We start from the raw sequence: 115,343 nt of genomic DNA, 5'->3' as shown, positions 1-115,343 counted from the left end.
TTATTTGGGGGAGCGGCGGCCAGTGTGACCCGGAGCAAACAACACAAATTATTACAGACCGCCCGTTTGTGGCTCGCGCGTCATAACGGAAGTTTTGATACTGTGGATTGCCGGTTCGATGTGTTAGCCTTCACCGGAAATGATGTTGAGTGGATTCAGAATGCGTTTAACGATCGCTCGTAATTGAAGATTTAAGGATTAGCGTGCTAGAAAGAATCAAAGTTTGCTTTACAGAAAGCATTCAAACTCAAATTGCTGCGGCAGAAGCACTCCCGGATGCTATCTCCCGCGCCGCCATGACGCTGGTTCACTCCCTGCTCAATGGCAACAAAATTCTCTGTTGTGGTAATGGTACTTCCGCTGCTAACGCACAGCATTTTGCTGCCAGCATGATCAACCGTTTTGAAACAGAACGGCCCAGTTTACCTGCCATTGCACTTAATACCGATAATGTGGTCTTAACGGCGATTGCTAACGATCGTCTGCATGATGAAATCTATGCCAAACAGGTCCGCGCGCTGGGACACGCGGGAGATGTCCTGTTGGCAATTTCAACGCGCGGCAATAGCCGCGATATTGTAAAAGCCGTAGAAGCCGCCGTCACACGTGACATGACCATTGTGGCGCTAACCGGTTATGACGGAGGCGAACTGGCCGGATTGTTGGGGCCACAGGATGTTGAGATTCGTATCCCTTCACACCATAGCGCGCGCATTCAGGAAATGCATATGCTGACGGTAAACTGCTTGTGCGATCTGATCGATAACACGCTTTTCCCTCACCAGGATGATTAAGGAGTACACATGAAGGCACTTTCGCCGCTCGCAGTCCTTATTTCTGCGTTGCTGTTGCAAGGTTGCGTCGCTGCTGCCGTTGTCGGTACTGCAGCCGTTGGAACAAAAGCCGTAACTGACCCGCGTAGCGTAGGGACCCAGGTCGACGACAGTACCCTGGAGTTACGCGTGAGCAGTGCGCTGTCTAAAGACGCACAAATCAAGAAAGAAGCACGCATCAACGTAACAGCGTATCAGGGTAAAGTTCTGCTCGTTGGCCAGACGCCAAATACTGAGTTGTCCTCAAGAGCAAAACAAATTGCCATGGGCGTGGAAGGAACGACTGAGGTGTTTAACGAGGTCCGTCAGGGCCAGCCAATCAGTTTGAGCGAGGCTTCAAACGACACCTGGATTACGACGAAAGTACGCTCCCAGTTGCTCACCAGCGACCAGGTAAAATCGTCAAACGTGAAAGTGACCACTGAAAATGGAGAAGTCTTCCTGATGGGTCTGGTGACTGACCGTGAAGCGAAAGCGGCGGCGGATATGGCCAGTCGCGTCAGCGGTGTGAAACGCGTCACGACCGCCTTTACTTTTATTAAGTAAGCGTCATCCACTGCCCGGTGACACGTCACCGGGTATGTTCACGACACCTTCACGCCGCTCTTTCGCGAAGCTGTGAAGAGTTCAAAATGGTCACACCTTCATGGTCCGGTGACAGAGCTTGTGCCAGCATCACGCTTGCCACATCACGCGCCTCAATCGATTTCCAGTTTCCTGGCAAGAGCCGAAATAACGGTGCAAAGATCGTTTCATTCATTCGTTGCTTCGATCTCTCGCCGAGCAGCATGGAAGGACGCACAATGGTCAATCTTGGCCAGTTTTGCGCCATCAGCGCCTCTTCCATCTCGCCTTTTACCCGATTGTAGAAAAAAGGCGAATGGGCATTTGCCCCTATCGCACTAACCACCAGCATATGCTGCGCCCCCAGACGTTTTCCTGTCAGAGCGGTGTCCACTACCAGCGTATAGTCCGCATGGATAAACGCTTCTTTACTTCCCGCCTCACGCCGGGTTGTTCCCAAACAGCAAAAGACAATATCAATCGGATCGGTGACCTGCGCCAGCGCATCGGTGAGTTGTGGATCGTGCGGGTTATAGATACCCACCGTATCCGGGAGAGGACGACGGGTAGGCGCGGCGATTGCATGAATCTTCGGTTCGTTCAGCAACATTCGCAGTAGATGGCCGCCCACCAGCCCTGTCGCTCCCGTGATTAACACCTGGCTCATCGCGTCTCCTGGTTTCTGGCATCAGTGTGCCCTCTAACTATAGAACACCGGTTTGCTCACGTAACCAGTGCATTTTTTTGCCAAATCCCAGCGTATTGTCTGTGAACTTGATTTCATCCAGACGGATTTCCCATACGGGCGCAGGCAGCACTCTGGCAACGGGAAAACGACGGTCATACAACCTGCGGGCGGCAACACTTTCTTCCCCCTCCAGGCGCCGGATTTCCCCTTTAAATTGTACACCGCGGATCAGAGCAACGGTTTTTGGCTGACCATTCACCGTCCCGGCAACGGGCGCTCGCGGTCCGGACATCCTTGCATGGCGGGTTTTCTCTTCCGTCAGCACATAAAATGCCATCTTCCCGGCATCAAACAGGTAAAAGGCATTGGCGCACCACAGTTCGCCTTCATGGTGTACACACCAGGTCACAACGTGCTGTTTCGTTAGCCAGCGAGTTATCGCAGCAAGTGTTTCCATCTCTGTTCTCTCTTATACTGAGCGCCTGAACGTTAACATATGATCATTCAATGACACCCTGGTATCTTTATCTCATCCGCACCGCAGACAACGCGCTCTACACAGGGATAACCACCGATGTGGATCGCCGTTACAGACAACATCAAAGTGGGAAAGGGGCAAAAGCGTTACGCGGGAAAGGGGAATTGACGCTGGTATTTTCAGCACAAGTCGGCGATCGCTCTCTCGCCCTGCGCATGGAATATCGGGTCAAGCAACTGACAAAACCCCAGAAAGAGCGTCTGGTGGCGAAGGGAGAAGGGTTTGAGGCGTTGTTAGCCAGCCTGCAAACCCTTTCGCTTAAAAACGATTGAAATGGTCGTGATATTCCACCAGACCCGTGACACCGTTTAGCGCGTCTTCTGCCAGTCGGTGAACCAGGAAGGCGCTTTCTGTTCCCGGCCAGCGGCAATGCAGATCGTAATGCGCAGCCAGTTCGAAACCAAAGCGACTGTATAATGCCGCATCACCTAACGTCACTACGGCGGCATAGCCGAACTCATTAAGCGAATCCAGTCCTTCGTAGACCAGTTGACGAGCCAGCCCCTGCCCACGGTAGTTTTCATCCACCGCCAACGGCGCCATCCCAACCCATTGCAGATCCTCGCCCTGCACATCAACAGGGCTGAACGCAACGTAACCAATCACCTGACCTTCATCGTCAGTGGCAACCAGACCCAGCGTCAGAAAACCGTCTTCACGCAGGTCATGGACCAGTTTCGCTTCCGCATCGCTTTCGAACGAACGGCGTAACAGGGCATCAATACCAGGGGCATCAATGGGAATTTCTACTCGAATCAGCATGGTTCACCTACCGATGTCTGTTTAGTTTCTGGCGAGTGTTTCATGCCCGCCTCAACAAAATCTGCCAGCTGCATCAGCATAACGCGTAACGCTTTTGGCATCTGCTCCAGTTCGATCGCATCCATCAGGTTTTTCACATACAGCCCTAACTCGGTATCACCTTCGATCACCAGGCGGCGCTGAAAGAAAAGCGTATCCGGATCCTGTTTACGTGCCGCGATCATCAGCAAATCACTGGCGTCGGCACTAAAACTCACGTCGGCTTCAGCATTCTGGCTGACGATAAGTTTGCCATTCTCAACAGAGGTATACCATCTGAGGCCAATATCACGAACATGAATACTTAACCAACGACCTTCGAGGAACTCCAGCTCCCCATCTGCCAGCGCCTGGCGAAATTGCCAGCTCAGGACCTGTTCCAGAACCTGGCGCTTTAACGCAAAGGGCGTCAGTTTAACCGGTACACTCATCAGAGAAGGACCAACATGTACTAAGCGTGAACGCAGTTTTTCCAACACGAGCTTTACTCCCTGTTTCATTAGTCCTGCTATTTTGCCATATCAGATAAACAACATGGCGGCGTAAATCAACAATTACGTGTGAAATTGCGACCCCGCTATTGGTGTTACCAATACGACTTTAACTGCCTTAAATCAAAAATTGTCGCAGCAAGGTTAACTAAAATCCCTGTTCGTTAACAATTATGCGTCCCAGGCGGCGCAATCTTCAGGATAAATTATGGAGCTGCTCTGCCCTGCCGGAAATCTCCCGGCGCTTAAGGCGGCCATTGAGAACGGCGCTGATGCCGTTTATATCGGGCTGAAAGACGATACCAACGCCCGCCACTTCGCCGGCCTTAACTTTACCGAGAAAAAATTGCAGGAAGCGGTGAGTTTTGTTCATCAACATCGCCGTAAGCTGCACATCGCGATTAACACATTTGCGCACCCGGACGGTTACGCCCGCTGGCAGCGCGCTGTGGATATGGCGGCACAACTCGGTGCAGATGCGCTGATTCTCGCCGACCTTGCGATGCTTGAGTATGCAGCAGTTCGTTACCCCCATATTGAGCGCCATGTCTCTGTTCAGGCATCTGCCACCAATGAGGAGGCGGTGAACTTTTATCATCGCAATTTCGACGTTGCGCGTGTTGTCCTCCCACGCGTACTGTCGATTCATCAGGTTAAACAGCTTGCGCGCGCAACGCCTGTACCACTGGAAGTATTTGCTTTCGGAAGCCTGTGCATCATGGCAGAAGGCCGTTGCTATCTCTCTTCTTATCTGACAGGCGAATCGCCCAATACCGTTGGCGCGTGTTCTCCAGCCCGATTTGTACGCTGGCAGCAAACGCCACAGGGTCTGGAATCCCGTCTGAATGAAGTGCTGATTGACCGCTATCAGGACGGTGAGAATGCAGGTTACCCAACCCTGTGTAAAGGCCGCTATCTGGTGGATGGTGAACGCTATCATGCGCTGGAGGAACCGACCAGCCTCAATACGTTAGAGCTATTGCCGGAACTGCTGGCCGCCAATATCGCCTCAGTGAAAATCGAAGGCCGCCAGCGTAGCCCGGCCTACGTTAGTCAGGTGGCGAAAGTGTGGCGTCAGGCGATCGATCGCTGTAAAGCTGACCCACAAAACTTTGTCCCGCAAAGCGCATGGATGGAAACACTCGGTTCGATGTCCGAAGGCACGCAAACAACGCTTGGTGCATATCACCGTAAATGGCAGTGAGAAAAGCAATGAAATATTCCTTAGGGCCGGTGTTGTATTACTGGCCGAAAGAGACGCTGGAAGCGTTTTATCAGCACGCTGCCACCAGCAAAGCCGACGTGATTTATCTCGGCGAGGCGGTTTGTAGTAAGCGTCGCGCAACCAAAGTCGGCGACTGGTTGGATATGGCAAAATCGCTCGCCGGAAGCGGCAAGCAGATTGTGCTTTCAACGCTGGCGCTGGTTCAGGCCTCGTCTGAACTGGGCGAACTGAAGCGTTATGTCGAAAATGGCGACTTCCTGCTGGAAGCCAGCGATCTCGGCGTCGTAAACATGTGCGCTGAACGCAAACTGCCGTTTGTCGCCGGACATGCGCTCAACTGCTACAACGCCGTGACGCTGCGTCTGCTGCTCAAACAGGGGATGGTGCGTTGGTGTATGCCGGTAGAGCTTTCACGCGACTGGCTGGTGAATCTGCTCAACCAATGCGATGAACTGGGCATTCGCCAGCAGTTTGAAGTGGAAGTGTTAAGCTACGGTCATTTGCCGCTGGCCTATTCAGCCCGCTGCTTTACCGCCCGTTCGGAAGACCGCCCGAAGGATGAGTGTGAAACTTGCTGTATCCACTATCCGAATGGCCGCAATGTGTTGTCTCAGGAGAATCAGCAGGTATTCGTGCTCAACGGGATTCAGACGATGAGTGGGTACGTCTACAACCTCGGAAATGAACTGAACTCCATGCAAGGGTTGGTCGATATCGTACGTTTGTCGCCGCTTGGCACAGAGACGTTCGCCATGCTCGACGCCTTCCGCGCCAACGAAAATGGCCTTTCGCCGCTGCCTCTGACGGCGCACAGCGACTGTAACGGTTACTGGAAGCGTCTCGCTGGTCTGGAGTTACAGGCGTAAAAAAGCTCACTTTGTTAACAACGGTAATCAAATTTTAATGCAGTATTAAATGATTCACCGTCGACAAAGTGAGCTGTTATGACAGACAAAACTATTCCCTTTTCGGTGCTGGACCTGGCGCCGATCCCCGAAGGTTCCTGTGCCAAAGAAGCGTTCTCGCACTCTCTGGATCTCGCCCGGCTGGCAGAAAAACGTGGCTATCGTCGCTTCTGGCTGGCAGAGCATCACAACATGACCGGTATTGCCAGTGCGGCAACCTCGGTACTGATTGGCTATCTGGCAGCGAACACGACCACCCTCCACCTGGGGTCCGGCGGCGTCATGTTGCCAAACCATTCCCCGCTGGTGATTGCGGAGCAGTTCGGTACGCTCAACACACTTTATCCGGGGCGTATCGACTTAGGATTAGGTCGCGCACCGGGCAGCGATCAACCGACAATGCGCGCGCTGCGTCGCCATATGAGCAGCGATATCGATAACTTCCCGCGCGACGTGGCCGAACTGGTGGACTGGTTCGACGCCCGCGATCCGAATCCGCTGGTACGCCCGATCCCCGGCTACGGCGAGAAAATCCCTGTATGGCTGCTCGGCTCCAGCCTGTATGGTGCTCAGTTGGCCGCGCAACTCGGTCTGCCGTTTGCTTTTGCCTCTCACTTCGCGCCAGATATGCTGTTCCAGGCGCTGCATTTGTACCGCACGCAGTTTAAGCCGTCTGAGCGTCTTGAGAAGCCCTATGCCATGGTGTGTATCAATATTATCGCCGCCGACAGCAACCGTGATGCCGAATTCTTGTTTACCTCGATGCAGCAGGCATTCGTCAAATTACGTCGTGGCGAGACAGGGCAACTGCCGCCGCCAGTAGAAAATATGCATCCGTTGTGGTCCGCCTCCGAACAGTATGGCGTCCAGCAGGCGCTGAGTATGTCGTTGGTGGGAGATAAAGCAAAAGTACGTCACGGTCTGGAATCCATCCTGCGTGAAACCCTGGCGGATGAGATCATGGTCAACGGACAAATTTTCGATCACCAGGCGCGGCTACACTCATTTGGGTTGGCGATGGATGTGAAAGAAGAGTTGGTGGGGTAGCGCGTTGTTTTGCCCGGTGGCGCTTCGCTTTCCAGGCCTACAGAATCAAGTAGGCCGGATAAGGCGCAGCCGCCATCCGGCACAACAACGTTACTGATACACTGGCAACAGATTAAAGCTCGACAAGATATGCACCAGCGCATTGCCAACACCAAATACCAGAATCAACGCAATCATCGGCTTGCCACCCCAAACGCGGAACTTCGGGCTGCCAAAGCGCTTACGTGACGCTCGCGCCAGCAGTGCCGGAACAATAGCCGCCCAGATGGTCGCCGCCAGTCCTGCATAGCCGATAGCGTACAGGAAACCGTTCGGCCACAGCAGGCCGCCAATGATAGGCGGAACGAAGGTCAGCAATGCCGTTTTAAAGCGGCCCAATGCGGAGTCGTCAAAACCAAATAGATCCGCCAGATAGTCAAACAGGCCCAGCGTAACACCGAGGAAAGAGCTCGCTACCGCAAAGTTAGAGAACACCACCAGCAGCAGATCCAGGCTTCGGCTGTTCAGTACGCCACTCAGCGCCTGTACCAACACATCAATATTACCCCCCTTCTGTGCGATGCCGATAAATTCCGGGCGTGGAATATTGCCCATCGTCCCCAGCAACCAGACGGTGTACAACACCAGCGCCAGTAGCGTTCCGTAGACCAGGCACTTCACGATAGTGCGCGGATCTTTGCCGTAATACTTCATCAAGCTCGGTACGTTGCCGTGATAACCAAACGAGGCCAGACAGAATGGCAGGGTCATCAACAGATAAGGCGTGTACGATGCGTCGCTTTCCGTCACGTTAAACAGCGTTGTTGGCGTCACGTGCCCCAATAAACTGCCGAAAGTCAGGAAGAACGTAATGACCTTCGCGCCCAGCACGATCGCCGTCATCCGGCTAACGGCTTTGGTGCTCAGCCACACCACAAACGCCACCAACAGCGCAAATGCTAAACCTGCCGCCCGCGCCGGAACGTTCAAGGACATTTCGGCAAAGGTGTGATGCAGAATCGAACCACTCGCAGAGATGTAGGCATAGGTCAGGATGTACAGGACAAAGGCGATGGATATGCCGTTGACCACGTTCCAGCTTTTACCCAGCAGGTCTTTGGTGATGGTGTCAAAGCTCGAACCAATCCGGTAGTTGAGGTTAGCTTCCAGGATCATCATCCCCGAATGCAGCATACAAAACCAGGTAAAGATCAGCGCCGCCATTGACCAAAAGAACCAGCTACCCGCCATCACCACCGGCAGGGAAAACATCCCTGCGCCGATAATGGTACCGCCAATAATCACTACGCCGCCAAGCAGCGAAGGGGACGTTTGGGTGGTGGTTAGTGTTGCCATTCAGCCATCTCTCCAGTGAATAATATTGCAACTGCATTTTATTGTGTCGCACAGTACCAGTACACGAGTACAAAAGAAATAAAAAAAGCCCCGATGATAAATATCGGGGCTGTCTATTTTACTTTACAGTACGGATGCGTTGATCAGCGTAAATTACGCGTCACCACCGAAACGACGACGACCGGTGGAATCATCGCGACGCGGCGCACGCCCTTCACGACGCTCACCGCTGAAACGACGACCGTCGCCACGGCCACCTTCACGGCGATCACCGGCAAAACCGCGACCTTCGCCACGACCGCCTTCACGACGCTCGCCACCAAAGCTACGACCACCACCACGACGCTCACCACCAGTGTGCGGTTGCGCATCGCCAACCAGCTGCATATTCATCGGCTTGTTCAGGATACGGGTGCGCGTAAAGTGCTGCAGCACGTCGCCCGGCATACCTTTCGGCAGTTCGATGGTGGAGTGGGAAGCAAACAGCTTGATGTTACCGATGTAACGGCTGCTGATATCACCTTCGTTAGCGATCGCACCAACGATATGACGTACTTCAACACCGTCATCACGACCCACTTCAATGCGGTACAGCTGCATATCGCCAACGTCACGACGTTCACGACGCGGACGGTCTTCACCACCACGTTCTGGACGATCGCCACGCGGACCACGATCGTTACGATCGCGCGGACCACGGTCATCACGGTCACGGAATTCACGCTTAGGACGCATTGGCGCATCTGGCGGAACGATCAGAGTACGTTCGCCCTGTGCCATTTTCAGCAGTGCCGCAGCCAGAGTTTCGAGATCCAGCTCTTCACCTTCTACCGTCGGCTGGATTTTTGCCAGCAGCGCGCGGTATTGATCCAGATCGCTGCTTTCCAGCTGCTGCTGAACTTTAGCGGCGAATTTCTCCAGACGGCGTTTGCCCAGCAGTTCTGCGTTCGGCAGTTCTACTTCCGGAATGGTCAATTTCATGGTGCGTTCGATGTTACGCAGCAGACGACGCTCACGGTTCTCAACGAACAGCAAAGCACGACCCGCACGACCCGCACGACCGGTACGACCGATACGGTGAACGTAAGACTCAGAGTCCATCGGGATGTCGTAGTTCACAACAAGGCTGATACGCTCAACGTCCAGACCACGTGCGGCAACGTCAGTTGCAATCAGGATATCCAGACGGCCGTCTTTCAGACGTTCCAGAGTCTGCTCACGCAGCGCCTGGTTCATGTCGCCGTTCAGCGCGGCGCTGTTATAACCGCTACGCTCCAGCGCTTCAGCCACTTCCAGGGTCGCATTTTTGGTACGAACGAAGATAATCGCCGCGTCAAAATCTTCCGCTTCCAGGAAACGCACCAGCGCTTCATTTTTACGCATACCCCAGACAGTCCAGTAGCTCTGGCTGATGTCCGGGCGAGTCGTCACGCTGGACTGAATACGCACTTCCTGCGGCTCTTTCATAAAGCGGCGGGTAATACGACGAATTGCTTCCGGCATGGTGGCAGAGAACAAGGCAGTCTGATGACCTTCCGGGATCTGCGCCATAATGGTTTCAACGTCTTCGATGAAGCCCATACGCAGCATTTCGTCAGCTTCATCCAGTACTAGACCGCTCAGCTTAGAGAGATCCAGCGTACCGCGCTTCAGGTGATCCAGCAGACGGCCCGGCGTACCGACAACGATCTGCGGCCCCTGACGCAGGGCACGTAATTGCACGTCATAACGCTGGCCGCCGTACAGAGCAACCACGTTCACGCCGCGCATGTGTTTAGAGAAATCCGTCATGGCTTCAGCAACCTGAACCGCCAGTTCGCGGGTCGGTGCCAGCACCAGGATTTGAGGTGCTTTCAGCTCAGGATCAAGATTGTTGAGCAGCGGTAAAGAGAACGCTGCCGTTTTGCCGCTACCCGTCTGGGCCATGCCCAGAACATCGCGGCCGCCCAGCAGATGCGGAATGCACTCTGCCTGGATTGGAGATGGTTTTTCGTAACCCAGATCGTTAAGGGCTTCAAGGATAGGAGCCTTCAGGCCCAGATCTGCAAAAGTGGTTTCGAATTCAGCCATGTAGTACGTGTGCCTCAAAATTAATGGCGGCCAGTCTACATAACTCATCATGAAATTGATCTGCAATTTTCATTGAAAAGTGTGAACCGGCTCAAAGTAGGTGTATTAACGAACAACAACGCCCTCACCCGTGAAGGTGATGGCAATCAAAAAGATTACGGGCTGATGTGTACGTCAGCTATTGCTGGTCCGATTCTGCCAGGTCATCTTGGTCCTGGCCCAGGAGCGATAATTCCAACAATGCGTATCGGTGCTCAACAAAGTTATGAACGTTGTTAGCCACCGCCAGTTTGAACAATGCCGTAGCGTTGTCCAAATCCCCCAGACTTAGGTAGTACTTACCTAAATAGAAGTTGGTTTCACTGAGATGCTCAGCGAGCGAGGTGTTATCCGTTGCGTCTGCCTTGAGCCTTTCCATCAACGTTGCTTCGCTAATGTTGCCCAGGTAGAACTCGACAATGTTCCATCCCCATTGCTCTTTATCCGATTTCTCGAAACGTTGCTTTAACGTTTCTTTAGCCTGCTTCTCATCGAGCTTCTGCTCAGCGAGATAAAGCCACAGACTGCGGAAAGGATCATTGGGATCGTCTTGATAAAACGCCAGCAGATCATCTTGCGCTAACTTATCGCGACCGCCGTAATACAATGCGATACCACGATTTAAGTGCGCGTAGTTGTAAGTTGGATCAAGCTCAAGTACAGAATCAAACGCTTCATAGGCAGCATCAAAATTGCCTGCCTGCGTTAAATAAATGCCTAAGTAATTGAATACTTCAGGCATATCTGGTCGGATTGCCAGCGCTTGTGAAAAATCATTTCGCGCTAATGCCCTCAGACCGAGACTATCATACAACACTCCGCGCTCATATAAAAGCTGTGCGCGTTCGTCATCGGTTAAAGCCCGACTGGCAAGAATTTGTTCCATGCGTGCCAGAATCACTTCCTGCTGCAAAGTCGGTTGCAATGGCACTGCGAGGACTTCACTCTTACGCCAGGAAGAGTTGCTGCATCCTGCCAGCGTGAGAGCTGTCGCAACGAAACACCAGCGCAAAAAAGGCTTCATTTCCCACTCCCGAAGACAACGATTGAATGAACGTCCTGTTCCCCGGTTGCTAACAAGGCATCCTGCCGGGTCAGAGGCCCTCCGCAATGGCGGAGGGCAAATGGCAACCTTACTCGCCTTGTTCTGCTACCGGTGCTTCCGGCGCAGCAGCTGGCTGAGACTGCTCAGTTGCTTCTTTAATGCTCAAACGTACACGGCCCTGGCGATCAACTTCCAGAACTTTCACCGGTACTTCCTGACCCATCTGCAGGTAATCAGTCACTTTCTCAACACGCTTGTCAGCGATCTGAGAGATGTGAACCAGACCTTCTTTACCGCCGCCGATGGCAACGAATGCGCCAAAGTCAACGATACGGGTTACTTTACCAGTGTAGATGCGACCCACTTCAATTTCTGCCGTAATTTCTTCGATGCGACGGATAGCATATTTTGCTTTCTCACCGTCGGTCGCCGCGATCTTAACAGTACCGTCATCTTCGATTTCGATAGTGGTGCCGGTTTCTTCGGTCAGCGCACGGATGACAGAACCGCCTTTACCGATAACGTCTTTGATCTTGTCCGGGCTGATCTTAATGGTATGAATACGCGGAGCGAACTGAGAAATATCGCCGCGTGGCGCGTTGATCGCCTGTTCCATCACACCCAGGATGTGCAGACGCGCACCTTTAGCCTGGTTCAGAGCAACCTGCATGATCTCTTTGGTGATACCTTCGATTTTGATATCCATCTGAAGTGCAGAGATCCCATCGCGGGAACCCGCCACTTTGAAGTCCATGTCGCCCAGGTGATCTTCGTCACCCAGAATGTCAGACAGAACAACATAGTTATCGCCTTCTTTCACCAGACCCATTGCGATACCCGCAACGGCGGCTTTGATCGGCACGCCTGCGTCCATCAGTGCCAGAGAAGCACCACACACGGAAGCCATGGATGAAGATCCATTGGATTCAGTGATTTCAGACACTACGCGAACGGTGTACGGGAATTTCTCAATATCCGGCATAACCGCCAGCACGCCGCGCTTCGCCAGACGACCGTGACCGATTTCACGACGCTTCGGAGAACCGACCATACCCGTTTCACCCACGCAGTACGGAGGGAAGTTGTAATGGAACAGGAAAGTGTCAGTACGCTCGCCCATCAGTTCATCAAGATTCTGAGCATCACGTGTTGTTCCCAGCGTTGCAGTAACCAGCGCCTGAGTTTCACCACGGGTAAACAGTGCAGAACCGTGGGTACGTGGCAGAACGCCAGTGCGCACATCCAGGCCACGGATCATGTCTTTTTCACGACCATCGATACGCGGTTCACCTGCCAGTACGCGGCTACGAACGACGTTTTTCTCGATTGCGTGCAGGATTTCACCCAGCTCGTTAGCGTCCAGGGTTTCATCTTCTGCAACCAGCGTCGCGATCACTTCAGATTTGATCACATCAACCTGAGCATAACGTTCCTGCTTGTCGGTGATGCGGTAAGCATCGCTCAGGCGGGATTCTGCCAGAGCTGCAACGCGCGCATTCAGTGCGTCGTTTGCCGCTTCCGGCTGCCAGTCCCAACGCGGTTTGCCAGCTTCTTTAACCAGTTCGTTGATGTTCTGGATAACAACCTGCTGTTGATCATGACCAAACACAACCGCACCCAGCATCTGGTCTTCGCTCAGCAATTCTGCTTCGGATTCAACCATCAGCACGGCCGCTTCGGTACCCGCAACCACCAGGTCCAGTTTGCTTTCTTTCAGTTCGTCCTGAGTCGGGTTCAGAACATACTGGTCATTGATGTAACCAACACGTGCAGCACCGATTGGGCCGTTGAACGGGATCCCAGACAGAGACAGCGCAGCAGAAGCACCAATCATCGCCACGATATCCGGGTTAACCTGCGGGTTAACGGAAACCACGGTCGCGATAACCTGAACTTCGTTGACGAAACCTTCCGGGAACAGCGGACGAACCGGGCGGTCAATCAGACGCGCAATCAGGGTTTCGCCTTCACTTGGACGGCCTTCACGACGGAAGAAGCTGCCTGGGATACGACCAGCAGCGTAGGTACGCTCCTGATAGTTAACGGTCAGCGGGAAAAAGTCCTGGCCTGGCTTCGCTTTCTTCTGACCTACAACGGTAACGAATACCGCAGTGTCATCCATGCTAACCATCACAGCGGCAGTTGCCTGACGCGCCATCATGCCGGTTTCCAGCGTTACGGTGTGTTGGCCGTACTGGAATTTACGAACGATCGGATTAAGCAAAATTCTATCCTTTCTCTAATTTTTGATAGCGCCACCGGCGCCATCGTTAATACCCGATCTTCAGTGCATCCTCGCGACTAATGACAATCCTAACCCGTCATCGGGTCAAGCCTCTCATTAGCCGCGCGAACCTCTGCAACAAAAGATCATACTTAGCAACAATACATTAGTTTCCAGTGAATTGCTGCCATCAGCTTGAAAAAAGGGGCCATGAAGGCCCCCTCTTTCTGAAACTCGCAAGAATTAGCGACGCAGACCCAGACGCTCGATCAGCGCGGTGTAGCGTGCAACATCTTTACGTTTCAGGTAGTCGAGCAGTTTACGACGCTGAGAAACCATACGCAGCAGACCACGACGGCTGTGGTGATCTTTTTTGTGCTCTGCAAAGTGACCCTGCAGGTGGTTGATCTGTGCAGTCAGCAGAGCAACCTGAACTTCGGTAGAACCGCTGTCGTTAGTACCACGACCAAACTCAGAAACGATTTTAGCTTTAGCTTCAACGCTTAGAGACATGATGAACTCCAAAAATAATAAAAAATGAAAGGGTGCCAATCTCTAATTCAGCAACCCCATGTAAACGCCGCATGAACTGTTAAAAAATTTACACGGCGTTAAGCGGCAGTATTCTACTCGCAGCGTCCTGTTATCGCAAGACTGAGCAGGGTTACGCCGGATACTCCACGACCAGACGACGAGGCGCTACGCGGCCTTCATCATCAATCTCGCCCATCCCAATAAACTTACCATCATCGCCTTCCGTCACGCGAACCAGCCCTTCCGGTGGCGCGCCTGTCGTACGAACCGGATTACCATTTTTAAAGTAAACCGACGAGGTTAAAGGAAGATTAACGATAGGGTAGTCCGAAGCCGGACTGTCCATTGGCATCAGTAGCGGATCAAGCAATTGGGCGGCAGGAATCCCCTGCTGTTCGGCCTGCTCGATAAGATCGCGTAAATGCTCCAGGGTGACCATCCGATCAACCGGATATTTACTGACAGCCAGACGGCGCAGGAAAGTCACGTGCGCACCGCATCCCAGCTTCTCACCCAGATCATCAATAATGGTCCGAATATAGGTGCCTTTAGAACAGTGAACTTCCAGCTCCAGTTCGTTACCTTCGTGACGAATAAAGAGCAGTTCATAGACAGTAATGGGTCGAGCTTCTCGCGGAACCTCAATACCCTGGCGCGCATATTCGTACAGCTTTTTACCCTGGTATTTCAGCGCCGAGTACATCGATGGTATCTGCTCGATATCACCTCTGAACGTTTCCAGCGCAGCCGCCAGTTGTTCCGGGGTAAACGTCACGGGACGTTCCTGCACGATTTGACCGTCGGCATCAGAGGTGTCGGTCCGCTGTCCCAGTCGGGCTATGACACGATAACGCTTATCCGAGTCAAGCAGATACTGGGAAAACTTCGTCGCTTCACCGAGACAAATCGGCAGCATACCCGTCGCCAACGGATCCAATGCTCCGGTATGGCCGGCGCGATTAGCGTTGTAAAGACGTTTTACTTTTTGCAGCACGTCATTGCTGGACATGCCCTGCGGCTTGTCCAGCAACAGGACACCGTGAATGTCGCGACCACGACGACGAGGACGACTCATTAGTCCTCCTTGCTGTCGTCCGGGTTCACACGACGTTCTTCGTCATGTTTCACCACGTTGGTCACCAGGTTTGACATACGCATCCCTTCTACCAATGAGTTATCGTAGAAGAAAGTCAGTTCCGGCACGATACGTAAACGCATCGCTTTCCCTAACAGGCTGCGAATAAAGCCAGAGGCTTCCTGCAACGCTTTGATGCCTGCTTTTATTGCGGCTTCATCTTTGTCGTTCAGGAAGGTGACAAACACTTTGGCATAGGCCAGATCACGTGACATTTCAACACCGGAAACCGTGGTCATCATGCCCAGACGAGGATCTTTAATTTCGCGCTGCAGGATGATAGCAATCTCTTTTTGCATCTCCTGAGCGACACGCTGCGGGCGACCAAATTCTTTCGCCATAACAAATTCTCCAGAATAAAGACAAAAAAGGGGCCAAAAGCCCCTTTTTAAAACGAGTTCCAGGTGGTTCGGGCTGTTCACCGTAGGCCTGATAAGCGTAGCGCCATCAGGCATCACATTGCCGGATGCGGCGTAAACGCCTTATCCGGCCTACAACCCAGAAAACCTTAAGCAATAGTACGTTGGATCTCGATGATCTCGAACACTTCGATCATATCGCCAACGCGAACGTCGTTGTAGTTCTTAACGCCGATACCACATTCCATGCCGTTACGGACTTCGTTAACGTCATCTTTGAAGCGGCGCAGGGATTCCAGTTCGCCTTCATAGATAACCACGTTGTCACGCAGTACGCGGATTGGGTTGTGACGTTTAATCGTACCTTCGGTAACCATACAGCCCGCGATCGCGCCAAATTTCGGTGATTTAAACACATCACGAACTTCAGCCAGACCAATGATCTGCTGTTTCAGTTCCGGAGACAGCATACCGCTCATCGCCGCTTTCACTTCGTCGATCAGGTTATAGATGACGGAGTAGTAACGCAGATCCAGGTTTTCGGATTCAATCACTTTACGCGCAGAGGCATCAGCACGGACGTTGAAGCCAACCAGAATCGCGTTGGATGCCGCAGCCAGGGTTGCGTCGGTTTCGGTGATACCACCTACGCCAGAACCGATGATCTTCACTTTAACTTCATCAGTAGACAGTTTCAGCAAGGAGTCGGAGATTGCTTCCACAGAACCCTGAACATCAGCCTTCAGAACGACGTTCACTTCGTGAACTTCGCCTTCAGTCATGTTAGCGAACATGTTCTCGAGTTTAGATTTCTGCTGGCGAGCCAGTTTAACTTCACGGAATTTGCCCTGACGATACAGCGCAACTTCACGGGCTTTCTTCTCGTCACGAACCACGGTAACTTCGTCACCCGCAGCCGGAACACCGGAAAGGCCCAGGATTTCGACTGGAATAGACGGACCCGCTTCCAGCACTTCCTGACCCAGTTCGTTACGCATTGCACGAACACGGCCATATTCGAAGCCACACAGCACGATATCACCCTTGTTCAGGGTACCTTCACGCACCAGGACAGTAGCCACTGGGCCACGACCTTTGTCCAGGAAGGATTCAATGACCGCACCGCTCGCCATACCTTTACGAATCGCTTTCAGCTCCAGAACTTCAGCCTGCAGCAGGATAGCGTTCAGCAGGTCATCAATACCGGTACCCGCTTTCGCAGAAACTGGGATGAACTGAGATTCGCCGCCCCACTCTTCCGGCATAACACCGTACTGGGACAGTTCGTTCTTAACGCGATCCATATCGGCTTCTGGCTTATCGATCTTGTTCACTGCAACAACCATCGGTACCTGCGCTGCTTTCGCATGCTGGATAGCTTCGATAGTCTGCGGCATCACGCCGTCATCTGCAGCAACAACCAGAACAACAATATCCGTTGCCTGAGCACCACGAGCACGCATAGAGGTAAACGCGGCGTGACCCGGGGTATCCAGGAAGGTGATCATACCGTTGTCGGTTTCAACGTGGTACGCACCGATGTGCTGGGTAATGCCACCCGCTTCGCCAGAGGCCACTTTCGTTGAGCGAATGTAGTCCAGCAGAGAGGTTTTACCATGGTCAACGTGACCCATGATGGTCACCACCGGTGCACGCGGTTCAGCCGCAGCACCCGTGTCACGGTCACTCATTACCGCTTCTTCCAGCTCGTTTTCACGACGCAGGATAACTTTGTGGCCCATCTCTTCGGCAACCAACTGTGCGGTTTCCTGGTCGATGACCTGGTTGATGGTGGCCATTGCGCCCAGTTTCATCATCGCTTTGATAACCTGAGAGCCTTTAACCGCCATCTTGTTAGCCAAATCGCCAACGGTAATGGTTTCGCCAATCACAACGTCACGGTTAACCGCCTGAGCCGGCTTCTGGAAGCCCTGCTGCAGAGAAGAACCTTTACGCTGCTTGCCACCTTTACCACCACGAACCGCTGCACGCGCTTCTTCACGGTCAGCTTTCGATTCAGCGTGTTTGTTGCCTTTTTTAGCCGGACGGGCCGCTTTCGTGGTACGAGTACGGCCGCGACCGCCTTCTACTTCACGATCGTTTTCGTCTTCAGCCTGACGTGCGTGCTGAGAAGTGGTGACATGATAATCGCTCTTATCATCTTCCACTTTCTCTTGTTCAGCCCAAGCACCGGCATTTTCTTCAGCCATACGGCGAGCTTCTTCAGCCACTCGGCGAGCTTCTTCTTCAAGCTTACGGCGTGCTTCTTCTTCCGCTTTGCGCTTCAGTTCAGCGGCTTCATTTTCACGGCGGGCTTTTTCTGCCTGGGCGGTTTTAGTCATATCGTCGGTCTGTTGATTGCTCACTTTGTCTTTTTCCGCAGCTTCACGTTTCGCTTTTTCAGCGGCTTCACGTTTAGCTTGTTCTGCGGCCTCACGTTCAGCTTTTTGTTGCGCCTCGCGTTTAGCTGTTTCTTCAGCTTCACGACGGGCTTGCTCTTCCGCTTCACGCTGCGCCTGCTCTTCCGCAGCAAGGCGTTCTGCCTCTTGCGGATCGCGTTTTACAAAGGTGCGTGTCTTGCGGACTTCGATTTGTACCGATTTACTTTTTCCACCGGTACCTGGAATATTGAGAGTACTGCGCGTTTTACGCTGCAATGTCAACTTATCTGGGGCAGAGCCGTTTTCACGGTTCAGATGCGCCAGTAAGGTCTGTTTCTCTTGTGCGGACACAGAGTCATCAGCCGACTTCGGGATACCTGCATCAGCAAATTGCTGTACCAGGCGATCCACGGAGGTCTGTATCTCTGCAGCCAGCGTTTTTACGGTTACATCTGTCATACTGTTCCTTCCTGCTACAGTTTATTACGCTTCGTCGCCGAACCAGCAAATATTACGGGCAGCCATAATCAGCTCACCGGCTTTTTCGTCGGTCAACCCTTCGATATCAGCCAGATCATCAATGCCCTGTTCAGCGAGATCTTCCAGCGTACAAACACCACGGGCAGCCAGTTTGAACGCCATTTCGCGATCTAATCCTTCCAGATTCAGCAGATCGTCAGCCGGTTTGTTATCACCGAGGCTTTCTTCCTGGGCCAGTGCCAGAGTGGTCAGTGCGTTTTTAGCACGCTCGCGCAGCGTTTCAACGGTCTGCTCATCAAGGCCGTCAATTGCCAGCAGTTCTTTCATTGGCACATAGGCCAGTTCTTCCAGCGTAGCAAAACCTTCTTCCACCAAAACGGTCGCGAAATCTTCATCGATATCGAGATATTTGGTGAAGGTATCAATGGCTGCATGCGCTTCAGCCTGATGCTTAGCCTGCAGGTCATCAACGGTCATCACGTTGAGTTCCCAACCGCTCAGTTGTGAGGCCAGGCGGACGTTCTGACCGTTACGTCCAATTGCCTGAGCCAGATTACCGGCTTCAACTGCGATATCCATCGTGTATTTATCTTCATCCACCACGATAGAAGCGACGTCTGCTGGCGCCATTGCGTTGATCACAAACTGTGCCGGATTATCATCCCACAGAACGATATCAATACGCTCGCCGCCCAGTTCGGTAGAAACCGCCTGAACACGCGCACCGCGCATACCCACACAAGCACCGACCGGATCGATACGCTTATCGTTGGTTTTCACTGCGATTTTCGCACGAGAACCCGGATCGCGGGCCGCCGCTTTAATTTCAATCACTTCTTCGCCAATTTCCGGCACTTCAATGCGGAACAGTTCAATCAGCATTTCCGGTTTGGAACGCGTCACAAACAGTTGCGCACCGCGAGCTTCCGGGCGAACGGAGTACAGAACGCCACGAATACGGTCACCCGGGCGGAAGTTTTCACGCGGCAGCATGTCTTCACGTTGGATCACAGCTTCAGCATTGCTGCCCAGATCCAGAGAAATGTTGTCGCGATTTACTTTCTTCACTACACCAGTGACGATCTCGCCTTCGTGTTCACGGAATTGATCAACAACCATTGCACGTTCGGCTTCACGTACTTTCTGTACGATAACCTGTTTTGCCGTCTGGGTTGTGATACGGTCAAAAGTGACAGATTCAATTTGATCTTCAACGTAACCGCCCACGTTCAGACTTTCGTCTTCAAAACGTGCCGCTTCCAACGTAATTTCTTTCGTCGGCTGAGTGACTTCTTCCACAATGAGCCAACGGCGGAAGGTATCGAAATCACCGCTTTTACGATCGATCTCTACACGAACGTCGATTTCTTGCTCATATTTTTTCTTTGTTGCTGTAGCCAGCGCACTTTCCAGCGCTTCAAAAATTTTCTCGCGTGGCAGCGCTTTTTCGTTGGAGACGGCTTCAACAACAGCCAAAATTTCTTTGTTCATCGCGGGCTTTTCACCTCAATCCAGACTGTTAAAAGTGGGGAACCAGGTTCGCCTTCTGGATATTACTCAGCGCGAACACTTCATCTTTACCTTCGACTGTGACAGTGATCATTTCACCGTCCACCGCTTTGATAACGCCCTGCCATTTACGGCGGTTTTGTACCGCCATACGAAGCACCAGTGCAACTTCTTCACCCAGGAAACGGACGTAGTGTTCGGCAGTGAACATAGGACGGTCGAGGCCCGGTGAGGATACTTCCAGGTTGTAAGCAACGGTTATCGGATCTTCAACGTCCAACACAGCACTCACCTGGTGGCTCACATCAGCACAATCATCAACATTGATGCCATCTTCACTATCAATATAGATGCGCAGTGTGGATGTGCGACCGCGAATAAATTCGATGCCGACCAGCTCGTAACCTAAGGCTTCAACTGGCGCTGTAATCATCTCTGTTAATTTTTGCTCTAATGTGGCCAAGCCCACCCCCAAGACATAAAAAAAGGGCCTAAAGCCCAGTTATTCTGTAGTCAGATAACAAAAAACCCCGATAAATCGGGGCTTTAGATAACTGAACCCTATAACCGCAGCTGCGGTCTGGAGAACCTTCCGAAAGAATTTTTTTCAAATCCAGCTACGAAGGCCAAAGTCTTCACAGACTATTTGAAAAAGAACTCTAAGGGAAAGTGGTTGCGGGGGCCGGATTTGAACCGACGACCTTCGGGTTATGAGCCCGACGAGCTACCAGGCTGCTCCACCCCGCGCCTGAAACGTGGCAAATTTTACTCGCTTTGGGTAAAAAATGCAAATACTGCTGGGATTTGGTACCGAGGACGGGACGTAAAATCTGCGCATATTATATTGATCCAGCGCGCATTATGTCAACCTGGTAAATAATATGCACATTAATGAATAGCAGCGCGCGCGCTGTAGCGTCGAAGCCTGATAAATGCAGAGATACAATCTGAGGCATTTATTGACGAAATTATCACGAAGCTCTTCCTGTCGCCCGCAAAAGATGATTAAATGAAAACTCATTTATTTTGCATAAAAATTCACTGAGAACAGAAAACCGATCTCTTCATCAGTCAATCAGGCAGGATTTTATTTTATGACGACGATTCTCAAGCATCTCCCGGCAGGTCAACGTATTGGTATCGCTTTTTCCGGTGGTCTGGACACCAGTGCTGCGCTGTTATGGATGCGACAAAAAGGGGCTGTCCCATATGCATATACTGCAAATCTGGGTCAGCCGGACGAGGATGACTACGACGCCATTCCTCGCCGTGCAATGGAATATGGCGCAGAGAACGCTCGCCTGGTTGATTGCCGCAAACAATTGGTTGCGGAAGGGATTGCGGCAATCCAGTGTGGTGCATTCCATAACACCACGGGCGGTCTGACCTACTTTAACACCACCCCGCTGGGTCGCGCCGTGACCGGTACCATGCTGGTTGCCGCCATGAAAGAAGATGGCGTCAACATTTGGGGCGACGGCAGCACCTATAAAGGCAACGACATTGAGCGTTTCTATCGTTATGGGTTGCTGACCAATGCCGAATTGCAGATCTACAAACCGTGGCTGGATACAGATTTCATTGATGAACTGGGCGGCCGCCACGAGATGTCTGAGTTTATGATTGCCTGCGGTTTCGACTACAAGATGTCCGTAGAGAAAGCCTACTCCACCGACTCCAATATGCTGGGCGCAACGCACGAAGCAAAAGACCTGGAATTCCTCAACTCCAGCGTCAAGATCGTTAACCCGATTATGGGCGTGAAGTTCTGGGACGAAAACGTGAAGATCCCTGCAGAAGAAGTCACCGTACGTTTTGAACAGGGCCATCCGGTTGCCCTGAACGGCAAAACCTTCAGCGACGACGTTGAGATGATGCTGGAAGCCAACCGTATCGGTGGTCGTCATGGACTGGGCATGAGCGATCAGATTGAAAACCGTATTATTGAAGCAAAAAGCCGCGGCATCTATGAAGCTCCGGGGATGGCGCTACTGCACATCGCTTACGAACGCCTGCTGACCGGTATTCACAATGAAGACACCATCGAACAATATCACGCTCATGGCCGCCAACTGGGTCGTCTGCTGTATCAGGGACGCTGGTTCGACTCCCAGGCTCTGATGCTGCGTGATAGCCTGCAACGTTGGGTGGCAAGTCAGATAACCGGCGAAGTGACTCTGGAGTTGCGTCGCGGTAATGACTACTCGATCCTGAATACCGTATCCGACAACCTGACCTATAAGCCAGAACGGCTGACAATGGAAAAAGGCGACTCCGTGTTCTCTCCGGACGATCGAATTGGTCAGCTGACCATGCGTAATCTGGACATCACGGATACCCGCGAGAAACTGTTCGGTTACGCCCAGTCTGGCTTACTTTCCGCCTCTTCCGCGACGGGTCTGCCGCAGGTTGAGAACCTGGAAAATAAAGCGAAGTAATCGCCTTCTCAAGAGAAGATTAAAGCCGCGAAAGCGGCTTTTTTTATCCCTGCATAAACTCCACCTCTCCTATGGAGGTGGTCAGCAACAGGTTTTGGCTTTGCCTTATTGTCTTTGGATTTAAATCTTTCAGAACTGGCAGAGACTTTTTGTTAGGGCTTTTAGTACGCCCCTATCGGGCGCTATCAATGCCACCCGCTATGCAGGTGTTTTTTACATCGCTGAGGACATAGGTCTGATACGCATAGTGCCATCAGGCATTGTGCTATCGACCAGATGTCGGATGGCAACGCGAGCACCTTATCTGACCTACAAGCCAAGACCCGGCATTTTCCACAGACGAAAAAAAAGACGCTTTTCAGCATCTTTTTTTCGGAATATTGGTACTGAGGATGGGACTCGAACCCACAAGCCCGTTAGGGCACTACCACCTCAAGGTAGCGTGTCTACCAATTCCACCACCTCAGCACAGAAATCTTAGTGTGGGATATCGCTGGTCGGCTTAGCCGGTGCAGCGGGTTGAGTTTGCTCAGTTTTAGCTGGAGCACTCAGATTTTCCCACTCACTTCCTTTATTGGTTTTGTTGCTGTTGATATTACCCAGCACCAGACTGATAACGAAAAACAAGGTTCCAAACAGCGCTGTCATTCGGGTCATGAAGTTACCAGAACCACTTGAACCAAACAGCGTACCGGAAGCGCCTGCTCCAAAGGAAGCACCCATATCAGCGCCTTTACCCTGCTGCAGCATGATCAAACCAACCAATACAATTGCTACGACAAGGAAAATACCTAAAAGAGCTTCGTACATAATCAACCTGTTCCTTGCGGAGTTGCCGCGTACCAATGCTTCAACCAATAAAGCGGGACTGTTTACTGTTTCCCACTGAAGCGGGTGTGAATACTAACCAAAGCGAATGACCTTCGCAAGGGCAATTTGTTAGCATTGTATCAACTGCGGAAAAAATCGCCATATCAATCAAAAACGCAGCAACTTCTCCCAGCATCTCTGCATAACGGCGCGTTGATCATCAAGATTTGCCCACACCACAACAGGAATTTCGCAAATCAGATCTGAATTTTGTGGCCAGCAGTGAATAATTTGCTGGTTCACCAACTCCTCCGCCACCATTGATTCTGGTAACCAGGCCATTCCCATATGGCGCAACACCATTTCTCGTATCGTCTCACTTAAACCGCTCTCAAACACTTTTTTCAGGCGTGGGCGGACGCGTTGTTCCGCCGGCTCAATAATACGCCTGACAAAGGTATAGTCGCTGTAGCATAACCACGGGATCGGCACATGCGGATCGTCAAGCGTATTCGCCAGTTGCGCAGAAATGACCGGAATAAATCGCTCATATCGCCATAGTGAACGTTTTAACCCCCCGGCGATCTCCAGCCCCGGCTGCGAAGAAGGTAAATCGTACGTCACCAACAGATCAATTTGCCGGTCAATCAGGGCATTAAAGTGGTTGTCTATCCCCTGAATACTGGCATTCACCGTAAAATTTAATTGCGGTTCGCTCTGTCGCAGATAGTTGATCATATCCGGAAGGATATTCACTGACAGCGTATGTAGGCTGACCATCACCAGCGTGTTATCCGTTGCCGGTGTCATAGCCGACAGCTCGTGGCGAGCCTCTGTCAACGTACTGAGAACGTGCCGGGCATAGGGTTCAAAACGCTCACCATAGCGCGTCAGCGTGACAGGTGTTGTGGTCCGGTCAAACAATGGCACGCCAAGTACCTCTTCCAGCGCCTTAATTCGCCGACTCAGTGCAGGTTGAGTGATATGCCGCTGCGCTGCGGCCTGAGAGTAGTTTCCATGCTGGCTCAATGCGAGGAAATCGTCCAGCCACTTACAATCCACGTTGAACTCTCCACCATGCCATAACCGCATCCTCCAATAACAAATCGGTAATAGTCATAGTTATAGTAATGGCTTTATGGTGGGCATCATAACAACAATATTCCGTTTCACCTGCCGACTCTCACTCTTGACGTTTGACAGGACCGATATGTTTACTTTACTGACCAATGCCCGTGTTTTTTCTCCCGAGGATTTAGGCCTCTGCTCCCTGCTCATTCATGCCGACCGCATTGTGGCGGTAGAAAAAGACATTTCACTCTTTGATGGCGTCAAAGAAATCATCGATTGTCGGGGTAAGTGGGTTATCCCTGGCATCATCGATCAACATGTCCATCTCACTGGTGGTGGCGGAGAAGCAGGATTTTCCAGCCGGACGCCAGCCGTCAAACTGCGCGATCTGATTCAGGCGGGTATTACCACGGTTGTCGGCGTATTGGGGACCGATGCCATTTCTCGTTCGCCCAAAGATCTCTACGCCAAAATGCAGTCTCTGAACCTGGAGGGACTGCGTGCATTTATGCATACGGGAGCCTACGCGGTACCCAGTCCAACCATTACGCAATCTATCCGTGATGATATGGCCTTTATTCCGGCGATTCTTGGCGTCAAAATCGCCCTCGCCGATCACCGTGGTTCTTACCCCTCTTTCCAGGAATTGCTGAGGATAGTGAGCGATATCCGCGTGGCTTCCCTGTTGGCAGGAAAAAAAGGTCTGCTGCATGTGCACCTGGGTAATCTGCAGGAAGGAATGTCGCAACTTATTGAGCTGTGTGATGCTGGCATTCCGATTCACCATATTTCACCGACGCATGTTGCGAGAACAGAGCCATTGTTCGAACAGGCGATTGCTTTCGCCCATCGCGGCGGCCATATCGACGTAACCTCTGGTGGTAGTCGCTTTATGCCTCAGGAGCAGGCGATTCTCCACGCACTGGAAGCACAGGTTCCAGCCGATCGCATCACTATCAGCTCTGATGGCAATGGCAGTGTTCCGCGCTTTAACGCCCAGGGTATCGTTGAAGGTTTAAGCGCGGCACCGGTCGCAGGTAACCTTAACCTGCTTCCCCGCCTGATTGATGTGGGTATTCCGGTATCTCAGGCGATCGCTATGTTGACGGCAAACGTTGCGCGCTCACTGGGTATTTCCGGCGGCGTGCTCTGCGCCGGGGAACGTGCAGATATCTGCGTACTCAATGATGACCTCTCGCTGGCCCATCTCTTTGCTGCGGGTAAACCGTTGCTGCGGGATAGCGAGTGCCTGGTCACCGGCAACTTTGAATGAGGAGGCGAAAATGTCATTATTTCTGGCGTTAATCGCCATTATTTTTGCCGGACGGCTGATCCTCAAAAAATATCACCCCCAGTCGGTGCTGCTATTGACCGGAATTGTGTTGTTGCTTATAGCGCATTTTAGCGGGATGACCACGATCAGTAGCCTGGTGAAAAAGAGTACCGGATTTGGTCCCTTTGACGCCTTTGAGTTTATCCGCGATACCCTGAGCGTGCGCCTTGGCGGCCTCGGACTGCAAATTATGCTGATTGGTGGTTTCGCCACGTACATGTCGGCCATTGGCGCCAGCCAGGTGTTGGTTCGGGTGACATCTCGCCCTTTGCAACGCCTGAACTCTCCGTACCTGCTGCTGGGGCTGGCACTGCTGCTGGGTCAATTCCTGTCGCTGTTTATCAGCAGCGCCACCGGGCTGGGCCTGCTGTTGATGGCCACGCTTTATCCGCTTCTTACCCGTCTTGGTTGCAGCCGCGCCGCCGTTGCTGCCGTTATCGCCAGCACCTGTGCGGTTGAATTTGGCCCAGGTTCAGGTAACTCGGTTCTCGCCGCCAAAACTGCAGGTATTGAGGTGGTGAACTATTTCGTTCAGGATCAGTTGCCGATTGTCATTCCCGTCATTCTTTTCATCGCCCTGCTCCATATTGTTGTACAACGCTTTTTCGATCGCCGGGAAAGCGGTGACAATGTGGCTCAGTCGATGCAGACATTAACATCGACAGAAAAAGCTGACGCACCGGTCTCCTGGCTGTTTCTGCCAATGCTCCCGCTGGTATTGATGCTGGTATGCAGTGATTTACTGTTCAGCTCGCTCAAGATTACGCTGGATACCGCCGTACTGATAAGTCTTGCCATTACCCTGGTATGTGAGTACTGCCGTCATCGCAAGGCTCGCGAGGTGATGGCCGGCGTACAAAAAGTTTTCGACAGCATGGGCAGCGTTTTTGCCACCGTCGTGACGCTAATTATCGCCGGTGAAGTCTTTTCTGCCGGACTGAAAGCCATTGGCGCCGTCGACGCATTACTGTCGCTTTCCGGTGAATTTGGTCTCAGTGCCGCCTCGATTATTCTGCTGATGACCCTTATCACCTTTGCGATTTCAGCGCTGATGGGCTCAGGAAATGCAGCGTTTTTCTCCTTCGCCCCGATGGTGCCAGACATCAGCCGTCATATCGGTAGCGACATCGCAGTCATGATGTTGCCTATTCAGCTATCAGCAGGTATTGGTCGTACGTTATCGCCCATTGCCGGCGTCATCATTGCCATCGCGGGTGTTGCTGGCGTATCGCCTGTGGATATTGTTAAGCGCACCGCGATTCCAATGCTGGGCGGTTGGTTACTGATGATTACGCTGACCTTCGCCCGGTCTGGGCATTTACTGGCAGTGTTGCCATGGCTGGCCATCCTCGTACTACTGATGGTCGGTGGTTATTTCTGGCAGAATCGACGTAAACAGCCGCTTCCAGTACAGTAAAAAAAGCCGGAGTCTCAGACTCCGGCACTCATTCTCTTCGGGATTACACCGCTTTCACTGCATCAGCAATACGGTGAGCGAATTCGGTCACCTGGGCTTCGTCTTCGCCTTCAACCATGACACGAATTAACGGCTCAGTACCTGACTTACGCAGCAGCACGCGTCCACGACTCCCCAGAGCGGTTTCCACTTCAGCCATAACAGCCTTAACCGTTTCGTTTTCCAGCGGATCACCGCTACCCGCGGTGTAGCGCACATTAACCAGAATTTGCGGGAACATTTTCATACCGCTGCATAAATCGTGCAGGCTCATATGATTACGTACCATTGCAGCAAGAACCTGCAAACCGGCCACAATACCGTCACCGGTGGTCGTTTTGTCCAGCAGGATCACATGACCGGAGTTTTCCGCACCGATACGCCAGCCTTTTTCCTGCAATTTTTCCAGCACATAGCGGTCACCCACTTTGGCGCGGGCAAACGGAATGCCAAGCTGTTTTAACGCCAGCTCCAGACCCATGTTGCTCATCAGCGTGCCCACTGCGCCACCGCGCAACTGCCCCTGACGCAAACCTTCGCGGGCGATGATATACATGATTTGATCGCCGTCGACTTTGTTACCCTCGTGGTCAACCATAATCACACGATCGCCGTCGCCGTCCAGCGCAATACCGATATCCGCTTTTTCCGCGATCACGCGCGCCTGCAGTGCCCGGACATCCGTGGCACCCACTTCTTCGTTGATGTTGACGCCATTTGGCTCACAACCAATCGTAATGACATTCGCGCCCAACTCACGTAATACATTGGGAGCAATGTGATAAGTCGCGCCGTTAGCGCAATCCACCACGATCTTGAGCTCGTTGAGGCTTAGTTCGTTCGGGAAGGTCCCTTTACAGAATTCGATGTAACGCCCGGCAGCATCCACGATACGGCTGGCTTTTCCCAACTCTGCAGAGTCGACACAGGTTATCTCTTTTTCCATCTCCGCTTCGATGGCTTCCTCAACCGCATCTGGCAGTTTGGTCCCGTCGATAGAGAAGAATTTAATCCCGTTGTCGTAGAATGGGTTGTGTGAAGCAGAAATAACAATCCCGGCTTCTGCACGGAAAGTGCGCGTCAGATAAGCCACCGCAGGGGTAGGCATTGGCCCGGTGAAGGAAGCGGATAACCCCGCCGCCGCAAGACCCGCCTCTAGTGCAGATTCCAGCATATAACCAGAAATACGCGTATCTTTGCCGATAATAATTTTACGAGAGCCATGGCGCGCCAGAACCTTCCCTGCGGCCCAACCCAGCTTAAGTACAAAATCAGGGGTAATCGGTGCATCGCCCACGCGACCACGGATTCCATCGGTACCAAAATATTTGCGATTACTCATAACGTTTATTTCCCTTCGCAGACAAGGTGGCCTCAACCACTCGCATCGCTTCAACAGTTTCTTTTACATCGTGGACGCGAACTATGTGCGCGCCCTGCATGGCTGCAATTACCGCACACGCCAGGCTGCCGCTAAGGCGTTCTGATGGCCCCACATTTAGCAGTTGACCAATCATCGATTTTCGCGACATTCCTACAAATAGAGGTAGCCCAAAATGATGAAACTCTGACAGGCGAGCCAGTAAAGCATAATTATGAGAGAGATTTTTACCGAAACCGAACCCCGGGTCGAGCAACAATTTATCTTTTGCGATTCCCGCCTGCTCGCAACGTGCGATCTGCTCGACAAAGTAGCGATTAACCTCCGCAAAGACGTCATCATACTTCGGCGCATCCTGCATCGTTTTAGGGTTGCCCTGCATATGCATCAGTGACACCGGTAGCCCGGTTTCCGCCGCAGCTTCCAACGCGCCGGGCTCGCTCAGAGAACGGATATCGTTAATGATGTGCGCCCCCACGCGGGCAGACTCGCGGATCACTTCCGGCTTAGAGGTGTCGACTGAAATCCAGACTTCAAACCGCTGAGCAATCGCTTCAACGACCGGGATCACGCGTTCCAGTTCCTCTTCCACACTGACATCGGCCGCGCCTGGCCGCGTTGATTCGCCGCCAACATCAATGATAGTAGCTCCGGCATTAATCATCAGATTCGCATGTTTCACAGCCTCAATCAGCGTGTTGTGCGTTCCACCATCGGAGAAAGAGTCTGGTGTGACATTCAAAATCCCCATGACGTGAGGATGGCTGAGATCCAGCGAAGTCCCCTGGGCAAAGAGTTTCATGATGTTATCCCTGGTATAAAATGGGTTAAGCAGATAAGAAAAACCCCGGAGCAAGCCCCAGGGTTTTCAATAAAAACGCAGCCATCGACAACGTGAACTTATTTGTCGCCTAACTGCTCTGACATGTTGCCCGGGTTTGGCATACGCGGCTCTTCAGTCGGACGCGGCGCACTCGGGGTGCCATTGTTGCCAGAGTTGTTAGAAGTACCGGACTCTTCCCAACCCGCAGGCGGGCGCACATCGCGGCGAGCCATCAGATCATCAATCTGTGGCGCATCGATGGTCTCATATTTCATGAGCGCATCTTTCATCGAGTGCAAAATGTCCAGGTTATCGTTCAGAAGGCGACGCGCGCGGTCATAGTTACGTTCAATCAGCAATTTAACTTCCTGATCGATAATGCGCGCGGTTTCATCGGACATATGTTTTGCTTTCGCAACAGAACGTCCCAGGAACACTTCACCTTCTTCTTCAGCGTACAGCAACGGACCCAACTTTTCAGAGAAGCCCCACTGCGTCACCATGTTACGTGCCAGGTTCGTCGCGACTTTAATGTCGTTCGACGCGCCGGTAGAAACGTGCTCTACACCGTAGATAATCTCTTCCGCCAGACGACCGCCGTACAGCGTAGAGATCTGGCTTTCCAGTTTCTGACGGCTGGCGCTGATCGCATCGCCCTCAGGCAGGAAGAAGGTCACACCCAGCGCACGACCACGCGGGATAATCGTTACTTTGTGGACCGGATCGTGTTCCGGCACCAGGCGACCGATAATCGCATGACCTGCTTCATGGTACGCGGTGGACTCTTTTTGCGCTTCCGTCATCACCATGGAGCGACGTTCCGCACCCATCATGATTTTGTCTTTCGCTTTTTCGAACTCAACCATCGAAACAACGCGCTTGTTGCCACGGGCAGCAAACAGTGCAGCTTCGTTCACCAGGTTCGCCAGGTCTGCACCGGAGAAGCCTGGGGTACCACGGGCAATGATTGCCGCATCGATATCCGGCGCCAGCGGTACGCGACGCATGTGAACTTTCAGGATCTGCTCACGGCCACGAACATCTGGCAGGCCAACCACAACCTGACGGTCGAAACGGCCAGGACGCAGCAGCGCCGGGTCCAGTACGTCCGGACGGTTAGTGGCCGCGATAACGATGATACCTTCGTTACCTTCGAAGCCATCCATCTCAACCAGCATTTGGTTCAGAGTCTGCTCACGTTCATCATGACCGCCACCCAGGCCCGCGCCACGCTGGCGGCCTACGGCGTCGATTTCATCGATAAAGATGATGCACGGTGCTGCTTTTTTGGCCTGTTCGAACATGTCACGCACACGAGATGCGCCGACACCCACGAACATTTCAACGAAATCAGAACCGGAAATCGTAAAGAATGGAACCTTCGCTTCACCTGCGATGGCCTTCGCCAGCAGGGTTTTACCGGTACCCGGAGGACCGACCATCAGGACGCCTTTCGGGATTTTACCGCCCAATTTCTGGAAACGGCTCGGTTCACGCAGATATTCAACCAGCTCAGCCACTTCTTCTTTCGCTTCGTCGCAACCGGCAACGTCAGCAAACGTGGTTTTGATCTGATCTTCTGTCAGCATGCGCGCTTTGCTCTTACCGAACGACATGGCACCTTTGCCACCACCGCCCTGCATCTGACGCATGAAGAAGATCCAGACGCCGATTAGCAACAGCATCGGGAACCAGGAAATGAAGATAGAAGCCAGCAGGCTTGGCTCTTCTGGTGGTTCACCAACAACCTTAACGTTTTTAGTCAGCAGGTTATCAAGCAGCTTCGGATCGTTAACCGGTATGTAAGTCGTGTAACGGTTACTATCTTTCTTGGTAACGTTGATCTCACGTCCGTTGATACGCGCTTCACGAACCTGGTCCTGGTTGACCTCTTGCAGGAAGGTAGAATAATCCACCTTACGGCCATTAGACTCGCTGGGCCCAAAGCTCTGGAATACTGACATCAGCACGACGGCAATGACCAGCCAGAGTATTAGGTTTTTCGCCATGTCACTCAAGGGATTAACCTCTTATTACAACTGTGTTAAAAACAGCGTCAGGATACTCTATATCCAGTGTCTTTCAAACTTTCGTTTGAAATCCACTGGATATGGTTTTCGCCCGGTCGCTACAATGTACACTTCACGTGAACGCGCACGAGAAGAGTCCGGCTTACGAACTTTCACCTTCGTAAACAGGGAGCGAATTTCTCTTAGATACTCATCGAATCCTTCGCCCTGGAACACTTTCACTACAAAACTACCACCTGGCGCTAATACATCACGAGCCATTCCAAGCGCCAGTTCTACCAGATACATCGCCCGGGGAATATCGACCGCCGGTGTACCACACATATTTGGCGCCATATCAGACATGACAACTTGTACTTTACTGTCACCGACACGTTCAAGTAACGCTTTCAGGACTAATTCATCACGAAAGTCGCCCTGAAGGAAGTCTACACCAACGATTGGATCCATCGGTAAAAGATCACAAGCGATAATGCGGCCGCTGTTCCCTATCTGCGTAACCGCATATTGAGACCAACCACCGGGTGCAGCACCGAGATCGACGACTGTCATTCCCGGTTTAAAAATCTTGTCACTTTGCTGTATTTCATCAAGTTTAAACCAGGCACGAGAACGTAACCCTTTTTTCTGTGCCTGCTGAACATATTTATCGCTAAAGTGTTCCTGAAGCCAGCGACTGGAACTGGCAGAACGCTTTTTACCTGTCATTTCACTTTCCCATCGGGGCAGTTCATCGTTACCAACGGTGTAAATTTCTACACGGCTATTTGGTGATATTAGGGAGATGGCGGTAGAATGACCCGTTTTCAATCCCAACCTAAGCAAAAATATACGATGAATCTGAGTACTAAACAAAAACAGCACCTGAAAGGTCTGGCACATCCGCTCAAGCCTGTAGTTATGCTTGGCAATAATGGTTTGACCGAAGGGGTACTGGCCGAGATTGAACAAGCGTTAGAGCACCATGAACTTATCAAGGTGAAAATCGCCTCGGAAGATCGCGAAACCAAAACCTTGATCGTGGAAGCTATCGTACGCGAAACCGGCACCTGTAACGTACAGGTCATCGGTAAAACGCTGGTACTGTATCGCCCGACGAAAGAACGTAAAATCTCGCTGCCGCGCTAAGAATATCCTAAAGTTGAACACGAATTCTGTGTAAAACGAGGTTTTCTGCGCAAGCAGGAGAGCAAAATGCCACGCTCTGTTCGTTGATAAAAGGCCGCTATGCGGCCTTTTTCCTTTCTTTACAATACATCAACATTATGAGTATTGGGTAATTCTTACAGGTATTCTACCTTAATCACTTCATATTCCACTTCGCCGCCTGGCGTTTTGATCACCACAACATCATCCTGCTCTTTGCCCACCAGGCCACGAGCGATAGGTGAGTTCACAGAAATCAGGTTTTGTTTAAAATCCGCCTCATCATCGCCAACGATGCGGTAACTCTGCTCTTCGTCAGTGTCGAGGTTCAGAACGGTGACGGTGGAACCAAAAATCACGCGACCATTGTTGGGCATTTTAGTGATGTCAATGACCTGCGCATTGGACAGTTTTGCTTCGATATCTTTAATGCGCCCTTCACAAAAACCCTGCTGCTCACGCGCGGCGTGATACTCAGCATTCTCTTTCAGGTCGCCATGTTCACGCGCATCGGCGATAGCGGCAATAATTTCAGGACGGCGCACAGATTTCAGAAAATCCAGCTCTTCGCGCAGTTTTTCAGCACCACGTAAGGTCATCGGAATAGCTTGCATTTGTTATACCTCTTGAACATTCCTGTCGGGGGGCGATAGACCCTGCCCCGCCTGCTAAGCCTGCCCTGGTATGACGTCACACCAGGGCCAGAAGCAAAAAAATACCGACCCGGGGCGCAAGGTCCCAGGTCAGCTACAATTCTCTATTTGATAGTCATTTTACCCTGGAGTTCCCTATGGGTCATCGTTTACTTTTCAGGGCAATGCGCCGTAGTATGACGGCTTGTTTCCAGGTTGTTAGCGCGAGATTATGCGATTTTCCAGATTTATCATCGGATTGACCACCAGTATAGCGTTCAGCGTCCAGGCCGCGAATGTTGACGAATACATCAATCAACTCCCCGACGGGGCCAATCTTGCCTTAATGGTACAGAAGATAGGCGCCCCCGCGCCCGCCATCGATTATCACAGCCAGCAAATGGCGCTTCCCGCCAGTACGCAAAAGGTGATCACCGCGCTGGCGGCATTGATTCAGCTTGGCCCTGACTTTCGTTTTACCACCACGCTGGAGACAAAAGGTTCGGTAGAAAATGGCGTGTTGAACGGTGACCTGATTGCACGATTTGGGGCCGATCCGACGCTAAAACGTCAGGATATTCGCAATATGGTCGCCACGTTGAAGAAATCGGGCGTGACGCAAATTTCAGGCAATGTCCTCATCGACACATCCATTTTTGCCAGCCACGATAAAGCGCCCGGCTGGCCCTGGAACGACATGACGCAATGTTTTAGCGCGCCGCCCGCCGCAGCCATTGTCGATCGCAACTGCTTCTCGGTTTCGCTTTACAGTGCGGAAAAAGCGAATGATCTAGCGCATATCCGCGTGGCATCGTATTACCCGGTGACGATATTTAGCCAGGTTCGAACGCTGCCACGCGGTTCTGCCGAAGCGCAATATTGCGAACTGGATGTCGTCCCTGGCGATTTGAATCGCTATACGCTCACCGGTTGCCTGCCTCAGCGTAGCGAGCCTCTTCCGCTGGCCTTCGCCATTCAGGATGGCGCAAGCTATGCGGGAGCCATCCTGAAAGATGAGTTAAAACAAGCTGGGATCACGTACAGCGGTACGCTGTTACGCCAGACCCAGAGCAACGAACCAGGAACAATCATTGCCAGTAAGCAGTCTGCCCCTTTACATGATCTGCTTAAGATTATGCTAAAAAAATCAGACAACATGATCGCTGACACGGTGTTCCGTATGATTGGCCACGCGCGCTTTAACGTCCCTGGGACATGGCGTGCAGGCTCCGATGCCGTTCGCCAGATCCTGCGCCAACAGGCAGGAGTTAATATTGGCAACACCATTATTGCCGACGGCTCTGGTCTTTCCCGCCACAACCTGATAGCCCCTGCCACCATGATGCAGGTGCTGCAATACATTGCCCAGCATGACAATGAACTGAACTTTATCTCCATGCTGCCGCTGGCGGGCCACGATGGTTCTCTGCAATACCGTGCAGGGCTTCATCAGGCAGGCGTAGATGGCAAAGTATCGGCGAAAACGGGTTCACTGCAGGGGGTGTATAACCTGGCGGGCTTTATCACTACTGCCAGCGGACAAAGGATGGCATTTGTGCAATATCTTTCCGGGTATGCCGTAGAACCGGCTGATCAACGCAACCGCCGTCTTCCCCTGGTTCGTTTTGAAAGCCGTTTGTATAAAGATATTTATCAAAATAACTAGATGATCGTTACCGGATAGCGCTTATCCGGCCGATATAGAGTGGCATAAAAAACCCCGGTGCATGGCCGGGGTTTTTTAGAGATTAGCGTTTGTAAATGAACTCGACGCCTTCTTCGTCGTCTTCATCCCAATCGTCATCCCAATCATCTTCCGCTTCGTCTTCGACTTCCGCGAGCTGCTGGCGATGGTAATCATCCCACATGAACTCGACTTTCTCTGGCTGTTTCGCTTCTTCAGCCTGAACAATCGGATTCTCAATGATAAAGGTCATCACATCCCAGCAGAGATCTTTCACGCCTAACTGGCTGGCTGCGGAGATCAGATAGTATTTATCTTCCCAACCCAGCGCCCCGGCGATAGCTTTCGCTTTTTCTTCCGCTTCTGCTTTGTCCATCAAATCAATTTTGTTGAACACTAACCAGCGCGGTTTAGAGGCCAGATCCTGACTGTATTTTTCCAGTTCGCCGATAATGATACGGGCATTTTCAACGGGATCAGAACCGTCAATCGGATCGATATCAATGAGGTGCAACAGTACGCGGCAGCGCTCCAGGTGTTTCAGGAAGCGAATCCCCAGACCAGCACCTTCAGCAGCGCCTTCAATCAGACCAGGAATGTCAGCAACCACAAAGCTCTTTTCGTTATCCATACGCACAACGCCCAGGCTCGGCACCAGTGTGGTAAACGGATAATCCGCTACTTTTGGTTTCGCTGCAGAGACTGCGCGGATAAACGTGGATTTACCGGCGTTAGGCATCCCCAACATACCGACATCAGCCAACAGCATCAGCTCCAGCATCAGATCGCGTTTATCACCCGGTGTCCCCATCGTTTTCTGACGCGGAGTACGGTTTACTGAGGATTTGAAACGGGTGTTCCCCAGGCCGTGCCAGCCGCCTTTGGCGACCATCAGGCGCTGACCATGTTTGGTCATGTCACCCATCGTTTCGCCAGTTCCCTGATCGATAACACGCGTACCGACAGGCACTTTAATCGTAACGTCTTTGCCGCGTTTACCGGTACAGTCACGACTGGCGCCATTCTGGCCGCGTTCTGCACGGAACGATTTTTCAAAGCGGTAATCGATCAGCGTATTCAGGTTTTCGTCGGCTTCCAGCCAGACATCACCACCATCACCACCATCACCGCCATCCGGGCCGCCTTTCGGGATGTATTTCTCGCGGCGGAAGCTAACGCAACCATTACCGCCATCACCTGCAACGACCAGAATCGATGCTTCATCAACAAACTTCATTTTACTCTCCGTAAATCATTCGCCTGAGCGGGGTTGCGAAACCACCGTTTCATGCTTACGTAATCCGCCCCAAATACGATGACCAATGGCGGAATACATCGCGCCCGCAACCACGACAAACGCACCGAGATAACCTAAAAGGTTTAACATCGGTCTGGCGAAGAAATCGGGCCAGGCCATAGATAATAGATCTGAAAATAACAGCGTAAACAGCGGCGTGAGCGTGATTAACGCACTCACCTGCGCTGCTTGCCAGCGCGCCATCGCTTCCGCCAGGGCGCCATATCCTACCAGCGTATTCAACCCGCAGAAAACTAAACACGCGAGCTGCCAGTCGCTAAGCTGCGATATCACCGCAGGCTTTGCCAAAGGCAATAACGCAATTGTACACAAAGTGTACAGCAAAAACAGAATCTGCTGTGAGGCCAGACGACGCAATAACACCTTTTGCGCGACGCCGTAACTCACCCAGACAGTCGCCGCACCGACACCAAAAATCACACCCCAGGTGTAATCCGTCAGTTTGGTAAAGATCTCGAGCAGACTGGTATTAAAGAACATCACCATCCCGCTCAAAAGCATGAACGCGCCAACAATCTGCGTACCACGCATTTTCTCCTTGAGGATAAATACGCTGGCGACCATCATGCCAACCGGTGAAAGTTGACCGATAACCTGCGAGGCCGTTGGACTCAAATACTGCAGAGAAGAGCTGAACAGGATGAAATTCCCGAACAGTCCGCCGGTGGCAATAGCCAGTAAAACCAGCCAACGCGGTTTACGAAAAATACGCAACGGCGGGAGCTTTCTTCTAACCGCAAGAATGGTCCCAAGACCGAGACTTGCCATTAAAAAACGGTAGAACACGACGGTAGGAGGTTCCATCACCTCCAGCACTTGCTTCATCGCGATGGGCAACGCACCCCAACACATTGCGGTAGTCAGTGCCAAAAGAATACCAATGCCTGCCTGCTGCTTCATACCGTATTCCCTGCAAAACCTCGCTTTCCGAAAGATAACGGTATAGCGAGCATATTTACCGGTCATCGAATGTAAAAAGCCCCGCAACACGTTGCGGGGCTTTTATCCGTTACCGGGACGCGAAAAACTTATTCAGCAACGATGCTGATGAACTTACGGTTTTTCGGGCCTTTAACTTCAAATTTCACTTTACCGTCTGCTTTGGCAAACAGAGTGTGGTCTTTGCCGCAACCAACGTTAGAACCAGCGTGGAATTTAGTACCACGTTGACGAACGATGATGCTACCAGCCAGAACTGTTTCACCGCCGAAGCGTTTTACGCCCAGACGTTTAGCTTCTGAATCGCGACCGTTACGAGTCGAGCCGCCAGCCTTTTTATGTGCCATTTAATCTGCTCCCCTTAACTTAAGCGCTGATGCCAGTGATTTTCACATCAGTGAACCACTGACGATGGCCCTGCTGCTTACGGTAGTGTTTACGGCGACGAAACTTAACGATTTTAACTTTCTCGCCACGACCATGAGCAACAACTTCAGCTTTGATTACGCCGCCATCAACGAAAGGAACGCCGATTTTGACTTCTTCACCGTTTGCGATCATCAGAACTTCAGCGAACTCGATAGTTTCGCCAGTTGCGATGTCCAGCTTTTCCAGGCGAACGGTCTGACCTTCGCTTACTCGGTGTTGTTTACCACCACTTTGGAAAACCGCGTACATAAAAAACTCCGCTTCCGCGCACACCTTTTCAATGATTCAGAGTGCGCTATAAATATTCACAATAGGGCGCGAATATTACGCAAAAGGTGAGCCTTTGACAAGTGCTACCATCAATACATGAAGAAAAAAAACACAACACGTACGGTAACGTTTATCTGTGGCGTTTTTTCAGTACAATCAGCATATATTCCTAACCCTAAACCCTAAGTTACCTTGTTGCACTGTGAGGTAATCGGGGCGATAAGCCCGGCTTTTGCGATGAATTTAGAAAAAATCAATGAGTTAACCGCGCAAGATATGGCGGGTGTCAATGCGACAATCCTTGAACAGCTCAATTCCGACGTCCAACTGATCAATCAGTTGGGGTATTACATCGTGAGTGGCGGCGGAAAACGCATCCGCCCGATGATCGCCGTACTCGCTGCGCGCGCTGTCGGGTACGAGGAGAAAAAACATGTCACGATTGCGGCCTTAATCGAGTTTATCCACACGGCAACCCTGCTTCACGACGATGTTGTGGATGAATCAGATATGCGCCGCGGGAAGGCCACGGCGAATGCGGCGTTTGGTAATGCGGCCAGCGTATTGGTGGGTGACTTCATCTATACCCGCGCCTTCCAGATGATGACCAGCCTCGGTTCGCTGAAAGTGCTGGAGGTCATGTCCGCAGCCGTCAACGTCATTGCAGAAGGTGAAGTCCTGCAGCTAATGAACGTGAACGATCCTGACATCACCGAAGAAAACTATATGCGCGTCATCTACAGCAAAACGGCGCGACTGTTTGAAGCGGCGGCACAATGTTCAGGCATTCTGGCGGGTTGCAGCGACGAACAGGAAAAAGGATTACAGGATTATGGCCGCTATCTCGGTACCGCTTTCCAGTTGATTGACGATTTACTGGATTACAGCGCAGATGGCGAGCAGTTAGGTAAAAACGTGGGTGACGACCTTAACGAGGGCAAACCGACATTACCTCTGCTGCATGCCATGCGTAATGGCACCCCAGAGCAAGCGCAAATGATCCGTTCAGCCATTGAGCAAGGTAATGGCCGACACCTTCTGGAACCTGTTCTGGAAGCAATGACCGCCTGCGGCTCACTGGAGTGGACGCGCCAGCGCGCTGAAGAAGAAGCCGACAAAGCGATCGAAGCCCTTCAGGTTCTTCCCGACACCCCGTGGCGCGAGGCGTTAATTGGCCTGGCGCACATTGCTGTACAGCGCGATCGTTAATCCCCCTATCTCATCCCGTGCACCGCACGGGATGATTCAAATATGCTCCAGAAAAAAATCTAAAAACACTTTCAAGAGCCGAATGAAAGCCGATACTCTCCCTTGATATATTCTGAATATTCACGCTCGTTACATGAACATTTTAGAACATGCGTTCTCCTGGAGTATAGTGTCCATCATCCGCTGATTTTTCCAACTGCACACGACCGACCAAAGGAGTGAGGGATTGATGGAGAGTAAACTCATTGACTGGCATCCCGCCGATATTATTGCTGGATTACGTAAAAAAGGGACATCTATGGCTGCAGAATCACGCAGAAATGGACTCAGTTCTTCTACGTTAGCGAATACCTTAACCCGCCCATGGCCAAAAGGTGAATTGATTATTGCGCAAGCACTGGGAACGAATCCCTGGGTAATTTGGCCATCACGATATCATGATTCGCAGACACACGAATTTATCGACAGAACACGACTGATGCGCGCTCGAAGAGAGAAAAAGATCGTAGAGTGAAGAGAATCGGTAATCCCCATATTGCAGCAATGAATGGGGATTACCGAAGCAGAAGGTGATTATTCGCCTTTCACACGCTCAATGTTCGCACCAAGCGCACGCAGTTTATCTTCAATACGCTCATAACCGCGATCGATATGATAAATGCGATCCACCACTGTGGTGCCTTCCGCAATACAACCCGCCAGCACCAGGCTCGCAGATGCCCGCAGATCCGTCGCCATCACCTGAGCACCAGAGAGTTTTTCAACGCCGTGGCAAATCACCGTGTTGCTTTCGATTTCTGCATGCGCGCCCATACGACTCAGTTCAGGTACATGCATGAAACGGTTTTCAAAAACGGTTTCCGTGATGAATCCGGTCCCTTCCGCCACCAGGTTCAGCAGAGTGAACTGCGCCTGCATATCGGTCGGGAACGCCGGATGCGGCGCAGTACGCACATTGACCGCTTTCGGGCGTTTGCCGTGCATGTCGAGGCTGATCCAGTCAGCGCCAACTTCAATGTCCGCGCCAGCATCACGCAGTTTTGCCAGAACCGCGTCCAGCGTGTCTGGCTGCGCGTTACGGCAGACAATTTTGCCACGAGAAATGGCCGCAGCGACCAGGAACGTACCGGTTTCAATACGGTCAGGCAGAACGCGGTAGACACCGCCCCCCAAACGCTCAACGCCTTCGATGGTGATACGGTCAGTGCCCTGCCCGGTGATCTTCGCACCCAGCGCAATCAGGAAGTTTGCGGTATCGACAATCTCAGGTTCACGGGCGGCATTTTCGATAATGGTGGTGCCTTCTGCCAACGTAGCGGCGCACATGATAGTGACCGTTGCGCCAACGCTGACTTTGTCCATCACGATATGCGCGCCTTTCAGACGCCCTTCCACTGACGCTTTAACGTACCCTTCTTCCAGCTTGATAGAGGCGCCCAGCTGTTCCAGACCCGTGATGTGCAGGTCTACCGGACGCGCACCGATAGTGCAGCCACCCGGCAGAGAAACCTGACCCTGACCAAAACGCGCCACCAGCGGGCCAAGGGCCCAAATGGATGCACGCATGGTTTTCACCAGGTCATAAGGGGCGCAGAAAACGTTCACATCGCTGGCATCAATATACACAGAGCCATTACGTTCAACTTTTGCACCCAGCTGACTCAACAGCTTCATTGACGTATCAACGTCTTTCAGTTTAGGGACGTTCTGAATTTCTACCGGCTCTTCTGCCAGCAATGCGGCGAAGAGGATCGGCAGGGCGGCATTTTTAGCGCCTGATATTGTGACTTCGCCCTGGAGCGTGGTTGGCCCCTGAACACGAAATTTATCCATTATTCTGTTCTCTGTTAAGAATTCATACTCGCTACCGGTGAGTCACCCGTAGCTCAAAAACCGTTAAGTTTGCGATCGCGTGCCCACTCAGCAGGCGTGAATGTTTTGATCGACACGGCATGGATGCGGTTGTCCGCAATGTACTCCATCAACGGACCATAGACCGCTTGCTGTTTCTTGACCCGGCTCATGCCGTCAAACATCTCACCCACGGCAATAACCTGAAAGTGACTGCCATCGCCAGAGACGTGGACTTCCTGGAGGGAGAGTGCGCTCATCAGCACGCTCTGAATTTCATGATTTTCCATGGGCTCTTTATTCGTCAAATAGTGAAAACAGCCCAACATCTTAGTGCAAAGTGGCGCTGTCTTAAATAAGCAAAAAGCCCCGTCGATAAATCAGACAAGGCTTTGGTGGTTGCCACCCTTTCAGGGGTTTTGCCGGATGGCGGCACAAGGCCTTATCCGGCCTACAAAAATTAGCGTGGCAACACGTCGTTGGGTAAATTGTAAAGCTGCGCCAGCGTATAAACTTTGTCGTTTACACCCCTAAGCGAAACAGTATTACCCTGCCGTTTTGCCTGATTAATGAGATGGACCAGTAACGCCAGCCCTCCCGAATCTACCCGGGAAACCTGGCTCAGATCGATGCAAGTGACACCTTTCATGATCTCCACACGTACATCCCATAACGGGTTTAGCACGTCCTGATCCAGTTCACCCGCTAACGCCAGCTTTTCACCTTCACGCGTCCAGCTGAGTGACTGCGTCATTATTTTTTCTCTTCCAGAGTGATTTTTTGTTGAGCGATAGATTTCAACTGTGCGGTCAGGCCATCAATACCTTTGGTACGCAGCAGGTCGCTCCACTCATTTTGTTTAGTGGTGATCATGCTGACACCTTCCGCGATCATGTCATAGGCTTGCCAGTGACCGGTCTGCGTGTTTTTACGCCACTGGAAATCCAGGCGAACCGGAGGACGACCGTTCGGATCATTGATGGTGACGCGAATCGGTACAATAGTCGCATCGCCCAGCGGTTGTTCCGGCGCAATCTGGTAGGTCTGGCCATGATACATCGCCAAAGCCTGACCATAAGCCTGTTTCAGGTATTCACGAAACGCGGCGAAATAGGCATCGCGTTGTGCCGGAGTGGCATCTTTGTAGTAACGCCCCAGGACCAGCGCACCAGCATATTTCACCTGCACATACGGCAGCAATTCTTGATCAACAACATCACGTAGGTAATCCGGGTTAGCACGGATTTTAGGCTGTTCGTTTTTAAGACGGTCAAAGGTTTTCTGCGCCGCTTCGTCCATCTGTTTGTACGGGTTGGTCTGGTCAGCCGCCGTTGCAGCACTCAGCGGTGCAATCACCAGCAGCGCTACCATCATTAATCGTTTAAACATACGTCGATTCTCCTGAGATTATTTCGTTGCGCCCGCAGGCCCAGTAGCGTCATTATTGCCTTCCGTTGCGGCAGGCGCATCGCCAGAATTCTTATTCTCATCTCCTTTACTGTTGCTGTTGTAAAGGAACTGACCAATCATATCTTCCAGAACCATTGCCGATTTGGTGTCCTGAATTGTACTGCCATCCTTGAGCATAGCCGTTCCGAGCTCTGGATCGTCGAAACCGACATTCAGAGCCAGGTATTGCTCACCCAACAAACCGGAGGTACGGATGCTCAAGGAACTGGTATCAGGAATTTGGTTATAACGCTCTTCAATATCCAGCGTAACGCGTGGCAGATAGGTTTTCGGATCTAACGAGATATCTGAAACCCGGCCCACAACCACCCCGCCAATACGGACGGGAGAACGTTCTCTCAGTCCACCAATGTTATCGAAAGTCGCATAAACCGTGTAGGTCGGCTCCGTACGCATGGAGGTGACGTTCGCCGCTTTCAGGCAGATAAACAACGCCGCCAGCAGCGCAACCAACAAGAAAATCCCCACCCAAATTTCATTTTTTTTCGTTTGCATGAACTCAATTCCCAAACATCAGTGCGGTCAGCACAAAATCCAGACCAAGAACGGCCAGAGACGCGTGCACAACGGTGCGTGTCGTTGCCCGGCTAATCCCGGCAGAAGTCGGGATCGCATCATATCCATTGAACAGTGCAATCCACGTTACCGTAATGGCAAACACCACGCTCTTAATCAAACAGTTCACAAGATCAAGGCGCCAGTCGACAGCGTTCTGCATCGCCGACCAGAAGAAACCAGCATCGATACCTTTCCAGCTTACGCCAACCAGCGAACCGCCCCAGACGCCCACCGCCACAAAAATAATGGTGAGCAGTGGCAACGAAATAACGCCCGCCCAGAAGCGCGGGGAAATCACCCGGCGCAATGGATCGACCGCCATCATTTCCATACTGGAAAGCTGCTCGGTCGCACGCATAAGACCAATTTCTGCGGTTAAGGCAGAGCCGGCACGCCCGGCAAACAACAGTGCAGCAACAACCGGCCCCAGTTCACGCAGCAACGACAGCGCCACCAGCATACCGAGACTGGTTTCCGCGCTGTAAGTCGTCAGCACCAGATAGCCTTGCAGTCCAAGCACCATGCCTATGAACACACCAGACACAATAATGATAAGCATCGACAAGACACCCACATTATAGAGCTGGCGAATCAGCAACGGCGCATGCTTACGAAACTCCGGCTTACCAACCACCGCATTGAATAACATTAACCCGGCCCGCCCGAACGTCCTGAGAGTTTTGATCCCTCTGTGTCCGAGTGATGCCAGCGCATTTAACAGCATGAGTGGCTTAACTCCCTGTTTCGAATAAATCGGTGTGATAGTCGCCCGCGGGGTAACGGAACGGAACGGGTCCGTCGGCGATACCGTCAAGGAACTGGCGTACGCGTGGGTCTGCGTTCTCTTGCAGCGCCTGAGCACTGCCATGAGCCACAATTTTTTTATCCGCCATTATATAGGCGTGATCCGCAATACTCAGCACTTCGGGAACATCGTGAGACACCACAACGCAGGTCACGCCCAGTGAACTGTTCAGTTCTGAAATCAGCTTCACCAGCACGCCCATGGTGATAGGGTCCTGACCCACGAACGGTTCATCAAACATGATGAGATCCGGCTCCAGAGCAATAGCGCGCGCTAACGCCGCCCGTCGCGCCATACCGCCAGAAAGTTCAGAAGGCATTAATTTTGCAGCGCCGCGCAACCCAACAGCCTCAAGTTTCATCATGACGGTACTTTTGAGTAGGGCTGCGGGTAAATGCGTATGCTCTCTCAGCGGATATGCCACGTTATCAAACACATTCATGTCCGTGAACAGCGCCCCTGACTGAAACAACATACTCATACGCTTACGTACAGTGTATAGCCGTGAACGGGACATGGCGGGAACATTCTCGCCGTCAAACAGAATCTCTCCTTTGTCAGGCGCGATCTGCCCACCGATCAGGCGTAACAGCGTGGTTTTACCGATGCCCGACGGCCCCATGATCGCGGTGACCTTTCCACGTGGCACCGTCAGGGAAATATTATCGAAAATACAGCGATCGCCACGGGTAAAGCTGACGTCGCGCATATCGACTAAATTCGCCGCAGACTGACCCATTGATTCATCCTTCGTATTACTTTGTTGATCTCATCATGGCGTCGAATTTCACCATGAACCCAACATATTTACAGAATATTACCCGCCCTGGTTAGCTAAAGCTGGCATTTGTTTTACTTTTTAGCCGCATAAAGTCAAAATTAAGAATTCGTTACGGCCTCCAGGCAATCTCTCCCGTGGACCGGCGAGTATACCTGAAGAAAGGACTTTAGATGCTTTTAGCAACGGCGCTGTTAATTATTGGTTTACTTCTGGTCGTCTACAGTGCCGATCGCCTGGTGTTTGCCGCTTCCATTCTATTTCGAACATTGGGTATTCCGCCGCTCGTCATTGGGATGACGGTGGTCAGTATCGGAACATCGTTACCGGAAATTATCGTGTCGGTCGCCGCATCGCTGCATGGACAACTCGATCTCGCTGTCGGTACGGCAATGGGTTCAAATATCACCAATATTTTGTTGATCTTAGGCCTGGCCGCACTGTTTCACCCTTTTACCGTGCATTCTGATGTTCTGCGTCGTGAATTGCCATTAATGTTATTCGTCAGCGTTCTGGCAGGTTATGTCCTGCACGATGGGCAACTCAGCCGCAGTGATGGAATCTTTCTCCTACTTCTGGCTGTGCTATGGCTGCTATTCATTGTTAAAATCGCCCGTCTGGCCGACAGCAAGGGTAATGACAACCTTACCCGGGAACAGGTTGCAGAGTTACCGCGTGAAGGCGGATTGCCCGTTGCATTTTTGTGGCTCGGCATCGCTCTGATTATCATGCCCATGGCAACCCGTATGGTGGTCGATAACGCAACTGTACTGGCCAATTATTTTGCCACGAGCGAACTGACTATCGGGTTAACCGTGGTGGCTATCGGCACCAGTTTACCTGAATTGGCGACCGCTATCGCGGGTGTGCGTAAAGGAGAAAATGCTATTGCCGTCGGCAACATCATCGGCGCTAACATTTTTAATATCGTTATCGTGTTGGGGTTACCGGCGCTGATCGCTCCGGGTAGCGTTAACCTTTTGGCCTTTGGGCGTGATTACGGTGTCATGCTGCTGGTCAGTATTATTTTTGCGTTACTCTGCTGGCGTCGTTCGCGCCGAATAGGTCGGGGCGCGGGCGTGTTGTTGACTGGCGGTTTTATCATATGGCTGGCGATGCTGTACTGGATATCGCCACTTCTCGTTGGGTAACTGGAAACGGATTATGTCTCACTTAGAGTTGCAACCGGGTTTTGACTTTCAGCTAGCAGGCAAAGAAGTCCTGGAAATTGAACGTGAAGGCCTGGCCGAACTAGGCCAGTACATCAACCAGAACTTCACCCTTGCGTGTGAAAAAATGTTCTGGTGCGCGGGCAAAGTCGTCGTGATGGGGATGGGGAAATCAGGGCACATTGGGCGCAAAATGGCGGCAACATTTGCCAGTACCGGTACGCCATCATTTTTTGTTCATCCTGGTGAAGCAGCGCACGGCGATCTCGGCATGGTGTCGCCGCAGGATGTGGTTATTGCCATTTCAAACTCCGGCGAATCGAGTGAAATCACGGCGTTGATCCCCGTACTCAAGCGCCTGCATGTCCCACTCATCTGTATAACCGGCCGACCAGAAAGCAGCATGGCACGTGCCGCAGATGTGCATCTGTGTGTTAAAGTGCCCCGGGAAGCCTGCCCGCTGGGTCTGGCGCCAACCAGCAGCACCACCGCCACATTGGTGATGGGGGACGCGCTTGCCGTCGCCTTATTAAAAGCCCGAGGATTCACCGCAGAAGACTTCGCGTTATCCCATCCGGGCGGGGCACTTGGACGTAAACTTTTGCTACGCGTTAACGATATCATGCATACGGGTGATGAAATCCCGCATGTGAAAAAGGACGCCAGCCTGCGTGATGCGCTGTTGGAAATCACGCGTAAGAATCTTGGGATGACCGTCATTTGTGATGACGATATGAAGATTAACGGTATCTTCACGGATGGTGATTTACGTCGCGTCTTTGATATGGGTGGTGATGTTCGCCAGTTAGGGATTGCCGATGTTATGACACCAGGGGGTATTCGCGTACGTCCAGGTATTCTCGCCGTTGATGCTCTGAATTTGATGCAATCCCGCCATATTACCTCGGTGCTGATTGCCGATGGCGACCAGTTACTCGGTGTGTTACATATGCATGATCTCCTGCGTGCAGGCGTAGTGTAGAAACTCAAGGATAATAAAAATGAGTACAGCAGGTGCGTCGCTTGCGACCTGTTATGGACCCGTCAGCACCCAGGTCATCGCCAGGGCGGAAAACATCCGTCTTCTCATCCTCGATGTTGATGGCGTACTGTCTGACGGTCTGATTTATATGGGCAATAACGGTGAAGAGCTGAAGGCCTTCAACGTCCGTGATGGCTACGGTATTCGTTGCGCACTCACTTCCGGTATTGAGGTTGCCATTATTACCGGACGAAAAGCTAAACTTGTAGAAGATCGCTGTGCCACACTTGGGATCACTCATCTCTATCAGGGTCAGTCAGACAAGTTGATCGCATTTGCCGATCTGCTGAATAAACTGGGCATGGCGCCAGAAAACGTCGCCTATGTCGGTGATGATCTGATCGACTGGCCTGTGATGGAAAAAGTGGGACTGAGCGTTGCGGTGGCGGACGCTCACCCATTGTTGATTCCACGCGCCGATTACGTGACACGTATTGACGGAGGTCGCGGTGCCGTGCGGGAGGTTTGCGATTTATTACTATTGGCACAGGGCAAACTGGATGAGGCCAAAGGGCAATCGATATGAGTAAAACCAGACGTTGGGTTATCATTGTGCTGTCGTTGGCCATTCTGGTGCTTATCGGTATCAATCTGGCCGATAAAGACGATGCGTCCCAGGTTGTCGTGAATAACAGCGACCCCACTTATAAAAGTGAGCATACGGATACCGTCGTATACAGTCCTGAGGGGGCGCTGAACTATCGCCTCATCGCTCAACATGTTGAATACTATTCAGATCAGGCGGTTTCGTGGTTTACCCGCCCGGTGTTAACCACCTTTGATAAGGATAAAATCCCGACATGGTCGATTAAGGCCGACAAAGCCAGGTTGACCGATGACCGGATGCTGTATCTCTACGGCCACGTTGAAGTCAACGCGTTGGTGCCTGACTCTCAACTACGCAGAATTACGACCGATAACGCGAAGATCAATCTGGTAACGCAGGATGTTACTTCTGACGATCTCGTCACGTTATACGGAACAACATTTAACTCCAGCGGACTGAAAATGCGCGGCAACTTACGCAGCAAGAACGCCGAGCTGATTGAAAAGGTTAGAACCTCCTATGAAATTCAAAACAAACAAACTCAGCCTTAATCTTGTGCTTGCCAGCTCACTTCTGGCCGCCAGCATTCCGGTGTTCGCCGTTACAGGCGATACCGAGCAGCCGATTCATATTGAATCGGACCAGCAGTCCCTGGACATGCAGGGCAATGTCGTCACCTTCACCGGTAACGTCATCGTCACCCAGGGCACCATTAAAATTAACGCCGATAAAGTGGTAGTTACCCGTCCGGGTGGCGAAGAAGGCAAAGAAGTGATTGATGGCTTCGGCAACCCTGCCACCTTCTATCAGATGCAGGACAACGGTAAACCAGTAAAAGGCCGCGCCTCGAAAATGCATTATGAGCTGGCAAAAGATTTCGTCATCCTCACTGGCAACGCCTACCTGGAACAGCTCGACAGCAACATTACCGGCGACAAGATCACCTATCTGGTGAAAGAGCAAAAAATGCAGGCCTTTAGTGAAAAAGGCAAACGTGTGACCACGGTACTGGTTCCGTCGCAGCTGCAAGACAAAAACAAAGGCCAGGCCCCGGCACAGAAGAAGGGTAACTAATTCGTTATGGCAACATTAACTGCAAAGAATCTTGCAAAGGCCTATAAGGGCCGCCGGGTGGTGGAAGATGTCAGTCTGACCGTCAACTCCGGGGAGATCGTGGGGCTTCTCGGTCCAAACGGTGCGGGTAAAACCACGACCTTTTATATGGTTGTGGGTATCGTACCGCGCGATGCAGGCAACATCATTATTGATGACGAAGATATCAGCCTGCTGCCGCTGCATGCGCGTGCGCGCCGCGGTATTGGCTATCTGCCGCAGGAAGCCTCCATTTTCCGTCGCCTGAGCGTATTTGATAACCTGATGGCGGTGTTGCAAATCCGTGACGATCTGTCGAGCGAACAGCGCGAAGACAGAGCCAATGAACTGATGGAAGAATTTCACATCGAGCACCTGCGCGACAACCTGGGGCAGTCGCTCTCCGGTGGTGAACGCCGTCGTGTGGAAATCGCCCGTGCGCTGGCGGCAAACCCTAAATTTATCCTGCTGGATGAACCTTTTGCCGGTGTTGACCCCATTTCTGTTATCGATATTAAACGCATCATTGAGCATCTGCGCGACAGCGGACTCGGCGTATTGATCACCGACCATAACGTCCGTGAAACGCTGGCGGTCTGCGAACGCGCGTACATTGTGAGTCAGGGGCACCTCATCGCACACGGTACACCGACAGAGATCCTGCAAGACGATCACGTTAAACGTGTATACCTTGGGGAAGACTTCAGACTCTGATAGGGTAGAAGATTGCGACGTCATAGCGGGAGAAAATCACTCTGAACATGAAGCAAGGTTTGCAACTCAGGCTCAGCCAACAACTGGCAATGACGCCTCAGCTACAACAGGCAATCCGTCTGTTGCAGTTGTCCACGCTGGAACTTCAGCAAGAACTTCAGCAAGCGCTGGAAAGTAATCCACTGCTCGAGCAAACCGATCTTCACGAAGAAATCGACACCCAGGAAAGTCAGGACAGTGAAACCCTGGACACCGCAGACGCACTCGAACAAAAAGAGATGCCGGAAGAGCTGCCGCTTGATGCCAGTTGGGATGAAATCTACACCGCAGGAACGCCGTCCGGAACCAGTGGCGACTATATCGACGATGAGCTGCCGATCTATCAGGGTGAGACCACGCAGTCGCTACAGGATTACCTGATGTGGCAGGTCGAGCTGACGCCGTTTTCTGACACCGACCGGGCAATTGCCACGTCGATCGTTGATGCAGTAGACGAAACCGGCTATCTCACTGTCTCGCTGGATGACATCCTTGAGAGCATGGGTGACGAAGAGGTAGACATTGATGAAGTCGAAGCCGTCCTTAAACGCATTCAGCGTTTTGACCCTGTCGGCGTGGCGGCAAAAGATCTTCGTGACTGTTTGCTGATCCAACTCTCGCAATTCGACACTGCTACCCCCTGGCTACAAGAGGCTCGCCTGATCATCAGCGATCACCTTGATCTGTTGGCCAATCACGATTTTCGCTCATTGATGCGTGTCACCCGCCTGAAAGAAGAGGTGCTCAAAGAAGCGGTCAATCTTATTCAGTCGCTCGATCCCAGACCTGGGCAGTCTATCCAGACCGGCGAGCCGGAATACGTGATCCCTGATGTGCTGGTCCGTAAACATAACGGTCACTGGACGGTGGAACTGAACAGCGACAGCATTCCTCGTTTGCAGATCAATCAGCACTATGCCGCCATGTGCCATGGAGCGCGTAACGATGCTGACAGCCAGTTTATCCGCAGCAATCTTCAGGATGCGAAGTGGCTGATAAAAAGTCTCGAAAGCCGTAACGATACATTGCTGCGCGTCAGCCGCTGTATCGTTGAGCAGCAGCAAGCCTTCTTTGAGCAGGGCGAAGAGTTTATGAAACCGATGGTGCTGGCGGATATCGCCCAGGCCGTCGAAATGCATGAGTCGACAATTTCCCGAGTGACGACGCAGAAGTATCTGCACAGCCCGCGCGGGATTTTTGAACTGAAATATTTCTTCTCCAGCCACGTCAATACCGAAGGCGGCGGCGAAGCCTCGTCCACGGCGATACGAGCGCTGGTGAAGAAGTTAATTGCTGCGGAAAACCCCGCGAAACCACTGAGCGACAGCAAGTTAACCTCTATGCTGTCAGAACAAGGTATCATGGTGGCGCGTCGTACCGTTGCGAAGTACCGAGAATCTTTATCCATTCCGCCGTCTAACCAGCGCAAACAACTGGTGTGACCCAACCGATAAGGAAGACACTATGCAGCTCAACATTACTGGAAATAACGTCGAAATTACTGAAGCTTTGCGCGAGTTTATTTCAAGCAAATTCGCTAAGCTTGAACAGTATTTTGATCGGATTAATCAGGTCTACATTGTGTTGAAAGTGGAGAAAGTGACCCACACCTCGGACGCGACACTGCATGTGAACGGCGGCGAGATTCATGCCAGTGCCGAAGGTCAGGATATGTATGCCGCGATTGACGGATTGATTGATAAACTGGCCCGGCAGTTAACGAAACATAAAGATAAACTGAAACAACACTAATAGTCCGGGCAGTTAACGGGTGCAGGACGGCCTGTTGTGAAACACAACGGGCCATTTGTACAGTTAGCGCTCCGAATCTGACCCGCCAGTTGGATGGGGCAGGTTCTTAGGTGAAATTATGATAAATAACGATTCGACTCTACAACTGAGCAGTGTACTTAACCAGGAATGTACGCGCAGTGGCGTCCACTGCCAAAGCAAAAAACGCGCGCTGGAAATCATCAGCGAACTGGCGGCAAAACAGCTCAGCCTGCCCTCTCAAGTGGTTTTTGAAGCCATTCTGACGCGTGAGAAAATGGGCAGTACAGGGATTGGTAATGGCATCGCAATCCCACACGGAAAGCTGGAAGAAGATACGCTACGCGCTGTCGGTGTGTTCGTACAACTCGAAACGCCGATTGCTTTCGACGCTATAGATAATCAGCCTGTCGACTTGCTCTTTGCCTTGCTTGTTCCTGCCGACCAAACCAAAACGCATTTGCATACGCTGTCTCTGGTAGCGAAACGCCTGGCGGATAAAACCATCTGCCGCCGCCTGCGCTCAGCCCAAAGTGACGAAGAACTGTATAAAATCATCACTGACACCGAAGGTGAACAGGATGAAGCATAACAACCCAATGGCATCCCTTTTTGTCGTTGTGAGGAGAAACGGTACATGGTACTGATGATCGTCAGCGGTCGTTCAGGGTCAGGTAAGTCTGTCGCCCTGCGTGCGCTGGAAGATATGGGTTTTTACTGCGTGGATAACCTTCCCGTAGTGCTGTTGCCCGATCTGGCCCGAACCCTGGCCGATCGCCAAATTTCTGCGGCTGTCAGCATCGATGTGCGCAACATGCCGGAATCACCGGAGATTTTCGAGCAGGCAATGAACAACCTGCCGGATGCCTTCTCCCCTCAGTTATTATTTCTCGATGCCGATCGCAACACGTTAATTCGCCGTTACAGCGACACGCGCCGCCTGCACCCGCTGTCCAGCAAGAATCTGTCGCTGGAAAGCGCCATTGATGAAGAAAGTGATTTGCTGGAACCTTTGCGTTCCCGCGCCGATCTTATCGTTGATACGTCAGAAATGTCGGTACATGAACTGGCAGAGATGTTGCGAACTCGTCTGCTGGGCAAACGTGAACGCGAACTGACGATGGTCTTCGAATCCTTCGGCTTCAAGCACGGTATTCCGATTGATGCGGATTATGTGTTTGATGTGCGCTTCCTGCCTAACCCGCACTGGGACCCGAAACTGCGCCCAATGACAGGCCTGGATAAGCCGGTTGCCGCGTTCCTCGACAGGCACACAGAAGTACACAATTTTATATATCAGACTCGCAGCTATCTTGAGCTATGGTTACCGATGCTGGAGACAAACAACCGCAGCTACCTCACCGTAGCCATTGGTTGTACTGGCGGGAAACACCGTTCGGTGTATATTGCAGAGCAGTTGGCAGACTACTTCCGTTCTCGCGGCAAGAATGTGCAGTCACGCCATCGTACGCTGGAAAAACGCAAAACATGACCGTGAAGCAGACTGTTGAAGTCACGAATAAGCTGGGTATGCACGCCCGGCCAGCAATGAAACTCTTTGAATTAATGCAGGGTTTTGAAGCTGAAGTATTATTACGCAATGATGAAGGCACTGAGGCTGAAGCAAACAGTGTGATTGCACTGCTAATGCTGGACTCAGCGAAAGGACGCCAAATCGAAATCGAAGCCACCGGCCCTCAGGAAGTAGAAGCGCTGGCGGCGGTCATCGCGCTGTTCAATTCAGGGTTCGACGAAGACTAACCGGACGTTAGTCTGCGTTAGCGCCACATCTCCCGCAGGATACCCGCCAACCCGGTATAAGGACGCTTACCGGGCGGGACTACCTGTATATACACGGCAACGGAACTGCCCCCGTCAGAAAACCCACAAAGTTCACCGCCTTCATGGTGCCCCCTGTCAACCGTTACATTTAGACATTATTTGTACATTTGGTGCTCTTTTTTGCCCTATAACAATATTAAGAAAACCTTAAGACTGATCGTTTAAGATTCATTTAAGTTGGAAGGTCATACTGGATTTATGTCAGAAAACATTTCCAGAGATCTCATGATACGTTTATCCCAACAGATCCCCCTGGGCACCGGAAGACATCGTAAATGTTATGCGCATCCGGATGATGCCCGGCGTTGTATTAAAATCGTCTACCACAATGGGGATGGCGGCGACAAAGAAATCCGACGCGAGCTGAAATATTACGCGCACCTGTCACGCCACCTGAAAGACTGGAGCGGTATTCCGCGTTATTACGGCACGGTGGAAACCGACTGTGGTACAGGTTACGTCTACGATGTCATCGCCGACTTTGATGGCAAACCGTCCGTCACGTTGACGGAGTTTGCTGCCCAGTGTCGCTATGAAGAAGACGTCGTTGTCTTGCGTCAACTCCTGAAAAAGCTCAAACGCTATTTGCATGACAACCGTATTGTCACTATGACCCTGAAGCCGCAGAATATTCTGTGTCATCGCATCAACGAATCAGAGGTGATCCCGGTGATTTGCGACAATATCGGGGAGAGTACGTTTATTCCACTGGCGACCTGGTCGAAATGGTTCTGTGCGCGTAAACAACAAAGATTGTGGGAGCGGTTTATCGCCCAACCCGCACTTGCGGTAGCGCTGAAGAAAGACACGTCGTCGAAAGACAGAAATACACTGGCCCTGTCTTCCCGCGAAGCGTAATGCCCGTTTATTGGTACAGACGGTGGCGAGTCATAAATGACTCTCCACCTAGCTGGCGCATTTGGCGAAGGATCCACGCCTGGCGGCTACGTACATAACCTGAAGGCGCACTGGCTTTAAACCGTAAAGGATTCGGTAGCACCGCAGCCAACAGCGCCGCCTCCGACATCGTTAACCGACTGGCGGGTTTGTGAAAATAATGCTGTGCGGCAGCTTCCACGCCAAAAATTCCGTTCCCAAACTCCGCGATATTCAGATAGACCGTCAGAATACGCTTTTTACTCCAGACCGTTTCCATCCCTAATGTTAAACCGGCTTCCAGCCCTTTACGCACCCAACTGCGACCATCCCATAAGAACAGGTTTTTCGCGGTCTGCTGCGATAACGTAGACGCCCCCCGAATACGGTTCTCATTGCGTTCATTGTGCGCCAGCGCTTTCTCGATGGAAGCCATATCAAATCCCCAGTGGTCGGGGAATTTCTGATCTTCTGCAGCAATCACCGCCAGCCCCATCCACGGAGAAATTTCGTCCATGCTAACCCAGTCAGAATGCGCCACGTAGTCAACGTTGCCCTGCAACCATGCGCCAATTTGCCGCTCCACCATGACCGCCGAGAAGGGTACGGGCACCACGCTGAAGAACGTGATCCCCCCGCCCCAAAAAGCCGCCAGCACGATAACCGCGCGCAGAAAAAAGCGCTTTAGGATAGCCAGCGGTTTATCGTGCTCTTTACTCATTCGGTTAAAGCCAGTACGCGCGACACCAGTTTTTCGATACCGAGTGATGCCTGAGCAATATCCTGCGCCAGCATATACGCAGGCGTGGTAACAATTTTGTTGTCTTCATCCACCACAATATCGTCGACCGGGCACGGCACATGCTCTGCGCCCATATCTTCCAGCACTTCAGCCGTATCAATATCGGTACCGATGGTCACGCGCAGTGGAAAATCGAAAATTTTCGGTAACATCGCGGGCGCAATGCACATGAATCCCAGTGGTTTACCCGACTGATGCATTGCCACCGCCAGCGCAGCCAGATCGCTGTCGACCCGGCATTCACTGCCCTGACTGGCGAAATTACTTAGGTTTTTCGCTGCCCCAAAACCGCCGGGGACAATCAGCGCATCCAGGTCGCTGGCAACAGCCAGGGCCAGCGGGCGAATATCGCCCCGCGTAATACGCGCCGCTTCAATCAGAACATTGCGTGAGTCTGCCATCGTTTCGCCAGTCAGATGATTAATCACATCCGTTTGCTGCCGGTCAGGTGCAAAACAGATGGCCTGAGCGTCATTACAGGCTATCGCCAGTAAGGTCAAAACGGCTTCATGAATTTCAGAACCGTCATAAACACCACAGCCACTGAGCACTACACCAATTTTTTTCATCGTCATCGTCCTTTTCGCATCTGACTGAAACGTATTAATAATTGTAATAAGAATGCTACGCTTCACACATTTTGCTGATTCATGTAACAAAACATTTAAGATGTTGCTATCTTAACTGCGTGCGGCCTGAAAAATAGAGCTGCGCCCTTGTAAATCATTACTATAACGTACGGCGCAGCCACGATTTCCCTGGTGTTGGCGCAGTGTTCGCGCACCCCGGTCAAGCCGGGGTCATTTTTTTCCAGCGTTTGCCACCCAGGCTTTCAGGACAGCGACATCGTGCTGCCACTCCTGCTTCATCTCTTCAATCCATTCACCCACGTTATCTTCCCAGGCCGGGAGATCCGGAGATTGAATTTGCTGGCCGAGTTGTTGCAGGTGGCGCAGGCCAACGGAACCCGCCGCACCTTTAATTTTGTGGCCTTCTTCAACAACACCTTTTTTGTCACGCGCCGTTAAATTGGATTCCAGCACACTTAAATAACCCGGCATCATCTTCTCAAACACCGCCAGACCGTCGGTAATTAACTTCGGCCCAACCAGTTCGATGTACTGCTCTAACATCGGGATATCTAACAGCGCTTGCGATTTACTGCTTTCTTCAGGTGTCACAGTGCTCTCCTCTTTATCACGGGTATCCCAGTATTTTTTAATCATGGCCGTTAGCGCTGGAACGGACAACGGCTTGCTCAGCACATCGTCCATTCCCGCATCTAAATACTCTTTTTTGTCTTTCAGCACGTTGGCGGTCAATGCCACCAGCGGCGGCAGGTCTTCCCGCGCATAGCGCTGGGTGAGTTCCCGGGAGATATCCAGCCCGGTCATGTCCGGCAATTGAATATCCAGCAGCACCAAATCGTATTCGCCCGGGGTAAACATGTCTAATGCGGCCTTTCCGGTCATCGCCACATCCACGCTGTTACCCAACTTTTCCAGCACCGAACGCGCGACAATCACGTTCAGTTCAATGTCTTCGACCAGCAGTACATTAAGCGCAGGCAGCGGTAACTCGTTTTCCTCAAAGGCATCTTCCACTTCTTCCGCAACGGCGGGAGCATGCACGGTGAGCGTAAAGACAGAGCCGTGGCCCGGCTGGCTGGAAACCGTAATGTCGCCGCCCATGTTTTTGGCCAGACGACGTGATACAGCAAGACCAATCCCGGTGCCCGTCGCGGGTTTACCGCCGTGGCTGTCTTTCACCTGATAATACATGGCGAAGATTTTATCCTGCTCGTCCTGCGGGATACCGATCCCGGAATCTTCGACTTCAAAGTGCAGCATATCGCCTTCATCAAAACGGGCCCGCACCGTCACCTGACCTTGCTGGGTGAACTTAACGGCGTTACTGATCAGATTCCACAGGATCTGACGCAGTCGCGTGCCGTCAGTAATCACCTTATGCGGTAATGGCAAGGTCGGTTCAAGGACAAAACGCAGCCCTTTCTGCTGAGCTTGCAAACCGGAGAGGTTCTCGAGATCCGCCATAAAGCTGGTGAAATCTATTGGCTGATTATTCAGTTGAACCTTACGCCGCTCCATCTTATCCATATCAATAATATCGTTGAAAATATTACCCAGCGTCACCGCTGAAACATGGATAGTTTTCAGGTATTTTTCCTGTTCGCTCGTCAGGTCAGTGTCGAGCAGAATGCGACTCAAACCGACAATACCGTTCAGCGGGGTGCGTAATTCATGGCTGATGGTTGAAATAAACGTCGTTTTATCGCGGCTGGCGCGCTCAAGCGCATCCTGATAGCGCTTGCGTTCGGTAATATCACGGCCAAAACCCATAAGACCGTGACGCTTACCCACGCGATCGTAATAAGGCACTTTGCGAATTTCAAAGCAGGCTTTGCGACCGTCGGGATAATCCAGCCATTGCTCATAGGTCAGCGACACATTGTGACGAAAAACTTTCTCGTCCGTTTCAATCACTTTCTCAGCCGCTTCTGGCGAGTACACATCGACAGGTCTTAAGTTGACCAGTTGCTTTTCGCTCTTCCCGGTCAGCAGTTCCATTGCACGGTTGCAGCCAGAAAACTCTTTATCTTCATTACGATAAAAAACCAGATCCGGCGAAGCGTCGAGGAAGGAACGTAAGAAAGAGGATTGCTGTTCAAGCTGGATTTGCGTCTCTTCACGCTCTTTAATTTCCACCTTAAGCTGCTCAAACGTCGAGTGCCGTTCCGCTTCTGCTTTTTCGCGGTCCGCAATTTCCTGATTAAGCTGGGAAATATTGTCTTTTAACTGCACGTTGAGCTTGAGATCGCGTTCACGCATCTCTTCCAGCTTTTGGACCAGACGCGACAAACGTTGCCTGGACTCTTCCAGTTGCTCCACCACCACTGACAGGAAATAGACCGCCCAGGGGGTGATGAGCAGGCCGAAAAAGATCGAGCGAATCACATCGATACTTTCGACCTCGCCGTGCAATACCATGGTGACAGCCATCTGCACCACAATGGCCAGCACGACCAACGCCAGCGCTAACAGCAGTGAAAAACGCACCAAACCTAATTTCATCATCAGGTCGACATAATACTGCGCCAGCATACGGATTTGCTTCATAGAGGGTTCCTTCACGACTACCTGGCACAATAATACTCAATTATGAGCAAGGCGTTGAAGAATGTGTGAAAAATGCGTGAATAGAGCGATCTTTACGCCGGATGACGGCTAGCGCCTGATTTAGCCTGCTGTTCCCAGGCCAGGCCGGATACGCGCAGTGCCCTCTTACATATCAAGACACATTGTCAGGCATCACCCAACTACGTCCCAGTGCTGAGCCCTGCACGCCGTGTTCATTCAGGTACTTATCCAGCTCCACCATCCCGGTCCAGCGGTTTTCGCACCACAGCGGGGCAAGTAATGTTGGCCGACGGGCGCTGGCAGAGATGCGGTGGAAAATCACCTCCGGCGGCGTATGGCGGATCATCTCGCCTGCGGTAACGGTGTAATCCTCCAGCGCAATGCCGCTTAAGCGTCCCGCTTCCCACGCCTTCGCCATTATGCTGCCTTTAACAATGTGCAGCGGATGCAACTTAATACCCTCGACGCCGGTTTCCACGACACGCTCCAGCGTCTGCAGACATTCGCGCTGCCCCTCGCCAGGCAGGCCGACAATAAGGTGCGAGCAGACTTTTAACCCGCGCTCACGGGCAAGTTGGGTCGTTCGCTGATAACAGGCAAAATCATGACCACGATTGATGCGGTGTAGCGTTTTGTCGTGTGCGGTTTGCAGCCCCAGTTCCAGCCATACTTCATAGCCCTGATCTTTGTATTCGCACAACAGATCCAACACCGCATCGGGAACGCAGTCTGGGCGCGTGCCAACGCATAATCCCACAATGCTCGCCTGGCTTACGGCCTGTTGATACATCGAGCGCAATACCTGTACTTCGGCAAAGGTGCTGGTGTAAGCCTGGAAATAGGCCAGATAACGTTTGGCGCGATTGACCAAATTCGCCTGGTGTGCGAGTTGCTCGGCAATGGAGTGATGCTGCTGCGCTTCATCGGCAAAAGAGGCAACGTTACAGAAGGTGCATCCGCCACGTCCGATGGTGCCATCACGGTTTGGACAGCTAAACCCGCCGTGCAACGTCAGTTTATGAACCTTTTGCCCATAACGACGTGAAAGATCCCCACCAAACATATTGACTAATTTCTGTAACTGCATAATCTGATAGACCGCGCCTTGAAAAGAGGCCAAAGCCTGCCATTTTTAGCCTTTGTCGGCGATGACCTGGATCAATCGCCACGGCGGCCTTTTATCAATTGCATAACCAATCAAAATAAACGAAATTTCATTCAAAATAGCGTTGATTACATTTCCTTATCTCCCGCCATTTTTTTTCATCTTCTGAGCGCTTCAGCGTAAAAACAGTATCATGAAACGCCAGCTATCAATAAACCAGCATAAAATGCTGAATCTCACGAATAATCAAGCGTAGACTGGGGCCAACAGCCCTCCAAGACAGTGAGACAGATCACACTCCCCGCTCCGTATACCAGGCGTTAAATCAATGTAAAAAACCTACTATTTTCAATATATTCAATACATTAATCGACCTATAGCACATTTTTGCATAAATAAGATTGCCATTTGACCTGTGTGTGGATTCCCGATAAGTTGGAAATCCGCTGGAAGCTTTCTGGATGAGTAGTGTGCTCATCATATTTATGCAGTAATTGAGATTCCCTCTGACAGCAAGTCCTCAAACTTGTTTGACCTACGCAAAACGGATGAAAGAGGGCGAATGCGAGGTAAGCGTATGACACGCAAACCCCGTCGCCATGCTCTTGGTGTGCCCGTGCGCAGCGGTTCAGAGAGGCGTCCCTCAGAGCCTGGGGAGGTTCACTGATATGTTGTACGATAAATCTCTTGAGAGGGATAACTGTGGTTTCGGCCTGATCGCCCACATAGAAGGCGAACCTAGCCACAAGGTAGTGCGTACTGCTATACACGCGCTGGCCCGAATGCAGCACCGTGGCGCCATTCTCGCTGACGGTAAAACCGGCGATGGCTGCGGCTTGCTGCTGCAAAAACCTGACCGTTTTTTCCGCATTGTTGCCGAAGAGCGCGGCTGGCGTTTAGCCAAAAACTACGCTGTCGGCATGATCTTTCTGAATAAAGATCCTGAGCTGGCGGCCGTATCCCGTCGTATTGTCGAAGAAGAACTCCAGCAGGAAACCCTGTCGATTGTTGGCTGGCGCGAAGTACCGACCAACGAAGGTGTTCTCGGTGAAATCGCCCTCTCCTCTCTGCCACGTATTGAGCAAATTTTCGTTAACGCGCCTGCGGGCTGGCGTCCACGTGATATGGAACGCCGCCTGTTTATCGCCCGCCGCCGCATTGAAAAACGTCTGCAGGAAGATAAAGACTTCTACGTTTGCAGTCTGTCGAACCTGGTGAACATTTATAAAGGTCTGTGTATGCCGGCGGATCTGCCGCGCTTTTACCTGGACCTCGCGGACCTGCGTCTGGAATCGGCTATCTGCCTGTTCCACCAGCGCTTCTCCACCAACACCGTGCCGCGCTGGCCGCTGGCGCAGCCGTTCCGCTACCTGGCGCACAACGGTGAGATCAACACCATCCCCGGCAACCGCCAGTGGGCGCGCGCCCGCACCTATAAATTCCAGACGCCGCTGATCCCGGATTTGCAGTCCGCCGCCCCGTTCGTCAACGAAACCGGCTCAGATTCCAGTTCACTGGATAACATGCTGGAACTGTTGCTGGCCGGCGGGATGGATATCATCCGCGCCATGCGCTTGCTGGTACCGCCAGCCTGGCAGAACAACCCGGATATGGATCCGGATCTGCGCGCCTTCTTTGACTTTAACTCTATGCACATGGAGCCGTGGGACGGCCCGGCAGGCATCGTAATGTCTGATGGTCGCTTTGCGGCCTGTAACCTTGACCGTAACGGTCTGCGCCCGGCGCGCTACGTCATCACCAAAGATAAGCTGATCACCTGTGCTTCTGAAGTGGGGATCTGGGATTACCAGCCTGATGAAGTGGTCGAGAAAGGCCGCGTCGGCCCCGGCGAACTGATGGTGATCGATACCCGCGGTGGACGCATCCTGCACTCTGCGGAAACTGACGACGACCTGAAAAGCCGCCATCCGTATAAAGAGTGGATGGAGAAAAACGTCCGCCGTCTGGTGCCGTTTGAAGAACTGGCCGATGACCAGGTGGGTCAACGTGAGCTGGATGACGACACTCTCGCCAGCTACCAGAAACAGTTTAACTACAGCGCCGAAGAGCTGGATTCCGTGATCCGCGTGTTGGGCGAAAACGGTCAGGAAGCCGTGGGGTCAATGGGCGACGACACCCCGTTTGCCGTGCTCTCCAGCCAGCCACGTATCATTTACGACTACTTCCGCCAGCAGTTCGCGCAGGTCACCAACCCGCCGATCGATCCGCTGCGCGAAGCACACGTGATGTCGCTGGCCACCAGTATTGGTCGTGAGATGAACGTCTTCTGCGAAGCAGAAGGCCAGGCGCACCGTTTAAGCTTCAAATCGCCCATTTTGCTGTACTCCGATTTCAAACAGCTCACCACCATGAAAGAGGAGCATTATCGCGCGGATACGCTGGACATCACTTTCGACGTGACAGAAACCACGCTGGAAGAGACGGTAAAAGCGCTGTGCGACAAAGCCGAGCAAATGGTACGCAACGGCACCGTATTGCTGGTGCTCTCTGACCGTAACATCGGCAAAAACCGTTTGCCGGTTCCGGCTCCGATGGCGGTTGGCGCTGTACAGACCCGTCTGGTCGAACAAAGTCTGCGCTGTGATGCGAACATCATTGTCGAAACCGCCAGCACACGCGACCCGCACCACTTTGCCGTGCTGCTGGGCTTCGGTGCGACGGCAATCTATCCCTACCTCGCGTATGAGACGCTGGGCCGTCTGAGCGACACCCACGCGATTGCGAAAGACTATCGTACCGTGATGCTGAACTACCGTAACGGCATCAACAAAGGTCTTTACAAGATCATGTCCAAAATGGGCATCTCGACCATCGCCTCTTACCGCTGCTCAAAACTGTTTGAAGCCGTCGGTCTGCATGATGATGTGGTCAGCTTATGCTTCCAGGGCGTGGTCAGCCGTATCAGCGGCGCCGGTTTTACAGACTTCCAGCAAGACCTGCTGAATCTCTCCAAACATGCCTGGCTGGCGCGTAAACCGTTGGCTCAGGGTGGCCTGCTGAAATATGTTCACGGCGGCGAATATCACGCCTATAACCCGGATGTCGTGCGCACTCTGCAACAAGCAGTGCAGAGCGGTGAATACAGCGACTATCAGGAGTACGCGAAACTGGTCAACGAACGCCCGGCGACAACGCTGCGCGATCTACTGGCGATCACTCCCGGTGAAGCGGCCGTGAGCATTGATAAAGTCGAGCCCGCCACGGAACTGTTCAAACGCTTCGATACGGCAGCGATGTCTATCGGCGCACTGAGCCCGGAAGCACACGAAGCGCTGGCGGAAGCGATGAACAGCATCGGCGGCAACTCGAACTCCGGTGAAGGCGGTGAAGACCCGGCGCGCTATGGCACCAACAAAGTGTCACGCATCAAGCAGGTGGCTTCCGGTCGTTTCGGTGTGACCCCGGCGTATCTGGTGAACGCCGACGTGATTCAAATTAAAGTCGCGCAGGGCGCGAAACCGGGCGAAGGTGGTCAATTGCCGGGTGACAAAGTGACCCCGTATATCGCCAAACTGCGCTACTCGGTGCCAGGCGTGACGCTGATCTCCCCGCCGCCGCACCACGATATCTACTCTATTGAGGACTTAGCGCAGCTGATTTTCGACCTCAAACAGGTCAACCCGAAAGCGATGATCTCCGTGAAACTGGTTTCAGAACCCGGCGTCGGCACCATCGCCACCGGCGTGGCGAAAGCCTATGCCGATTTGATCACCATCGCCGGATACGACGGCGGCACCGGTGCGAGCCCGCTCTCGTCAGTGAAATACGCGGGCTGCCCGTGGGAACTGGGGCTGGTGGAAACCCAGCAGGCACTGGTGGCTAACGGTCTGCGTCATAAGATCCGTTTGCAGGTCGACGGCGGCCTGAAAACCGGCGTCGATATCATCAAAGCGGCCATTCTGGGTGCGGAAAGCTTCGGTTTCGGTACTGGCCCGATGGTAGCGCTTGGGTGTAAATACCTGCGTATTTGCCACCTGAATAACTGTGCAACGGGCGTGGCAACCCAGGACGACAAACTGCGTAAGAACCACTATCACGGTCTGCCGTTCAAAGTGACCAACTACTTTGAATTTATCGCCCGCGAAACCCGTGAATTGATGGCGCAACTGGGCGTGACGCGTCTGGTGGATCTGATTGGCCGTACCGATCTGCTCAAAGAGCTGGAAGGGTTTACCGCCAAACAGCAGAAACTGGAGCTGTCGCGACTGCTGGAAACGGCTGAGCCTCACCCCGGCAAGGCGTTGTTCTGTACGGAAAACAATCCACCGTTCGATAACGGCATCCTGAACACGCAGCTGTTGCAACAGGCAAAACCGTTCGTCGACGAGTGCCAGAGCAAAACATTCTGGTTTGATATTCGCAACACTGACCGTTCCGTCGGCGCATCGCTGTCTGGCTATATTGCGCAAACGCATGGCGATCAGGGACTGGCGGCGGACCCTATCAAAGCACACTTCAGCGGTACAGCAGGCCAAAGCTTCGGCGTATGGAACGCAGGCGGTGTGGAGTTGTACCTGACCGGTGATGCCAACGACTATGTCGGCAAAGGTATGGCAGGCGGCTTACTGGCGGTGCGTCCTCCGGTCGGTTCGGCCTTCCGCAGCCATGAGGCGAGCATTATCGGCAACACCTGTCTGTATGGCGCCACCGGAGGACGTTTGTTCGCCGCTGGCCGTGCAGGTGAACGTTTCGGTGTTCGTAATTCCGGCGCTATCACTGTCGTGGAAGGCATTGGCGACAATGGTTGTGAATACATGACCGGCGGTATTGTGTGCATTCTCGGTAAAACCGGGGTGAACTTTGGCGCGGGCATGACAGGTGGATTCGCCTACGTACTGGACGAGAGCGGCGATTTCCGCAAACGCGTAAACCCGGAGCTGGTGGAAGTGCTGAGCGTAGACTCGCTGGCTATCCACGAAGAACACCTGCGCGGTTTGATCACCGAGCATGTGCAGCATACCGGTTCTCAACGTGGTGAAGAAATTCTGGCGAACTGGCCCGCTTTCTCAGCGAAATTCGCGCTGGTTAAACCGAAGTCCAGTGATGTGAAAGCACTGTTGGGCCATCGTAGTCGTAGCGCAGCTGAGCTGCGTGTGCAGGCGCAGTAAGGGGTAGCAGCAATGAGTCAAAACGTATACCAATTTATCGACCTGCAGCGCGTTGATCCGCCGAAAAAACCGCTGAAGATTCGCAAAATCGAATTTGTTGAAATCTACGAGCCGTTTTCCGAAGGTCAGGCTAAAGCGCAGGCGGATCGCTGTCTCTCCTGCGGCAACCCGTACTGCGAGTGGAAATGTCCGGTTCACAACTACATCCCGAACTGGCTGAAGCTGGCGAATGAAGGGCGTATTTTTGAAGCGGCGGAGTTGTCTCACCAGACCAACACCCTGCCGGAAGTATGTGGTCGCGTCTGCCCGCAGGACAGACTGTGCGAAGGTTCCTGTACGCTGAACGATGAGTTTGGCGCGGTGACTATCGGCAACATCGAACGCTATATCAACGATAAAGCCTTCGAGATGGGCTGGCGTCCGGATATGACCGGCGTACGCCAGACCGACAAACGTGTGGCCATCATTGGTGCAGGTCCCGCAGGGCTGGCCTGTGCCGATGTGCTGACCCGCAACGGCGTGAAGGCGGTGGTGTTTGACAGGCATCCGGAGATCGGCGGCCTGCTGACCTTTGGTATTCCTGCGTTCAAGCTGGAAAAAGAGGTGATGACTCGCCGCCGTGAAATCTTCACCGGCATGGGTATTGAGTTCAGGCTCAATGTTGAAGTGGGGCGTGACATCCAGCTCAGTGACCTGCTGAAAGAGTATGATGCCGTCTTCCTCGGTGTCGGGACGTACCAGTCTATGCGCGGTGGTCTGGAGAACGAGGATGCCGATGGCGTGTTTGACGCTCTGCCATTCCTGATTGCCAACACCAAACAGCTGATGGGCTACGGTGAAACCACCGACGAGCCGTTCGTCAGCATGGAAGGCAAACGCGTGGTCGTTCTCGGCGGCGGCGATACCGCGATGGACTGTGTGCGTACCTCCATTCGTCAGAATGCCGCGCACGTAATCTGTGCCTATCGTCGCGATGAAGAGAACATGCCGGGTTCAAAACGCGAAGTGAAAAACGCGCGTGAAGAAGGTGTCGAATTCCAGTTCAACATTCAGCCGCTGGGCATTGAAGTGAACGCGAACGGCAAGGTGAGCGGCGTGAAAATGGCGCGCACCGAGATGGGTGCCCCGGATGCAAAAGGTCGTCGTCGCGCGGAGATCGTTGCCGGTTCCGAACACGTTATTCCGGCAGACGCGGTGGTGATGGCATTTGGTTTCCGTCCGCACAGCATGGAATGGCTGGCGCAACACAGCGTTGAGCTGGATTCTCAGGGGCGGATTATCGCACCGGAAGGCAGCGACAACGCCTTCCAGACCAGCAATCCGAAAATCTTCGCCGGCGGTGATATCGTGCGCGGTTCGGATCTGGTGGTAACAGCAATTGCCGAAGGTCGTAAAGCCGCTGACGGGATCATGAACTGGCTGGAAGTGTAAGCCTCAGTGCCGGATGGCGGCCTCACTGCCTCATCCGGCCTACCGTTTTGCGTACATTCCAGGCCGGATAAGGCGAAGCCGCCATCCGGCTTTTTTATGCGTTGAATAAACTCGCTCGCACCTTCACGACCACCTTCTTGATCTCCCGTGGAACATCAACAACACAGCCCGGCTTATGCGGCTCTCCGGGCATAAATACTGCAAACATGCCCGGTTTCAACAGCAGCGCATGTTCATTGTCAATGTGCGTACACAGCTGATAATCATCCTCAAGATGCATCTCTTCACACTGACGCGCAGAGCCGGTGATGCCGAACAGAATACGTTCCTCCCCCGTCAGCAACAGTTGAATATCAATGTACTTTTCATGCAGTTCCGCCTTCTTCTCCTGCGAAGGCTGTGTGGCAAACTGCATCACATTCATAAAGATATCGTCACCACGCAACTCAACGCGCCCTGGTGCTTTTTCCTGTGGCCGGGCTGCTAACGCCAGCGTCAGTGCCTCTTCCAGTACCGGATGTAACCCCGCAGTTGGTAGCAACTGCATGTCTCCCATTATCATCATCTGCCTCCCTGAGCTATCAACGCAGCCCCTAATAACCCGGCGTCATGCCGGTAATGTGCCGCACTCAACGCCACGTGATACACCGACGGCTCCTGCGCCAGAAAGTGACGAACCTGCGCCAGATACCCTTGCGCCAGGCCCACGCTGCCGCCAATGACCACCCGCTGGCAATCAGTGGTGGCTTTCACATCAGCAATTAAGCGTGCCAGCACCTGGGCGGAATGTTGGACCAACCGTATTGCCTGCTCATGCCCTTCGGTCGCCCGGGCAAATATCGTTTTTGCATCACAGCCGGTAAGCTCACCCTGAGCTGCCGCCGCGATCCCGCGCCCGGAGGCGATCGCTTCCACACAGCCCACGCGACCGCAGCCACACACCGGCCCCTGCGGATCCGCCAGCGTATGTCCCAGATGTCCGGTAAGTCCCCCCACTCCGGTCAGTAATTTACCGCCGCTGACGATGCCTCCCCCGACGCCAGTTGAAACCGTGATAAACACCATGTCGCTGATATCTTCCGCAATGGCATGGTATTCCGCCCAGGCCGCTGCCTGAGCATCATTCACCGCCAGCGCGGGTAAACCGGTCAGTTCCTCTAAGGTGTGTACCAGCGGGAAATGCATCAGCCCGCCCAAATTTTGCGGATTAATCGACAGTAATACGCCCTGATGAATAATGCCGGTCGAGGCAATAGCCACCCGTTTCGCCTGAGTTTGCAGCGGCTCAATCAGCACTTTTAAGGCTTCACGCAACGCATCCGGTGTTTTACTGGCAGGGGTGGGACGTTCACAGCGTTCACGAATCTGCAGATCATCGCCCACCAGCGCGGCGGCCAGTTTGGTGCCGCCAATATCTATTGCCAACGTCGTCATTGCGCCTCCTGATGCCACTGACAACGGGATTCCAGTCGCGTGATAGCAGTACATCTTTTATCAGGTAACAACATGCTTCTTCCCCTACAAAGATTGCCCGGTACGCGACCGGGCAAGCGGATCAACTTTTCGTTTTCACTAAGGCGCTTTTGTCACCGCCCAACGGTACGACGCCGCTAAACGGTTTGCCGTCGATAGCGTCATGGGTACGTAGCGCTTCTGGACGCAGCCAGCGCTGAACGCGGGTCGGCATATCAAGACCAATCAGCAAGATCACCACAAACGTCAGGCTAAAGGAGAGCGATCCCAGGGCGGTGCCCAGATCCAGGCGCTGCGCGATCAATGCACCAAGGATCGGCGCCAGCGCGCCACCAAGGGCACCCACGTTATAGGTAAAGCCCAGACCTGCCGCGCGCTGGTCGGTATCAAAATATCCGCCAATCAGTTTTGGCAGGATCCCTGAGATCCCCTGCCCCAGCATCTGCTGGAAGAACAGCAGTAAACCCAATACCCATACATTTGAGCCACCAATGGCAAAGACCGGGATAATGAGTAACTGTGAGGCCAGCAGGCTGCAAACATAGGCTTTGCGGGTACCCAGCCAGTCGCCAAGGAAACCGCCCACGCAGCAGCCTACCGCCGCGCCAAATCCGCTGAAGAACAGGACATTCGCCACCGTGTGCGGGTCATAGGACAGTTCAGTTTTGAGATAAGTCGGGAGTAATGCCTGAATAGGCCAGGAGTAGAGGAACGCAAACAGCACCACCAGCATAAGCGTGACGCCTGTTGGCCAGCGTTTACCGCTACTCTGCACCATAAAGCTGATGAAGATGACGGCGCACAGCAGGCCTAAAGCCGCCACAATTGCGGCATTGTGCAGATTGCCTGCGAAGCAGAACCACAGAGCGGTCGCCGCCACGATGGTCATCAGGATATTAATGACCCGATGCTCGCCCCGGTAGAGAATATCGACCATGGTACGTACCGGCGCTTTTCCTTCATGTTTCTCTTTCCAGTCTTCCGCTTCCGGAATATTTTTCCGCAGCCACAGGGCAAAGACGATCGGTAAAATGCCAATGAAAAAGAGGACTCGCCAGCCCCAAATGGGCACCACCAGACTGTAGACCTGGGCTGCGATAACCGCGCCAATAGAGAAACCGGAGATCAAAAATCCGCTGGCTTTGTTACGCAGTTGCTTCGGCCAGCTCTCAATCACGTAGGTAGCGCTTGAACCATATTCGCCTGCCATGCCCATACCAATGACCAGACGAGCGATAAACATGGTGGTGTAACCGGGGGCAAAACCGCAGGCCAGCGTACCGACGGAAAAAAGGATAATGCTACTGACCATTGCCAGACGGCGACCGTAACGGTCCCCCATGGCGCCAAGCATCAGCCCGCCGAACCAACGGGAAATAAAGGCTGCCGAGATCAAACTTGCCGCCTGAACCGTCGTCAACCCAAACTCACTTTGTACATCAGTCAATACAAGTGCAATTAATACAAAATCAAATCCATCAAGCACATACCCTAACCAGGCGGCAGAAAATGCCCGCCACTGTGCACGGTTGAGATGGCGATACCACGGGATGCTCTGGGCATAAGTACTCATTTTACTCTCCCGACGATTTTTGTTGTTGTGCCGGATGACGACATTGCCTTATCCGGCCTACGTTCGATATCAGTAGGCCGGCCTGGTAAAGCGCCCTGGCTATCCGCTGTTACGCCTTTTCCGCCAGCAGTTGGTTGGCCAATGCTTGCAGTTCTGGCAGATATTTTTCATCCACAGGCGCAAACGGTTTGCGACATAGCGGAACAGAGACAACATCCATGTAGTGCAGCACGGTTTTCAGACCACGGAACACGCCCACTTTGATCAGCAGGTCGATCACCTTGTTACATTCGCGCTGTAACTGCTGCGCTTTAGCAATATTCCCTTCTTGCAGAGCCTGTACGATCCCCATGTAGCGCCAGCCCATAATGTTGTAGGTGCTGCCGATCCCACCATCCGCGCCCGCCAGCAGACCGGAAGCGAAGATCTCGTCGTAACCGTTGTAGAGCACCAGATCAGGATGCGCGCGACGGATCTGCTCCATCTGATAGAGATCGCCTGAAGTCTGTTTCAGGGCGCCAACGCCTGGCAACGTGACCAGCGTGTTTATTTGATCCAGCGTCAGTTTGACACCGCTCAGCGCCGGGATGTTGTAAACCACCATAGGTAATCCATCAGCAGAATCGATAATCGCACGGTAGTGATCGCAATGTTCTTCAAAGCTGAACGGGTAGTAGAACGGTGTCACTGCGGAGACAGCATCAAAACCGTAACGGTTGGCCGCGGCTGCCAGCTGCTGACTTTCTGCCGTGCTGACGCACCCCACATGAGCAATCAGGGTGATTTTTCCTTTGCCCTCTTCTGCCACGATTTCAAGCACTTCTTCGCGCTCGGCAAGGCTTTGCACGAAGGCTTCCCCGGTGGAACCTCCGACATATACCCCATCAATTCCCTGATCAATGTTGAATCGCACCAGGCGGCGCAGGCTGTCTTTATCAACTTTCTGCTGGGCGTCGAAAGGGGTCAGGAGTGCGGGCATCACGCCACGTAAATTGCTTGCCATAAATACCTCGTAGTGGTGTTTAAAACTGATTAACTGTGTACCTTTATACCTGTTATACCAGATCGTTTTTACGACAGCGTAATACAGAAAGCTTATTGTGCGATCGACTTCACTAAACCGATCGCAATACGGGGATTACTTGCGGGATTTTTTGGCTTTACCGAAGGCGTGCCAGGTGGCAGAAACGCTGTTGAGGTGGCATTGCAAAGCGCGATCCGCTTCGTCAGGATCATGGGCGCGGATCGCATCGACAATCGCGATATGCTGTTGATAACTCACACTGTTATGTTCATACAGCGCTTCATCGGCAACTTTCGGACGCGCAGCGATCAGCCAGTCGAGCAACGCGACGTGGATCGCCATAAAGATCGGGTTGCCGGGGATCTCTGCCAGCACGCGGTGAAAATCGACATCGGAGCGAATGAACTGGCTATTGTCATCCAGCGACTGACTGTTGATCTCCAGGGCTTTGCTCAGCAGGGCTACCTGTTCGTCTGTAGCGTGCTCAGCGGCGTAACGCACCAGGCTCGATTCAAAGAAAAGGCGTAACTGCTCAAAATGCGCAATGCCGCCAGGATGCGAGAGAAAATCTTTCGCCATACCGGAAAGTTCGCTAATGATGGTGTCCGCTGAGGGGCGCGAGACGCGCGCGCGTTCCCCGTTGTTGATTTGCACCAGACCTTTGCGTTTCAGCGCGGCCAGCGCTTCACGCACCGACGGGCGTCCGACGTTAAAGAATGCCATCAGTTCGCGCTCGGACGGCAACGGTTCCCCTTCGCCAAATTCACGGCGGCGGATCATCTGCTCCAGCTCTTCTTCAACCATTTCAGAGAGTTTTTTGCGTGCCAGCGGGCGGCGGCGCAAACTGTTACCGATGGTGGATGGAGAATCTTCTGCTTGCGAATCAAATGCGTTCATAGCGTCCAGTCTGATGAATTATGACCAACAACAACAAAAGTCATCCTAACACAGGATCGAAAGCGAGGTGAAATGCTCCGACTTTTCCATACAGAAGATAAACGATCCCCGCTTTTTCTGATTATACATGATTAATTCAGCCCGCTATTTATCCCTCTATTCTCTCTTTATTTACTCTTTCTTTTTAAACGATACGGTTCTTCTGTTCGAGTTGGTGAAATTTAAGAATATGCTCTTGAAAAATAATCATAACAATATGTTTTTAAACAAAATAATTAAATATTCAATTTAAAAATACGATATCCACGCCATAAAAACCGTAAAGAAAAATATAACATCCGCTCCAGCACACCATCATCACCTGATTCATCTTCTTTCTGGCATGGAGTGAGAAAATGTTCGGCATAATAATTTCTATTATCGTTTTAATGACGATGGGTTATCTGATCCTCAAAAACTATAAACCCCAAATAGTCCTGGCTGCTGCGGGGATCTTCCTGATGCTATGTGGCGTCTGGTTAGGTCTGGGATCGCTACTGGATCCAGCCAAAAGCAGCGGTTATCTGTTGGTTGATATTTATAATGAGATCCTGCGCATGCTCTCAAACAGGGCAGCCGGATTAGGGTTGTCCATCATGGCGGTGGGGGGATACGCCCGTTATATGGACAGGATGGGGGCCAGTCGGGCAATGGTGAGTCTGTTGAGCCGGCCACTGAAACTGATCAAATCACCCTATATTGTTCTCGCCGCGACCTATGTGATCGGACAGATCATGGCACAATTTATTACCAGCGCATCGGGGCTGGGAATGCTATTGATGGTCACGCTTTATCCGACGTTGGTCAGCCTGGGTGTGAGCCGTCTTTCTGCGGTGGCTGTCATTGCAACATCAATGTCGATTGAGTGGGGGATTCTCGAAACAAACTCTATTTTCGCAGCGCAGGTCGCCGGAATGAAAATCGCGAGCTATTTCTTTCAGTACCAACTTCCTGTCGCTACCTGCGTTATTGTTGCTGTCGCTATCGCCCACTTTTTCGTTCAACGCCGATTTGACCAAAAGGCGACGGCAGAGAGCGGGCACCCCGTGGAGCAACGCACGCTTGAGGATGTCCCTCCGCTGTATTACGCGCTCTTACCCGTCATGCCGCTCATTCTGATGCTTGGCTCACTCTTGCTGGCGCATACTGGCTATATGCAGTCAGAACTCAATTTGGTCGTGGTGATGCTGATGAGCATGACCATCACGATATTTGTGGAATTCATTCGCACGCACAATCTTCGGGAAACGATGGACGACGTTCAGGCGTTCTTTGATGGTATGGGCACCCAGTTTGCGAATGTTGTCACGCTGGTGGTCGCGGGTGAAATTTTTGCCAAAGGTTTAACCACCATCGGTACCGTAGATGCCGTGATCAAAGGCGCTGAGCATTCCGGTCTGGGCGGTATTGGCGTCATGATCATTATGGCGATCGTCATTGCGGCCTGCGCAATCGTGATGGGGTCTGGCAACGCGCCATTTATGTCTTTTGCCAGTCTTATCCCGGATATCGCCGCAGGTCTTCACATTCCCGCTGTCGTTATGATCATGCCGATGCATTTTGCTACAACACTGGCGCGTGCGGTTTCACCGATCACCGCCGTCATTGTTGTGACGTCCGGCATTGCGGGCGTCTCTCCCTTTGAGGTCGTTAAGCGTACGGCAATCCCCATGGCAGTAGGATTCGTGGTGAATATGATTGCTACTATCGTATTATTTTATTAGCGGACAGTAGAATACAAAACAGGCCCTAAGGGCCTGTTCGAATTTATTTTACGACACGGAGTGCCGGTCGACCACCACGCGGCGGTGGCGGCGGATCGTCATCGGGACGGTCGTCATCATTATGATCAGGCTTATCACCCTCGATAACTGACATTACCGTCTCACCCTCGACGCCGGAGGCTTCGTCATCATCATTGATACTGGTGACGTCTTCGTCGTAAGCGGCTTCAGGCTCGAACATCGTCCCCGCACCATTCTCACGCGCATAAATCGCCAGCACAGCAGCAAGTGGGACGGAAACCTGGCGAGGGACGCCGCCAAAGCGCGCATTGAAACGCACTTCGTCATTCGCCAACTCCAGGTTCCCCACCGCACGAGGCGCAATGTTCAGCACGATTTGCCCGTCACGTGCATATTCCATAGGGACATGCACGCCTGGAAGCGTCACATCCACCACCAGATGCGGCGTTAGCTGGTTATCCAGCAGCCATTCATAAAATGCACGCAGCAGGTATGGACGGCGTGGGGATAGCTGTGACAAATCCATACAGATTAACCCCGACCGAGGCGCATTTCACGCTCAGGTTCGGTTAGCGACGCCAGGAAAGAGTCACGTTCAAAGACGCGAGTCATGTAACCTTTCAGCTCTTTTGCACCCGCACCACTGAACTCAATACCCAACTGCGGCAAACGCCACAGCAATGGGGCCAGGTAGCAATCGACCAGGCTGAATTCATCGCTCAGGAAATACGGTTTCTGACCAAATACAGGCGCAATCGCCTGCAACTCTTCACGCAGTTGTTTGCGTGCAGCGTCAGCTTCAGAAGCAGACCCGTTTACGATGACATTCATCAGCGTATACCAGTCTTTTTCTATACGGTGCATGTACAGGCGGCTTTCACCGCGAGCAACCGGGTAAACCGGCATCAGCGGCGGATGAGGGAAACGCTCATCAAGATATTCCATAATGATGCGAGATTCCCATAGGGTCAGCTCACGATCCACCAGTGTCGGTACGCTCTGATTCGGGTTGAGGTCAATCAGATCCTGAGGTGGATTGTCCTTTTCCACGTGTTCGATCTCGAAACTAACACCTTTCTCAGCCAGCACAATGCGGACCTGATGGCTATAGATGTCAGTAGGACCAGAAAACAGCGTCATTACCGAACGTTTGTTGGCAGCGACAGCCATGAAAACCTCCAGGTATATTCAGAATTTTTACTGCTACCAGCCACCAGGTGACCAGTCAGAAGTTATGTTTCCCATCTTCGGAAAAGCCATCACTGTTCAAAAATCAAACAAAAGATGAACAATACTCGATATTTGGGCAGAAAATTGGATGATAGTTTACCAGATTTTGTGACCTTTGTGGTGAGTCGATTCTGGAAATGGGCAAAAAGAGGGCGTTAATCGGAGGATAGCGGTACGTTTGGCGGCGATTTATCCATAAAAAAACCCGCCGAAGCGGGTTTTTCGCCAACGGTGTTCTGCGTGAGCAGAAACCAATTAACGTTTGGAGAACTGCGGACGACGACGTGCTTTACGCAGACCGACTTTCTTACGTTCAACCTGACGAGCATCACGAGTAACGAAACCAGCTTTACGCAGTTCGCCACGCAGGGACTCGTCGTACTCCATCAGAGCGCGGGTGATACCGTGACGGATCGCACCAGCCTGACCAGAGATACCACCACCTTTAACGGTGATGTACAGATCCAGTTTCTCAACCATGTCGACCAGTTCCAGCGGCTGACGAACTACCATGCGGGCAGTTTCACGACCGAAGTACTGTTCCAGAGAACGTTGGTTGATAACGATTTTACCGCTGCCCGGTTTGATGAAAACGCGAGCTGCGGAACTTTTGCGGCGACCAGTGCCGTAGTATTGATTTTCAGCCATTGCCTATAATCCCGATTAGATGTCAAGAACTTGCGGTTGCTGTGCCGCATGGTTGTGCTCGTTGCCCGCGTAAACTTTCAGTTTACGGTACATAGCACGACCCAGCGGGCCTTTTGGCAGCATGCCTTTAACCGCGATTTCAATCACACGCTCAGGACGGCGAGCAATCATCTCTTCAAAGGTCGCTTGTTTGATACCGCCGATGTGGCCAGTGTGGTGATAGTACACTTTGTCAGTACGCTTGTTGCCGGTTACAGCAACTTTGTCAGCGTTCAGAACGATGATGTAATCACCGGTATCTACGTGCGGAGTGTATTCCGCTTTGTGCTTACCGCGCAGGCGACGAGCCAGTTCAGTAGCCAGACGGCCCAGAGTTTTACCGGTCGCGTCAACAACATACCAGTCGCGTTTTACGGTTTCTGGTTTAGCTGTAAAAGTTTTCATTAAAAGCTTACCCAAATAAATTAGTTACACGTTGGTGAACACCCAAACGTTTAAAAGTTGAGGCTCACACGACAAAGTCCGGCAAACCTACCCCTTCGAATAGCCTATGCCAGCACATAGAAAGTTTTGGGAAAAAAACCTTCTCGTAACGTGGGGTCGCAAGATTATAGAGAAGTCGCGGTCAAAGATCGACCCCTAAATGTGATTAATCGCAAGGTTTTCGGGCATACACATTACGTGCCCTGATGCTCTCTCCGACGGGAGGGGAAGCATCCTAAGGCATATGCGGGCGCTTCAGATACTCCTCGCTCTGCATCTCCTGTAAACGCGACAGACAACGCTGGAATTCAAACTTCAGGCGCTCACCCTGATAGATGTCATATAAAGGTGCAGCGGCACTGACGACCAGTTTGACGTGGCGCTCATAAAACTCATCCACCAGAGCAATAAAGCGACGCGCTTCACTCTCCATCAACGGCGTCATCACGGGAACATCAAACAACAACACCGTATGAAAAAGACGCGATAACGCTATGTAGTCATGCTGACTACGGGCATCCACACACAGTGTCGTGAACGAGACCGCCAGCGTTTGGTTTTCCACGCCCAGGGTTGCGAGTGGGCGATGGTTCACTTCCAGCGTCGGCGCGCGCTCACGCTTTGTCCCCGCAAGCGCCAGCCAGAGCGAATCCATCTGCTGTTGCGTATCATCGTTGAGCGGAGCGAGCCACAAATGCGCCTGAGTCAGCGTACGCAGGCGATAGTCTACTCCGGCGTCAACATTCATGATGTCGCAGTGCTGTTTTATCGCGTCGATGGCCGGAAGAAAACGCGCGCGTTGCAAACCGTTACGGTACAAATCGTCCGGCGGAATGTTGGATGTCGCCACCAGCGTAATACCGCGAGCAAACAGCGCCTTCATTAATCCGCCAAGCAGCATCGCATCGGTAATATCCGAGACAAAAAATTCATCGAAACAGAGCACATCGGTCTCTGCTTTAAAACGATCGGCAATGATCTCCAGTGGATCGCTTTTCCCCTGCAAGGCGGTCAGTTCTTCATGTACGCGCAGCATAAAGCGGTGGAAATGCAGTCGCTGTTTACGTTCGCCCGGCAGACTGTGATAAAACAGATCCATCAGCCAGGTTTTCCCGCGCCCTACCCCGCCCCACATATACAGACCGCGCACCGGTAAACGTGCTGCTGGCTCACGTTTTCCCAACAATTTGCCAAAACGGGCCATCAGTCCGCTGGCCTGTGGCTCAGGGGAGATGCCGCTCGTCAGCTCCTGGTAAATGGTTTCCAGTCGGTTAACCGCTTCTTTTTGTACGTCGTCGGGTTGATGGCTTCCCTCGTTGAGGGCCTGGAGGTAACGCGATGTCGGGGAAAAGCTTTGCATGATGTTATTGTTATTCCTTGAGAATCGATGTGCCGTCGTTCACGGTTGACGAAAAAAAGGCCGTTCTACACTACGCGATATAAAGTCGGGATTCCACTTCTACGGGATTAGCGGTTATAGTGGCATAATCAGGCGCAGGCATGGAGCCTAAAGCCAACACCCTACGGAAACAAAAGACAACGGGAGATGTTCATGACCTGGGAATATGCGCTAATTGGGTTAGTCGTCGGTATCATCATTGGTGCCGTAGCCGTGCGTTTTGGTAATCGTAAATTACGTCAACAGCAGGCATTGCAGTACGAACTGGAAAAGAACAAAGCTGAGCTTGAAGAGTATCGTGAAGAGCTGGTCAGCCACTTTGCCCGCAGCGCTGAGCTGCTGGATACCATGGCGCATGATTATCGCCAGCTGTATCAACACATGGCAAAAAGCTCCAGCAGCCTGCTGCCGGAACTGTCTGCAGAATCTAACCCGTTCCGTAATCGCCTGGCAGAGTCTGAAGCTGGCAACGATCAAGCGCCGGTTCAGATGCCACGTGACTATTCCGAAGGCGCGTCGGGCCTGCTGCGTGCGGGCACCAAACGCGGTTAACCACACAACGTAAATAATTTTATTGGGCGCAGTCATTGCGCCCTCTCTTCTCTCCTGTCCCAGCTATTATTTAGTCAGCAGTCTCATTGTTGCCAGGTCGAAAATTCAATAACATCAAACTGTTTTGAATCGTCTTTCCTTTCACTCAAGGTACGAGAGCAGGATCCATGAAAAAACAAACCCAGTTGTTGAGTGCATTAGCGTTAAGCATCGGTTTAACGCTCTCAGCGCCGTTTCAGGCCCTCGCGTCAATACCGGCTCAAATTCCAGGCCAGGCAGCGTTGCCAAGCCTCGCCCCAATGCTGGAAAAGGTACTGCCTGCCGTGGTTAGCGTAAGAGTCGAAGGAACGGCAGTCCAGGGGCAAAAAGTCCCGGAAGAGTTCAAAAAGTTTTTTGGCGATGAGTTGCCAGACCAACCGTCACAGCCTTTCGAAGGTTTAGGGTCTGGGGTCATCATCGATGCCACGAAAGGGTATGTCCTGACCAATAATCACGTTATCAGCCAGGCGCAGAAGATCAGCGTCCAGCTAAATGACGGGCGCGAATTCGATGCCAAACTGATCGGCAGTGATGATCAAAGTGATATCGCTCTGCTGCAAATTCAGAAAGCCAGCAATCTGACGCAAATTGCCATCGCCGATTCCGACAAGTTGCGCGTAGGGGACTTTGCCGTCGCCGTCGGTAATCCGTTTGGGCTGGGGCAAACGGCGACTTCCGGTATTGTGTCTGCACTGGGGCGTAGCGGACTGAATCTGGAAGGGCTGGAGAACTTTATTCAGACTGACGCGTCCATTAACCGTGGTAACTCCGGCGGTGCCCTGCTCAACCTGAACGGCGAACTGATCGGGATTAACACTGCCATACTTGCCCCCGGTGGCGGCAGTATCGGGATTGGGTTTGCTATCCCGAGCAACATGGCGCGTACACTGGCACAGCAACTGATCCAGTTTGGAGAAATCAAGCGGGGTCTGCTGGGCATCAAAGGCATGGAAATGAGTGCCGATATCGCCAAAGCGTTCAAACTTGACGTACAGCGCGGCGCATTTGTCAGTGAAGTACTGCCAAACTCGGGTTCCGCAAAAGCGGGCGTGAAGTCCGGTGATGTCATCACCAGCCTTAACGGCAAGCCACTCAACAGTTTTGCCGAGTTACGTTCACGTATTGCCACCACGGAGCCAGGCACCACTGTGAAACTGGGCCTGCTGCGTGACGGTAAACCCCTGGAGGTCGACGTGACTCTGGACTCCAACACATCATCATCCGCCAGTGCTGAGATGATCGCCCCTGCACTGCAAGGCGCGACGTTAAGTGATGGTCAATTGAAAGATGGGAGCAAAGGCATCAAGATTGATAATGTTGAAAAAAGCAGCCCAGCCGCGCAGGCGGGTTTACATAAAGATGACGTCATTGTCAGTGTAAACCGCGATCGCGTGAACTCTATTGCCGAAATGCGCAAGGTGCTGGAAGCGAAACCGTCAATCATTGCCCTGCAAATCGTTCGCGGTAATGAGAGCATTTATTTGCTCTTACGTTAAGTCCGTCGTGAACCGGGCATCAGCCTCGCATGTGATGTCCGGTAAACTCGTGGTATGCTGCAGTTCCCTTTTTTAATGACGCCTCCATCATGCTTGTGAAGCTCTTACGTTCAGTCGCGATTGGTTTAATTGTCGGCGCCATTTTGTTGGCTGCTATGCCGTCGCTGCGCAAAATAAATACTCTTACGGCTCCGCAATTCGACAGTACCGATGAGACGCCCGCCAGTTACAACTCGGCGGTTCGCCGTGCGGCGCCTGCCGTCGTAAACGTCTATAACCGCAGTATGAACAGCACGGCGCATAACCAGCTTGAGATTCGTACGCTGGGCTCCGGTGTGATCATGGATCAGCGCGGTTATATCATCACGAACAAGCACGTCATTAACGACGCCGATCAGATAATCGTCGCCTTGCAGGATGGACGCGTATTTGAGGCGCTGTTGGTGGGGTCCGATTCGCTGACCGATCTGGCCGTATTAAAAATTAATGCCGCCGGCGGACTCCCGACGATTCCGATAAACTCGCGCCGTATCCCGCATATCGGCGACGTCGTTCTGGCTATCGGCAACCCGTATAACCTCGGACAAACCATCACCCAGGGGATCATCAGCGCGACCGGCCGTATTGGTTTGAACCCTTCAGGGCGCCAGAATTTTCTACAAACGGACGCCTCCATCAACCACGGTAACTCCGGTGGCGCGCTGATCAACTCGTTGGGTGAGTTGATGGGCATTAACACCTTATCCTTTGATAAAAGTAACGACGGCGAAACGCCGGAAGGCATCGGCTTCGCCATTCCGTTCCAGCTGGCGACAAAAATTATGGATAAACTTATCCGTGATGGTCGTGTGATCCGTGGCTACATCGGTATCGGCGGTCGCGAAATCGCGCCAATGCATGCCCAGGGCGGTGGGATAGATCAAATTCAGGGGATCGTCGTCAACGAAGTCTCACCGGATGGCCCGGCGGCTCAGGCGGGTATTCAGGTCAATGATTTGATCATTTCGGTGAACAATAAGCCTGCCGTTTCTGCGCTGGAAACCATGGACCAGGTGGCTGAAATTCGCCCAGGCTCCGTGATCGCCGTGGTCGTCATGCGGGATGACAAGCAATTAACTCTGCAGGTCACCATTCAGGAATATCCGGCAACGAACTGAGTTTCTCCCGAAGCCAGACACAAAAAAACCGGAGCCACAAATGCTCCGGTTTTTTTCACTGATAGCGGTTCTTACTTATTAACGAACTCTTCGCCCAGAGTGATATCTTTCTTCAGCGTGTCCAGCATGCCTTCCATCGCATTCTGCTCAAAGGCACTCAGTTTGCCGATAGACTGACGCTCTTCCACACCATTTTTGCCCAGCAGCAACGGCTGTGAGAAGAAACGCGCATACTGGCCGTCGCCTTCAACGTAAGCACACTCCACAACGCCTTTTTCGCCCTGCAGCGCACGCACCAGAGACAGGCCAAAACGTGCTGCAGCCTGACCCATAGACAGGGTTGCGGATCCGCCACCGGCTTTTGCTTCAACCACTTCAGTACCCGCGTTCTGGATACGTTTAGTCAGAGCTGCGACTTCTTCTTCAGTGAAGCTAACGCCAGGAATTTGTGACAGCAGTGGCAGAATAGTCACACCAGAGTGTCCGCCAATCACCGGGACTTCAACTTCAGTCGGCAGCTTGCCTTTCAGTTCCGCAACAAAGGTGTTGGAGCGGATGATGTCCAGCGTGGTCACGCCAAACAGTTTGTTCTTGTCGTAAACACCCGCTTTCTTCAGGACTTCAGCAGCGATAGCGACAGTGGTGTTCACCGGGTTGGTGATAATACCCACGCACGCTTTCGGGCAAGTTTTCGCAATCTGCTGGACCAGGTTTTTCACAATGCCGGCGTTAACGTTAAACAGGTCGGAACGATCCATACCTGGTTTACGCGCCACGCCCGCAGAGATCAGAACCACATCCGCACCTTCCAGTGCCGGGGTTGCGTCTTCGCCACAGAAACCTTTGATCTTCACAGCAGTTGGGATATGGCTCAAATCAGTGGCCACACCTGGGGTCACTGGAGCGATGTCGTACAGGGAGAGTTCTGAACCTGAAGGCAGTTGATTTTTTAACAGTAATGCTAGCGCCTGACCGATACCGCCCGCTGCGCCGAGGACTGCAACTTTCATCCTAAACTCCTTATTATATTGATAAGCTAAGTGTTTATTGCTCCGCGGCGGCGACCTTAATTCACAAAATAAATGATTACAATCCCCACGTGTCAAGAATGCGGAGTCACGCGAATTTGGATTTTATGCATTTAATTTACGTAATTGAATGCCACTGCAGCAGTAGAGCAACTGTTCTACAGGTGCGGACAATATACCCTACTCCCCCTTCAAAACAACATCAATTTGATAACATTTAATTTACTTTTAACCTTATTTGCGCGCCGTGACACAGGCATGTTTCTTGATAACGAAATTTGATAAAATTCCGCTCTTTCATAACATTATTTCAGCCTCGAACAAGGCAGACTGTTTGCATAAAAATTCATCTGTATGCACAATAATGTTGTTTCTACCGCCATAATACGGGTGACTTATGCGAAGCTCGGCAAAACAAGAAGAATTAGTAAAGGCGTTTAAAGCGCTGCTTAAAGAAGAAAAATTCAGCTCACAGGGTGAAATCGTCCTCGCGTTGCAAGATCAGGGCTTTGATAACATCAACCAGTCCAAAGTCTCACGCATGCTGACAAAGTTCGGCGCCGTGCGGACCCGCAACGCAAAAATGGAGATGGTGTACTGCCTCCCGGCGGAGCTGGGAGTCCCCACGACATCCAGCCCGTTAAAGAACCTGGTGTTAGATATCGACTTCAATGATGCCGTTGTGGTTATCCATACAAGCCCTGGTGCAGCGCAACTGATCGCGCGTCTGCTGGATTCACTGGGCAAAGCGGAAGGTATCCTTGGGACAATTGCGGGCGATGACACCATTTTCACCACACCGGCCAATGGCTTCTCGGTGAAAGATCTGTACGAAGCGATTCTCGAACTGTTCGAACAAGAGCTGTAACCCCTCTCCCCGCCGCCACACCCGGCGGGGAAAATCCTGTCTTTACCCCAGTTTTCCCCACGTTTTCACTGCTTTTCATTTAACAAATAGTGCGTTTAATTGCCAAAATGCATTCATACGACCAATGATAAATCCAAAAGTCGCACATTTTGTTAAATTACATATCTTTATGAATTTATTAGATTTAAATCAAAAACATTGCCACCAGACGCATTTTTAATTCCATAACATTATAAAAAATGAATTTTTTAACACTTAATTACCACATAAATAATTAGCAGGGTATTAATTAATCGCGTGACTAGTGTATACTTGATTTTGTGATGAGGGTCACGAAACGAAGACCCCAACAAAAGAATTCGACGAGGTAAATATCATGAAAATCAAAACAACGGTTGCAACGTTAAGTATTCTCTCTGTTCTCTCATTTGGTGCATTCGCCGCAGATTCCATCAATGCCCAGCAGGCGCAAAATCGCGAAGCTATCGGTTCTGTTTCCGTCAGCGCGGTCGGTTCTTCGCCGATGGACATGCATGAAATGCTGAACAAAAAAGCGGAACAACAAGGCGCCTCCGCGTATCAGATCACCGAAGCACGTAGCGGTAGCCACTGGCACGCCACGGCTGAACTGTACAAATAAGTTTCGCTTGTTATCGCTAATGCAAAATTAACTCGCGGGAATATCACATAAGAACGCCCTGTAAACCGCAGAGTTAACCGTATTGAGGAATGTATACCATGAACACTAAATATCTTATCGCTTCACTCGGCCTGGCTTCTGTTCTCTCTTTCGGCGCAAACGCCGCCGTACACCAGGTCAATGCGCAAGAAGCACAAAATCTGCAATCTATGGGCAGTATCTCTGTTTCTCAGATTGGTAGCTCACCGATGGATATGCGTCAGGAACTCGCCGCTAAAGCGGAGAAAGCGGGCGCCAGTAGCTATCGCGTGGTTGAACTGAAAGAAGGGTCACAGTGGCACGCCACTGCAGAACTCTACAAATAAACCCTCGTCGTCTAGTCTGACGACTTGCCCCCGCCTGTCGGGGGCTTTTTTATACCTGACGCTTAGAGACGAACGTTAAAACGTAACTGTCCTTCCAGCTCTTCTTCTGCTTCATCGAACAGCAAAATCAACGCCCCATAACGTCGGCGCTGCTTTTCAGGGAGATGAACAAACTCAATTTCCAGCGGCAACGGCAACACTTCACCTGTCACTATTTCCCACAGAGAATCCAGATCGCTGATCTGTTCTCTGGCAATACCAAACATCCGCGCAAACTCACGGTAAAAATCACTCTGGTTTTCTATCTCATCAAAATCAAAGGTATAGATATTCATTGCCCACCACCACCTCCGGTAAGCGCTTTCGCAGCCCACCAAACTACCTACCACGACAATTCCCGCACATCGGTTAAGTATAGCCATAAAAAAACCGACGCTTTTGGCGCCGGCTTCTCTGTGTTTAGTTATCCGTCAGGGCATGCTGATATTTATGCAACATACCAGAGAGTCGTTTTACCGGCTCTGTAACCTGAGGTGGCGCTTCCCAGATACGCAGTTTTTCCTGATAGATGTCGAGTTCCTCAAGGAGTTGCCCGAAGTATCGCCGACGCTTATCGTCGCTACTGGCGGAAATGACGCGATCGGCGGTGCGGCGAAGCTGACGGTGGAAAATAGAGAGATCGTCATTCACCGGAACCGGCGCGTCACGAAGACGTTGATGCGCAATGATCATCGTCAGCGCCAGACGGAACTTGGGTAAGTCTCCCGGGAATTTGTTCATCAGCAAAAACAGCTGCTGATAAAGCGCCGGAAGATGGTTTTGCTTACGCCGCACCACATTGGTGGTCATCGCTGAGACAGCCGCCGAAACAAACTGATTGAGCAACACGCGCCCGGTCCTGTCACGGGAGTTATCCCGTACCAGTAAGATCACGATAAACGCCAGCATACAGCCGACAATCTGCCCCAATGCGCTGTCCAGAAACTGGCTGAAATGGAAGATCATGGGGTTGTCGAGCACGATGATATTAATGGTACTCGCCAGTGCCCCCATGGAACCCAGACGGCGCTTCTGGACTTCAATGCCCAGAAAGAATCCCAGCACCGCCAGACTCAAACAGAGCAGCAACATGCTTTGTTGCGTGTTGGGGATGATCACCAAAAAATAGAGTAATCCCAACGGCAGGGCCGCCAGTGTCCCGTAGATAAAGTCGATCGCGACCATTCGCGGATTCGGCAAGCGCATCGCCAGAGACGTCACGACAGCAATCATCACCATCGCACCGCTACCAGACGTCCATCCTGTCCACAGCCAGAACAACGTCCCCAGTACGCATGACAAGGTAGTGCGCCAGAAGTTGACCATTGCATGATGGCGTTCGGCGGATTCCACCTTCACCACTGGCTCACCCTGTAAAACCTCTTCTTCCGTGGCACTGATCTTCGTATTACCCACCACGCCGCGTTTCAATAACAGATACCGCGTTGCTGCTCCAGCCCAGGAGTACAGGGTGACGGGCGTTTCCCGTTCGCCCGTCCAGACAATAACGCGACGCATACGCTTGAGCTGTCGGTGAACATCCTGCGCAGTTTCAACGGGGGTTTCAAACAACTCCCGGAACGTATCGGTGATCAGTTCCGGACGCGTATTTTGAATCATATAGGTTTCGCAGGATTGCGTGATCAGCGTCAGAGAGAGCGTATTGAGCGCTTTCAGACGCCGGTTAGCGCGCCCCCAGCGCGAGGACTCCATGTTCAGATTACTGCGCATGCCATCCAGTGCCGCTGTACGGCGTACAAGAGCGCTCCAGGCCCGGTCCACTTCCTCACTGTCACCGTGTTTAATACACAGTTGCATCAGTTGATACTGCGCGACGAGCAGGTTATCCAGTTCAAGATCAACCTCTTGCTTCACCGATCGTGGAGAAAAAATCAGATCCGCGATAATGGCGCAGACGATGCCAATCACAATCTCGCTACAGCGCTCAAGGGCAAACTGCGGCGTCAATAACGGCTCCGCTTGAATAGTGATGACGATAATAAGTGCGGTATACCCCGAAAGCCCCCACGCATAGGAGTTTTCAATGCGCACCAGAGAGGAGATCCAGGTACAAAATCCCGCCCAGATACAGCAAACCAGAATCATTAGCAGCGGTGCGCGAATCATGGTGATGATGATCACCAGAGCGGCGATACAACCGATAAAGGTCCCGATGATGCGCAACATCCCGCGATAACGGATGGCGCCGGAGTATGGCTCGCCTCCGGCGGCAAATGCCGGCCCTGCAGCAACCAGCGCCGCAGTCAGTACCGCCCAGCGCGGCGTTTCAAGCTGAAAGTGAAAACCCACAAACAGAGCCAACACAATCGCGCACGCCAGCTTTATCGCAAAGCGGACGTGTTGGCTGGCAATGGTGAATATCCCCATCACGATTAACCAAACTCACGCAGGCGATGCGCTAATTTGCGAAAGAAGGAGTCCTGGCTTGCATCACGATCCTGCTGACCGGTGATCACCACCGTCGCCGTTGTACCTGCAGGCCATACGTTGTTTTGCTGGTCATCAAGACGGATCCGCACCGGAACACGCTGCGCCAGCCGCACCCATTCGAGATTGGAATCGATGGTCGCCATACCTTTCGCATCGCGGGTACTGCTGGCATTCGTGACTCCCGCCGCCACGCTATCCACGCTCCCTCTTAACACCCGATTACTGCCCAGCGGCGTAATTTCCGCACGATAGCCCGGATGAACGCCCTCCAGCTTGGTTTCCTCCATATACGCCAGTACATAGAAAGAGTGCTGTTTTACCAGAGCAACCGCCGTGGAACCGCGGGTAATAAACTCACCGGTATAGACGTTCAGATTAGTTACCCACCCGTCTGCAGGCGCACGAATCACGGTACGTTCGAGATCTAATTTTGCCAGGTCACGGGTAGCCTTCGCTCTCGCGAGCTGATGTAATACGGTTTGCAGAAGGTTGTTGGCCTGATCGATCTCTTCACGGGACATCGCCTGAACGCCAAGACGATTACGTCGACCGGCCTCCTGGCGTTTTTCCTGCGATAACACCTGGTAATACGCCACGTTTGCTTCGGCCTCTTCAAGCGCCTTTATATAGCGAGGCTGATCGATGGTGAACAACACCTGCCCCTTTTTCACCAGTTGGTTATCGTGAACATTGACATTGGTGATAAGTCCCGCCACATCCGGCGCAATGGCCACGACATCCGCGCTGAAACGCGCATCACGCGTCCACGGTGACTCGGTGTAATAGACCCAGGCTCGAAAAATGGCGATAAATGCCAGGATGACCAGTATCAGCGTAATGGCCGTACGGGAGATTTTTCTTGTTAGTGTTTTCACTTCAGCCTCAAACAAACATGCGCGATATCAGATAAAACAGGCAGCAATAGAGCGCGGTGTTAAACAGCGCCGGATGCCATACAAAATCATAGATACCTGTCGGTACCAGCACCCGGCGCACCAGCCAGAAAATCGCCAGTGATAAAAGAAGTTCGAAAAATATCGGTGGGAAGGACAGCCCAAACACCACGATAACGGGAAACAGACTCATGTTGACCTTGATTGTAGAGAGAGTGCAGGCGATAGAATTATCAGCCAATGTCACCGCAGAGAAGGACAAGGAAAGCCAGGCGAGAGCGACACTGCTGTTATTTGAATAATAATATATTAGCGTAACTGTTATGCTGTTATCTATATTATGTGATCTAAATCACTTTTAAGCCAGAGTGAATAATGGAACGATTAAAACGTATGTCGGTGTTTGCCAAAGTGGTTGAATTTGGCTCCTTTACCGCCGCTGCCAGACAGCTACAAATGAGCGTCTCCTCCATTAGCCAGACCGTGGCAAAACTGGAAGATGAACTGCAGGTGAAGCTGCTGAACCGCAGTACTCGCAGCATTGGCCTTACTGAAGCTGGTAAAATTTACTACCAGGGCTGCCGCCGAATGTTGCATGAAGTTCAGGATGTACATGAGCAGCTTTATGCGTTTAACAACACCCCTATCGGTACGTTACGCATCGGCTGTTCTTCAACCATGGCGCAAAATGTCCTTGCCGGACTGACTGCAAGGATGCTGAAGGAATACCCTGGACTCACGGTGAATCTGGTGACAGGTATTCCAGCCCCAGATCTGATTGCCGACGGTCTGGACGTCGTGATTCGGGTCGGCGCGTTGCAAGACTCTAGCCTGTTTTCTCGCCGTCTGGGAGCCATGCCGATGGTGGTGTGCGCCGCAAAAAGCTATCTCGCACAGTTTGGTGTACCGGAGAAGCCCGCCGATCTTAGCAACCACTCCTGGCTGGAATACAGCGTGCGACCGGATAACGAATTTGAGCTGATCGCTCCGGAGGGGATCTCCACCCGGCTAATCCCGCAGGGAAGATTTGTGACCAACGATCCTATGACGCTCAGCCGCTGGCTGACGGCAGGTGCAGGGATCGCCTATGTTCCGCTGATGTGGGTGATCAATGAGATCAATCGGGGAGAACTTGAGATCTTACTGCCCCGTTATCAGTCGGATCCCCGTCCGGTCTACGCGTTATACACCGAAAAAGACAAATTGCCCTTAAAAGTGCAGGTGGTGATCAACTATCTGACGGATTACTTTGTCGACGTGGCGAAGCTGTTTCAGGGAATGTACGGCAGAGGAAAGAAAAAGTAAAAGGCCCGATGGCGTTGCGCTTATCGGGCCAGGAGCCGGAATAAAATTCAGAGGCCGGATGCATCCGGCCTCTGATAATCAGGCGGTTCCACCCACTGTCAGATTATCGACCTTCAGCATCGGCTGGCCCACGCCAACCGGCAGGCTTTGCCCTTCCTTGCCGCAGACGCCAACACCGTTATCCAGTTTCAGATCATTACCGACCATCGAAATTTGCTGCATGGCTTCAATACCGGAACCTATCAGCGTGGCGCCTTTGACCGGCTTCGTCACTTTTCCGTTTTCGACCAGATAGGCTTCTGAGGTCGAGAACACAAACTTGCCGGAAGTGATGTCCACCTGGCCACCGCCAAAGTTAGGCGCGTAGATCCCGAATTCAACCGATTCGATAATTTCCTGCGGCGTGGATTTACCTGGCAACATATAGGTATTGGTCATACGCGGCATCGGCAGGTGCGCATAAGACTCACGACGGCCATTCCCTGTCGGCGCAACGCCCATCAGACGCGCATTCAGTTTATCCTGCATGTACCCTTTCAGGATGCCGTTTTCGATCAATACGTTGTACTGTCCTGGCGTCCCTTCATCATCAATAGCGACAGAGCCACGGCGGTCAACCATCGTGCCGTCGTCAACCACGGTACAGAGCTCAGAAGCCACCAGTTCCCCCATATGGCCGCTGAACACTGACGTACCACGACGGTTGAAATCGCCTTCCAGTCCGTGTCCTACTGCTTCGTGTAACAATACGCCCGGCCAGCCCGCGCCCAATACCACCGGCAGCGTTCCCGCTGGCGCGGCAACCGCAGAGAGATTCACCAGCGCCATACGTACCGCTTCTTTTGCCCAGGCATCCGCGCGCACTTCGCCGTCCAGCGAACCTAAGAAAAACTCATAGCCAAAACGACCGCCACCGCCGCTGGCGCCGCGCTCGCGTTTACCGTCCTCTTCAACCTGTACGCTAACAGACAGGCGCACCAGCGGGCGAACATCGGCCGCCAGAGTACCGTCAGTCGCAGCCACCAGAATAAGCTCATACACACCGGTCAGGCTGGCCGTGACTTCCTGCACACGTTTATCGGCTTCACGCGCCACTTTGTCCACACGGCGCAGAATGTCCAGTTTCTCTTCACGGCTCATGCTCTGCAGCGGATCAGCGGAGGTATAAAGCGCCTGATGCTCCACGGCACCCAGCGTTTTCACTTTGCCATCCCCACTGTCCCGCACAATGGTACGTGCCGCGTGAGCACTTTGTTCAAGCGCCAGCAGGCTTATCTGATCCGCGTAGGCAAATCCGGTTTTTTCACCGCTGATCGCACGGACACCGACGCCCTGATCGATGTTGTAAGAACCATCTTTAATGATGCGGTCTTCTAAAACCCAGGATTCGTGATAGCTCGACTGAAAATAGAGATCGCCGTAATCAAGACGGCGTTCGGCCAGTTGGCCCAGAATAGCGAACAGATCCTGATGTTTCAGGCCATTCGCTGCTAGCAATTGTTCACTTACCAGGTTCAGACTCATCGTTTTGCTACTCGTTAGTTACTGCGGTAGAAGTTCTATTTACTGAGATTGGGGCAATTACTTGCCCCCGTCAAATCATTGCGGACTTTCTTTACGCGCCTGGCGCAAGACTTCGTTAATCTGCGGTTTGTCCACCGGCCCCGTGATGCGGTAGCGCAGAATCGACACTTTGCTCCACAGCGGTCCCAGCACTTTACTGGCAGCAAACACTGCCGCGCCGACAATCGGGTTAACTGCAAATGCTGCCGCCACGCCCACCGTTGCAGAGATCTCCGGTGCCACAACGGCCTCCAGATCGAGCTCCCGACGCACCAGATTCACGGACCCTTTCATGGCGATATCGGCCTCCAGGCCATCCACCAGCGTATCGTCCGTATGCATGACGCCGTCTTTAATCCATGCCGTGCTGCGAATGGAGTCGAAATAAAAACCTTCGTTAAAGGTATCACTGAAATCAAAACGCAGCTTACGCAACAGGGCATCAAAGCTCAGCAAACGCAGTAATTGACCGGCATGACCGGTACTCAGCTCCGTGATCTCGCCTTTACCAAGATGCACTTTTAAAATACCGTTAAGCGAGGCTTCTTCGGGCTGCCACGGCGGGTTACGCCAGTGCAAATCGTAATCCACATCAAACGACGCATTACGAATAGGGGTTGAGAATCCAAAGAACCCCGCAGCGGCGTCAATCTTGTTGCCGCGCAGTTTACCTTTGAACGACGTGCGTTCACGACCAGGAACATTCACCCACTCGCCGTCTACCGTCAGTCGGGCGAAGCCGGTATCCAGTAACCCATTAGACAGCGTCAGCGTGTCGCCTTTGATGCCGACATCCCCGTCGATACGCCCGTATTTTTGTCCCCACATCCAGCACTCTTCACAACGCAGTTGTACGTCAGGCAAGCCACGGAAACTCACGCGGTCAGTCGATGAGAACGGCGACGGTGACGGTGCGCTTCCGCTACTCTTCGCTACGCTCGGGTTGTAATAGAGGTATTTAATATTGGCCAGCCACGGCGCGTTATTACGCATCGCCAATGTCGCGTTAATTTCTCTTCCTTGTGCGGCGACCTGAGCACCATTCGACGATGGTTCTGAGACAATACTCAGGTTATTCCACTGCTGCCCACCAAGAGACAGAGAAGGCGTACGCAGCGTAATATGCTCAGGGAAATTGGCATTGGCGCCGACATTATCCGCCGCGCCTTTCTGGAACAACGCTAACCATTCTGCGCCATCCATTGCTGGCAGGTTGAGTTCGACACATTCCTTCTCCGGCAGTTGCGGCGTTGTGTGGCTGTCGGTTGTCCAGATTGCGCGATCCAGCGTCAATTTGTGATTCAGCAGCCAGCGGGTATTAAAATGGTTTGTATTGCCAGCGCTGCCTGTCAGGTCGAAACTCTGCAAGTCACCCGTTGCTTTAATATTCACAGGTAAGGGTTCGCCGGGCTGTTTATTTAACGGTGCAGGTAAGTGACTACTTACATTTCGCAGATCACCGGTCATGTCGATGCTGTACGTCGCATCTGCGTGATACGGGAGATCGATCCCCACTTTGCCGTTCCACGCCATGCTACCGTTTAACGCACTACTGACTTGCTCTGGCAGCACGCCCATGCGGGTTGGCTGCCAGTTGCCGTTGAGATTAACCGCAACCTGATAGGCTTTTGCCCCTTCGTTGGTAGAGAAGCCCACATTCAACGGTTGATTAAACCAGTTCGCCGTTAGCGGTTCACTTTTGAGATTGCCGTTCACAAAACTCAATTTTCCGCTTAGATTTTTCAGCGTGCTGTCGAGCGGTTGAATGAACAAGCTATTGTTCTTCAAAGAAACATCGCCCTTTGCCGTTACCTGCTCGCCATCCAGCGGGATGTCGAGATGTAAGCGAGCATTCACATCACCGTCTATCTGGAGTTGTTCCAGCGTCGCGCCGAGAGAATCCTTCAGCGGCGTCTCGTCGAAATAAGGACCCACCGCCTTACCTGGACCCTTGATATCCGCATCAATCAACAGTTTTTCTTTGCTGTAGTCAGGAATATTCGCCGTCAAATTGCTGGCCCTGACGCCGCCTAAATTGACACCATCGGTCTTCATCCACAGACCATCGTTCAGGAAGTTGAGCTCAATATTGAGATCGGTTAGCGCGGGCCAGTCAGGCTGAAACGCAAATTTCGCATTACGCAGCGGCACCAGCACCTGGAACTGACCTTCATTATGTTTATACGGGAACAAGCGCGGATTACCGCCATAGACCAGCGTAGCATTATCTGCCTGCCCCCCCTGAATCGCGCCACTGAGGTAATCGACCAGCGCTGTGCCCATCAAGTTTTCCGGGAAGTAACGCCAGGCCTGAGAACCGTCGTCCGTGCTGATGCCCGCCAAAATGCCAAGCCAGGGTTCATCGCCCGCAGGTTGCAGATAACGGAAACCACCGTGCGCATGGACAGCTTTTGCCTTAACGTCAATATTTCGCCCGTCTAACTGAAAACCCTTATCGTTCTTCAGCCAGTTCAATGTCGCGACACCGCGTTCAATTTCCAATGGCGCGCGGAAGACGGTTTCATACGGCATTTTGGCCTGTTGCATTGAGGCCGTCAGCGCGCCATTTTCAACGCTACCTGACAACGTACCGGAGAAATTCTCCGCACCGGGTAACAGTTTCCATTGTTTCCAGGCCAGATCATTCCATGATGCCTGGAAGCGTGTTTTTTCAGTCGCCTGCAAGGGAATATCCAGCGCCAGGATGGCAATCTTTCCGCTCGGCTGTGTGGCTTGCCAGATGTCGCCTAACGCAGGGGAAAGTTTGGTGACGACAGGGCGCAACCCATCCATATCGGACAGTTCAAGGTTACTGGCTCGAATACGTAATTCATCACTCCGCTTATTGTTCTGCCCGCCGACTTCCTGTTCCGGAACCCAGGCTAATGTCAGCGCCCCGCGCGGCCAGGGTTTGCTATCCAGCGTAATGCTGGTATTCGGAATATAAAATTGCCACCCGGGCTGTCCGCGGCTGATATGCGCGGTCAGATTGTCGACGGAAAAGGCGTGCGCCTTATTGTCCCCCTTCCAGGTCGCCCCCCCTTGTTTGAGCCAGATATCGCCGCCGGAGACTTCGCCTTTATTAAGCGTCATCCAGGCTTCCAGGCTAAAACGTGCCGTCTGCAACGCCACATTGTCCTGCATCCATTTGCCCAGCCACGGCTTCACGTCGATGTCATCAGCCTGTAACCAGACCCGACCATTATTCAGCAGCCCTTCATCGTCGCGCAGATCCATACGAACCTGCATTACGCCATGCTGCCCGGTAAGACTGGAGAGGCTAACCTGCCCTTCGGCGCGATGTCTGTCTTTGCCGTTTAGCCAGGTAAGTTGTGGGATCGCGAGTTCAGCTCGCTGACCTGAAGGAGTGAGAAAACTGATTTGGCTGTTGCGCAGATCAAAGTGATCAAACTGGCGCAGGAAAAGATCGCTAATGCGATTGGTTTCAAACCCGTCGCTGCTCTCGCTGCGTTGGATCGGCGTATTAGTGCGGATATTCAACTGCCAGAATGTCAGGTCGCGAAACTGCCAGCGCATGTTTAGCAGACTTTGCCAGACATCCAGAGCCAGCGTGACGCGCTTTACGGAGAACTCACCGCCATCTTTCAGTCTGGCATGAATATCTCTCGCCTCAAGCGTAGGGCCGAAATTTTGCCAGTTGGCGCTCAGCTGGCTGGCCGCTACTGGGATCCCCGTTGCCGACTCAATTCGGGAAAGAATTGTCGGTCGCCAGCTGTCCAGATGGGGCAACGCAAGGCGCAGTCCACTGACCAGCAGCGCTGCGACGACAACGAGCGCGGCTCCAGTGAGCAATAATATCCCCGGCAATCGCCTCACGCGTCTCTCCTTGTCTACCCAAAAATATGACTCACAAACCCACTTCTCCGGATGGCGGCGTGAACGCCTTATCCGGCCTACGCCTGGTTTGTAGGCCCGATAAGCGCAGCGCCATCGGGCACAGTCGTTTTACATCATGACCACGTCAAATTGCTCCTGGTTATAGAGCGGTTCAATTTGCACTTTGACCTGTTTGCCGACGAAGATTTCTACTTCGGCCAATGCATGCGACTCCTCGCCTTTCAACGTCTCCGCAACGGAAGGAGAAGCATAGACCAGGAATCGGTCAGAGTCGTAGGCATGATGCACGCGGACAATTTCACGCATAATCTCGTAGCAGACGGTTTCGACCGTTTTCACCGTGCCGCGCCCGTGGCAAGTCGGACATTCATTACATAGCACATGTTCCACACTTTCACGCGTCCGCTTACGCGTCATCTCCACCAGCCCCAACTGCGAAAAGCCGTTGATGCTGGTCTTCACGCGATCTTTGCTAAGCGCCTGCTCCAGTGAATGCAGCACGCGGCGTCGGTGATCTTCATTATTCATGTCGATAAAATCGATAATGATAATCCCGCCCAGATTGCGCAATCTCAGTTGCCGGGCAATGGCCTGCGTCGCTTCAATGTTGGTATTGAAGATGGTGTCATCAAGGTTTCGATGCCCCACAAACGCGCCAGTATTAATATCAACGGTGGTCATAGCTTCAGTCTGATCGATAATCAGATAGCCGCCAGATTTCAGCTCAACTTTGCGCTCCAGCGCCCGCTGGATTTCGTTTTCGACATCAAAGAGATCAAAAATGGGCTGGCGTCCGCTGTAGTGTTCCAGCTTACTGGTCATTTCTGGAATATATTCTGCAGTGAATTCCAGAAGTGCTTCGTAAGTCAGGCGGGAATCCACACGGATCCGGTCGAGTTGCGCATCGGCAAAATCGCGTAAAACACGCTGTGCCAGCGCCAGTTCGCCATACATCTGATAACGCGTTTGTGGGCGTTTTTTGCGCTCCATGACTTTGGTCCAGACGCGTTTAAGATAGGCAGCATCTGACGCCAGATCGTCTTCGCATACCCCTTCCGCCGCCGTACGAATGATAAATCCGCCCTGCTCGTCGCAATAATCGGCGACCACATTTTTCAGACGTTCACGTTCGGCTTCGCTTTCAATACGCTGAGAAACGCCAACGTGTGACGCGCCAGGCATAAAGACGAGATAACGGGAGGGCAGCGTAATGTCCGTGGTCAGGCGGGCGCCTTTGGTACCGAGCGGATCTTTAACCACCTGTACCATCAGATCCTGTCCCTGACGCACTAACTCAGAGATGTCACGCACAGTGAAGTTTTTTTGTTCCTCACCGGCCACGCACTCGGTGTGCGGCATAATGTCTGAAGCGTGAAGAAATGCGGCTTTATCCAGTCCAATATCTACAAAAGCCGCCTGCATACCCGGAAGTACGCGACTCACACGACCTTTGTAGATATTGCCTACTATTCCGCGTCGCGCCTCACGTTCAATATGAATTTCCTGAAGAATACCGCCATCAATGTACGCTACTCGTGTTTCCGATGGCGTTACGTTTACCAACAATTCAGCCGTCATGTGTATCCCTTTTCTCACGCAGTGAGTTAAAATTACTCAGCAACTCATACGTTTCAACCAGCGGTAAGCCGACCACGGCGTGATAGCTGCCATTTATCTTCCTGACAAAACAGCCACCCAGCCCCTGAATACCGTATGCACCTGCTTTATCCATCGGTTCACCGCTAGCCACATAGCCTGCGATGTCCTCGTCGGTCAGTGCTCTGAAGGTCACCTCTGTCACCACCAGGCAATCCAGCACGTACTGGCTATCAGCCAGCGCAACGGCAGTCATCACCTGGTGTGTTTGTCCGGACATTTTGCGCAACATCTGCGTCGCGTGTGCAGCATCTCGCGGTTTTTCCAGCACTTCACCGTTCAGAATCACGATGGTATCGGCTCCCAGCACCGGTAAATCACGCGACGTTAGCGCCACGCCCGCTTGCGCTTTTTCTCGCGCCAGACGAGAGACATACTGTTGAGCGCTTTCTCCCTCACCGCGTTTTTCCTCAACACCGGGAAGGATACGTTCAAAAGTGACGCCAAGCTGCGCTAACAACTCCTGACGACGCGGAGAACCGGAAGCTAAATACAGAGAAGTCATAAAAACCTTTATTGCACCGCGAACTGCTGACGCACTTTACGCATCAGTAAAAATAACCATGGCCAGAGCACACCATTTACTACACTACTCCAGAACACTTCAGGTCTGAAAGAGACGTTGATCACTAAAAACTCGGACCAGAAAACAATAATATCGACGACCAGAGAAAGTAGCATGACCACCAGCGCCTGCTGCCAGAGCGCCAGATTTCTGAATAGCTGAAATTTCAGTGCGACCAAATAGGCGATGATGCTCATTGACAAAGCCCGCACGCCAAGCGTTGAGCCGCTGATCAAATCCAGTATGGCACCCATCACAAATCCCGTACCTACATTTACGCGGTGCGGTAGCGCGAGAGTCCAGTACAACAAGATGAGCAACACCCAGTTTGGCCGGAAGACGATAATGTCGTCCGGCCAGGGCATGACTTGCAGCAAAAGTGCGATCAGGAACGAGAGCCAGATAACCCAGCGTCCCTGGCTACGATAACTTGCCACTATTGCCCTCCCGGCGCGCGTGGCGGTGGCGTCGTTGCCTCCGCTGGCGGTTGGGTTATCCCTGTCGCAGGAGCTGGAACGGGCGCAGGCGGCCCCATCGCGTCTGGCGCAGGAAGAACTTGCGGCATCATCTGCATCAGGCGTTCATTTGCTACACGGTGTACTTCTTCCGGTGTCATGGGGTTCGCACCGTTACGGTCAGCACCCCACAGCAACAACAGGTAACGCAAGCGTTGTAAACCCGCCGTCGGACGAGCCTGAATCACGGTGTAAGCACGCTGAGTGTCCAGCTTAACGGAAGAGACGACAGCAACCGGATACCCTTCCGGGAACCGACCGCCCAACCCTGATGTCACCAGCACATCGCCAACGCGAATATCGGTATTGGCGGGTAAATGCTCAAGCTGCAAATCATCAGTGCAACCATTGCCCGCAGCAATAACGCGAATATCGTTACGCAGTACCTGAATCGGCAGCGCGTGCGTCGCATCGCAAATCAGCAGCACGCGGCTGGTCAGTTTTGCTACTGCTACAACCTGACCGACTACGCCTTTGTCACTGATGACTGGCTGGCCTTCATAAACGCCGTTAACGCTGCCTTTGTCGATCACCACCTGATCGCTGTAAGGGTCGTTCACCGTTGAGATGACCTGGGTCACCATCTTTTGTTCATCCTGACGCAGCGGCGAACCCAGCAGCTCGCGCAAACGCGCGTTCTCCTGTTTATATTGCCCCAGCATCAGTATTTCGCTGTTTTTCAGCAACAGTTCCTGACGCAACGCCCGGTTTTCAAGTTCGAGCTGGTCACGCGACGCCAACGTTTGCGACACGCCGTCGAGCAATTCACGGGGACCATTTGAAATAAAGTAGAAAGGACTGACGGCGGTATCCATGTACGTTCGAATTTGACTGAACGCACCCAGGCGGCTGTCGGCAATAATCACGCCGAGCGCAACCAGCACCGCCAGAATGAGGCGAATCTGTAGCGACGGGCCACGGCTAAAAATGGGCTTCATAGGCTATGCGTATTCTCGTGTCAGAGCGGAAGGGCAGCCCACGGCTACCCTGCCTGCACTCGACTACTCTTCGCTAAACAGGTCGCCGCCGTGCATGTCGATCATTTCCAGCGCCTTGCCGCCGCCGCGCGCCACACAGGTCAGCGGATCTTCAGCAACAACGACTGGGATACCGGTCTCTTCCATTAACAGACGGTCAAGATTACGCAGCAACGCGCCACCGCCGGTCAGAACCATACCACGTTCGGAGATGTCGGACGCCAGTTCAGGCGGACACTGTTCCAGTGCAACCATCACCGCGCTCACGATACCGGTCAGCGGTTCCTGCAGCGCTTCCAGAATCTCGTTTGAGTTCAGGGTAAAGCCGCGTGGAACACCTTCAGCCAGGTTACGGCCACGGACTTCGATTTCGCGCACTTCATCGCCCGGATAGGCAGAGCCGATTTCGTGCTTAATACGTTCTGCGGTGGCTTCACCAATCAGAGAACCGTAATTGCGACGCACATAGTTGATGATCGCTTCGTCGAAGCGGTCGCCACCAATACGTACGGAAGAAGAGTAAACCACACCGTTCAGGGAGATAACCGCAACTTCAGTGGTACCGCCACCGATATCAACAACCATAGAACCGGTTGCTTCGGAAACAGGCAGACCAGCACCAATTGCCGCCGCCATCGGTTCTTCAATCAAGAATACTTCACGAGCGCCTGCGCCCTGAGCTGATTCACGAATCGCACGACGTTCAACCTGAGTCGCGCCCACCGGAACACACACCAGTACGCGAGGGCTTGGACGCATAAAGCTGTTGCTGTGCACTTGCTTGATAAAGTGCTGGAGCATTTTTTCAGTCACGAAGAAGTCAGCGATAACGCCGTCTTTCATTGGGCGAATTGCAGCGATATTGCCCGGCGTACGCCCCAGCATCTGCTTCGCATCATGACCTACTGCAGCCACGCTTTTTGGTGAGCCGGCACGATCCTGACGAATGGCCACAACGGAAGGCTCATTCAATACGATGCCTTGTCCTTTTACATAAATAAGGGTATTCGCGGTACCCAGGTCAATGGACAGGTCATTGGAAAACATGCCACGAAATTTTTTCAACATACTAAGGGATAATCCTGAAAGCTGGGGCGGAAAACAAAATCCGCTTACTTTACCAACCACACGCAGCAGCGACAAGGCGCAAAAATCATCTGCTACGGTGAAAATTAGTGCAGTTCGTTTCCTTTGTTACAAATCTCTGCCTGAGTCCCTCAGGGCTGAGTACAGCAGCCATCCTCGCCCGCATTTGCAACCTGTCAAAGGACATTCACCTGCATATTTGCTGCAACAATCTGGCGAGCAGACAAGCACACCCCCATGAGGCACAGCGCGCGTTATTCTACGTGAAAACAAATTAAACGGCAGGTTAAACCGAGTATCTTTGCGAATATTTTTTCACGTTTGTGTCAAGTGGCTGTGATGAGGCAAAAAAATCGCCTTGTCCGCCCGCCACTCCGCGCTCGTTCAGTGTGTGCCACTCGCTACGCGATCGAACGCCCGTGGCGTAAACCTGCGTATGGGTGCCCGTACAAGCCTCCACCAGACTTTGAACCAACAGTTGGTTCTCTGTTCGCTTCTCAATATTTCTTACCAGGCCTGGATGCAGCTTGAGTAATTCGACATTGAGTTCTTTAATCCAACTGGTACTTACCAGCGTCAAACCCGCCTGCGTAACCGCCACCCTAACGCCAAGCGCGTTCACCAGACGAATCACCGGCTGTAATCGGCTGATGTGTTGACACACATCTGCCTCTGCAAGTTCAATAATTATGCGTTTGCGATACGATTTTTCGCACTGCATTAAGGTATCACGCAACCAACGCTGGAAACGGGGACGAATTAACGACTCCACCGTCACTTGCATAGCCAGGGATTCTTGCGGCCAGTAACCTAATAATGGGATCAGGCGGCTGATTTGCAGACGGTCGTACTCTTCCGATAAGCCAAACTGCAGCACCATCGGCATGTATTCCGCGGCAATCACCTCTTCTTCGCCATCAAAAATGCGACACATTAATTCCCGATGGTGTACATGGCCTTCACGCGTCACCGCTGGTTTTTGATAAATTCGTGGCCCACCGCGAGTTAACATCTGCTCAATGAGTGTACGCCAGCGCACATTGCCACGACCTTTTTCCGGCAGAGAATCGTCATAAACCGCCCAACTGTTCCCTCCTTGCAATACGGCATTGCGAGTGGCAGCTTCAGCATGTTCCATCACTTGTTCTGTTGACTGCCCGCTGCGCCAGGCGCAAATGCCAATATGCACCATGTCATCACGATCGAGCATTTTATTCACCGGTAACGCATCGACCGCTTTTAGCAACTGCCCGGCAATGCTTTCAGACTCTTTCAGTGTGCGGTGCGGTAATAAAACGGCGAAGTCGCTGCGGTGATAGCGGGCCAGTAGCGAACCTGGGTAGCGCATGATGAATGTCGAGAGCAAATTAATCAGCATGAACAACTGCTCTTCGGCAAGGTTTCGCCCCCAACTGTCGCGCAGAAGATTAAAGTCAGGCAGCCGGATCATCATCACTACGCCATGCGCACCGACCTTCTCCTGGTCTTCCAGCAACGTAGCCAGTTGATTATCAAAAAACAGGCGGTTACCCAGCCCTGTTTTTATATCCTGCGCCGCGTAAGAGCGGATCAGCGTGTCCAGCCGACTGCGTTGTTCGCGGGCATTCTGAATTTCAGAAAGCAGCATGTCGAGCGCGCTACTGGTTCTCGCAGGCCACTCATACACTGAGCCACGTACGTTTGGCCCCCGCTCGCCGTTTAAAATACGCGTCGAACGCACCTCCAGAAGTTCCTGGCCGAACAGCTGACGCTGCAGCCAACGTACCGCCAGAAACAGCATGAGAATAATGAATCCAATTGCCAGCGTCAGCGGTGCGGTGGTCATCAGCGAATGGAAATAATTCCCCATCGGATCCTGATACACCAGACGCAATGACATTCCAGGATGTTTCACCAGTGGCACCGTCAGCTCGCGGTAAACATTATTGGAGCCTGCCGGACGGTAGCTGCTATGTCGTGAATAGCGGTAAACCTGCTTTGTTCCCTGCAGAAAATCAGCGCGCACAATATCGGCCGACATCATCAGTTCGTTAACCTGGGGCGTCAGCGTGACAAAATCGCTGGAGACGAGGTGAGTATCGATTGCCGTGGCGACCGCCTGAACACGGCTGGAGTACTTGTTCTGAATGGCGTTGTAAAAACTCAGCGAACAGCCAATAAGCGTCACAAAGATCGTTAGCCCAGTAAGCAACGTAACAAAGGCTGAAAATTTCGTCGTTAATCGCATCCTTGTGTTAACTCCGAGAGTTATTAAGCAGCATAAGAGTAATAAAGCGACGCGAAAACGCAAAACTAAACACGAAATTCGCTCTGTTGCGCAAAGCCTGCGGGCATACTACCAAATCAGGTATATCTGGCAATTTATTGCGCTGAATCGACATCACGTTTTAATTAGCGAGTATAGTCTTCGTAGATAATTTTCCAATCCACGATGCCCAATGGATTTCGGGTTGCCGCTTGAAAAACGACGGGCACATGCAAATTGAGGACAGGTTATGCAGGCTTTGATCTTAGAACAGCAGGACGGTAAAACCCTCGCATCCGTTCAGACCCTCGAAGAAAGTCGGCTGCCGGAAGGTGATGTGACGGTGGACATACACTGGTCGAGCCTGAACTACAAAGACGCTCTCGCTATCACGGGCACAGGGAAAATTATCCGTCATTTTCCGATGATTCCTGGAATTGATTTCGCAGGTACGGTTCGAGCAAGCGAAGATCCCCGCTTCCATGCCGGGCAAGAGGTGTTGCTGACCGGTTGGGGAGTGGGTGAAAACCACTGGGGCGGCCTGGCAGAACGCGCACGGGTAAAAGGCGACTGGCTGGTTGCTCTTCCACAAGGGCTGGATGGCCGTAAAGCAATGGTCATCGGTACTGCCGGATTTACGGCAATGTTGTGCGTAATGGCGCTGGAAGATGCGGGTATTCGACCTGAAGACGGTGAGATTGTGGTCACTGGCGCCAGCGGTGGTGTGGGCAGTACCGCCGTCGCGCTACTGCATAAGCTGGGATATCAGGTTGCGGCGGTATCGGGCCGTGAAAGCACCCATGACTACCTGCGTAGCCTTGGTGCCAACCGCATTCTCGGCCGCGATGAATTTGCCGAGTCTCGCCCACTGGAGAAACAGCTCTGGGCAGGGGCAATTGATACTGTCGGCGACAAAGTGTTGGCAAAAGTGCTGGCGCAAATGAACTACGGCGGATGTGTCGCCGCCTGCGGACTGGCAGGTGGATTTACTCTGCCCACCACCGTCATGCCTTTTATTCTGCGCAATGTGCGTTTGCAAGGTGTAGATTCGGTCATGACGCCCGCCGCTCGTCGTGCACAAGCATGGAAACGGCTGGCTAATGATCTGCCGGAATCCTTCTATACACAGGCTGCAACGGAAATAGCCCTGGCTGATGCACCCACGTTTGCCAGTGCCATCATTAATAACCAGGTACAAGGTCGCACGCTGGTTAAAATCGCCTAATCTTCAAATTTTCGTGACATATTCGCGTTAATCCCTCCCCTCCGCCATGATTAGAAAAAACATGACGGAGGGTGCCATGAACGGCAAAAAATTCACTGAAGCTGATGTAACTGCAGAATCTGTATTTATGATGCGGCGCCGTCAGGTCCTTAAGGCGTTAGGGATCAGCGCTGCGGCCCTGTCACTGCCTACCACTGCCCATGCCGATCTTCTGGATTGGTTTAAAGGAAACGATCGCCCACCAGCACCTGCCGGTAAGCCTCTGAAATTCAGTAAGCCTTCCGCCTGGCAAAACGATCTTCCACTAACGCCAGCAGATAAAGTCTCCGGCTATAACAATTTCTACGAGTTTGGCCTGGATAAAGCAGACCCGGCAGCCAATGCTGGCAGCCTGAAAACCGATCCCTGGACCCTGAAGATCAGCGGTGAGGTGGCGAAACCGCTAACGCTGGATCATGACGCGCTAACCACACGTTTTCCACTTGAAGAGCGCATTTACCGTATGCGTTGCGTTGAAGCGTGGTCCATGGTCGTCCCCTGGGTTGGTTTTCCTCTGCATAAATTGCTGGCGCTGGTTGAACCCACCAGCAACGCAAGGTATGTCGCATTCGAAACACTCTACGCGCCCGACCAAATGCCGGGGCAAAAAGATCGTTTTATTGGCGGAGGGCTGAAATATCCTTATGTTGAGGGACTGCGTCTGGATGAAGCGATGCACCCACTCACGCTGCTCACCGTGGGGGTATATGGCAAAGCGCTCCCCCCACAAAACGGCGCCCCTATCCGTTTAACCGTACCGTGGAAGTATGGTTTTAAAGGGATAAAGTCGATTGTGAGTATCAAATTGACCCGTGAACGCCCCCCAACCACCTGGAATCTGGCCGCCCCTAACGAGTACGGTTTTTATGCGAATGTGAATCCACAGGTCGATCACCCTCGCTGGTCACAAGCGACAGAACGTTTTATCGGTTCAGGCGGTATTCTGGATGTGCAACGTCAACCCACACTTCTGTTCAACGGTTACGCCGATGATGTTGCCGCACTCTATCGCGGTTTGAATTTGCGGGAGAATTTCTAAGTGCGATTATCGGTAAAACAGGTCACCTGGCTGAAAGTGCTTTTACATCTCGCCGGTTTGTTACCGTTTTTGTGGCTCGTTTGGGCAGTGAACAACGGGGGGTTAAGCGCTGATCCCGTCAAAGATATTCAACATTTTACCGGTAGGACTGCGCTGAAATTCCTCCTGGCAACCTTGCTGATTACCCCCCTGGCGCGCTACGCTAAACAGCCATTATTGATACGCATCCGTCGCTTATTAGGGTTATGGTGTTTTGCCTGGGCGACGCTGCATTTAACCAGCTATGCCACGCTGGAGTTAGGCATTAATAATCTTGCGTTGCTCGGTCGCGAGTTGATTACGCGCCCCTATTTGGTGCTGGGAATTATCAGCTGGGTTATCTTGTTGGCCCTCACGTTAACGTCCACGCAGGCTGCACAACGAAAACTGGGTAAACGCTGGCAACTTTTGCACAACTTCGTCTATCTTGTGGCGATCCTTGCGCCCATTCATTACCTGTGGTCGGTAAAAATTATCTCCCCACAACCGATCATTTATGCGCTGCTTGCGTTCGCACTTTTGGCATGGCGTTACAAGAAGTTCCGCCAATGGTGGCGGTAGTTGTCCGATATGTGCGGCTTGTTGCAAAACACATACTCTCTGATGGTGTTTACAGGTTAGCGGTTGATTATCTTCCCTGATAAGACCAGTATTTAGCTGCCAATTGCTACGAAATCGTTATAATGTGCGACTTTGGTTTCCCTGACAGTGTTTTTAAGCCGCTGAAAAGGTGACATTCGCGCATTGAAGGTATATTTTGTTTTTTGCCGGAGGATTGCGGAAGATCGCAGCACAATGCCCGACAAGTCTCATATAACAACGTGAGGCCAAATGTACCGGCGTCCCGACATGACTGGAGATTCACTCTATGATTGCCAGCAGCGGGACATACGCTTTACAGACGGCAGTAAAACGCCTGTCACAATCACACTAAACAAAGAGTACGGAACCCACTCATGGATATTCGTAAGATTAAAAAACTGATCGAGCTGGTTGAAGAATCAGGCATCTCCGAACTGGAAATTTCTGAAGGCGAAGAGTCTGTACGCATCAGCCGTGCAGCGCCAAATGCAGGTTTCCCAGTGATGCAACAAGCTTACGCTGCACCAATGATGCAGCAGCCAGCTCTGTCTAACGCTGTCGCCACTGCGACAACTCCAGCGATGGAAGCGCCTGCCGCAGCGGAAATCAGTGGTCACATCGTACGCTCCCCGATGGTTGGTACTTTCTACCGCACGCCGAGCCCGGATGCAAAAGCGTTCATCGAAATCGGTCAGAAAGTTAACGCGGGCGATACCCTGTGCATCGTTGAAGCCATGAAAATGATGAACCAGATCGAAGCCGATAAATCCGGCGTGGTGAAAGCGATTCTGGTCGAAAGTGGTCAACCGGTAGAATTTGACGAGCCGCTGGTCGTCATCGAATAACGAGGCGAACATGCTGGATAAAATTGTTATCGCCAACCGCGGCGAGATCGCCCTGCGTATTCTTCGTGCCTGTAAAGAACTGGGTATCAAGACTGTCGCTGTGCATTCAAGCGCGGATCGCGATTTAAAACACGTATTGCTGGCGGATGAGACAGTTTGTATTGGCCCTGCTCAGTCCGTAAAAAGCTATCTGAATATCCCGGCTATCATCAGCGCCGCTGAAATCACCGGCGCGGTGGCAATTCATCCGGGTTACGGCTTCCTCTCTGAAAACGCCAACTTTGCTGAGCAAGTTGAACGTTCTGGCTTTATCTTCATCGGCCCGAAAGCTGACACCATCCGCCTGATGGGCGACAAAGTGTCTGCAATCACCGCGATGAAAAAAGCCGGTGTACCAACCGTACCAGGCTCTGACGGCCCTCTGACTGACGATATGGATGCTAACCGTGCACATGCTAAACGCATTGGCTACCCGGTTATCATCAAGGCGTCTGGCGGCGGCGGCGGTCGCGGTATGCGCGTTGTGCGTAGCGATGCTGAACTGGCGCAGTCCATTTCCATGACCAAAGCTGAAGCGAAAGCAGCCTTCAGCAACGACATGGTTTACATGGAAAAATACCTGGAAAACCCACGCCATATCGAAATTCAGGTACTGGCTGACGGTCAGGGTAATGCTATCTATCTGGCAGAACGTGACTGCTCAATGCAGCGTCGTCACCAGAAAGTGGTCGAAGAAGCGCCAGCACCGGGTATTACGCCGGAACTGCGTCGCTACATCGGCGAGCGTTGCTCTAAAGCGTGTATCGATATCGGCTATCGCGGTGCAGGTACTTTTGAGTTTCTGTTCGAAAACGGCGAGTTCTACTTCATTGAAATGAACACCCGTATTCAGGTTGAGCATCCGGTTACTGAAATGATCACCGGTGTTGACCTGATCAAAGAGCAGTTACGTATTGCTGCTGGTCAGCCTCTGTCCATCAAACAGGACGAAGTTGTGGTTAAAGGCCATGCGGTAGAGTGCCGTATCAACGCCGAAGACCCAAATACCTTCCTGCCAAGTCCGGGTAAAATCACGCGTTTCCACGCGCCGGGTGGCTTTGGTGTGCGTTGGGAATCTCATATCTACGCTGGTTACACCGTACCGCCGTACTATGACTCAATGATCGGTAAACTTATCTGCTACGGCGAAAACCGTGATGTGGCGATTGCCCGCATGAAGAACGCCTTGCAGGAGCTTATCATCGACGGTATCAAAACCAACGTTGAACTGCAGATGCGCATCATGACCGACGAACATTTCCAGAATGGTGGAACCAACATCCACTATCTGGAGAAGAAACTCGGCATGCACGACAAGTAAGCGCACGCTAACTGAGAAAGGCCGGATTATCCGGCCTTTTTTATTTCTGGGGATCGTAAAGCCCCATCATGTACAATCCCCGCTTTCTTCATCCACAAGGGACAAAAAATGGACAAACGTTTTGTTCAGGCCCATAAAGAAGCGCGCTATGCGCTGTGGCTGACCCTTTTATACTTGGCGGCTTGGTTAGTAGCTGCTTACTTACCTGATTCGGCGCTGGGCATCACCGGACTGCCGCACTGGTTTGAAATGGCCTGTCTGTTAACGCCGCTGGTCTTTATTTTACTCTGCTGGGCAATGGTGAAATTTATCTATCGCGATATTCCTCTGGAGGATGACGATGCAGCTTGAAGTCATTTTACCACTTGTTGCTTATCTTCTGGTGGTCTTTGGCCTCTCAGTCTATGCCATGAGAAAAAGAGCTGCTGGCAGCTTCCTGAACGAGTATTTTCTCGGTAGTCGCTCGATGGGGGGGATTGTGTTGGCGATGACGCTGACCGCTACCTACGTCAGCGCAAGCTCATTTATTGGTGGCCCCGGCGCCGCCTACAAGTACGGGCTGGGTTGGGTACTGTTGGCAATGATCCAGTTACCTGCAGTCTGGCTCTCGCTGGGCATTCTCGGTAAAAAATTTGCCATTCTGGCACGACGTTACAACGCCGTGACGCTTAACGATATGCTGTTTGCCCGTTACCAAAGCCGTCTTCTGGTGTGGCTGGCAAGTATCAGCTTACTGGTGGCCTTTGTGGGCGCAATGACCGTGCAATTTATTGGCGGCGCGCGTCTGCTGGAGACAGCTGCGGGGATCCCCTATGACACCGGCTTGCTGATTTTTGGTATCAGTATCGCGCTATACACTGCATTCGGCGGCTTTCGCGCCAGCGTGCTCAACGACACGATGCAAGGGATGGTGATGCTGATTGGCACCATCGTCCTGCTGGTGGGCGTAGTGCATGCCGCAGGCGGTTTAAGTCATGCTGTAGAAACCTTGCAAACGATCGATCCGCAGCTGGTTTCACCACAAGGTGCGGACGATATTCTGTCGCCAGCCTTTATGACCTCATTTTGGGTGCTGGTCTGTTTTGGCGTTATCGGCCTGCCACATACGGCGGTACGCTGTATTTCCTATAAGGACAGTAAAGCGGTGCACCGGGGAATCATTATCGGCACTATTGTGGTGGCGATCCTGATGTTCGGTATGCACCTGGCGGGTGCGTTAGGCCGTGCGGTTATCCCCGACCTGGCCGTGCCCGATCTGGTTATCCCGACGCTGATGGTCAAAGTTTTACCTCCTTTTGCCGCAGGGATCTTTTTGGCGGCGCCGATGGCGGCGATCATGTCGACGATCAACGCCCAGTTGCTGCAAAGTTCCGCTACGATCATTAAAGATCTCTATCTGAACATTCGCCCGGAACAGATGACCAATGAAACACGGCTCAAGCGGATGTCAGCGGTGATAACCCTGGTGTTGGGCGCGCTGCTCCTCCTTGCCGCATGGAAACCACCGGAGATGATCATCTGGTTGAATCTGCTGGCATTCGGCGGGCTGGAAGCGGTGTTCTTGTGGCCTCTGGTACTGGGCCTGTATTGGGAGCGCGCGAATGCGGCTGGCGCATTGAGCGCCATGATCGTCGGTGGTGTTCTGTATGCCGTACTGGCCACCTTTAATGTTCATTACATGGGCTTCCACCCTATCGTGCCCTCGTTGCTGCTAAGTTTGTTGGCTTTCCTGGTCGGAAACCGTTTTGGTTCAACCGCCCCACAAGCCGCCGTTTTGACTACTGATAAATAAAGAGTTTTGCTATGCCTTGGATCCAACTGAAACTGAATACCACCGGTGCGAATGCTGAAGAGTTAAGCGATGCTCTGATGGAGACGGGCGCCGTTTCTATCACCTTCCAGGATACGCACGATACACCGGTGTTTGAACCGCTGCCGGGTGAAACCCGCCTTTGGGGCGATACGGATGTCATTGGCCTTTTCGACGCCGAAACCGACATGAAAGAGGTAGTGGCCATCCTTGAGAACCACCCTCTGCTGGGCGCGGGCTTCGTACATAAAATCGAACAGCTTGAAGACAAAGACTGGGAGCGCGAATGGATGGATAACTTCCACCCAATGCGTTTTGGCGAGCGTCTGTGGATTTGCCCAAGCTGGCGTGATGTGCCGGATGAAAACGCCGTTAACGTCATGCTGGATCCGGGTCTGGCATTTGGTACCGGTACGCACCCTACCACTTCATTGTGCCTGCAATGGCTGGATGGACTCGATCTGAAGGGTAAGACGGTTATCGACTTTGGCTGTGGCTCCGGCATTCTGGCCATTGCGGCACTGAAACTGGGGGCCGCAAAAGCGATCGGAGTGGATATCGACCCACAGGCCATTCAGGCCAGCCGTGACAATGCTCAACGTAATGGCGTATCCGAGCGCCTGGAACTCTATCTGCCGAAAGACCAGCCAGAAGCCATGAAAGCCGATGTGGTCGTGGCAAACATCCTGGCTGGCCCATTACGCGAACTGGCGCCGTTAATCAGCGTACTGCCCACTCAGGGCGGTTTACTGGGACTTTCTGGCATCCTTGCCAGCCAGGCAGACAGCGTCTGTGACGCGTACGCCGATCTCTTTACCCTCGACCCGGTGGTAGAGAAAGAAGAATGGTGCCGTATTACCGGTCGTAAAAAGTAATACATTTGGCGTGGTTATTCGACCACGCCCCTTGTCCTGAGAGGTAAGCAGGACTGTCCTGTAATGAGGCAGGGATCACAGAGTGAGACGATAATTTGCTGACTAATTCAGCAGATTATCTGGTTTGCGCACGTCTCAATGAAGAAAAAATGAGAAGTTACGCAAAATTGTAGACGTATAAAATTTCAACATAATTTTATAAGCATCTGATTTACATGACTTATTAATAATTGCCATTCGCTTTAACTCCGATTCTTTGATCCACCTCAGAGGATTGGTCAAAGTTTGGCCTTTCATCTCGGGCAAAAAATGCGTAATATACGCCGCCTTGCAGTCACAGTATGGTCATTTCTTAACTCATGCGCATCGGACAATACCAGCTTAGAAATCGCCTGATCGCAGCGCCCATGGCTGGCATTACTGACAGACCTTTTCGGACGCTGTGTTATGAGATGGGAGCAGGTTTAACAGTATCTGAGATGATGTCTTCTAACCCGCAAGTGTGGGAAAGCGACAAATCTCGTTTACGGATGGTGCACGTTGACGAGCCAGGAATTCGCACGGTGCAAATTGCCGGTAGCGATCCTGTTGAAATGGCTGATGCCGCACGTATTAACGTGGAAAGCGGCGCCCAAATTATTGATATCAATATGGGGTGTCCGGCTAAAAAAGTGAATCGCAAGCTTGCAGGTTCAGCCCTACTACAGTACCCGGATCTCGTGAAGTCGATACTAAACGGAGTCGTCAGTGCTGTGGACGTTCCTGTCACACTCAAGATTCGCACCGGTTGGGCTCCGGAACACCGTAACTGCGTAGAGATTGCCCAACTGGCTGAAGACTGTGGCATTCAGGCTCTGACCATTCATGGACGCACCCGCGCCTGTCTGTTCAATGGAGACGCTGAGTACGACAGCATTCGGACAGTTAAGCAGAAAGTTTCCATTCCGATTATCGCGAATGGCGACATAACTGACCCGCATAAAGCCAGAGCTGTACTCGACTATACGGGGGCGGACGCCCTTATGATAGGCCGTGCAGCTCAGGGAAGACCCTGGATCTTTCGGGAAATCCAGCATTATCTGGACACTGGGGAGTTGCTACCCCCCCTGCCTCTGGCAGAGGTTAAGCGCTTACTTTGCGCGCATGTTCGGGAACTGCATGACTTTTATGGTCAGGCAAAAGGGTACCGAATTGCACGTAAACACGTCTCCTGGTATCTCCAGGAGCACGCTCCAAATGACCAGTTTCGGCGCACATTCAACGCCATTGAGGATGCCAGCGAACAGCTGGTGGCGTTGGAGGCATACTTCGAAAATTTTGCGTAAACAGAAATAAAGAGCTGACAGAACTATGTTCGAACAACGCGTAAATTCTGACGTACTGACCGTTTCTACCGTTAACTCTCAGGATCAGGTAACCCAAAAACCCCTGCGTGACTCGGTTAAACAGGCACTGAAGAACTATTTTGCTCAACTGAATGGTCAGGATGTGAATGACCTCTATGAGCTGGTACTGGCTGAAGTAGAACAGCCCCTGTTGGACATGGTGATGCAATACACCCGTGGTAACCAGACCCGCGCTGCCCTGATGATGGGTATCAACCGTGGTACGCTGCGTAAAAAATTGAAAAAGTACGGCATGAACTAATTTCGATTAGCTAATTGCTTGTGTAAAAAGGCGCTACTCGGCATGGGGAAGCGCCTTTTTTATTCGCATCACACAGGAGTTTGACCATGAATGCTGGATTTGCCCCCAACTACTATGGCGATGAATCTAAAAAAATAATCCATGGTGATGCGCTAACTGAACTGAAAAAACTGCCCTCCGGCAGCATTGACCTTATCTTTGCCGATCCTCCATACAACATCGGAAAAGACTTCGATGGCATGGTCGAATCATGGAACGAAGAGGTTTTTCTTTCCTGGCTGTTCGACTGTATTGATGAGTGCCACCGGGTACTGAAGAAACAGGGCACGATGTATATCATGAACAGTACTGAAAACATGCCGCATATCGATCTCAAATGCAGAAAACTGTTTGATATTAAAAGCCGTATCGTATGGTCATACGACAGCTCAGGCGTGCAGGCTAAAAACTTCTTTGGTTCGATGTATGAACCGATCCTGATGATGGTCAAAGACCCCAAAGGCTATACCTTCAACCGGGAAGACATTATGGTTGAGGCCAAAACCGGCGCCAAAAGAGCGCTGATCGATTACAGGAAAAACCCGCCACAACCCTACAATCAGCAAAAGGTCCCCGGAAATGTCTGGGACTTTTCACGGGTGCGTTTCTTGATGGATGAATACGAAAACCATCCAACGCAAAAACCCACGGCACTGTTACGTCGGATCGTGCTGGCCTCCTCTAATCCGGGTGATACTGTGTTGGATCCGTTTGCAGGGAGTTTCACCACCGGAGCCGTCGCGGTGGACGCCGGGCGAAAATTCATCGGTATCGAAGTCAATGATGAATACGTCAAAATGGGTCTACGAAGACTGCGCGTCAGTTCGCATTATTCGGAAAAAGACCTTGAAAAAGTGAAAAAGCGGAAGACAAAAAACCTGTCAAAAAAGAGCCGTAAGACAGAAAAGACGGGCGTGGATTCAACGAATTAAAAGCATTGTAAGTCTGCTTTTCCACTATCAAAATTCATGTATATTTCCCGCTCATTCGGGCATGAATACACGGGGTTTGGCAATGATTCGCAAATATTGGTGGCTGGTTGTTTTTGCTGTTTCTGTTTTCCTGTTTGATGCACTGCTCATACAGTGGATCGAACTAATGACCACAGAATATGACAAATGCCGCAATATGAACTCCGTCAACCCCCTCAAGCTGGTCAATTGTACCGACCTACAGTAAGGCCAGAGCATTTTACTCACTTATGTTTGATGAAAACCGTGCACAAAAGGCAATTATGCCTCCTCAACGAAGTTGTCGCTCTGCATCAATTGCATTACGCAGCCCTCCGGGCTTAGCATTCTCAGGACATTATCGACTAACACAGGTGCCTGGTTGTAGAGATCATAACTTGCCGGATTTATTAACCAGTTTTTTACTATTCCACTAAAACTACCATGCAGAATAATTAATATGACGTCTAAATCAAGGCTGATTGAAATCAAACTTTTCGCCATGCATTGTTGCAATAGTTCATACATTGTTTGATGGCTGAAACCAATTTTATCTCGAATTTCCTGTTCTGATATAATGCCGTTATGGAATTCACATTTATGATATAAGATTTGCAATAACGCCTGCTGCCTTGGGTTTTCTGCAATATATTGTAAACCAGCAACAAATTTCTCACGCAGGTCCTGTAAAGGGTTCCTCCCGGGGGAAGATGTTAATCTATCCTGAATAAGATCACGCAGTGCGGGTTGTTGTAGCCACAACTCATTAAAAAGCTGATTTTTATTCTCAAAATGCCAATAGATCGCCCCACGTGTGACGTTCGCCGCATCCGCGATATCGTTTAAGGTGGTGTTGCCTACACCGCGTAAGGCAAACTGTGTAATTGCCGTTTCAATCAAGTGTTGTCGGGTCTTGAGGGCATCAGCTTTCGTTTTTTTAACCATGATTCAGCGTGTCTGGGACAGAGTAAGAGACGATAAAGAGATGATTAAGACAACCTCATAATATCTTTAATAGTGAAGGAATGTATCACTTACTTTTAATTAAGCACTAAATATTCAAAAAAAACAATAAATGAAACACATACCAAAACGCCAAGCATTCATAATACAAATATAGATTTCAAAATGTGTTAATAAACATCAAAGCTTTACCTTTCCAATCATTTAAAAAATGCAAATTATTAGCTTTTTTGTGTTTCCGTGCCGTTGGTCGAGCAACGAAATAAGTATTTCTTACATCGCAGACTAATAATTTGTAGGATAGCCAACTGTTATTTTATTTGTACACGCTAACGCCTTACCGTTACCCGGTAAATAACGAGCTTTTGTTTTTTAAGGAACAGTAATGACGAAATATGCCAGGTTTTCACTCCTGCCCTCATTCATCATCATCTCTGCTGCGTTACTTGCCGGTTGTAACGATCAAGGGGATACACAGGTAAATCCCGCTGAACCGCAAGTCACCGTTCACGTGGTTGAATCCGCCCCTCTCGCTATCACCACCGAGTTGCCTGGACGCACAGCCTCATTTCGCATTGCAGAGGTACGCCCTCAGGTGAGTGGAATTGTACTCAAACGAAATTTTACTGAAGGCAGCGATGTTGACGCCGGCCAGTCGCTTTACCAGATCGATCCCGCGACGTATCAGGCTGATTACAACAGCGCCAAAGGTGAACTGGCAAAAAGTGAAGCTGCGGCCACAATCGCACATTTAACCGTGAAACGTTACGTTCCGTTAGTAGGAACAAAATACATCAGCCAACAAGAATACGACCAGGCAATTGCTGATGCTCGTCAGGCCGATGCGGCAGTAGTTGCAGCAAAAGCCGCTGTTGAAAGCGCACACATCAACCTTGCTTACACTAAAGTGACATCGCCAATTAGCGGACGCATTGGTAAATCCAGCGTCACCGAAGGCGCGCTGGTAACCAATGGTCAATCAACCGCGCTGGCGACCGTGCAGCAGCTTGATCCTATTTATGTAGATGTAACGCAATCCAGCAACGACTTTATGCGTCTCAGACAGTCAGTCGAACAAGGAAGCCTTCACAAAGACAATACCCGCAGCGATGTTGAGCTTGTCATGGAGAATGGCCAGGCATATCCACTGAAAGGCACACTGCAATTCTCTGATGTGACGGTTGACGAAAGCACCGGTTCAATCACGCTAAGAGCCGTTTTTCCTAACCCTCAACACAGCCTGCTTCCCGGTATGTTTGTTCGCGCGCGCATTGATGAAGGAACCCAGCCCAATGCCATCCTCGTTCCACAGCAAGGTGTCACTCGTACACCTCGCGGTGATGCCACGGTGATGATTGTCAACAAACAAAGCCAGGCCGAAACCCGCACGGTTATCGCCACGCAGGCGATTGGTGATAAATGGCTCATCAGTGAAGGCTTGCAACCAGGTGACAAAGTCATCGTTAGCGGATTACAGAAAGTTCGCCAGGGTATCCATGTCAGGGCAACTACCGACGCCCCAACAGCCGATTCGGCGCAATAAGGTAACAGGACATGGCTAATTTTTTTATTAATCGTCCTATCTTTGCCTGGGTGCTGGCCATCATTCTGATGATGGCCGGAGCCCTGGCGATAATACAGCTCCCTGTCGCGCAGTACCCCACCATTGCTCCTCCTGCAGTTGCGGTTTCCGCAACTTACCCAGGCGCGGATGCGCAAACCGTGCAGGACACAGTGACCCAGGTTATCGAACAAAATATGAATGGTATCGATAACCTGATGTATATGTCATCCACCAGCGACGCTTCCGGAAGCGTGACGATTACGCTGACATTTCAGTCCGGTACTGACCCTGATATTGCGCAAGTTCAGGTGCAGAATAAACTGCAACTGGCCATGCCTCTCCTGCCTCAGGAAGTACAACAGCAGGGTATTAGCGTCGAAAAATCCAGCAGCAGCTTCCTTCTTGTGGCGGGATTCGTTTCCGACAACAAGAGTCTGACGCAGGATGACATTTCCGATTATGTTGCGTCTAACGTCAAGGATGCCATCAGCCGCACATCAGGCGTGGGCGACGTGCAACTGTTTGGAGCACAGTATGCCATGCGTATCTGGCTCGACAGCAACGCGCTGAATAAGTATCAACTCACGCCGCTGGACGTTATCAACCAGCTAAAAACACAGAATAACCAGATTGCTGCTGGCCAGTTAGGGGGAACCCCCTCTATACCAGCTCAACAACTGAACGCCTCGATCATTGCTCAGACGAGGTTAAAAACACCCGAGGAGTTTGGTCGTATCACACTGAAAGTGAACCAGGATGGTTCAATGGTGCATCTCAAAGATGTCGCCCGTATTGAACTCGGCGGTGAAAACTACAACATGGTGACCAAAATTAATGGCCAGGCGGCGACAGGCCTGGGTATTAAACTGGCAACCGGCGCCAATGCGCTGAATACAGCTGCGGCGATAAAATCAAAACTCGCGGAATTACAGCCCTTTTTCCCACAAGGTTTAAAAGTCGTTTATCCGTATGACACGACTCCCTTTGTAAAAATCTCAATTCACGAAGTCGTGAAGACACTCTTTGAAGCCATTATTCTTGTCTTCCTGGTCATGTATTTGTTTTTACAAAACCTGCGTGCAACGTTAATCCCAACCATCGCTGTGCCGGTCGTTCTGTTGGGTACATTCGCTGTGCTGGCAGCCTTCGGATTTTCGATCAATACCCTGACGATGTTCGGGATGGTTCTCGCCATCGGCTTGCTGGTCGATGACGCCATCGTGGTGGTAGAGAACGTCGAACGCGTAATGATGGAAGATAAGCTGCCGCCGAAAGAAGCAACGCAGAAATCCATGGAACAGATACAGGGGGCGCTGGTCGGCATTGCGATGGTGCTCTCTGCGGTGTTTGTCCCGATGGCTTTCTTCGGTGGATCGACAGGCGCAATTTACCGCCAGTTCTCGTTGACCATCGTCTCTGCAATGGCGCTTTCTGTACTTGTCGCGCTCATCCTGACTCCTGCCCTTTGCGCCACACTGCTCAAACCGGCATCTGGCGAGCATCACGAGAAGAAAGGCGGCATCTTCGGCTGGTTTAACGCGCTATTTGATAAGAGTGTTGATCACTACAGCAGCAGCGTGAGCGGTATTCTACGTAAGACAGGCCGGTATCTGTTGGTCTATGTTCTTATTGTCGGCGGGATGGCCATTCTGTTTCTGCGGCTGCCAACCTCCTTCCTTCCAGAGGAAGATCAGGGCGTTTTCATGACGATGGTACAGCTTCCGGCAGGCGCAACGCAGGATCGTACACAAAAGGTCCTCGATCAAATTCAAAATTATTATCTGAACCAGGAAAAAGCCAACGTTGAATCCGTCTTCACCGTCAATGGATTCAGCTTCAGCGGTCAGGGGCAAAACGCCGGTATCGTATTCATTAGTCTTAAACCCTGGGAAGAACGCTCTGGAGAGGAAAATGGTGTAGGCGCGATCGTGGCGCGTGCAACCAAAGCCTTCAGCCAGATCAAAGACGGGCTTGTGTTTCCGTTTAACCTCCCGGCCATTATCGAATTAGGTACGGCAACGGGTTTCGACTTCGAACTGATAGACCAGGCCAACCTCGGCCATATGGAACTCACCAATGCGCGAAACCAGCTGTTGGGCATGGTGAAAAAACACCCTGATTTACTGGTACGTGTGCGCCCTAACGGTCTGGAAGATACCCCGCAATTCAAGCTGGAAATTGATCAGGAAAAAGCACAAGCGCTGGGGGTGAGCCTGTCTGATATTAACCAGACGATCTCCACTGCGCTCGGTGGTTCCTACGTGAATGACTTTATCGATCATGGCCGGGTGAAAAAAGTATATATACAAGCGGATGCTCCATTCCGCATGTTGCCCAGCGACATTAATAATTTCTATGTACGCAGCGCAAATGGTGAAATGGTGCCGTTCTCAACCTTCAGTTCAGCGCACTGGATAGAGGGTTCACCACGTCTGGAACGCTACAATGGTATGCCGTCAATGGAACTGCTGGGTGAAGCTGCGCCAGGCAGAAGTACGGGAGAGGCCATGATGCTGATGGAAAGTCTGGCAGCCAAACTCCCTGGTGGAATTGGCCATGACTGGACAGGCATGTCATACCAGGAACGTCTTTCTGGCAACCAGGCGCCCGCACTGTATGCGATCTCGCTAATCGTGGTCTTCCTCTGTCTTGCCGCACTGTATGAAAGCTGGTCCATTCCGTTCTCGGTCATGTTGGTGGTACCGCTCGGTGTGGTCGGCGCACTTCTGGCGGCATCGCTTCGTGGAATGAATAATGATGTGTACTTCCAGGTTGGCCTGCTAACGACGATCGGGCTTTCCGCCAAAAACGCCATTTTGATTGTCGAATTTGCCAAGGATCTGATGGAAAAAGAGGGACACGGATTGATTGAAGCAACGCTCGAAGCCTCACGTATGCGTCTGCGTCCTATTCTAATGACATCTCTCGCCTTTATTCTGGGGGTTATGCCATTGGTTATCAGTCATGGTGCAGGTAGCGGTGCGCAAAATGCGGTAGGAACGGGCGTGATGGGGGGAATGCTTACGGCGACATTGCTGGCCGTTTTCTTCGTGCCCGTGTTCTTCGTCGTGGTTAAACGCCGCTTCAATCGACATCACGATTAATTTGTAAAATAAAGACGCCTCCGGGCGTCTTTTTACAAAATAGCCACCTCCTTATTTATTAAATAGATAGTCATTTATTTTTCTCTATTTCATATAGATAACC

The 115,343-nt window shown here is 52.1% G+C and carries 111 protein-coding genes, 2 tRNA genes and 1 pseudogene (1 of these 114 running past the window's edge); 51 read left to right on the top strand and 63 right to left on the bottom strand.

Annotated elements, in window-relative coordinates; translation table 11 throughout:
• The 3 genes in view from CJP72_RS02850 to dolP are tightly spaced (at most 20 nt apart) and all read left to right on the top strand, a layout consistent with a single transcriptional unit that may run on beyond the window.
• Positions 1-183 carry the 3' portion of a YraN family protein gene (locus tag CJP72_RS02850; RefSeq protein ID WP_162379387.1) on the top strand. 213 nt of this gene lie to the left of the window's left edge, so the window shows 183 of its 396 coding nt (coding positions 214-396); the start codon falls outside the window, past its left edge; it ends in the stop codon at positions 181-183.
• A gap of 20 nt (positions 184-203) precedes the next feature.
• On the top strand, positions 204-794 hold the full coding sequence (gene diaA, locus CJP72_RS02845; protein WP_012908572.1) for a DnaA initiator-associating protein DiaA: 591 nt from the start codon (positions 204-206) through the stop codon (positions 792-794).
• 9 nt (positions 795-803) lie between these two features.
• A complete protein-coding gene (gene dolP / locus CJP72_RS02840) occupies positions 804-1,379 on the top strand; it encodes a division/outer membrane stress-associated lipid-binding lipoprotein (protein ID WP_162379386.1) in 576 nt (191 codons plus the stop codon).
• 49 nt (positions 1,380-1,428) lie between these two features.
• Here dolP and CJP72_RS02835 read toward each other — a convergent pair whose 3' ends face one another.
• Positions 1,429-2,064 carry an NAD(P)H-binding protein gene (locus CJP72_RS02835; RefSeq protein WP_162379385.1) on the bottom strand — a complete coding sequence of 212 codons (636 nt, stop codon included), beginning with the start codon at positions 2,062-2,064 and terminating at the stop codon, positions 1,429-1,431.
• A gap of 37 nt (positions 2,065-2,101) precedes the next feature.
• The gene (locus CJP72_RS02830) at positions 2,102-2,542 is read right to left on the bottom strand and encodes a YhbP family protein (RefSeq protein WP_162379384.1); all 441 of its coding nucleotides are present in this window, start codon (positions 2,540-2,542) and stop codon (positions 2,102-2,104) included.
• A 50-nt stretch (positions 2,543-2,592) separates the two neighbouring features.
• On the opposite strand from CJP72_RS02830, the gene CJP72_RS02825 reads away from it, so the two are divergent.
• Positions 2,593-2,895: a GIY-YIG nuclease family protein gene (locus CJP72_RS02825; RefSeq protein WP_162379383.1), complete on the top strand. Its 303-nt coding sequence runs from the start codon at positions 2,593-2,595 to the stop codon at positions 2,893-2,895.
• Here the strand turns inward: CJP72_RS02825 and CJP72_RS02820 are convergent.
• Positions 2,882-3,385 carry a GNAT family N-acetyltransferase gene (locus CJP72_RS02820; RefSeq protein ID WP_162379382.1) on the bottom strand — a complete coding sequence of 168 codons (504 nt, stop codon included), beginning with the start codon at positions 3,383-3,385 and terminating at the stop codon, positions 2,882-2,884. The two genes, CJP72_RS02825 and CJP72_RS02820, sit on opposite strands and share 14 nt — an antisense overlap.
• The gene (gene ubiT, locus CJP72_RS02815) at positions 3,379-3,903 is read right to left on the bottom strand and encodes a ubiquinone anaerobic biosynthesis accessory factor UbiT (RefSeq protein ID WP_162379535.1); all 525 of its coding nucleotides are present in this window, start codon (positions 3,901-3,903) and stop codon (positions 3,379-3,381) included. Before ubiT ends, CJP72_RS02820 begins: the two co-directional genes overlap by 7 nt.
• A 220-nt stretch (positions 3,904-4,123) precedes the next feature.
• On the opposite strand from ubiT, the gene ubiU reads away from it, so the two are divergent.
• The 3 genes from ubiU (at position 4,124) to CJP72_RS02800 (ending at position 7,092) form a co-directional block, all read left to right on the top strand.
• Positions 4,124-5,119: a ubiquinone anaerobic biosynthesis protein UbiU gene (ubiU, locus tag CJP72_RS02810; RefSeq protein ID WP_162379381.1), complete on the top strand. Its 996-nt coding sequence runs from the start codon at positions 4,124-4,126 to the stop codon at positions 5,117-5,119.
• Between the two features lie 8 nt (positions 5,120-5,127).
• Positions 5,128-6,006, top strand: a complete 879-nt coding sequence (locus CJP72_RS02805; RefSeq protein ID WP_162379380.1) for a U32 family peptidase — start codon at positions 5,128-5,130, stop codon at positions 6,004-6,006.
• Between the two features lie 78 nt (positions 6,007-6,084).
• The gene (locus CJP72_RS02800) at positions 6,085-7,092 is read left to right on the top strand and encodes a luciferase-like monooxygenase (protein WP_162379379.1); all 1,008 of its coding nucleotides are present in this window, start codon (positions 6,085-6,087) and stop codon (positions 7,090-7,092) included.
• A gap of 90 nt (positions 7,093-7,182) precedes the next feature.
• Here CJP72_RS02800 and mtr read toward each other — a convergent pair whose 3' ends face one another.
• The 12 genes from mtr to CJP72_RS02740 all read right to left on the bottom strand — a co-directional run bounded on the left by mtr (position 7,183) and on the right by CJP72_RS02740 (position 20,950).
• Positions 7,183-8,427, bottom strand: coding sequence for a tryptophan permease (gene mtr / locus CJP72_RS02795; RefSeq protein WP_162379378.1), 1,245 nt, complete (start codon positions 8,425-8,427; stop codon positions 7,183-7,185).
• 153 nt (positions 8,428-8,580) lie between these two features.
• Positions 8,581-10,497, bottom strand: a complete 1,917-nt coding sequence (deaD, locus tag CJP72_RS02790) for an ATP-dependent RNA helicase DeaD (protein ID WP_162379377.1) — start codon at positions 10,495-10,497, stop codon at positions 8,581-8,583.
• Complete coding sequence (gene yrbN / locus CJP72_RS02785) at positions 10,490-10,570, bottom strand: protein YrbN (protein WP_010723222.1); 81 nt, start codon at positions 10,568-10,570, stop codon at positions 10,490-10,492. Before yrbN ends, deaD begins: the two co-directional genes overlap by 8 nt.
• 105 nt (positions 10,571-10,675) lie before the next feature.
• Entirely contained in the window at positions 10,676-11,560 is an 885-nt protein-coding gene (gene nlpI / locus CJP72_RS02780; protein WP_162379376.1) for a lipoprotein NlpI, read from the bottom strand.
• Between the two features lie 109 nt (positions 11,561-11,669).
• Positions 11,670-13,805, bottom strand: a complete 2,136-nt coding sequence (pnp, locus tag CJP72_RS02775; protein ID WP_162379375.1) for a polyribonucleotide nucleotidyltransferase — start codon at positions 13,803-13,805, stop codon at positions 11,670-11,672.
• Positions 13,806-14,048: 243 nt separating this feature from the next.
• The gene (gene rpsO, locus CJP72_RS02770) at positions 14,049-14,318 is read right to left on the bottom strand and encodes a 30S ribosomal protein S15 (protein ID WP_003861789.1); all 270 of its coding nucleotides are present in this window, start codon (positions 14,316-14,318) and stop codon (positions 14,049-14,051) included.
• Positions 14,319-14,469: 151 nt separating this feature from the next.
• Complete coding sequence (gene truB / locus CJP72_RS02765; protein WP_162379374.1) at positions 14,470-15,414, bottom strand: tRNA pseudouridine(55) synthase TruB; 945 nt, start codon at positions 15,412-15,414, stop codon at positions 14,470-14,472.
• A complete protein-coding gene (gene rbfA / locus CJP72_RS02760; RefSeq protein WP_162379373.1) occupies positions 15,414-15,815 on the bottom strand; it encodes a 30S ribosome-binding factor RbfA in 402 nt (133 codons plus the stop codon). The genes truB and rbfA overlap by 1 nt, the downstream gene beginning before the upstream one ends.
• A 167-nt stretch (positions 15,816-15,982) precedes the next feature.
• On the bottom strand, positions 15,983-18,673 hold the full coding sequence (gene infB, locus CJP72_RS02755; RefSeq protein ID WP_162379372.1) for a translation initiation factor IF-2: 2,691 nt from the start codon (positions 18,671-18,673) through the stop codon (positions 15,983-15,985).
• A 24-nt stretch (positions 18,674-18,697) separates the two neighbouring features.
• Positions 18,698-20,185 carry a transcription termination factor NusA gene (gene nusA, locus CJP72_RS02750; RefSeq protein ID WP_162379371.1) on the bottom strand — a complete coding sequence of 496 codons (1,488 nt, stop codon included), beginning with the start codon at positions 20,183-20,185 and terminating at the stop codon, positions 18,698-18,700.
• Between the two features lie 28 nt (positions 20,186-20,213).
• Complete coding sequence (rimP, locus tag CJP72_RS02745) at positions 20,214-20,666, bottom strand: ribosome maturation factor RimP (protein ID WP_162379370.1); 453 nt, start codon at positions 20,664-20,666, stop codon at positions 20,214-20,216.
• A gap of 207 nt (positions 20,667-20,873) precedes the next feature.
• A tRNA-Met gene (locus CJP72_RS02740) sits at positions 20,874-20,950 on the bottom strand.
• Positions 20,951-21,297: 347 nt separating this feature from the next.
• Between CJP72_RS02740 and argG the strand changes: the two genes are divergently transcribed.
• Positions 21,298-22,641, top strand: a complete 1,344-nt coding sequence (gene argG, locus CJP72_RS02735) for an argininosuccinate synthase (RefSeq protein WP_162379369.1) — start codon at positions 21,298-21,300, stop codon at positions 22,639-22,641.
• Positions 22,642-23,022: 381 nt separating this feature from the next.
• Here argG and CJP72_RS02730 read toward each other — a convergent pair.
• The 3 genes from CJP72_RS02730 to CJP72_RS02720 form a co-directional block, all read right to left on the bottom strand.
• Positions 23,023-23,109 (bottom strand) — tRNA-Leu (locus tag CJP72_RS02730).
• Positions 23,110-23,118: 9 nt separating this feature from the next.
• Positions 23,119-23,451, bottom strand: a complete 333-nt coding sequence (gene secG, locus CJP72_RS02725) for a preprotein translocase subunit SecG (RefSeq protein WP_162379368.1) — start codon at positions 23,449-23,451, stop codon at positions 23,119-23,121.
• 168 nt (positions 23,452-23,619) lie between these two features.
• On the bottom strand, positions 23,620-24,513 hold the full coding sequence (locus CJP72_RS02720) for a LysR family transcriptional regulator (RefSeq protein WP_162379367.1): 894 nt from the start codon (positions 24,511-24,513) through the stop codon (positions 23,620-23,622).
• A gap of 148 nt (positions 24,514-24,661) precedes the next feature.
• On the opposite strand from CJP72_RS02720, the gene iadA reads away from it, so the two are divergent.
• A complete protein-coding gene (gene iadA / locus CJP72_RS02715) occupies positions 24,662-25,795 on the top strand; it encodes a beta-aspartyl-peptidase (RefSeq protein WP_162379366.1) in 1,134 nt (377 codons plus the stop codon).
• A 10-nt stretch (positions 25,796-25,805) separates the two neighbouring features.
• Complete coding sequence (gene dcuC, locus CJP72_RS02710; RefSeq protein WP_162379365.1) at positions 25,806-27,272, top strand: C4-dicarboxylate transporter DcuC; 1,467 nt, start codon at positions 25,806-25,808, stop codon at positions 27,270-27,272.
• 43 nt (positions 27,273-27,315) lie between these two features.
• Here dcuC (CJP72_RS02710) and glmM read toward each other — a convergent pair whose 3' ends face one another.
• From glmM to rlmE, 4 genes are all read right to left on the bottom strand, one after another.
• Positions 27,316-28,653: a phosphoglucosamine mutase gene (gene glmM / locus CJP72_RS02705; protein WP_162379364.1), complete on the bottom strand. Its 1,338-nt coding sequence runs from the start codon at positions 28,651-28,653 to the stop codon at positions 27,316-27,318.
• A complete protein-coding gene (gene folP / locus CJP72_RS02700; protein ID WP_162379363.1) occupies positions 28,646-29,494 on the bottom strand; it encodes a dihydropteroate synthase in 849 nt (282 codons plus the stop codon). Before folP ends, glmM begins: the two co-directional genes overlap by 8 nt.
• Positions 29,495-29,592: 98 nt before the next feature.
• On the bottom strand, positions 29,593-31,524 hold the full coding sequence (gene ftsH, locus CJP72_RS02695) for an ATP-dependent zinc metalloprotease FtsH (RefSeq protein WP_162379362.1): 1,932 nt from the start codon (positions 31,522-31,524) through the stop codon (positions 29,593-29,595).
• A gap of 57 nt (positions 31,525-31,581) precedes the next feature.
• Positions 31,582-32,253: a 23S rRNA (uridine(2552)-2'-O)-methyltransferase RlmE gene (rlmE, locus tag CJP72_RS02690; protein WP_162379361.1), complete on the bottom strand. Its 672-nt coding sequence runs from the start codon at positions 32,251-32,253 to the stop codon at positions 31,582-31,584.
• A 126-nt stretch (positions 32,254-32,379) separates the two neighbouring features.
• Between rlmE and yhbY the strand changes: the two genes are divergently transcribed.
• Complete coding sequence (yhbY, locus tag CJP72_RS02685) at positions 32,380-32,673, top strand: ribosome assembly RNA-binding protein YhbY (protein WP_162379534.1); 294 nt, start codon at positions 32,380-32,382, stop codon at positions 32,671-32,673.
• Between the two features lie 155 nt (positions 32,674-32,828).
• Here the strand turns inward: yhbY and greA are convergent, their stop codons facing one another.
• On the bottom strand, positions 32,829-33,305 hold the full coding sequence (gene greA, locus CJP72_RS02680) for a transcription elongation factor GreA (RefSeq protein ID WP_162379360.1): 477 nt from the start codon (positions 33,303-33,305) through the stop codon (positions 32,829-32,831).
• 250 nt (positions 33,306-33,555) lie between these two features.
• Between greA and dacB the strand changes: the two genes are divergently transcribed.
• Positions 33,556-34,989, top strand: a complete 1,434-nt coding sequence (gene dacB / locus CJP72_RS02675; RefSeq protein WP_162379359.1) for a serine-type D-Ala-D-Ala carboxypeptidase — start codon at positions 33,556-33,558, stop codon at positions 34,987-34,989.
• An 82-nt stretch (positions 34,990-35,071) separates the two neighbouring features.
• Here dacB and cgtA read toward each other — a convergent pair whose 3' ends face one another.
• The 4 genes from cgtA to rplU form a co-directional block, all read right to left on the bottom strand.
• A complete protein-coding gene (gene cgtA, locus CJP72_RS02670) occupies positions 35,072-36,244 on the bottom strand; it encodes an Obg family GTPase CgtA (protein WP_162379358.1) in 1,173 nt (390 codons plus the stop codon).
• A gap of 15 nt (positions 36,245-36,259) precedes the next feature.
• Positions 36,260-37,225, bottom strand: a complete 966-nt coding sequence (locus CJP72_RS02665) for a DMT family transporter (RefSeq protein ID WP_162379357.1) — start codon at positions 37,223-37,225, stop codon at positions 36,260-36,262.
• Positions 37,226-37,353: 128 nt separating this feature from the next.
• The gene (gene rpmA, locus CJP72_RS02660; protein ID WP_003025030.1) at positions 37,354-37,611 is read right to left on the bottom strand and encodes a 50S ribosomal protein L27; all 258 of its coding nucleotides are present in this window, start codon (positions 37,609-37,611) and stop codon (positions 37,354-37,356) included.
• A 19-nt stretch (positions 37,612-37,630) separates the two neighbouring features.
• A complete protein-coding gene (gene rplU / locus CJP72_RS02655; protein WP_000271396.1) occupies positions 37,631-37,942 on the bottom strand; it encodes a 50S ribosomal protein L21 in 312 nt (103 codons plus the stop codon).
• A gap of 258 nt (positions 37,943-38,200) precedes the next feature.
• Between rplU and ispB the strand changes: the two genes are divergently transcribed.
• Together ispB and sfsB are read left to right on the top strand one after the other, a co-directional pair.
• A complete protein-coding gene (ispB, locus tag CJP72_RS02650; RefSeq protein WP_162379356.1) occupies positions 38,201-39,172 on the top strand; it encodes an octaprenyl diphosphate synthase in 972 nt (323 codons plus the stop codon).
• A 229-nt stretch (positions 39,173-39,401) separates the two neighbouring features.
• A complete protein-coding gene (sfsB, locus tag CJP72_RS02645) occupies positions 39,402-39,686 on the top strand; it encodes a DNA-binding transcriptional regulator SfsB (protein ID WP_162379355.1) in 285 nt (94 codons plus the stop codon).
• Between the two features lie 59 nt (positions 39,687-39,745).
• On the opposite strand, the gene murA is transcribed toward sfsB, so the two are convergent.
• The 7 genes from murA to mlaF all read right to left on the bottom strand — a co-directional run bounded on the left by murA (position 39,746) and on the right by mlaF (position 44,595).
• Positions 39,746-41,005: a UDP-N-acetylglucosamine 1-carboxyvinyltransferase gene (murA, locus tag CJP72_RS02640; RefSeq protein WP_162379354.1), complete on the bottom strand. Its 1,260-nt coding sequence runs from the start codon at positions 41,003-41,005 to the stop codon at positions 39,746-39,748.
• 53 nt (positions 41,006-41,058) lie between these two features.
• Positions 41,059-41,313, bottom strand: a complete 255-nt coding sequence (gene ibaG / locus CJP72_RS02635) for a BolA family iron metabolism protein IbaG (RefSeq protein WP_162379353.1) — start codon at positions 41,311-41,313, stop codon at positions 41,059-41,061.
• 170 nt (positions 41,314-41,483) lie between these two features.
• Entirely contained in the window at positions 41,484-41,777 is a 294-nt protein-coding gene (mlaB, locus tag CJP72_RS02630) for a lipid asymmetry maintenance protein MlaB (RefSeq protein WP_162379352.1), read from the bottom strand.
• On the bottom strand, positions 41,777-42,412 hold the full coding sequence (gene mlaC / locus CJP72_RS02625; RefSeq protein ID WP_162379351.1) for a phospholipid-binding protein MlaC: 636 nt from the start codon (positions 42,410-42,412) through the stop codon (positions 41,777-41,779). The genes mlaB and mlaC overlap by 1 nt, the downstream gene beginning before the upstream one ends.
• 18 nt (positions 42,413-42,430) lie before the next feature.
• Positions 42,431-42,988 carry an outer membrane lipid asymmetry maintenance protein MlaD gene (mlaD, locus tag CJP72_RS02620; protein ID WP_162379350.1) on the bottom strand — a complete coding sequence of 186 codons (558 nt, stop codon included), beginning with the start codon at positions 42,986-42,988 and terminating at the stop codon, positions 42,431-42,433.
• 4 nt (positions 42,989-42,992) lie between these two features.
• On the bottom strand, positions 42,993-43,775 hold the full coding sequence (gene mlaE, locus CJP72_RS02615; protein ID WP_162379349.1) for a lipid asymmetry maintenance ABC transporter permease subunit MlaE: 783 nt from the start codon (positions 43,773-43,775) through the stop codon (positions 42,993-42,995).
• 7 nt (positions 43,776-43,782) lie between these two features.
• Positions 43,783-44,595, bottom strand: coding sequence for a phospholipid ABC transporter ATP-binding protein MlaF (gene mlaF / locus CJP72_RS02610; RefSeq protein WP_162379348.1), 813 nt, complete (start codon positions 44,593-44,595; stop codon positions 43,783-43,785).
• A gap of 212 nt (positions 44,596-44,807) precedes the next feature.
• Between mlaF and CJP72_RS02605 the strand changes: the two genes are divergently transcribed.
• From CJP72_RS02605 to yrbL, 12 genes are all read left to right on the top strand, one after another.
• A complete protein-coding gene (locus CJP72_RS02605; protein ID WP_162379347.1) occupies positions 44,808-45,785 on the top strand; it encodes a calcium/sodium antiporter in 978 nt (325 codons plus the stop codon).
• 13 nt (positions 45,786-45,798) lie between these two features.
• Positions 45,799-46,785, top strand: coding sequence for an arabinose-5-phosphate isomerase KdsD (gene kdsD / locus CJP72_RS02600; protein ID WP_162379346.1), 987 nt, complete (start codon positions 45,799-45,801; stop codon positions 46,783-46,785).
• A gap of 19 nt (positions 46,786-46,804) precedes the next feature.
• Positions 46,805-47,371, top strand: coding sequence for a 3-deoxy-manno-octulosonate-8-phosphatase KdsC (gene kdsC / locus CJP72_RS02595; protein ID WP_162379345.1), 567 nt, complete (start codon positions 46,805-46,807; stop codon positions 47,369-47,371).
• Positions 47,368-47,943, top strand: a complete 576-nt coding sequence (gene lptC, locus CJP72_RS02590) for an LPS export ABC transporter periplasmic protein LptC (RefSeq protein ID WP_162379344.1) — start codon at positions 47,368-47,370, stop codon at positions 47,941-47,943. The genes kdsC and lptC overlap by 4 nt, the downstream gene beginning before the upstream one ends.
• A complete protein-coding gene (lptA, locus tag CJP72_RS02585) occupies positions 47,912-48,466 on the top strand; it encodes a lipopolysaccharide ABC transporter substrate-binding protein LptA (protein ID WP_162379343.1) in 555 nt (184 codons plus the stop codon). Before lptC ends, lptA begins: the two co-directional genes overlap by 32 nt.
• 6 nt (positions 48,467-48,472) lie before the next feature.
• The gene (gene lptB / locus CJP72_RS02580) at positions 48,473-49,198 is read left to right on the top strand and encodes an LPS export ABC transporter ATP-binding protein (RefSeq protein ID WP_162379342.1); all 726 of its coding nucleotides are present in this window, start codon (positions 48,473-48,475) and stop codon (positions 49,196-49,198) included.
• 47 nt (positions 49,199-49,245) lie between these two features.
• On the top strand, positions 49,246-50,679 hold the full coding sequence (gene rpoN, locus CJP72_RS02575) for an RNA polymerase factor sigma-54 (protein WP_162379341.1): 1,434 nt from the start codon (positions 49,246-49,248) through the stop codon (positions 50,677-50,679).
• Between the two features lie 22 nt (positions 50,680-50,701).
• Complete coding sequence (gene hpf, locus CJP72_RS02570; RefSeq protein WP_162379340.1) at positions 50,702-50,989, top strand: ribosome hibernation promoting factor; 288 nt, start codon at positions 50,702-50,704, stop codon at positions 50,987-50,989.
• Between the two features lie 118 nt (positions 50,990-51,107).
• A complete protein-coding gene (gene ptsN / locus CJP72_RS02565; protein WP_162379339.1) occupies positions 51,108-51,599 on the top strand; it encodes a PTS IIA-like nitrogen regulatory protein PtsN in 492 nt (163 codons plus the stop codon).
• A gap of 45 nt (positions 51,600-51,644) precedes the next feature.
• Complete coding sequence (gene rapZ / locus CJP72_RS02560; protein ID WP_162379338.1) at positions 51,645-52,499, top strand: RNase adapter RapZ; 855 nt, start codon at positions 51,645-51,647, stop codon at positions 52,497-52,499.
• Positions 52,496-52,768 (top strand): PTS phosphocarrier protein NPr, encoded by a 273-nt coding sequence (gene npr / locus CJP72_RS02555; RefSeq protein WP_012135339.1) that lies wholly within the window; start codon positions 52,496-52,498, stop codon positions 52,766-52,768. Before rapZ ends, npr begins: the two co-directional genes overlap by 4 nt.
• A 306-nt stretch (positions 52,769-53,074) precedes the next feature.
• Positions 53,075-53,707, top strand: a complete 633-nt coding sequence (gene yrbL / locus CJP72_RS02550; protein WP_162379337.1) for a PhoP regulatory network protein YrbL — start codon at positions 53,075-53,077, stop codon at positions 53,705-53,707.
• 7 nt (positions 53,708-53,714) lie between these two features.
• Here the strand turns inward: yrbL and mtgA are convergent, their stop codons facing one another.
• From mtgA to CJP72_RS02530, 4 genes are all read right to left on the bottom strand, one after another.
• Entirely contained in the window at positions 53,715-54,446 is a 732-nt protein-coding gene (gene mtgA, locus CJP72_RS02545) for a monofunctional biosynthetic peptidoglycan transglycosylase (protein WP_162379336.1), read from the bottom strand.
• On the bottom strand, positions 54,443-55,096 hold the full coding sequence (gene elbB / locus CJP72_RS02540) for an isoprenoid biosynthesis glyoxalase ElbB (protein ID WP_162379335.1): 654 nt from the start codon (positions 55,094-55,096) through the stop codon (positions 54,443-54,445). The genes mtgA and elbB overlap by 4 nt, the downstream gene beginning before the upstream one ends.
• A gap of 231 nt (positions 55,097-55,327) precedes the next feature.
• Positions 55,328-57,664, bottom strand: a complete 2,337-nt coding sequence (gene arcB / locus CJP72_RS02535) for an aerobic respiration two-component sensor histidine kinase ArcB (protein ID WP_162379334.1) — start codon at positions 57,662-57,664, stop codon at positions 55,328-55,330.
• Positions 57,665-57,836: 172 nt separating this feature from the next.
• Entirely contained in the window at positions 57,837-58,772 is a 936-nt protein-coding gene (locus CJP72_RS02530) for a TIGR01212 family radical SAM protein (RefSeq protein ID WP_162379333.1), read from the bottom strand.
• Between the two features lie 686 nt (positions 58,773-59,458).
• Between CJP72_RS02530 and gltB the strand changes: the two genes are divergently transcribed.
• Both gltB and CJP72_RS02520 read left to right on the top strand, forming a co-directional pair.
• Positions 59,459-63,919, top strand: coding sequence for a glutamate synthase large subunit (gene gltB / locus CJP72_RS02525; RefSeq protein ID WP_162379332.1), 4,461 nt, complete (start codon positions 59,459-59,461; stop codon positions 63,917-63,919).
• Positions 63,920-63,931: 12 nt separating this feature from the next.
• A complete protein-coding gene (locus CJP72_RS02520; RefSeq protein ID WP_162379331.1) occupies positions 63,932-65,350 on the top strand; it encodes a glutamate synthase small subunit in 1,419 nt (472 codons plus the stop codon).
• 94 nt (positions 65,351-65,444) lie between these two features.
• Here the strand turns inward: CJP72_RS02520 and nanQ are convergent, their stop codons facing one another.
• The 5 genes from nanQ to nanR all read right to left on the bottom strand — a co-directional run bounded on the left by nanQ (position 65,445) and on the right by nanR (position 70,326).
• Positions 65,445-65,912 carry an N-acetylneuraminate anomerase gene (gene nanQ, locus CJP72_RS02515; protein ID WP_162379533.1) on the bottom strand — a complete coding sequence of 156 codons (468 nt, stop codon included), beginning with the start codon at positions 65,910-65,912 and terminating at the stop codon, positions 65,445-65,447.
• Complete coding sequence (gene nanK / locus CJP72_RS02510) at positions 65,912-66,784, bottom strand: N-acetylmannosamine kinase (RefSeq protein WP_162379330.1); 873 nt, start codon at positions 66,782-66,784, stop codon at positions 65,912-65,914. Before nanK ends, nanQ begins: the two co-directional genes overlap by 1 nt.
• Positions 66,785-66,905: 121 nt before the next feature.
• The gene (locus tag CJP72_RS02505) at positions 66,906-68,396 is read right to left on the bottom strand and encodes an MFS transporter (protein ID WP_162379329.1); all 1,491 of its coding nucleotides are present in this window, start codon (positions 68,394-68,396) and stop codon (positions 66,906-66,908) included.
• Positions 68,397-68,505: 109 nt separating this feature from the next.
• Positions 68,506-69,399: an N-acetylneuraminate lyase gene (gene nanA, locus CJP72_RS02500; protein WP_162379328.1), complete on the bottom strand. Its 894-nt coding sequence runs from the start codon at positions 69,397-69,399 to the stop codon at positions 68,506-68,508.
• Positions 69,400-69,534: 135 nt separating this feature from the next.
• A complete protein-coding gene (gene nanR, locus CJP72_RS02495; protein WP_162379532.1) occupies positions 69,535-70,326 on the bottom strand; it encodes a transcriptional regulator NanR in 792 nt (263 codons plus the stop codon).
• A 386-nt stretch (positions 70,327-70,712) separates the two neighbouring features.
• Between nanR and dcuC (CJP72_RS02490) the strand changes: the two genes are divergently transcribed.
• Positions 70,713-72,080 carry an anaerobic C4-dicarboxylate transporter DcuC gene (gene dcuC, locus CJP72_RS02490; protein WP_162379327.1) on the top strand — a complete coding sequence of 456 codons (1,368 nt, stop codon included), beginning with the start codon at positions 70,713-70,715 and terminating at the stop codon, positions 72,078-72,080.
• 43 nt (positions 72,081-72,123) lie between these two features.
• On the opposite strand, the gene sspB is transcribed toward dcuC (CJP72_RS02490), so the two are convergent.
• The 5 genes from sspB to zapE form a co-directional block, all read right to left on the bottom strand.
• Complete coding sequence (gene sspB, locus CJP72_RS02485) at positions 72,124-72,627, bottom strand: ClpXP protease specificity-enhancing factor (RefSeq protein WP_162379326.1); 504 nt, start codon at positions 72,625-72,627, stop codon at positions 72,124-72,126.
• Positions 72,628-72,632: 5 nt separating this feature from the next.
• Positions 72,633-73,271, bottom strand: coding sequence for a stringent starvation protein SspA (gene sspA, locus CJP72_RS02480; protein ID WP_162379325.1), 639 nt, complete (start codon positions 73,269-73,271; stop codon positions 72,633-72,635).
• A gap of 315 nt (positions 73,272-73,586) precedes the next feature.
• Positions 73,587-73,979 carry a 30S ribosomal protein S9 gene (rpsI, locus tag CJP72_RS02475; RefSeq protein ID WP_003025138.1) on the bottom strand — a complete coding sequence of 131 codons (393 nt, stop codon included), beginning with the start codon at positions 73,977-73,979 and terminating at the stop codon, positions 73,587-73,589.
• Between the two features lie 15 nt (positions 73,980-73,994).
• Positions 73,995-74,423 (bottom strand): 50S ribosomal protein L13, encoded by a 429-nt coding sequence (gene rplM, locus CJP72_RS02470; protein WP_024551131.1) that lies wholly within the window; start codon positions 74,421-74,423, stop codon positions 73,995-73,997.
• 274 nt (positions 74,424-74,697) lie between these two features.
• On the bottom strand, positions 74,698-75,822 hold the full coding sequence (gene zapE, locus CJP72_RS02465) for a cell division protein ZapE (protein ID WP_162379324.1): 1,125 nt from the start codon (positions 75,820-75,822) through the stop codon (positions 74,698-74,700).
• A 192-nt stretch (positions 75,823-76,014) separates the two neighbouring features.
• Here zapE and zapG point away from each other — a divergent pair, with 192 nt between their 5' ends.
• The 3 genes from zapG (at position 76,015) to degS (ending at position 79,105) form a co-directional block, all read left to right on the top strand.
• A complete protein-coding gene (gene zapG / locus CJP72_RS02460) occupies positions 76,015-76,413 on the top strand; it encodes a Z-ring associated protein ZapG (protein ID WP_162379323.1) in 399 nt (132 codons plus the stop codon).
• Between the two features lie 167 nt (positions 76,414-76,580).
• On the top strand, positions 76,581-77,948 hold the full coding sequence (degQ, locus tag CJP72_RS02455; protein ID WP_162379322.1) for a serine endoprotease DegQ: 1,368 nt from the start codon (positions 76,581-76,583) through the stop codon (positions 77,946-77,948).
• Between the two features lie 89 nt (positions 77,949-78,037).
• Complete coding sequence (gene degS, locus CJP72_RS02450) at positions 78,038-79,105, top strand: outer membrane-stress sensor serine endopeptidase DegS (protein ID WP_162379321.1); 1,068 nt, start codon at positions 78,038-78,040, stop codon at positions 79,103-79,105.
• A gap of 71 nt (positions 79,106-79,176) precedes the next feature.
• Here the strand turns inward: degS and mdh are convergent, their stop codons facing one another.
• Entirely contained in the window at positions 79,177-80,115 is a 939-nt protein-coding gene (gene mdh / locus CJP72_RS02445; protein ID WP_162379320.1) for a malate dehydrogenase, read from the bottom strand.
• A gap of 256 nt (positions 80,116-80,371) precedes the next feature.
• Here mdh and CJP72_RS26085 point away from each other — a divergent pair.
• The 4 genes and pseudogenes from CJP72_RS26085 (at position 80,372) to yhcN-B (ending at position 82,006) form a co-directional block, all read left to right on the top strand.
• Positions 80,372-80,574 (top strand): annotated as a pseudogene (locus CJP72_RS26085) (hypothetical protein).
• Positions 80,531-81,001: a transcriptional regulator ArgR gene (argR, locus tag CJP72_RS02440; protein ID WP_162379319.1), complete on the top strand. Its 471-nt coding sequence runs from the start codon at positions 80,531-80,533 to the stop codon at positions 80,999-81,001. The pseudogene CJP72_RS26085 and the gene argR overlap by 44 nt, the downstream one beginning before the upstream one ends.
• A gap of 376 nt (positions 81,002-81,377) precedes the next feature.
• Positions 81,378-81,641 (top strand): peroxide/acid stress response protein YhcN, encoded by a 264-nt coding sequence (gene yhcN, locus CJP72_RS02435; RefSeq protein WP_162379318.1) that lies wholly within the window; start codon positions 81,378-81,380, stop codon positions 81,639-81,641.
• A gap of 98 nt (positions 81,642-81,739) precedes the next feature.
• A complete protein-coding gene (yhcN-B, locus tag CJP72_RS02430) occupies positions 81,740-82,006 on the top strand; it encodes a DUF1471 family stress response protein YhcN-B (protein WP_162379317.1) in 267 nt (88 codons plus the stop codon).
• 62 nt (positions 82,007-82,068) lie between these two features.
• Here the strand turns inward: yhcN-B and CJP72_RS02425 are convergent, their stop codons facing one another.
• The 4 genes from CJP72_RS02425 to aaeX all read right to left on the bottom strand — a co-directional run bounded on the left by CJP72_RS02425 (position 82,069) and on the right by aaeX (position 85,582).
• The gene (locus CJP72_RS02425; protein WP_162379316.1) at positions 82,069-82,341 is read right to left on the bottom strand and encodes a barstar family protein; all 273 of its coding nucleotides are present in this window, start codon (positions 82,339-82,341) and stop codon (positions 82,069-82,071) included.
• Positions 82,342-82,465: 124 nt separating this feature from the next.
• Entirely contained in the window at positions 82,466-84,433 is a 1,968-nt protein-coding gene (aaeB, locus tag CJP72_RS02420; protein WP_162379531.1) for a p-hydroxybenzoic acid efflux pump subunit AaeB, read from the bottom strand.
• 5 nt (positions 84,434-84,438) lie between these two features.
• Positions 84,439-85,371, bottom strand: a complete 933-nt coding sequence (gene aaeA, locus CJP72_RS02415) for a p-hydroxybenzoic acid efflux pump subunit AaeA (protein ID WP_162379315.1) — start codon at positions 85,369-85,371, stop codon at positions 84,439-84,441.
• A gap of 7 nt (positions 85,372-85,378) precedes the next feature.
• Positions 85,379-85,582 carry a p-hydroxybenzoic acid efflux pump operon protein AaeX gene (gene aaeX / locus CJP72_RS02410; protein WP_162379314.1) on the bottom strand — a complete coding sequence of 68 codons (204 nt, stop codon included), beginning with the start codon at positions 85,580-85,582 and terminating at the stop codon, positions 85,379-85,381.
• A 182-nt stretch (positions 85,583-85,764) separates the two neighbouring features.
• Here aaeX and aaeR point away from each other — a divergent pair, with 182 nt between their 5' ends.
• Positions 85,765-86,694, top strand: a complete 930-nt coding sequence (gene aaeR, locus CJP72_RS02405) for an HTH-type transcriptional activator AaeR (protein ID WP_162379313.1) — start codon at positions 85,765-85,767, stop codon at positions 86,692-86,694.
• A 78-nt stretch (positions 86,695-86,772) separates the two neighbouring features.
• On the opposite strand, the gene tldD is transcribed toward aaeR, so the two are convergent.
• From tldD to csrD, 8 genes are all read right to left on the bottom strand, one after another.
• On the bottom strand, positions 86,773-88,218 hold the full coding sequence (gene tldD / locus CJP72_RS02400; protein WP_162379312.1) for a metalloprotease TldD: 1,446 nt from the start codon (positions 88,216-88,218) through the stop codon (positions 86,773-86,775).
• 75 nt (positions 88,219-88,293) lie between these two features.
• Positions 88,294-92,094 carry an AsmA2 domain-containing protein YhdP gene (yhdP, locus tag CJP72_RS02395; protein ID WP_162379311.1) on the bottom strand — a complete coding sequence of 1,267 codons (3,801 nt, stop codon included), beginning with the start codon at positions 92,092-92,094 and terminating at the stop codon, positions 88,294-88,296.
• Between the two features lie 129 nt (positions 92,095-92,223).
• Positions 92,224-93,693: a ribonuclease G gene (gene rng / locus CJP72_RS02390; protein ID WP_162379310.1), complete on the bottom strand. Its 1,470-nt coding sequence runs from the start codon at positions 93,691-93,693 to the stop codon at positions 92,224-92,226.
• Positions 93,683-94,276 (bottom strand): Maf family protein, encoded by a 594-nt coding sequence (locus tag CJP72_RS02385; RefSeq protein ID WP_162379309.1) that lies wholly within the window; start codon positions 94,274-94,276, stop codon positions 93,683-93,685. The genes rng and CJP72_RS02385 overlap by 11 nt, the downstream gene beginning before the upstream one ends.
• 8 nt (positions 94,277-94,284) lie before the next feature.
• Entirely contained in the window at positions 94,285-94,773 is a 489-nt protein-coding gene (mreD, locus tag CJP72_RS02380; protein ID WP_162379308.1) for a rod shape-determining protein MreD, read from the bottom strand.
• The gene (mreC, locus tag CJP72_RS02375; RefSeq protein ID WP_162379307.1) at positions 94,773-95,789 is read right to left on the bottom strand and encodes a rod shape-determining protein MreC; all 1,017 of its coding nucleotides are present in this window, start codon (positions 95,787-95,789) and stop codon (positions 94,773-94,775) included. The genes mreD and mreC overlap by 1 nt, the downstream gene beginning before the upstream one ends.
• A 63-nt stretch (positions 95,790-95,852) precedes the next feature.
• Entirely contained in the window at positions 95,853-96,896 is a 1,044-nt protein-coding gene (gene mreB, locus CJP72_RS02370; RefSeq protein WP_000913396.1) for a rod shape-determining protein MreB, read from the bottom strand.
• Positions 96,897-97,200: 304 nt separating this feature from the next.
• Positions 97,201-99,141, bottom strand: a complete 1,941-nt coding sequence (gene csrD / locus CJP72_RS02365; RefSeq protein ID WP_162379306.1) for an RNase E specificity factor CsrD — start codon at positions 99,139-99,141, stop codon at positions 97,201-97,203.
• Between the two features lie 268 nt (positions 99,142-99,409).
• Here csrD and acuI point away from each other — a divergent pair, with 268 nt between their 5' ends.
• The 12 genes from acuI (at position 99,410) to CJP72_RS02305 (ending at position 109,838) form a co-directional block, all read left to right on the top strand.
• The gene (gene acuI / locus CJP72_RS02360; RefSeq protein WP_162379305.1) at positions 99,410-100,384 is read left to right on the top strand and encodes an acrylyl-CoA reductase (NADPH); all 975 of its coding nucleotides are present in this window, start codon (positions 99,410-99,412) and stop codon (positions 100,382-100,384) included.
• 76 nt (positions 100,385-100,460) lie between these two features.
• Positions 100,461-101,462, top strand: a complete 1,002-nt coding sequence (msrP, locus tag CJP72_RS02355) for a protein-methionine-sulfoxide reductase catalytic subunit MsrP (protein WP_162379304.1) — start codon at positions 100,461-100,463, stop codon at positions 101,460-101,462.
• The gene (gene msrQ, locus CJP72_RS02350; RefSeq protein WP_162379303.1) at positions 101,463-102,062 is read left to right on the top strand and encodes a protein-methionine-sulfoxide reductase heme-binding subunit MsrQ; all 600 of its coding nucleotides are present in this window, start codon (positions 101,463-101,465) and stop codon (positions 102,060-102,062) included.
• Positions 102,063-102,457: 395 nt separating this feature from the next.
• Positions 102,458-102,928, top strand: a complete 471-nt coding sequence (gene accB / locus CJP72_RS02345) for an acetyl-CoA carboxylase biotin carboxyl carrier protein (protein WP_162379302.1) — start codon at positions 102,458-102,460, stop codon at positions 102,926-102,928.
• Positions 102,929-102,938: 10 nt separating this feature from the next.
• Positions 102,939-104,288, top strand: a complete 1,350-nt coding sequence (accC, locus tag CJP72_RS02340; RefSeq protein ID WP_162379301.1) for an acetyl-CoA carboxylase biotin carboxylase subunit — start codon at positions 102,939-102,941, stop codon at positions 104,286-104,288.
• Positions 104,289-104,396: 108 nt separating this feature from the next.
• Complete coding sequence (locus CJP72_RS02335) at positions 104,397-104,639, top strand: YhdT family protein (RefSeq protein WP_162379300.1); 243 nt, start codon at positions 104,397-104,399, stop codon at positions 104,637-104,639.
• Positions 104,629-106,080: a sodium/pantothenate symporter gene (gene panF / locus CJP72_RS02330; protein ID WP_162379299.1), complete on the top strand. Its 1,452-nt coding sequence runs from the start codon at positions 104,629-104,631 to the stop codon at positions 106,078-106,080. Before CJP72_RS02335 ends, panF begins: the two co-directional genes overlap by 11 nt.
• A gap of 11 nt (positions 106,081-106,091) precedes the next feature.
• Positions 106,092-106,973: a 50S ribosomal protein L11 methyltransferase gene (gene prmA / locus CJP72_RS02325; protein ID WP_162379298.1), complete on the top strand. Its 882-nt coding sequence runs from the start codon at positions 106,092-106,094 to the stop codon at positions 106,971-106,973.
• A 359-nt stretch (positions 106,974-107,332) separates the two neighbouring features.
• On the top strand, positions 107,333-108,298 hold the full coding sequence (dusB, locus tag CJP72_RS02320; RefSeq protein ID WP_162379297.1) for a tRNA dihydrouridine synthase DusB: 966 nt from the start codon (positions 107,333-107,335) through the stop codon (positions 108,296-108,298).
• A gap of 25 nt (positions 108,299-108,323) precedes the next feature.
• Complete coding sequence (gene fis, locus CJP72_RS02315; protein ID WP_000462905.1) at positions 108,324-108,620, top strand: DNA-binding transcriptional regulator Fis; 297 nt, start codon at positions 108,324-108,326, stop codon at positions 108,618-108,620.
• 86 nt (positions 108,621-108,706) lie between these two features.
• Positions 108,707-109,591 carry an adenine-specific DNA-methyltransferase gene (gene yhdJ, locus CJP72_RS02310; RefSeq protein WP_162379296.1) on the top strand — a complete coding sequence of 295 codons (885 nt, stop codon included), beginning with the start codon at positions 108,707-108,709 and terminating at the stop codon, positions 109,589-109,591.
• An 82-nt stretch (positions 109,592-109,673) separates the two neighbouring features.
• Complete coding sequence (locus tag CJP72_RS02305; RefSeq protein ID WP_162379295.1) at positions 109,674-109,838, top strand: DUF2556 family protein; 165 nt, start codon at positions 109,674-109,676, stop codon at positions 109,836-109,838.
• A 53-nt stretch (positions 109,839-109,891) separates the two neighbouring features.
• Here CJP72_RS02305 and envR read toward each other — a convergent pair whose 3' ends face one another.
• On the bottom strand, positions 109,892-110,554 hold the full coding sequence (gene envR, locus CJP72_RS02300) for an acrEF/envCD operon transcriptional regulator (RefSeq protein ID WP_162379294.1): 663 nt from the start codon (positions 110,552-110,554) through the stop codon (positions 109,892-109,894).
• Positions 110,555-110,957: 403 nt separating this feature from the next.
• On the opposite strand from envR, the gene CJP72_RS02295 reads away from it, so the two are divergent.
• Positions 110,958-112,115, top strand: a complete 1,158-nt coding sequence (locus tag CJP72_RS02295) for an efflux RND transporter periplasmic adaptor subunit (RefSeq protein WP_162379293.1) — start codon at positions 110,958-110,960, stop codon at positions 112,113-112,115.
• Positions 112,116-112,126: 11 nt separating this feature from the next.
• Positions 112,127-115,240, top strand: coding sequence for an efflux RND transporter permease subunit (locus CJP72_RS02290; RefSeq protein WP_162379292.1), 3,114 nt, complete (start codon positions 112,127-112,129; stop codon positions 115,238-115,240).
• Positions 115,241-115,343 lie beyond the last annotated feature (103 nt).

The sequence above is a fragment of the Citrobacter sp. NCU1 genome (assembly GCF_010231475.1).
Classification (GTDB): Bacteria; Pseudomonadota; Gammaproteobacteria; order Enterobacterales; family Enterobacteriaceae; genus Citrobacter_D.
This window is presented reverse-complemented; position numbering and strand designations above follow the sequence as displayed.

Bases quoted from the DNA above. Each gene is read 5' to 3' on its own strand.
- mlaD (WP_162379350.1), bottom strand. From the start codon at position 42,988: ATGCAAACGAAAAAAAATGAAATTTGGGTGGGGATTTTCTTGTTGGTT.
- infB (WP_162379372.1), bottom strand. From the start codon at position 18,673: ATGACAGATGTAACCGTAAAAACGCTGGCTGCAGAGATACAGACCTCC.
- lptC (WP_162379344.1), top strand. From the start codon at position 47,368: ATGAGTAAAACCAGACGTTGGGTTATCATTGTGCTGTCGTTGGCCATT.
- CJP72_RS02830 (WP_162379384.1), bottom strand. From the start codon at position 2,542: ATGGAAACACTTGCTGCGATAACTCGCTGGCTAACGAAACAGCACGTT.
- envR (WP_162379294.1), bottom strand. From the start codon at position 110,554: ATGGTTAAAAAAACGAAAGCTGATGCCCTCAAGACCCGACAACACTTG.
- prmA (WP_162379298.1), top strand. From the start codon at position 106,092: ATGCCTTGGATCCAACTGAAACTGAATACCACCGGTGCGAATGCTGAA.
- hpf (WP_162379340.1), top strand. From the start codon at position 50,702: ATGCAGCTCAACATTACTGGAAATAACGTCGAAATTACTGAAGCTTTG.
- mlaC (WP_162379351.1), bottom strand. From the start codon at position 42,412: ATGTTTAAACGATTAATGATGGTAGCGCTGCTGGTGATTGCACCGCTG.
- elbB (WP_162379335.1), bottom strand. From the start codon at position 55,096: ATGAAAAAAATTGGTGTAGTGCTCAGTGGCTGTGGTGTTTATGACGGT.
- CJP72_RS02305 (WP_162379295.1), top strand. From the start codon at position 109,674: ATGATTCGCAAATATTGGTGGCTGGTTGTTTTTGCTGTTTCTGTTTTC.
- rplM (WP_024551131.1), bottom strand. From the start codon at position 74,423: ATGAAAACTTTTACAGCTAAACCAGAAACCGTAAAACGCGACTGGTAT.
- CJP72_RS02665 (WP_162379357.1), bottom strand. From the start codon at position 37,225: ATGAAGCAGCAGGCAGGCATTGGTATTCTTTTGGCACTGACTACCGCA.
- nanA (WP_162379328.1), bottom strand. From the start codon at position 69,399: ATGGCAAGCAATTTACGTGGCGTGATGCCCGCACTCCTGACCCCTTTC.
- sspB (WP_162379326.1), bottom strand. From the start codon at position 72,627: ATGGATTTGTCACAGCTATCCCCACGCCGTCCATACCTGCTGCGTGCA.
- panF (WP_162379299.1), top strand. From the start codon at position 104,629: ATGCAGCTTGAAGTCATTTTACCACTTGTTGCTTATCTTCTGGTGGTC.
- sspA (WP_162379325.1), bottom strand. From the start codon at position 73,271: ATGGCTGTCGCTGCCAACAAACGTTCGGTAATGACGCTGTTTTCTGGT.
- CJP72_RS02290 (WP_162379292.1), top strand. From the start codon at position 112,127: ATGGCTAATTTTTTTATTAATCGTCCTATCTTTGCCTGGGTGCTGGCC.
- sfsB (WP_162379355.1), top strand. From the start codon at position 39,402: ATGGAGAGTAAACTCATTGACTGGCATCCCGCCGATATTATTGCTGGA.
- zapE (WP_162379324.1), bottom strand. From the start codon at position 75,822: ATGCAAAGCTTTTCCCCGACATCGCGTTACCTCCAGGCCCTCAACGAG.
- kdsD (WP_162379346.1), top strand. From the start codon at position 45,799: ATGTCTCACTTAGAGTTGCAACCGGGTTTTGACTTTCAGCTAGCAGGC.
- rng (WP_162379310.1), bottom strand. From the start codon at position 93,693: ATGACGGCTGAATTGTTGGTAAACGTAACGCCATCGGAAACACGAGTA.
- degQ (WP_162379322.1), top strand. From the start codon at position 76,581: ATGAAAAAACAAACCCAGTTGTTGAGTGCATTAGCGTTAAGCATCGGT.
- rpoN (WP_162379341.1), top strand. From the start codon at position 49,246: ATGAAGCAAGGTTTGCAACTCAGGCTCAGCCAACAACTGGCAATGACG.
- argG (WP_162379369.1), top strand. From the start codon at position 21,298: ATGACGACGATTCTCAAGCATCTCCCGGCAGGTCAACGTATTGGTATC.
- aaeR (WP_162379313.1), top strand. From the start codon at position 85,765: ATGGAACGATTAAAACGTATGTCGGTGTTTGCCAAAGTGGTTGAATTT.
- mlaE (WP_162379349.1), bottom strand. From the start codon at position 43,775: ATGCTGTTAAATGCGCTGGCATCACTCGGACACAGAGGGATCAAAACT.
- csrD (WP_162379306.1), bottom strand. From the start codon at position 99,141: ATGCGATTAACGACGAAATTTTCAGCCTTTGTTACGTTGCTTACTGGG.
- murA (WP_162379354.1), bottom strand. From the start codon at position 41,005: ATGGATAAATTTCGTGTTCAGGGGCCAACCACGCTCCAGGGCGAAGTC.
- nanK (WP_162379330.1), bottom strand. From the start codon at position 66,784: ATGACGACGTTGGCAATAGATATTGGCGGCACCAAACTGGCCGCCGCG.
- CJP72_RS02295 (WP_162379293.1), top strand. From the start codon at position 110,958: ATGACGAAATATGCCAGGTTTTCACTCCTGCCCTCATTCATCATCATC.
- mlaB (WP_162379352.1), bottom strand. From the start codon at position 41,777: ATGACGCAGTCACTCAGCTGGACGCGTGAAGGTGAAAAGCTGGCGTTA.
- aaeX (WP_162379314.1), bottom strand. From the start codon at position 85,582: ATGAGTCTGTTTCCCGTTATCGTGGTGTTTGGGCTGTCCTTCCCACCG.
- deaD (WP_162379377.1), bottom strand. From the start codon at position 10,497: ATGGCTGAATTCGAAACCACTTTTGCAGATCTGGGCCTGAAGGCTCCT.
- zapG (WP_162379323.1), top strand. From the start codon at position 76,015: ATGACCTGGGAATATGCGCTAATTGGGTTAGTCGTCGGTATCATCATT.
- ptsN (WP_162379339.1), top strand. From the start codon at position 51,108: ATGATAAATAACGATTCGACTCTACAACTGAGCAGTGTACTTAACCAG.
- CJP72_RS02335 (WP_162379300.1), top strand. From the start codon at position 104,397: ATGGACAAACGTTTTGTTCAGGCCCATAAAGAAGCGCGCTATGCGCTG.
- yhdJ (WP_162379296.1), top strand. From the start codon at position 108,707: ATGAATGCTGGATTTGCCCCCAACTACTATGGCGATGAATCTAAAAAA.
- ubiU (WP_162379381.1), top strand. From the start codon at position 4,124: ATGGAGCTGCTCTGCCCTGCCGGAAATCTCCCGGCGCTTAAGGCGGCC.
- rplU (WP_000271396.1), bottom strand. From the start codon at position 37,942: ATGTACGCGGTTTTCCAAAGTGGTGGTAAACAACACCGAGTAAGCGAA.
- yrbN (WP_010723222.1), bottom strand. From the start codon at position 10,570: ATGAAAATTGCAGATCAATTTCATGATGAGTTATGTAGACTGGCCGCC.
- CJP72_RS02825 (WP_162379383.1), top strand. From the start codon at position 2,593: ATGACACCCTGGTATCTTTATCTCATCCGCACCGCAGACAACGCGCTC.
- nusA (WP_162379371.1), bottom strand. From the start codon at position 20,185: ATGAACAAAGAAATTTTGGCTGTTGTTGAAGCCGTCTCCAACGAAAAA.
- rpsO (WP_003861789.1), bottom strand. From the start codon at position 14,318: ATGTCTCTAAGCGTTGAAGCTAAAGCTAAAATCGTTTCTGAGTTTGGT.
- dolP (WP_162379386.1), top strand. From the start codon at position 804: ATGAAGGCACTTTCGCCGCTCGCAGTCCTTATTTCTGCGTTGCTGTTG.
- dacB (WP_162379359.1), top strand. From the start codon at position 33,556: ATGCGATTTTCCAGATTTATCATCGGATTGACCACCAGTATAGCGTTC.
- degS (WP_162379321.1), top strand. From the start codon at position 78,038: ATGCTTGTGAAGCTCTTACGTTCAGTCGCGATTGGTTTAATTGTCGGC.
- nlpI (WP_162379376.1), bottom strand. From the start codon at position 11,560: ATGAAGCCTTTTTTGCGCTGGTGTTTCGTTGCGACAGCTCTCACGCTG.
- iadA (WP_162379366.1), top strand. From the start codon at position 24,662: ATGTTTACTTTACTGACCAATGCCCGTGTTTTTTCTCCCGAGGATTTA.
- lptA (WP_162379343.1), top strand. From the start codon at position 47,912: ATGAAATTCAAAACAAACAAACTCAGCCTTAATCTTGTGCTTGCCAGC.
- CJP72_RS02800 (WP_162379379.1), top strand. From the start codon at position 6,085: ATGACAGACAAAACTATTCCCTTTTCGGTGCTGGACCTGGCGCCGATC.
- CJP72_RS02835 (WP_162379385.1), bottom strand. From the start codon at position 2,064: ATGAGCCAGGTGTTAATCACGGGAGCGACAGGGCTGGTGGGCGGCCAT.
- mtr (WP_162379378.1), bottom strand. From the start codon at position 8,427: ATGGCAACACTAACCACCACCCAAACGTCCCCTTCGCTGCTTGGCGGC.
- CJP72_RS02505 (WP_162379329.1), bottom strand. From the start codon at position 68,396: ATGAGTACTTATGCCCAGAGCATCCCGTGGTATCGCCATCTCAACCGT.
- accC (WP_162379301.1), top strand. From the start codon at position 102,939: ATGCTGGATAAAATTGTTATCGCCAACCGCGGCGAGATCGCCCTGCGT.
- gltB (WP_162379332.1), top strand. From the start codon at position 59,459: ATGTTGTACGATAAATCTCTTGAGAGGGATAACTGTGGTTTCGGCCTG.
- folP (WP_162379363.1), bottom strand. From the start codon at position 29,494: ATGAAACTCTTTGCCCAGGGGACTTCGCTGGATCTCAGCCATCCTCAC.
- dusB (WP_162379297.1), top strand. From the start codon at position 107,333: ATGCGCATCGGACAATACCAGCTTAGAAATCGCCTGATCGCAGCGCCC.
- fis (WP_000462905.1), top strand. From the start codon at position 108,324: ATGTTCGAACAACGCGTAAATTCTGACGTACTGACCGTTTCTACCGTT.
- CJP72_RS02520 (WP_162379331.1), top strand. From the start codon at position 63,932: ATGAGTCAAAACGTATACCAATTTATCGACCTGCAGCGCGTTGATCCG.
- kdsC (WP_162379345.1), top strand. From the start codon at position 46,805: ATGAGTACAGCAGGTGCGTCGCTTGCGACCTGTTATGGACCCGTCAGC.
- yhcN (WP_162379318.1), top strand. From the start codon at position 81,378: ATGAAAATCAAAACAACGGTTGCAACGTTAAGTATTCTCTCTGTTCTC.
- lptB (WP_162379342.1), top strand. From the start codon at position 48,473: ATGGCAACATTAACTGCAAAGAATCTTGCAAAGGCCTATAAGGGCCGC.
- ispB (WP_162379356.1), top strand. From the start codon at position 38,201: ATGAATTTAGAAAAAATCAATGAGTTAACCGCGCAAGATATGGCGGGT.
- rpmA (WP_003025030.1), bottom strand. From the start codon at position 37,611: ATGGCACATAAAAAGGCTGGCGGCTCGACTCGTAACGGTCGCGATTCA.
- arcB (WP_162379334.1), bottom strand. From the start codon at position 57,664: ATGAAGCAAATCCGTATGCTGGCGCAGTATTATGTCGACCTGATGATG.
- ftsH (WP_162379362.1), bottom strand. From the start codon at position 31,524: ATGGCGAAAAACCTAATACTCTGGCTGGTCATTGCCGTCGTGCTGATG.
- dcuC (WP_162379365.1), top strand. From the start codon at position 25,806: ATGTCATTATTTCTGGCGTTAATCGCCATTATTTTTGCCGGACGGCTG.
- mtgA (WP_162379336.1), bottom strand. From the start codon at position 54,446: ATGAGTAAAGAGCACGATAAACCGCTGGCTATCCTAAAGCGCTTTTTT.
- yrbL (WP_162379337.1), top strand. From the start codon at position 53,075: ATGATACGTTTATCCCAACAGATCCCCCTGGGCACCGGAAGACATCGT.
- CJP72_RS02425 (WP_162379316.1), bottom strand. From the start codon at position 82,341: ATGAATATCTATACCTTTGATTTTGATGAGATAGAAAACCAGAGTGAT.
- mlaF (WP_162379348.1), bottom strand. From the start codon at position 44,595: ATGGGTCAGTCTGCGGCGAATTTAGTCGATATGCGCGACGTCAGCTTT.
- cgtA (WP_162379358.1), bottom strand. From the start codon at position 36,244: ATGAAGTTTGTTGATGAAGCATCGATTCTGGTCGTTGCAGGTGATGGC.
- rlmE (WP_162379361.1), bottom strand. From the start codon at position 32,253: ATGACAGGTAAAAAGCGTTCTGCCAGTTCCAGTCGCTGGCTTCAGGAA.
- msrP (WP_162379304.1), top strand. From the start codon at position 100,461: ATGAACGGCAAAAAATTCACTGAAGCTGATGTAACTGCAGAATCTGTA.
- argR (WP_162379319.1), top strand. From the start codon at position 80,531: ATGCGAAGCTCGGCAAAACAAGAAGAATTAGTAAAGGCGTTTAAAGCG.
- CJP72_RS02820 (WP_162379382.1), bottom strand. From the start codon at position 3,385: ATGCTGATTCGAGTAGAAATTCCCATTGATGCCCCTGGTATTGATGCC.
- rpsI (WP_003025138.1), bottom strand. From the start codon at position 73,979: ATGGCTGAAAATCAATACTACGGCACTGGTCGCCGCAAAAGTTCCGCA.
- truB (WP_162379374.1), bottom strand. From the start codon at position 15,414: ATGAGTCGTCCTCGTCGTCGTGGTCGCGACATTCACGGTGTCCTGTTG.
- accB (WP_162379302.1), top strand. From the start codon at position 102,458: ATGGATATTCGTAAGATTAAAAAACTGATCGAGCTGGTTGAAGAATCA.
- mreB (WP_000913396.1), bottom strand. From the start codon at position 96,896: ATGTTGAAAAAATTTCGTGGCATGTTTTCCAATGACCTGTCCATTGAC.
- greA (WP_162379360.1), bottom strand. From the start codon at position 33,305: ATGCAAGCTATTCCGATGACCTTACGTGGTGCTGAAAAACTGCGCGAA.
- mdh (WP_162379320.1), bottom strand. From the start codon at position 80,115: ATGAAAGTTGCAGTCCTCGGCGCAGCGGGCGGTATCGGTCAGGCGCTA.
- glmM (WP_162379364.1), bottom strand. From the start codon at position 28,653: ATGAGTAATCGCAAATATTTTGGTACCGATGGAATCCGTGGTCGCGTG.
- mreC (WP_162379307.1), bottom strand. From the start codon at position 95,789: ATGAAGCCCATTTTTAGCCGTGGCCCGTCGCTACAGATTCGCCTCATT.
- tldD (WP_162379312.1), bottom strand. From the start codon at position 88,218: ATGAGTCTGAACCTGGTAAGTGAACAATTGCTAGCAGCGAATGGCCTG.
- ibaG (WP_162379353.1), bottom strand. From the start codon at position 41,313: ATGGAAAATCATGAAATTCAGAGCGTGCTGATGAGCGCACTCTCCCTC.
- nanQ (WP_162379533.1), bottom strand. From the start codon at position 65,912: ATGATAATGGGAGACATGCAGTTGCTACCAACTGCGGGGTTACATCCG.
- acuI (WP_162379305.1), top strand. From the start codon at position 99,410: ATGCAGGCTTTGATCTTAGAACAGCAGGACGGTAAAACCCTCGCATCC.
- rapZ (WP_162379338.1), top strand. From the start codon at position 51,645: ATGGTACTGATGATCGTCAGCGGTCGTTCAGGGTCAGGTAAGTCTGTC.
- CJP72_RS02530 (WP_162379333.1), bottom strand. From the start codon at position 58,772: ATGCAGTTACAGAAATTAGTCAATATGTTTGGTGGGGATCTTTCACGT.
- dcuC (WP_162379327.1), top strand. From the start codon at position 70,713: ATGTTCGGCATAATAATTTCTATTATCGTTTTAATGACGATGGGTTAT.
- rbfA (WP_162379373.1), bottom strand. From the start codon at position 15,815: ATGGCGAAAGAATTTGGTCGCCCGCAGCGTGTCGCTCAGGAGATGCAA.
- npr (WP_012135339.1), top strand. From the start codon at position 52,496: ATGACCGTGAAGCAGACTGTTGAAGTCACGAATAAGCTGGGTATGCAC.
- CJP72_RS02805 (WP_162379380.1), top strand. From the start codon at position 5,128: ATGAAATATTCCTTAGGGCCGGTGTTGTATTACTGGCCGAAAGAGACG.
- CJP72_RS02605 (WP_162379347.1), top strand. From the start codon at position 44,808: ATGCTTTTAGCAACGGCGCTGTTAATTATTGGTTTACTTCTGGTCGTC.
- yhbY (WP_162379534.1), top strand. From the start codon at position 32,380: ATGAATCTGAGTACTAAACAAAAACAGCACCTGAAAGGTCTGGCACAT.
- yhcN-B (WP_162379317.1), top strand. From the start codon at position 81,740: ATGAACACTAAATATCTTATCGCTTCACTCGGCCTGGCTTCTGTTCTC.
- secG (WP_162379368.1), bottom strand. From the start codon at position 23,451: ATGTACGAAGCTCTTTTAGGTATTTTCCTTGTCGTAGCAATTGTATTG.
- aaeB (WP_162379531.1), bottom strand. From the start codon at position 84,433: ATGGGGATATTCACCATTGCCAGCCAACACGTCCGCTTTGCGATAAAG.
- CJP72_RS02385 (WP_162379309.1), bottom strand. From the start codon at position 94,276: ATGACTTCTCTGTATTTAGCTTCCGGTTCTCCGCGTCGTCAGGAGTTG.